The organism is Stenotrophomonas sp. YJH_SMC_19 (assembly GCF_059367915.1).
Map to the genome: position 1 here is coordinate 115,188 of NZ_JCAFRI010000001.1, position 111,204 is coordinate 226,391.

The 111,204-nt window shown below is 63.0% G+C and carries 111 protein-coding genes (2 of these 111 running past the window's edge); 38 read left to right on the plus strand and 73 right to left on the minus strand.

Annotation, left to right across the window (positions count from 1 at the left end; all coding sequences use genetic code 11):
* The 12 genes from AC5P5R_RS00480 to map all read left to right on the plus strand — a co-directional run.
* Positions 1-275, plus strand: partial view of a sensor histidine kinase gene (locus AC5P5R_RS00480; RefSeq protein WP_049446810.1) — the 3' portion only. The gene continues 1,105 nt to the left of window position 1, outside the view; the window shows 275 of its 1,380 coding nt (coding positions 1,106-1,380); the start codon falls outside the window, past its left edge; its stop codon occupies positions 273-275.
* Positions 276-354: 79 nt separating this feature from the next.
* A complete protein-coding gene (locus tag AC5P5R_RS00485; protein WP_005412675.1) occupies positions 355-1,191 on the plus strand; it encodes an alpha/beta hydrolase in 837 nt (278 codons plus the stop codon).
* Between the two features lies 1 nt (position 1,192).
* Positions 1,193-1,552: an EamA family transporter gene (locus tag AC5P5R_RS00490; protein ID WP_012479558.1), complete on the plus strand. Its 360-nt coding sequence runs from the start codon at positions 1,193-1,195 to the stop codon at positions 1,550-1,552.
* Complete coding sequence (locus AC5P5R_RS00495; protein WP_049446815.1) at positions 1,549-1,947, plus strand: DMT family transporter; 399 nt, start codon at positions 1,549-1,551, stop codon at positions 1,945-1,947. The genes AC5P5R_RS00490 and AC5P5R_RS00495 overlap by 4 nt, the downstream gene beginning before the upstream one ends.
* 10 nt (positions 1,948-1,957) lie before the next feature.
* Positions 1,958-3,160 carry a DegT/DnrJ/EryC1/StrS family aminotransferase gene (locus tag AC5P5R_RS00500; protein WP_100438029.1) on the plus strand — a complete coding sequence of 401 codons (1,203 nt, stop codon included), beginning with the start codon at positions 1,958-1,960 and terminating at the stop codon, positions 3,158-3,160.
* Between the two features lie 174 nt (positions 3,161-3,334).
* Positions 3,335-4,051 (plus strand): MtnX-like HAD-IB family phosphatase, encoded by a 717-nt coding sequence (locus AC5P5R_RS00505; RefSeq protein WP_005408664.1) that lies wholly within the window; start codon positions 3,335-3,337, stop codon positions 4,049-4,051.
* A 63-nt stretch (positions 4,052-4,114) separates the two neighbouring features.
* Complete coding sequence (locus AC5P5R_RS00510) at positions 4,115-5,515, plus strand: aspartate aminotransferase family protein (protein ID WP_005408663.1); 1,401 nt, start codon at positions 4,115-4,117, stop codon at positions 5,513-5,515.
* 29 nt (positions 5,516-5,544) lie between these two features.
* On the plus strand, positions 5,545-6,609 hold the full coding sequence (locus AC5P5R_RS00515; protein WP_100438028.1) for a GNAT family N-acetyltransferase: 1,065 nt from the start codon (positions 5,545-5,547) through the stop codon (positions 6,607-6,609).
* Positions 6,610-6,612: 3 nt separating this feature from the next.
* Entirely contained in the window at positions 6,613-7,497 is an 885-nt protein-coding gene (locus tag AC5P5R_RS00520) for an arginase family protein (protein WP_100438027.1), read from the plus strand.
* Between the two features lie 145 nt (positions 7,498-7,642).
* Positions 7,643-8,002, plus strand: coding sequence for a bleomycin resistance protein (locus tag AC5P5R_RS00525; RefSeq protein WP_054171291.1), 360 nt, complete (start codon positions 7,643-7,645; stop codon positions 8,000-8,002).
* Positions 8,003-8,070: 68 nt separating this feature from the next.
* Complete coding sequence (locus AC5P5R_RS00530; RefSeq protein ID WP_005412680.1) at positions 8,071-8,283, plus strand: ParD-like family protein; 213 nt, start codon at positions 8,071-8,073, stop codon at positions 8,281-8,283.
* Positions 8,284-8,293: 10 nt separating this feature from the next.
* On the plus strand, positions 8,294-9,076 hold the full coding sequence (gene map, locus AC5P5R_RS00535) for a type I methionyl aminopeptidase (protein WP_172986063.1): 783 nt from the start codon (positions 8,294-8,296) through the stop codon (positions 9,074-9,076).
* Here the strand turns inward: map and AC5P5R_RS00540 are convergent.
* Positions 9,073-9,687: a LysE/ArgO family amino acid transporter gene (locus AC5P5R_RS00540; protein ID WP_043035546.1), complete on the minus strand. Its 615-nt coding sequence runs from the start codon at positions 9,685-9,687 to the stop codon at positions 9,073-9,075. The genes map and AC5P5R_RS00540 overlap by 4 nt on opposite strands.
* Positions 9,688-9,793: 106 nt before the next feature.
* Here AC5P5R_RS00540 and AC5P5R_RS00545 point away from each other — a divergent pair, with 106 nt between their 5' ends.
* The 5 genes from AC5P5R_RS00545 (at position 9,794) to AC5P5R_RS00565 (ending at position 15,471) form a co-directional block, all read left to right on the plus strand.
* Positions 9,794-10,690, plus strand: coding sequence for a LysR family transcriptional regulator ArgP (locus AC5P5R_RS00545; protein WP_012479551.1), 897 nt, complete (start codon positions 9,794-9,796; stop codon positions 10,688-10,690).
* Between the two features lie 78 nt (positions 10,691-10,768).
* The gene (locus AC5P5R_RS00550; protein ID WP_043035548.1) at positions 10,769-12,169 is read left to right on the plus strand and encodes a TolC family protein; all 1,401 of its coding nucleotides are present in this window, start codon (positions 10,769-10,771) and stop codon (positions 12,167-12,169) included.
* Complete coding sequence (locus tag AC5P5R_RS00555) at positions 12,162-13,175, plus strand: HlyD family secretion protein (RefSeq protein ID WP_005412687.1); 1,014 nt, start codon at positions 12,162-12,164, stop codon at positions 13,173-13,175. Before AC5P5R_RS00550 ends, AC5P5R_RS00555 begins: the two co-directional genes overlap by 8 nt.
* Positions 13,160-14,347, plus strand: coding sequence for an ABC transporter permease (locus AC5P5R_RS00560; RefSeq protein ID WP_100438023.1), 1,188 nt, complete (start codon positions 13,160-13,162; stop codon positions 14,345-14,347). The genes AC5P5R_RS00555 and AC5P5R_RS00560 overlap by 16 nt, the downstream gene beginning before the upstream one ends.
* Positions 14,344-15,471, plus strand: a complete 1,128-nt coding sequence (locus tag AC5P5R_RS00565; protein ID WP_164281472.1) for an ABC transporter permease — start codon at positions 14,344-14,346, stop codon at positions 15,469-15,471. The genes AC5P5R_RS00560 and AC5P5R_RS00565 overlap by 4 nt, the downstream gene beginning before the upstream one ends.
* A 128-nt stretch (positions 15,472-15,599) precedes the next feature.
* Here the strand turns inward: AC5P5R_RS00565 and AC5P5R_RS00570 are convergent, their stop codons facing one another.
* The 8 genes from AC5P5R_RS00570 to AC5P5R_RS00605 all read right to left on the minus strand — a co-directional run bounded on the left by AC5P5R_RS00570 (position 15,600) and on the right by AC5P5R_RS00605 (position 33,808).
* Positions 15,600-15,968, minus strand: a complete 369-nt coding sequence (locus AC5P5R_RS00570; protein ID WP_032965667.1) for a glycine zipper 2TM domain-containing protein — start codon at positions 15,966-15,968, stop codon at positions 15,600-15,602.
* A gap of 166 nt (positions 15,969-16,134) precedes the next feature.
* Complete coding sequence (locus AC5P5R_RS00575; RefSeq protein ID WP_164281483.1) at positions 16,135-18,357, minus strand: methyl-accepting chemotaxis protein; 2,223 nt, start codon at positions 18,355-18,357, stop codon at positions 16,135-16,137.
* Between the two features lie 209 nt (positions 18,358-18,566).
* Positions 18,567-18,959, minus strand: a complete 393-nt coding sequence (locus tag AC5P5R_RS00580; RefSeq protein WP_099498135.1) for a hypothetical protein — start codon at positions 18,957-18,959, stop codon at positions 18,567-18,569.
* Positions 18,956-19,846, minus strand: coding sequence for a DUF2628 domain-containing protein (locus tag AC5P5R_RS00585; RefSeq protein WP_099498134.1), 891 nt, complete (start codon positions 19,844-19,846; stop codon positions 18,956-18,958). The genes AC5P5R_RS00580 and AC5P5R_RS00585 overlap by 4 nt, the downstream gene beginning before the upstream one ends.
* 130 nt (positions 19,847-19,976) lie before the next feature.
* A complete protein-coding gene (locus AC5P5R_RS00590; protein WP_239502345.1) occupies positions 19,977-20,582 on the minus strand; it encodes a hypothetical protein in 606 nt (201 codons plus the stop codon).
* Positions 20,583-20,723: 141 nt separating this feature from the next.
* Positions 20,724-20,942 (minus strand): hypothetical protein, encoded by a 219-nt coding sequence (locus AC5P5R_RS00595; RefSeq protein ID WP_099497533.1) that lies wholly within the window; start codon positions 20,940-20,942, stop codon positions 20,724-20,726.
* Positions 20,939-32,110, minus strand: coding sequence for a hemagglutinin repeat-containing protein (locus tag AC5P5R_RS00600; protein WP_164281471.1), 11,172 nt, complete (start codon positions 32,108-32,110; stop codon positions 20,939-20,941). The genes AC5P5R_RS00595 and AC5P5R_RS00600 overlap by 4 nt, the downstream gene beginning before the upstream one ends.
* Before the next feature lie 21 nt (positions 32,111-32,131).
* Positions 32,132-33,808 (minus strand): ShlB/FhaC/HecB family hemolysin secretion/activation protein, encoded by a 1,677-nt coding sequence (locus AC5P5R_RS00605; RefSeq protein ID WP_240458863.1) that lies wholly within the window; start codon positions 33,806-33,808, stop codon positions 32,132-32,134.
* A gap of 364 nt (positions 33,809-34,172) precedes the next feature.
* On the opposite strand from AC5P5R_RS00605, the gene AC5P5R_RS00610 reads away from it, so the two are divergent.
* From AC5P5R_RS00610 to AC5P5R_RS00640, 7 genes are all read left to right on the plus strand, one after another.
* Positions 34,173-34,565: a barstar family protein gene (locus AC5P5R_RS00610; protein WP_164281469.1), complete on the plus strand. Its 393-nt coding sequence runs from the start codon at positions 34,173-34,175 to the stop codon at positions 34,563-34,565.
* Positions 34,566-35,227: 662 nt separating this feature from the next.
* A complete protein-coding gene (locus tag AC5P5R_RS00615) occupies positions 35,228-35,932 on the plus strand; it encodes a YaaW family protein (RefSeq protein WP_141097974.1) in 705 nt (234 codons plus the stop codon).
* Positions 35,923-36,894 (plus strand): hypothetical protein, encoded by a 972-nt coding sequence (locus tag AC5P5R_RS00620; RefSeq protein WP_033834493.1) that lies wholly within the window; start codon positions 35,923-35,925, stop codon positions 36,892-36,894. The genes AC5P5R_RS00615 and AC5P5R_RS00620 overlap by 10 nt, the downstream gene beginning before the upstream one ends.
* A gap of 184 nt (positions 36,895-37,078) precedes the next feature.
* Entirely contained in the window at positions 37,079-37,834 is a 756-nt protein-coding gene (locus tag AC5P5R_RS00625; RefSeq protein WP_050483500.1) for a M15 family metallopeptidase, read from the plus strand.
* 64 nt (positions 37,835-37,898) lie between these two features.
* Positions 37,899-39,590, plus strand: coding sequence for a YadA-like family protein (locus AC5P5R_RS00630; RefSeq protein WP_313225442.1), 1,692 nt, complete (start codon positions 37,899-37,901; stop codon positions 39,588-39,590).
* A 132-nt stretch (positions 39,591-39,722) separates the two neighbouring features.
* A complete protein-coding gene (locus AC5P5R_RS00635; protein ID WP_141097975.1) occupies positions 39,723-40,202 on the plus strand; it encodes a GIY-YIG nuclease family protein in 480 nt (159 codons plus the stop codon).
* A 115-nt stretch (positions 40,203-40,317) separates the two neighbouring features.
* Entirely contained in the window at positions 40,318-41,424 is a 1,107-nt protein-coding gene (locus tag AC5P5R_RS00640) for a hypothetical protein (RefSeq protein ID WP_141097976.1), read from the plus strand.
* A gap of 172 nt (positions 41,425-41,596) precedes the next feature.
* Here AC5P5R_RS00640 and mobF read toward each other — a convergent pair whose 3' ends face one another.
* From mobF to AC5P5R_RS00690, 10 genes are all read right to left on the minus strand, one after another.
* Positions 41,597-44,647 carry a MobF family relaxase gene (gene mobF / locus AC5P5R_RS00645; RefSeq protein ID WP_088429283.1) on the minus strand — a complete coding sequence of 1,017 codons (3,051 nt, stop codon included), beginning with the start codon at positions 44,645-44,647 and terminating at the stop codon, positions 41,597-41,599.
* Positions 44,648-44,709: 62 nt separating this feature from the next.
* Positions 44,710-46,446, minus strand: coding sequence for a type IV secretion system DNA-binding domain-containing protein (locus AC5P5R_RS00650; protein ID WP_229295684.1), 1,737 nt, complete (start codon positions 46,444-46,446; stop codon positions 44,710-44,712).
* Positions 46,447-46,597: 151 nt separating this feature from the next.
* The gene (locus AC5P5R_RS00655; RefSeq protein WP_080264265.1) at positions 46,598-47,668 is read right to left on the minus strand and encodes an ankyrin repeat domain-containing protein; all 1,071 of its coding nucleotides are present in this window, start codon (positions 47,666-47,668) and stop codon (positions 46,598-46,600) included.
* Between the two features lie 144 nt (positions 47,669-47,812).
* Positions 47,813-47,935, minus strand: a complete 123-nt coding sequence (locus AC5P5R_RS00660) for a hypothetical protein (RefSeq protein ID WP_254918208.1) — start codon at positions 47,933-47,935, stop codon at positions 47,813-47,815.
* 245 nt (positions 47,936-48,180) lie between these two features.
* A complete protein-coding gene (locus AC5P5R_RS00665) occupies positions 48,181-48,711 on the minus strand; it encodes a hypothetical protein (protein ID WP_033834492.1) in 531 nt (176 codons plus the stop codon).
* Positions 48,712-48,796: 85 nt separating this feature from the next.
* Positions 48,797-51,811, minus strand: coding sequence for a TraM recognition domain-containing protein (locus AC5P5R_RS00670; RefSeq protein WP_033834491.1), 3,015 nt, complete (start codon positions 51,809-51,811; stop codon positions 48,797-48,799).
* Between the two features lie 2 nt (positions 51,812-51,813).
* Positions 51,814-52,308, minus strand: coding sequence for a hypothetical protein (locus AC5P5R_RS00675; protein WP_064237933.1), 495 nt, complete (start codon positions 52,306-52,308; stop codon positions 51,814-51,816).
* A gap of 64 nt (positions 52,309-52,372) precedes the next feature.
* Complete coding sequence (locus tag AC5P5R_RS00680) at positions 52,373-53,500, minus strand: hypothetical protein (RefSeq protein WP_049427029.1); 1,128 nt, start codon at positions 53,498-53,500, stop codon at positions 52,373-52,375.
* Positions 53,501-53,566: 66 nt separating this feature from the next.
* Positions 53,567-54,175: a hypothetical protein gene (locus AC5P5R_RS00685; protein WP_049427027.1), complete on the minus strand. Its 609-nt coding sequence runs from the start codon at positions 54,173-54,175 to the stop codon at positions 53,567-53,569.
* Positions 54,176-54,210: 35 nt separating this feature from the next.
* Positions 54,211-54,642, minus strand: coding sequence for a hypothetical protein (locus AC5P5R_RS00690; protein WP_053451579.1), 432 nt, complete (start codon positions 54,640-54,642; stop codon positions 54,211-54,213).
* Between the two features lie 992 nt (positions 54,643-55,634).
* Here AC5P5R_RS00690 and AC5P5R_RS00695 point away from each other — a divergent pair.
* Positions 55,635-56,684 (plus strand): hypothetical protein, encoded by a 1,050-nt coding sequence (locus tag AC5P5R_RS00695; RefSeq protein ID WP_141098027.1) that lies wholly within the window; start codon positions 55,635-55,637, stop codon positions 56,682-56,684.
* Positions 56,685-56,706: 22 nt separating this feature from the next.
* Here the strand turns inward: AC5P5R_RS00695 and AC5P5R_RS00700 are convergent, their stop codons facing one another.
* From AC5P5R_RS00700 to AC5P5R_RS00750, 11 genes are all read right to left on the minus strand, one after another.
* Positions 56,707-57,495, minus strand: coding sequence for a hypothetical protein (locus AC5P5R_RS00700; protein WP_032960260.1), 789 nt, complete (start codon positions 57,493-57,495; stop codon positions 56,707-56,709).
* Between the two features lie 50 nt (positions 57,496-57,545).
* A complete protein-coding gene (locus AC5P5R_RS00705) occupies positions 57,546-57,887 on the minus strand; it encodes a hypothetical protein (RefSeq protein ID WP_053451581.1) in 342 nt (113 codons plus the stop codon).
* A 74-nt stretch (positions 57,888-57,961) separates the two neighbouring features.
* Complete coding sequence (locus AC5P5R_RS00710) at positions 57,962-58,543, minus strand: hypothetical protein (RefSeq protein WP_053451582.1); 582 nt, start codon at positions 58,541-58,543, stop codon at positions 57,962-57,964.
* Between the two features lie 483 nt (positions 58,544-59,026).
* Positions 59,027-59,386 carry a hypothetical protein gene (locus AC5P5R_RS00715; RefSeq protein WP_053451583.1) on the minus strand — a complete coding sequence of 120 codons (360 nt, stop codon included), beginning with the start codon at positions 59,384-59,386 and terminating at the stop codon, positions 59,027-59,029.
* Entirely contained in the window at positions 59,376-59,591 is a 216-nt protein-coding gene (locus AC5P5R_RS00720) for a hypothetical protein (protein WP_053451584.1), read from the minus strand. The genes AC5P5R_RS00715 and AC5P5R_RS00720 overlap by 11 nt, the downstream gene beginning before the upstream one ends.
* Positions 59,578-59,796 (minus strand): hypothetical protein, encoded by a 219-nt coding sequence (locus AC5P5R_RS00725; protein WP_053451585.1) that lies wholly within the window; start codon positions 59,794-59,796, stop codon positions 59,578-59,580. Before AC5P5R_RS00725 ends, AC5P5R_RS00720 begins: the two co-directional genes overlap by 14 nt.
* A 322-nt stretch (positions 59,797-60,118) precedes the next feature.
* Positions 60,119-60,673: a hypothetical protein gene (locus AC5P5R_RS00730; RefSeq protein ID WP_053451586.1), complete on the minus strand. Its 555-nt coding sequence runs from the start codon at positions 60,671-60,673 to the stop codon at positions 60,119-60,121.
* An 11-nt stretch (positions 60,674-60,684) separates the two neighbouring features.
* Positions 60,685-61,272 (minus strand): ParA family protein, encoded by a 588-nt coding sequence (locus AC5P5R_RS00735; RefSeq protein ID WP_053451587.1) that lies wholly within the window; start codon positions 61,270-61,272, stop codon positions 60,685-60,687.
* 197 nt (positions 61,273-61,469) lie between these two features.
* Positions 61,470-61,940: a hypothetical protein gene (locus tag AC5P5R_RS00740; RefSeq protein WP_032960278.1), complete on the minus strand. Its 471-nt coding sequence runs from the start codon at positions 61,938-61,940 to the stop codon at positions 61,470-61,472.
* A complete protein-coding gene (locus AC5P5R_RS00745) occupies positions 61,937-62,182 on the minus strand; it encodes a hypothetical protein (protein ID WP_032960280.1) in 246 nt (81 codons plus the stop codon). Before AC5P5R_RS00745 ends, AC5P5R_RS00740 begins: the two co-directional genes overlap by 4 nt.
* Complete coding sequence (locus AC5P5R_RS00750) at positions 62,179-62,406, minus strand: hypothetical protein (protein WP_154803401.1); 228 nt, start codon at positions 62,404-62,406, stop codon at positions 62,179-62,181. The genes AC5P5R_RS00745 and AC5P5R_RS00750 overlap by 4 nt, the downstream gene beginning before the upstream one ends.
* Before the next feature lie 133 nt (positions 62,407-62,539).
* On the opposite strand from AC5P5R_RS00750, the gene AC5P5R_RS00755 reads away from it, so the two are divergent.
* The gene (locus AC5P5R_RS00755; protein ID WP_162272193.1) at positions 62,540-64,456 is read left to right on the plus strand and encodes a type 4 pilus major pilin; all 1,917 of its coding nucleotides are present in this window, start codon (positions 62,540-62,542) and stop codon (positions 64,454-64,456) included.
* 39 nt (positions 64,457-64,495) lie between these two features.
* On the opposite strand, the gene AC5P5R_RS00760 is transcribed toward AC5P5R_RS00755, so the two are convergent.
* The 4 genes from AC5P5R_RS00760 to AC5P5R_RS00775 all read right to left on the minus strand — a co-directional run bounded on the left by AC5P5R_RS00760 (position 64,496) and on the right by AC5P5R_RS00775 (position 68,340).
* Positions 64,496-66,448 carry an ATP-binding protein gene (locus AC5P5R_RS00760; protein ID WP_050483550.1) on the minus strand — a complete coding sequence of 651 codons (1,953 nt, stop codon included), beginning with the start codon at positions 66,446-66,448 and terminating at the stop codon, positions 64,496-64,498.
* 119 nt (positions 66,449-66,567) lie between these two features.
* Positions 66,568-67,062 (minus strand): hypothetical protein, encoded by a 495-nt coding sequence (locus tag AC5P5R_RS00765; protein ID WP_231353029.1) that lies wholly within the window; start codon positions 67,060-67,062, stop codon positions 66,568-66,570.
* Positions 67,063-67,136: 74 nt separating this feature from the next.
* Positions 67,137-67,520 carry a hypothetical protein gene (locus AC5P5R_RS00770; protein WP_050483551.1) on the minus strand — a complete coding sequence of 128 codons (384 nt, stop codon included), beginning with the start codon at positions 67,518-67,520 and terminating at the stop codon, positions 67,137-67,139.
* Between the two features lies 1 nt (position 67,521).
* Positions 67,522-68,340, minus strand: a complete 819-nt coding sequence (locus AC5P5R_RS00775) for a hypothetical protein (protein WP_032960285.1) — start codon at positions 68,338-68,340, stop codon at positions 67,522-67,524.
* 106 nt (positions 68,341-68,446) lie between these two features.
* Here AC5P5R_RS00775 and AC5P5R_RS00780 point away from each other — a divergent pair, with 106 nt between their 5' ends.
* The 3 genes from AC5P5R_RS00780 (at position 68,447) to AC5P5R_RS00790 (ending at position 71,880) form a co-directional block, all read left to right on the plus strand.
* Entirely contained in the window at positions 68,447-68,833 is a 387-nt protein-coding gene (locus AC5P5R_RS00780; protein ID WP_024958708.1) for a helix-turn-helix domain-containing protein, read from the plus strand.
* The gene (locus tag AC5P5R_RS00785) at positions 68,827-69,138 is read left to right on the plus strand and encodes a hypothetical protein (protein WP_136191685.1); all 312 of its coding nucleotides are present in this window, start codon (positions 68,827-68,829) and stop codon (positions 69,136-69,138) included. The genes AC5P5R_RS00780 and AC5P5R_RS00785 overlap by 7 nt, the downstream gene beginning before the upstream one ends.
* 135 nt (positions 69,139-69,273) lie before the next feature.
* A complete protein-coding gene (locus tag AC5P5R_RS00790; protein WP_495226294.1) occupies positions 69,274-71,880 on the plus strand; it encodes an AAA family ATPase in 2,607 nt (868 codons plus the stop codon).
* Between the two features lie 33 nt (positions 71,881-71,913).
* Here the strand turns inward: AC5P5R_RS00790 and AC5P5R_RS00795 are convergent, their stop codons facing one another.
* From AC5P5R_RS00795 to AC5P5R_RS00830, 8 genes are all read right to left on the minus strand, one after another.
* Positions 71,914-72,222, minus strand: a complete 309-nt coding sequence (locus tag AC5P5R_RS00795; RefSeq protein WP_024958711.1) for a hypothetical protein — start codon at positions 72,220-72,222, stop codon at positions 71,914-71,916.
* Entirely contained in the window at positions 72,222-72,407 is a 186-nt protein-coding gene (locus AC5P5R_RS00800; protein ID WP_008268538.1) for a hypothetical protein, read from the minus strand. The genes AC5P5R_RS00795 and AC5P5R_RS00800 overlap by 1 nt, the downstream gene beginning before the upstream one ends.
* 36 nt (positions 72,408-72,443) lie before the next feature.
* Positions 72,444-72,689, minus strand: coding sequence for a hypothetical protein (locus tag AC5P5R_RS00805; protein WP_024958712.1), 246 nt, complete (start codon positions 72,687-72,689; stop codon positions 72,444-72,446).
* Positions 72,690-73,163: 474 nt separating this feature from the next.
* On the minus strand, positions 73,164-73,538 hold the full coding sequence (locus AC5P5R_RS00810) for a hypothetical protein (RefSeq protein WP_049419324.1): 375 nt from the start codon (positions 73,536-73,538) through the stop codon (positions 73,164-73,166).
* Entirely contained in the window at positions 73,535-73,774 is a 240-nt protein-coding gene (locus tag AC5P5R_RS00815; RefSeq protein ID WP_040008402.1) for a hypothetical protein, read from the minus strand. Before AC5P5R_RS00815 ends, AC5P5R_RS00810 begins: the two co-directional genes overlap by 4 nt.
* Positions 73,775-73,814: 40 nt before the next feature.
* Positions 73,815-74,033 (minus strand): hypothetical protein, encoded by a 219-nt coding sequence (locus AC5P5R_RS00820; protein WP_049419329.1) that lies wholly within the window; start codon positions 74,031-74,033, stop codon positions 73,815-73,817.
* Positions 74,020-74,205, minus strand: coding sequence for a hypothetical protein (locus AC5P5R_RS00825; protein ID WP_049451917.1), 186 nt, complete (start codon positions 74,203-74,205; stop codon positions 74,020-74,022). Before AC5P5R_RS00825 ends, AC5P5R_RS00820 begins: the two co-directional genes overlap by 14 nt.
* Before the next feature lie 385 nt (positions 74,206-74,590).
* Positions 74,591-74,977, minus strand: a complete 387-nt coding sequence (locus AC5P5R_RS00830; RefSeq protein ID WP_049451918.1) for an H-NS family nucleoid-associated regulatory protein — start codon at positions 74,975-74,977, stop codon at positions 74,591-74,593.
* A gap of 385 nt (positions 74,978-75,362) precedes the next feature.
* Here AC5P5R_RS00830 and AC5P5R_RS00835 point away from each other — a divergent pair, with 385 nt between their 5' ends.
* The 3 genes from AC5P5R_RS00835 to AC5P5R_RS00845 are packed head-to-tail and all read left to right on the plus strand — an operon-like array spanning position 75,363 to position 77,698.
* A complete protein-coding gene (locus AC5P5R_RS00835) occupies positions 75,363-77,039 on the plus strand; it encodes a sensor domain-containing diguanylate cyclase (protein ID WP_495226295.1) in 1,677 nt (558 codons plus the stop codon).
* A complete protein-coding gene (locus AC5P5R_RS00840) occupies positions 77,036-77,413 on the plus strand; it encodes a hypothetical protein (protein WP_232281412.1) in 378 nt (125 codons plus the stop codon). The genes AC5P5R_RS00835 and AC5P5R_RS00840 overlap by 4 nt, the downstream gene beginning before the upstream one ends.
* A 6-nt stretch (positions 77,414-77,419) precedes the next feature.
* Positions 77,420-77,698 carry a membrane protein gene (locus AC5P5R_RS00845; protein ID WP_040008414.1) on the plus strand — a complete coding sequence of 93 codons (279 nt, stop codon included), beginning with the start codon at positions 77,420-77,422 and terminating at the stop codon, positions 77,696-77,698.
* A gap of 654 nt (positions 77,699-78,352) precedes the next feature.
* Here the strand turns inward: AC5P5R_RS00845 and AC5P5R_RS00850 are convergent.
* The 5 genes from AC5P5R_RS00850 to AC5P5R_RS00870 all read right to left on the minus strand — a co-directional run bounded on the left by AC5P5R_RS00850 (position 78,353) and on the right by AC5P5R_RS00870 (position 83,321).
* Entirely contained in the window at positions 78,353-78,922 is a 570-nt protein-coding gene (locus AC5P5R_RS00850) for a DUF488 domain-containing protein (RefSeq protein ID WP_024957540.1), read from the minus strand.
* Between the two features lie 106 nt (positions 78,923-79,028).
* A complete protein-coding gene (ligD, locus tag AC5P5R_RS00855; protein ID WP_495226296.1) occupies positions 79,029-81,575 on the minus strand; it encodes a DNA ligase D in 2,547 nt (848 codons plus the stop codon).
* 12 nt (positions 81,576-81,587) lie between these two features.
* Entirely contained in the window at positions 81,588-81,764 is a 177-nt protein-coding gene (locus AC5P5R_RS00860) for a DUF3606 domain-containing protein (RefSeq protein WP_008266817.1), read from the minus strand.
* Positions 81,765-81,782: 18 nt separating this feature from the next.
* Positions 81,783-82,727 (minus strand): non-homologous end joining protein Ku, encoded by a 945-nt coding sequence (gene ku, locus AC5P5R_RS00865; protein WP_024957538.1) that lies wholly within the window; start codon positions 82,725-82,727, stop codon positions 81,783-81,785.
* Positions 82,728-82,811: 84 nt separating this feature from the next.
* The gene (locus tag AC5P5R_RS00870) at positions 82,812-83,321 is read right to left on the minus strand and encodes a ferritin-like domain-containing protein (protein WP_024957537.1); all 510 of its coding nucleotides are present in this window, start codon (positions 83,319-83,321) and stop codon (positions 82,812-82,814) included.
* 130 nt (positions 83,322-83,451) lie between these two features.
* On the opposite strand from AC5P5R_RS00870, the gene AC5P5R_RS00875 reads away from it, so the two are divergent.
* On the plus strand, positions 83,452-85,317 hold the full coding sequence (locus tag AC5P5R_RS00875) for a YbhB/YbcL family Raf kinase inhibitor-like protein (RefSeq protein ID WP_313225449.1): 1,866 nt from the start codon (positions 83,452-83,454) through the stop codon (positions 85,315-85,317).
* A gap of 45 nt (positions 85,318-85,362) precedes the next feature.
* Here AC5P5R_RS00875 and AC5P5R_RS00880 read toward each other — a convergent pair whose 3' ends face one another.
* On the minus strand, positions 85,363-85,740 hold the full coding sequence (locus AC5P5R_RS00880; protein ID WP_065427875.1) for a response regulator: 378 nt from the start codon (positions 85,738-85,740) through the stop codon (positions 85,363-85,365).
* Positions 85,741-85,901: 161 nt separating this feature from the next.
* On the opposite strand from AC5P5R_RS00880, the gene AC5P5R_RS00885 reads away from it, so the two are divergent.
* Together AC5P5R_RS00885 and AC5P5R_RS00890 are read left to right on the plus strand one after the other, a co-directional pair.
* On the plus strand, positions 85,902-87,044 hold the full coding sequence (locus AC5P5R_RS00885; protein WP_495226297.1) for a two-component system sensor histidine kinase NtrB: 1,143 nt from the start codon (positions 85,902-85,904) through the stop codon (positions 87,042-87,044).
* 1 nt (position 87,045) lies between these two features.
* A complete protein-coding gene (locus AC5P5R_RS00890) occupies positions 87,046-87,408 on the plus strand; it encodes a response regulator (RefSeq protein ID WP_033833395.1) in 363 nt (120 codons plus the stop codon).
* 39 nt (positions 87,409-87,447) lie between these two features.
* Here AC5P5R_RS00890 and AC5P5R_RS00895 read toward each other — a convergent pair whose 3' ends face one another.
* Entirely contained in the window at positions 87,448-87,900 is a 453-nt protein-coding gene (locus AC5P5R_RS00895) for a BLUF domain-containing protein (RefSeq protein WP_100437276.1), read from the minus strand.
* Positions 87,901-88,044: 144 nt separating this feature from the next.
* Here AC5P5R_RS00895 and AC5P5R_RS00900 point away from each other — a divergent pair, with 144 nt between their 5' ends.
* The gene (locus tag AC5P5R_RS00900; protein ID WP_033833393.1) at positions 88,045-88,878 is read left to right on the plus strand and encodes a hypothetical protein; all 834 of its coding nucleotides are present in this window, start codon (positions 88,045-88,047) and stop codon (positions 88,876-88,878) included.
* Here the strand turns inward: AC5P5R_RS00900 and AC5P5R_RS00905 are convergent.
* The 3 genes from AC5P5R_RS00905 to AC5P5R_RS00915 all read right to left on the minus strand — a co-directional run bounded on the left by AC5P5R_RS00905 (position 88,875) and on the right by AC5P5R_RS00915 (position 92,356).
* Positions 88,875-91,076 carry a fimbria/pilus outer membrane usher protein gene (locus AC5P5R_RS00905; protein ID WP_033833392.1) on the minus strand — a complete coding sequence of 734 codons (2,202 nt, stop codon included), beginning with the start codon at positions 91,074-91,076 and terminating at the stop codon, positions 88,875-88,877. The two genes, AC5P5R_RS00900 and AC5P5R_RS00905, sit on opposite strands and share 4 nt — an antisense overlap.
* A 9-nt stretch (positions 91,077-91,085) precedes the next feature.
* Entirely contained in the window at positions 91,086-91,742 is a 657-nt protein-coding gene (locus AC5P5R_RS00910; protein ID WP_033833391.1) for a fimbrial biogenesis chaperone, read from the minus strand.
* A gap of 116 nt (positions 91,743-91,858) precedes the next feature.
* On the minus strand, positions 91,859-92,356 hold the full coding sequence (locus AC5P5R_RS00915; protein WP_080264260.1) for a Csu type fimbrial protein: 498 nt from the start codon (positions 92,354-92,356) through the stop codon (positions 91,859-91,861).
* 269 nt (positions 92,357-92,625) lie between these two features.
* On the opposite strand from AC5P5R_RS00915, the gene AC5P5R_RS00920 reads away from it, so the two are divergent.
* Positions 92,626-92,982, plus strand: coding sequence for an HNH endonuclease (locus tag AC5P5R_RS00920; RefSeq protein WP_032960326.1), 357 nt, complete (start codon positions 92,626-92,628; stop codon positions 92,980-92,982).
* A gap of 34 nt (positions 92,983-93,016) precedes the next feature.
* Entirely contained in the window at positions 93,017-93,994 is a 978-nt protein-coding gene (locus AC5P5R_RS00925; RefSeq protein WP_033833389.1) for a hypothetical protein, read from the plus strand.
* 129 nt (positions 93,995-94,123) lie between these two features.
* Here AC5P5R_RS00925 and AC5P5R_RS00930 read toward each other — a convergent pair whose 3' ends face one another.
* The 21 genes from AC5P5R_RS00930 to AC5P5R_RS01030 all read right to left on the minus strand — a co-directional run.
* A complete protein-coding gene (locus tag AC5P5R_RS00930) occupies positions 94,124-94,582 on the minus strand; it encodes a hypothetical protein (protein ID WP_235648785.1) in 459 nt (152 codons plus the stop codon).
* Positions 94,579-95,037, minus strand: a complete 459-nt coding sequence (locus AC5P5R_RS00935; protein WP_032960331.1) for a hypothetical protein — start codon at positions 95,035-95,037, stop codon at positions 94,579-94,581. Before AC5P5R_RS00935 ends, AC5P5R_RS00930 begins: the two co-directional genes overlap by 4 nt.
* A 2-nt stretch (positions 95,038-95,039) precedes the next feature.
* Positions 95,040-95,420 (minus strand): hypothetical protein, encoded by a 381-nt coding sequence (locus AC5P5R_RS00940; RefSeq protein ID WP_033833387.1) that lies wholly within the window; start codon positions 95,418-95,420, stop codon positions 95,040-95,042.
* Positions 95,421-95,631: 211 nt separating this feature from the next.
* The gene (locus tag AC5P5R_RS00945; RefSeq protein WP_032960334.1) at positions 95,632-95,889 is read right to left on the minus strand and encodes a hypothetical protein; all 258 of its coding nucleotides are present in this window, start codon (positions 95,887-95,889) and stop codon (positions 95,632-95,634) included.
* 75 nt (positions 95,890-95,964) lie between these two features.
* Positions 95,965-98,610: a DEAD/DEAH box helicase gene (locus tag AC5P5R_RS00950; RefSeq protein ID WP_033833386.1), complete on the minus strand. Its 2,646-nt coding sequence runs from the start codon at positions 98,608-98,610 to the stop codon at positions 95,965-95,967.
* 2 nt (positions 98,611-98,612) lie between these two features.
* Positions 98,613-100,268 (minus strand): site-specific DNA-methyltransferase, encoded by a 1,656-nt coding sequence (locus AC5P5R_RS00955; RefSeq protein WP_235648786.1) that lies wholly within the window; start codon positions 100,266-100,268, stop codon positions 98,613-98,615.
* A gap of 131 nt (positions 100,269-100,399) precedes the next feature.
* Positions 100,400-100,879, minus strand: coding sequence for a hypothetical protein (locus AC5P5R_RS00960; RefSeq protein WP_313225451.1), 480 nt, complete (start codon positions 100,877-100,879; stop codon positions 100,400-100,402).
* Positions 100,876-101,259 (minus strand): hypothetical protein, encoded by a 384-nt coding sequence (locus AC5P5R_RS00965; RefSeq protein ID WP_049433826.1) that lies wholly within the window; start codon positions 101,257-101,259, stop codon positions 100,876-100,878. The genes AC5P5R_RS00960 and AC5P5R_RS00965 overlap by 4 nt, the downstream gene beginning before the upstream one ends.
* Entirely contained in the window at positions 101,256-101,570 is a 315-nt protein-coding gene (locus AC5P5R_RS00970; RefSeq protein WP_152906219.1) for a hypothetical protein, read from the minus strand. Before AC5P5R_RS00970 ends, AC5P5R_RS00965 begins: the two co-directional genes overlap by 4 nt.
* A complete protein-coding gene (locus tag AC5P5R_RS00975; RefSeq protein ID WP_313225452.1) occupies positions 101,567-101,887 on the minus strand; it encodes a hypothetical protein in 321 nt (106 codons plus the stop codon). The genes AC5P5R_RS00970 and AC5P5R_RS00975 overlap by 4 nt, the downstream gene beginning before the upstream one ends.
* A 187-nt stretch (positions 101,888-102,074) precedes the next feature.
* Entirely contained in the window at positions 102,075-102,284 is a 210-nt protein-coding gene (locus tag AC5P5R_RS00980) for a hypothetical protein (RefSeq protein ID WP_008266166.1), read from the minus strand.
* Positions 102,284-102,868, minus strand: a complete 585-nt coding sequence (locus AC5P5R_RS00985) for a hypothetical protein (RefSeq protein ID WP_313225454.1) — start codon at positions 102,866-102,868, stop codon at positions 102,284-102,286. The genes AC5P5R_RS00980 and AC5P5R_RS00985 overlap by 1 nt, the downstream gene beginning before the upstream one ends.
* Before the next feature lie 106 nt (positions 102,869-102,974).
* Entirely contained in the window at positions 102,975-104,834 is a 1,860-nt protein-coding gene (locus tag AC5P5R_RS00990; RefSeq protein WP_077684467.1) for an ankyrin repeat domain-containing protein, read from the minus strand.
* A 360-nt stretch (positions 104,835-105,194) separates the two neighbouring features.
* Positions 105,195-106,208 carry an ArdC family protein gene (locus tag AC5P5R_RS00995; protein ID WP_313225455.1) on the minus strand — a complete coding sequence of 338 codons (1,014 nt, stop codon included), beginning with the start codon at positions 106,206-106,208 and terminating at the stop codon, positions 105,195-105,197.
* A gap of 68 nt (positions 106,209-106,276) precedes the next feature.
* Positions 106,277-106,522, minus strand: a complete 246-nt coding sequence (locus AC5P5R_RS01000; protein WP_049433832.1) for a hypothetical protein — start codon at positions 106,520-106,522, stop codon at positions 106,277-106,279.
* Positions 106,523-106,584: 62 nt separating this feature from the next.
* Positions 106,585-108,234: a DNA primase family protein gene (locus AC5P5R_RS01005; RefSeq protein ID WP_313225456.1), complete on the minus strand. Its 1,650-nt coding sequence runs from the start codon at positions 108,232-108,234 to the stop codon at positions 106,585-106,587.
* Between the two features lie 46 nt (positions 108,235-108,280).
* On the minus strand, positions 108,281-108,451 hold the full coding sequence (locus tag AC5P5R_RS01010) for a ribbon-helix-helix protein, CopG family (protein WP_140222693.1): 171 nt from the start codon (positions 108,449-108,451) through the stop codon (positions 108,281-108,283).
* 497 nt (positions 108,452-108,948) lie between these two features.
* Positions 108,949-109,674, minus strand: coding sequence for an N-6 DNA methylase (locus AC5P5R_RS01015; RefSeq protein ID WP_197639614.1), 726 nt, complete (start codon positions 109,672-109,674; stop codon positions 108,949-108,951).
* Positions 109,667-110,356: a DNA N-6-adenine-methyltransferase gene (locus AC5P5R_RS01020; protein ID WP_313225457.1), complete on the minus strand. Its 690-nt coding sequence runs from the start codon at positions 110,354-110,356 to the stop codon at positions 109,667-109,669. The genes AC5P5R_RS01015 and AC5P5R_RS01020 overlap by 8 nt, the downstream gene beginning before the upstream one ends.
* A gap of 122 nt (positions 110,357-110,478) precedes the next feature.
* The gene (locus tag AC5P5R_RS01025) at positions 110,479-110,691 is read right to left on the minus strand and encodes a hypothetical protein (RefSeq protein WP_313225458.1); all 213 of its coding nucleotides are present in this window, start codon (positions 110,689-110,691) and stop codon (positions 110,479-110,481) included.
* Between the two features lie 226 nt (positions 110,692-110,917).
* Positions 110,918-111,204 carry the final stretch of a hypothetical protein gene (locus tag AC5P5R_RS01030; protein WP_032960358.1) on the minus strand. Its footprint extends 643 nt past the window's final position, so the window shows 287 of its 930 coding nt (coding positions 644-930); the start codon falls outside the window, past its right edge; it ends in the stop codon at positions 110,918-110,920.

Consider the following 111,204-nt stretch of genomic DNA (forward strand, 5'->3'; position numbering starts at 1 on the left):
GCAATGCGACCGTCACGGTCGGCGTGCACGCGCTGGACGACAATGATGTCGAACTGTATGTGGAAGACAACGGCCCCGGCGTGCCCGACGATGTGATGCCACGGCTGGGCGAGCGCTTCTTCCGGGCACCGGGCACCGCTGCCAGCGGCACCGGCCTCGGCCTGGCCATCGCGCACGAGGCGGTGGAGCACTTCGGCGGCCGCCTGAGCTTCCTGAACCGGCCCGGTGGCGGACTGAAGGTCGCCATCACACTGCCGCTGCTGAAGGCGCCCTGACCCGGCCCGGGGCGCTGAAAGGCTGGCGAAAATCGCGCTTGCGATCCTGCCATCCCCACTTCCGTCCCGGAGCCGCCAGGTGACCGAATCGCACGACTTCTTCCTCCCCGGTGGCCCCCAGGGCGTGCTGCTGGTCCATGGCCTGACCGGCACCCCGGCGGAAATGCGCATGCTGGGCAAAGGGCTGAACAACGCCGGTTTCACCGTGCACGGCGTGCAGCTGCCCGGCCATTGCGGCACCGTGGATGACCTGCTGGCGACCACCTGGGAACAGTGGTACCAGGGCGTGGAAGATGCGGCGGCCGCCCTGCGCGGCAAGGTCGACCAGCTGTTCGTGGGTGGACTGTCGATGGGCGCGGTACTTTCGCTGGCGTTGGCGGCACGTCGCCCGGAGTGGGTGTCCGGCGTGGGCGTGTACGGCGCCACTTTCCGTTACGACGGCTGGAACATTCCCGCCGTGGCCCGCTTCTCGTTCCTGCTGCCGTGGTTCAAGCGCTTCAACATCGGCCGCGACCGCATGTTCATGGAAGAACCGCCGTACGGCCTGCGCGACGAGCGCCTGCGCGCGCAGGTCAGCGCCGCCATGCTGTCCGGCGACAGCGCCGCCGCCGGCCTGCCGGGCAATCCCTGGCATGCGCTGGCCGAGATGCGTGCGCTGAGCAACTGGACCCGCCGCCACCTGCACCAGGTCACCGCACCGTGCCTGGTGATGCACGCCCGCGAAGACGATGTGGCCAGCATGGGCAACGCTGAGCTGGTGATGTCGCGGGTCAGCGGCCCGAAGGAACTGGTGGTGCTGGAAGACAGCTACCACATGATCACCATCGATCGCGAACGCCGCGATGTGATCCGTCGCAGCGCGCGCTTTTTCACCGAGATCGGTGAACGCACGGGCGTGCTCAAGGCGGTGGCCTGAGATGGGGGCACTCGCCACCCTGCTGTGGCTGGCCAATGTGGTACTCGATACCGGTGGCCAGCTCGCCTTCAAGGCCGCCGCCAGCGATCCGCAGGAAGGCGAAGGACTGCAACGCTGGAAACACATGCTCAGCCGCCCCTGGCTGTGGATCGGCATCGCCTGCTACGTGCTCGAGTTCGTGGCCTGGATTGCGTTCCTGTCCCTGGTGCCGCTGTCCAAGGGCGTGCTGCTGGGCTCGATCAACATCGTTGCGTTGATGATCGCCGGTCGTTTCCTGTTCCGCGAGAAGCTCACGCCGCTGCGGGTGACCGGCATGCTGCTGGTCACGGCGGGCGTGGCGGTGGTGGGGGCCGGCTCATGAGGCGCCTGTATGTGATCGGTTTCCCGCTGCTGATGGCCTTCGACACGCTGGCCCAGCTGTGCTTCAAGTACGCCGGTGACGCCGCGCTGCCGGTCGAGGCCAACACCGCCTGGCTGCTGCGCGTGCTGTCGCAGCCGTGGGTGTACGGCGCCATCCTCGGCTACGTGGGCGCGTTCTTCACCTGGATGAGCCTGCTGCGCCATGCGCCGATCGGCCCCGCGTTTGCCGCCTCGCACCTGGAAGTGATCAGCGTGCTGCTGCTGTCGGCGTGGCTGTTGAACGAGCCGCTGACCCTGCACCATCTGTTAGGTGCGGTACTGATCGTGGCCGGCATCGTCTGCCTCGGCCGCGCTGAAGCGGACGACCCGCACAGTCCCGCCGAAAGCACGTCGTGAGCGGGCTGCGATGAGCCTGTTCGCGCGCGAACTGCCACCTACCGCTGGCCTGCCGATTCAGGCCAGCGATTTCCTGCCCGGTGGCGGCGACCTGCGCGAAGTCCTGGCCAGCCAGCTCGGCACACCGCCACTGCAGCTGACCTGTTCCGGCACGCATGCACTGCTGATCGCGCTGCGTACGCTGCGCAAGCGCGCGCCAAGGCGCGACACCGTGATCATGCCGGCCTATACCTGCCCGCTGGTGCCGATCGCGGTGCACAGCCTGGGCCTTCGCGTACAGCTGTGCGACACCCGTCATGGCCACTTCGATTTCGACCCTGGCCAGCTCAAGCGCCTGGCCGATGCACGCACGCTGGCGATCCTGCCCACTCACCTGGGCGGGCGCATCGCCGATGTCGAGCTGGCCTGCGAGGTTGCGCGCGGCGCCGGCGCCTGGGTGATCGAGGATGCCGCGCAGGCGCTCGGCGCACGCGTTGGCAACACCAGTGTCGGCCTGCGCGGCGATATCGGATTCTTCAGCCTGGCCGCCGGCAAGGGCCTGAGCCTGCACGAAGGCGGCCTGCTGGTCAGCCGCGATGACGAACTGCGTGCCGCGCTGGCCGGACATGCCGTCCAGCACGTTCGCTCCAGCCTGCGCTGGGAGCTGCTGCGCAGCGTGCAGTTGATCGGCCTTGCTGCCTGCTATCGCCCTTCGCTGCTGTCGCTGGTGTATGGCAATCCATTGCGCAGTGCGCTTCAACGCGACGATCTGGAAGAAGCGGTCGGTGACATTTTCCCGCTTGATATACCGCAGCACCGGGTCAGCCACTGGCGGCAGAACATCGGCGCGCGTGCCGCGCGGCGCTTGCCGGCGTTCCTGCAGGCCGGTCGCCTGCGTGCGTTGCAGCTGCGCGTGCAGCTGGCACAGCTGCCAGCCGTAGAAGTGGTCGACGGCCTCGCCGGTAGCGGTGGCACCTGGCCACTGCTGATGCTGCTGCTGCCCAGCCAGCGCGCCCGCGATGCCGTGCTGAAAGACCTGTGGCCACGTGGTCTCGGCGCCAGCCGCATGTTCATCCATGCCCTGCCCGACTACACGTACCTGCGCGGCATCGTGCCGCAGGACGACATGCCCAACGCGCTCGACTTCGCCGCACGCATGCTGACCCTGGGCAACAGCGCCTGGCAGACCCGTGAAGACACGGCCGAAATCCTGCAGGTCCTGGCCCGCGCCTGACCCGAACGTGCACGCGTGGCCTGCCCTCCGCGCATTCATCCGTGCACCTTCCTGAACGTTTTCCCAGCCTGTCAGAAGAGCCTTTCAACAGGAAAGGAACGAGAAAGGCGGCCTGCCTACATTGAGCCTGCCCCGGCATCGGGCCGGGCGTTTCTTTCATCGACGGACCTGCCCATGCACTGGAGCATCCTGTGTGACTTCGACGGCACCATCAGCCTCGAAGATGTCATCGACTCGCTGCTGGAAAAGTACGGCCAGCCGGGCTGGCAGGAACTGGAAGACCAGTGGAAAGCGGGAAAGATCGGCTCGCGTGAATGCATGCAGGGCCAGGTGCGGCTGCTGAAACTGGACCCGGCCACGCTCGACGCCCATCTGGACCAGGTACAGATCGATCCGGGCTTCGCCGCCTTTGTCAGCCGTGCCGAACAGCTGGGCCTGCCGCTGCGCATCGTCAGTGACGGCCTGGACTATGCGATCCACCGCATCCTGGCCAACCACGGCCTGTCGCAGCTGCCGGTGGTGGCCAACCACCTGCGCTGGTGCGAAGACCATTGGGAACTGGAGTCGCCCTACCAGGCCGAAGGCTGCCGCAGTGGCACCTGCAAGTGCACCTGCGCCGCACAGGCGCGCGCCAACGAAGCACCGCGCGTGCTGATGATCGGTGACGGCAGCTCGGATTTCTGCGTGTCCGAAGACGCCGACTTCGTGTTCGCCAAGCGCCGCCTGATTACCCATTGCACGAATGCCGGCATCGAGCATGCCGCCATCGACACCTTCCACGATGCAGTCGCACTGTTGCCGCGCCTGCTCGATGGCAGCCTGCTGCAGCCACGTCGCATCGACGCCCGCCCGCAGCCCGCCGCACTGCCCCCGCTGCTGGCCACTGCCTGAGCACTCCCTCCAAGCACGCTCCCCCGTCGCCCCTTTCGAACGTCCTTCACGGAACCGAACTGCATGAACATTTTTGACAAGAACGCCGACGCCGCTGCCTCCGACGCGCAGCTGCTGGCCGACGAAGCCCGCTACAGCTCCTTCGGCGATACCGTCCACTACGTCGACCCGCCGAAGATCTTCCAGCGCGGCGAAGGCAGCTACATGTTCGACGGTGCGGGCGTGCCCTACCTCGATCTGCAGATGTGGTACTCGGCCTGCAACTTCGGCTACAGCAACAAGCGCCTGAATGACGCGCTGAAGGACCAGATCGACACCCTGCCGCAGGTCGCCAGCCAGTACCTGCATCCGACCCGCGTGCAGCTGGCCAAGACCATTGCCGTGGACATGCACGAGAAGTTCGGCCTCGACGGTCGCGTGCATTTCAATGTCGGCGGCGCGCAGGCCATTGAAGACTCGCTGAAGATCGTGCGCAACGCGCGCGGCGGCAAGAGCCTGATGTTCGCCTTCGAAGGCGGCTACCACGGCCGCACCCTGGGTGCCTCGTCGATCACCTCCAGCTACCGCTACCGCCGCCGCTACGGCCACTTCGGCGAGCGCGCGATGTTCATCCCGTTCCCATACCCCTTCCGTCGCCCGAAGGGCATGACCCCGGACGAGTATTCCGACCACTGCGTGTGGCAGTTCGAGCGCCTGTTCGAAAGCGAATACAACGGCGTGTGGGACCCCAAGGTCGGCCAGGCCGAGTACGCCGCGTTCTACGTCGAGCCGATCCAGGGCACCGGTGGCTACGTCATTCCGCCGCGCAACTTCTTCACCGGCCTCAAGCGCGTGCTGGACAAGTACGGCATCCTGATGGTGGTCGATGAGATCCAGATGGGCTTCTGGCGTACCGGCAAGCTGTGGTCGATCGAGCACTTCGGCGTGACCCCGGACGTGCTGGTGTTCGGCAAGGCGCTGACCAACGGCCTGAACCCGCTGTCCGGCCTGTGGGCACGCGAAGAGCTGATCAACCCGACCGTGTTCCCGCCGGGTTCCACCCACTCCACCTTCAACTCCAACCCGCTGGGCACCCGCCTGGGCCTGGAAGTGTTGAAGCTGGGCAAGGAAATGGACTACGAGCGCACCGTGCCGGAAAAGGGCGCGTACTTCCTGGACGGCCTGCGTGGCCTGCAGAAGCGCCACCCGGAAATCGGCGACGTCGACGGCCTGGGCCTGGCCCTGCGCGCCGAAATCTGCCAGGCCGACGGCTACACCCCGAACAAGGAACTGCTGGACCGCATGGTCGACATCGGCCTGGCCGGTGACCTCCTGCACGACGGCAAGCGCATGGGCCTCGTGCTCGACGTGGGTGGCTGGTACAAGAACGTGATCACCTTCGCGCCGTCGCTGGACATCAGCTACGAAGAGATCGACCTGGCGATCACCCTGCTCGACCAGGCGCTGACCAAGGCCAAGGGCTGAGGCTGGATGCGCTGCCGGTTCCCGTGCCGATGGAGATGACGTCACGCGCATCCAGCACCGCGCTGGAACCGGCCGCGCTGCTGGAGGGCTTCCTGGCCCACCCGCCGCTCGGATTCGAGGCAGGCCGCCTTCCCAGCGGCCTGCCGACTTTCCGTGCGCCGCTGGACCTGACCACCACGATGGACGACGCGCTGCGCAGCAAGCTGCTCGGCCTGCCGCTGTCGCGCCTGTGGCGGCCTTGGATCACCTGGAAGACCCGATTCGTCGGTGCCACCAGCACCGAGTACACGCCGCTGCCGGCGCACGTGGCGCCGGAGGCGCTGGCCGAGGACGTGACGCGTCACGCGATCGGCGATACCCGGCTGCTGGTGGTCAAGGACCTGGCCATCGATTCACCGCTGCTGGACGACGCGGCCAACGCGCACAGCGCGGCGTTCCTGCAGGCCTTGCTGGCGCGCGGCTTCGTTGAACTGGAAGGCATGCCGCTTGCCTGGGTGGCGATCGATTTCGATTCGCTCGATGGCTACCTCGGCCGCCTGTCGCCCTCGCGCCGCAAGAACATCCGGCGCAAGCTCCGTTCGCGTGATGACCTGCAGATCGACTGCATCGCCACCGGTGATCCGGCCCTGACCGACCCACGGCTGCAGGCCGAGCTGTATGCGCTGTACCTGGGCGTGTATGCGCAGAGCGCGGTGCATTTCGACCAGCTCGACCTGACCTATTTCCAGTACCTGCTGGCCGACAGCCAGGGCCAGGGACGGATGTTCCTGTACCGCCACCAAGGGCAGCTGATCGGCTGGAACCTGTGCTACGTGCATGCCGGAAAGCTGGTGGACAAGTACATCGGCCTGGCCTACCCGCTGTCACGCGAGCACAACCTGTACGCGGTGAGCTGGATGCACAACCTCGAGTATGCCCTGCAGCACGGCCTGAGCCACTACGTGGCCGGCTGGACCGACTCGCGGATCAAGGCCGAACTGGGCGCCCGCTTCACCTCCACCCGGCACGCGATCCACGCCCGTTCCCCGCTGCTGCGCGCCGCCCTGCGCCGGCTGGCCCCGTACCTGCAGGGCGAAGCTGATGGAGGCGGTTGAACGATGACGTTGCGTTCTCCGTTGATCCTCGACCTGGACGGTGGCGTGCTGCCGCTGCCCCAGGCGCAGACCCTGACCCTGCCGCAGTGGCACGATCCACTGCGCTTTGCCTGCAGCAATGCCACCCTGGACCGTTTCGCCACTGAAGTGCTGGCGCCGCTGCCCGCGCAGCTCGGCACGGTCATGCTCGGCAGTGGCGACTTCCACCACCTCAGCCTGCCGCTGTTGCGCCGCATGCGCACACAGGCGCCGTTCCAGTTGGTAGTGCTGGACAACCATCCGGACAACATGCGTTTTCCGTTCGGCATGCATTGTGGCTCATGGGTGAATGCAGCCAGCAAGCTGCCGCAGATCTCGCACATCCATGTGCTCGGCATTACCTCCAGCGACATCGGCCTCGGCCACGCCTGGGAAAACCATTGGCGCCCGCTAATGGGCGGGCGGCTGACCTACTGGTGCATGGATGTGGACGTGGACTGGGGCCACCGCCTCGGCATGGGCCGTGCATTCCGACGCTTCGAGCATCCGGAGGGACTGGTCGCCGCGTTCGCCGCCGAGCAGGCCAAATCGCCGCAGCCGACCTACCTGTCGATCGACAAGGACGTGTTCGCCGAGGACGTCGCGCGCAGCAACTGGGACCAGGGCCGATTCCAGCTGGAAGACGCACTGGTGGTGATCGAGGCGCTGCGTGCCGGCGGCCTGGTCGGCAGTGACATCACCGGGGAAGTGTCGCTGGCCAACTACCAGAGCCGCTTCAAGCGCTGGCTGTCGTCACTGGATGGCCAGCCCGACATCAGCGCCGAGGACCTTCCCGTCTGGCAGGCGCGGCACCAGCAGGTGAATCGCGAACTGCTGGCGGCGATGGCCGCCGTGCCGACGGCCTGCTGACCGCGCCGGTCGTGCCGGCCGCTGGCCGGCGTGGCTTCGGTAGTGCCGGCCGCTGGCCGGCAATGCCAACCGAGGTTGGCATCTACCAGACCAATGCCGGCCAGCGGCCGGCACTACACTGGACTCCCGTCCCGGAGCCCTCGCCATGCCCCAGACCGTCATTCCGCAGCTGCGCATGCGCCACGCCGACACCACGCTGCCGTTCTACGTGCAGGGGCTGGGTTTCGTGGTCGACTGGGAACATCGCTTCGAACCGGGCTTCCCGCTGTTCGCCCAGCTCACCCGCGACGGCCAGACGATCTTCCTCACCGAACACAGCGGCGACTGCGAGGTCGGCGGCGCGGTGTACTTCATCGTCGACGACGTCGACAACCTGCACCGCGCCTTCAGTGCGGCCAACGTGCCGATCGAGCAGCCCCCGCATGACACCGAGTGGGGCAGCCGCGAGATGTTGCTGCGCGACCCCGACGGCAACCGCCTGCGCTTTGCCACCCACATGGACTGAATCGGACGGACTTGAGGCGTATATACGGAACATATATGCTTCGTATATCCACTCCACCAGGACCGCCCATGGGCATCGTCAACATCGATGACACCCTGCACGACCAGCTACGCCGTGCCTGTACCGTCTCCAGCCGCTCGATCAACGCCCAGGCCAACTTCTGGATCCGGGTCGGCATGCTCTGCGAGCTGAACCCGACGCTGAGCTTCCAGGACATCGTCGCCAGCGAGCTGCGCGCGGCCGGCGTGCAGCCGCCGCTGTTGCCTCCGGGCCAGGTCTGAGCCGATGGGCATCATCAAGCGCCCCGACGAGATCGCGTTGATGGCCGAATCCGGGCGCCTGCTGGCGCAGGTGTTCGCCGCGCTCGACCAGCTGCCGCTGCAGGGCCGCAGCACGATGGAGATCAACGAATTCGTCGAGCGCATGATCGTCGATGAGCTGCAGGCACGGCCGGCCAGCAAGGGCCAGTACGGCTTCCCGTATGTGCTCAATACCTCGATCGACAACGTCATCTGCCACGGCGTGCCCAGCACCACCGACGTGCTGCGCAACGGCCAGATCGTCAACCTCGACATCACCCTGGAAAAGAACGGCTACATCGCCGACTCCAGCACCACCTACCTGGTCGGTGAGGTCGACTACGCCGCGCGCCGGCTGGTGCAGACCGCCTACCAGGCGATGTGGAAAGGCATCGCCGCGGTGCGCCCCGGCGCACGCCTGGGCGATATCGGCCACGCCATCGCCCGCCACGCACGCAGCCACCGCTACAGCGTGGTGAAGGAGTACTGCGGCCACGGCATCGGCCAGGAGATGCATGAGGAACCGCAGATCCTGCACTACGGGCATCCCAACACCGGCATGGTGCTGGAAGAGGGGATGGTGTTCACCATCGAGCCGATGCTCAACCAGGGCAAGCCGGCCATCCGCCAGCAGCCGGACGAATGGCCGGTCTACACCCGCGATGGCAAGCTGTCGGCGCAGTTCGAGCACACCGTGGCGGTCACCGGCAGCGGCGTGCGCGTGCTGACCCTGCGCCCCGGCGAAACCCCGCAGTGCGCGGTGGACGCGGCCTAGAGCGGGCGCAACAGCAGCAGCGTGGCGAGACAGAACATGAAGATCGCCACGCCGGTGTCCAGCATCCGCCATGCAGCCGGCCTGCGGAACACCGGCTGCAGCAGGCGCGCGCCATAGCCCAATGTGCAGAACCAGGCCACGCTGGCCACGCACGCACCGGCGGCGAAGGCCCAGCGCAGATTGCCCGGGTAGCGCGTGGACAGGCTGCCCAGCAGCACCACCGTATCCAGATAGACGTGCGGGTTGAGCAGGGTGAAGGCCAGACAGGTCAGCAGCACCTGCCGTCGATCGCCACCGTCCACGTCACCCGCCGCCAGTGCACTGCCACCGCGCCACGCACGCATCCCGGCCTGCAGGCCATACCAGAGCAGGAAGACCGCACCACCGATGCGCAGCACCTGCAGCAGCAACGGCCACTGCAGCACCAGCGCGCCCATGCCGCCCACGCCGGCCAGGATCAACGCGATATCCGCGCCGGCGCAGGCCAGCACCACCCTGCCCACATGACGTTGTTGCAGGCCTTGGCGCAGCACGAAGGCATTCTGTGCGCCGATGGCGATGATCAGGCCGGCGCCCGCGAAGAGGCCGGCGACGGTAGCGGCAATCCACATCGGGACAGGCCAGGCAGCGAGGGGACGCGCAGGGTGCGGCCAACAGCCTTGTTTAGACAAACTGATTTTTCTTTATCCTGTGCAGGAAAACTGAAGAGGCACCGGCATGGACCTGGTACACCCGCAACTGGCCGCGTTTGCCGCGGTGCTGGAGGAAGGCAGCTTCGAGGCTGCGGCACGCCGCCTGTCGATCAGCCCATCAGCACTGTCGCAGCGGATCAAGGCTCTGGAAGACCGGCTCGGGCAGGTGCTGGTGGTGCGCCAGGCGCCGTGCCGCCCCACCGCCGCCGGTGAGGCGCTGCTGCGCCGAGTGCGACCGATGCAGGCGCTGGAGGCCGAGGCATTGGCCGAGCTGCTTCCCGAGCGTGGCAGCAGCGACGCTGCGCGCACCCCGATCCCGCTGGCGGTCAATGATGATTCGCTCGATACGTGGTTCGTGCCGGCCATCGCCGACCTGCACCAGCGCCATGGCTACCTGTTCGACCTGCGCATGGACGACCAGGACCACACCCTGCGGTTGCTGCGCGACGGCAGCGTGCTGGGTGCGGTCACCGCCGAAAGCCAGCCGGTGAAGGGCTGCAACGTGCACCCGCTCGGCGCCATGCGCTACCAAGCGATTGCTTCGCCCGGATTCGCCCGCCAGTACTTCAGCGATGGCATGGACGCCACGGCGCTGGCACGCGCGCCGATGCTGGTGTTCAACCGCAAAGATGAACTGCAGTGGCGCTTCGTGCGTCGCCTGACCCGCGCGCGGCTGCAGCCGCCGCTACACTACCTGCCCTCCTCCACCGGTTTCGTCGAAGCCGCCGCGTGCGGACTCGGCTGGGGCCTGGCCCCGGAAACCCTGGCCGCGCCCGCTGTGCGCGCCGGCCGCGTGGTGGTGCTGGAACCCCGCCGCTGGCTTGATGTGCCGTTGTACTGGCAGCATGCCGCCGTGCGCTCAAGCACGCTGCAGCACATCACCCAGGCGCTGCGTACTGCGGCCAGCGGCACCCTTCGTTGAGGAAAGACCGATGACCGCAGACCCGGGCTTCACACCATGCGCACTACCGTTTGCGCACTTCTTTACCACTGGGACGGCATGGGCGTGATCGGCCGACGTACAAGGATGCACCGCGCAAAAGTCGCGTTGACCCTGGCAGCCTGCCTGCCGCTTGCGGCGGCAGCGCAGAGCAGTGCCGATGCACCCGCACTGGACTGGGAACAGGCGCGGCAACGCCTGGAGCAGGTCTCCGATGCGCTGGCCGCTGCCGATGCAGCCGTTCGCAACAAGCAGGACCTGCAGGACGCCACCCGGCTGCTGCGCCTGCCGGAGATCACCGGCGAAGTGCGCCGCCTGCAGTTCCAGAAGACGCTCACTCTGCCGCTGGGCTCACTGGCGCCGGTGGCTGAAGCCTTCGGCATCGATTCGCCGCTGTCGTTCACCGAGCGCGACTGGCGCACCCGTCCAGTGGTCACTGCGGTGCTGCCGCTGTACACCGGCGGCGTGATTCCGGCCGCGCAGCGTGCGGCCAGTGCCGCCCACGAACAGGCCAGCGCCGAGCGCGAAGCACAACGTCAATCGCTGACCGTGCAGCTGGCCCAGGCCTACTTCGGGCAGCGCCTGGCCGAGCAGGCGGTGGACGTGCGCCGTGACGTGCGCGATGGCCTCAACCGCCACCTGTCCGATGCAGAGAAGCTGGAACGCGAGGGTTTCGCCACCCGCGCCCAGCGCCTGCAGGCCACCGTGGCCCGCGACAAGGCCGAGCGCGAATACCAGAAGACAGTGAACGACCTGGCCACGCTGAAGGCCGCACTGGCCACGCTGCTGCGCAGTGGTGGCGAGGTGCAGCCGGTTTCGCCGCTGTTCGTGCAGCGCGTGCCGCTGGAACCGGTGGCCAGCTTCGAGCGTACTGCGCAGGCGCGCCAGCCGCAGATCGCACGCCTGCGGGCCATGGTGGCGCAGGCCGAACAGGGCGTGCGCGTGCAGCAGGCCAAGCTGAAACCGCAGATCTTTGCCTTCGGCCAGTACGACTTCCGCCGCCGCGACGAAATGCTGACCGATCCGGACTGGGCGTTCGGTATCGGCCTGAAGTACACCTTCCTGTCGCCGAACTCGCGGCCGGCGCAGATCAGCGCCGCGCGTGCGCAGCAGGACCAGGCCGAAGCGGGCTTGCGCGAGGCCGAGAACCAGGTCGCGCTGGGCGTGCGCAAGGCCTGGAACGAACTGGAAACCGCGCGCCAGCAGTACGTGCTGCTCGACAGCAGCATCGCCCAGGCACAGGAAAACCTGCGCCTGCAGGAGCTGGCGTTCCGCGAGGGCCAGGCCACCTCGCTGGATGTGATCGACGCGCGGCTCGGCCTGGGCGGTGCCCGTGTAGAGCGCGCACAGGCCGCCTACCAATACGATATTGCGCTGGCACAGTTGCTGGAGGTCAGTGGACAGATGGACCGTTTTGAAGAATTCCGGCGCCGTGCGGACGAGGTGATCGACCATGAGTGATGTGCTGCACGACGATGCGACAACACCCCCGGCCAAGCGCCGCCTGGGCCCCATCCTGGTAGTGGTGCTGCTGGTCGCGGTGGTGCTCGGCCTGTGGCTGGCCTGGCGCAGCCCGGCCGACCAGATCCAGGGCATGGCCGACGCGGACACCATCAACGTGGCCGCCAAGATCACCGCGCGCGTGGCGGAGTTGAAGGCGCGCGAGGGCGACCGCGTGCAGCCCGGGCAGGTGCTGTTCCTGCTCGACAGCCCCGAAGTGGCCGCCAAGGAACAGCAGGCCCACGGCGCGTTGGCCGCCGCACAGGCGGTGGCCGACAAGGCCGACGAAGGCGCGCGCAGCGAAGACATCCGCGCCGCCGAAGCGAACTGGAAGCGCGCCGAAGCCGGTGCAACGCTGGCCGAAGCCACCTACCAGCGCGTGCAGAACCTGTTCAACGAAGGGGTGATGACCCGGCAGAAGCGCGATGAAGCGCATGCCCAGGCCACCAGTTCGCGCGAACTGGCCCGTGCCGCGCGCGCGCAGTACGACATGGCGTTGGCCGGCGCACGCGAGCAGGACAAGCGTGCCGCGCAGGGCCAGGTGCAGCAGGCGCAGGGCGCGGTGGCCGAAGTCAACGCCGCGCGTGCCGAAGTCGAAGGACGCGCGCCGGTGGCGGGCGAGATCAACAAGCGCATGGCCGACCCGGGCGAGCTGGTGCCGGCCGGCTACCCGGTATTCACCCTGGTCGACATTGATCGCATGTGGGTGGCGATGAACCTGCGCGAATCACAGATGCAGGGCCTGAAGGTCGGCAGCAAGCTGCAGGGCAACGTGCCGGCACTCGGCCTGGACGGCGAGTTCGAGGTCTACTTCATCAACCCTGCCGGCGACTATGCGACCTGGCGTACCACCCGCCAGTCGTCCGGCTACGACGTCCGCAGTTTCGAGGTGCGGGTGCGCCCGGTACGCCGCATCGAGGGCTTCCGCCCCGGCATGAGCGTGCTGTTCGCATGGCCCCAGCACTGAGCCCGGACCGCAACGGCTTCGCTGCTTCGTGGCGGCGCGAGCTGCATTCGCTGCGCGGCAACCGTGCCGACCTGCTGCTGGTCACCGTGCTGCCCCTGCTGATGCTGGCGGTGATGGCGTGGATGTTCTCGCCGTCGGTGATGCGCGACATCCCCATTGCCGTGGTCGACCTCGACCACAGCAGTGACAGCCGCCTGCTGCTGCGCATGCTCGATGCCAGTCCCGGCGTACGCATCGCCAGCCAGCCGGCGGACCTGGAGGACGCGCGTTCGCAGCTGCGCAGGCTGGACGTGTTTGCCATCGTACTGGTGCCGCGCGATGTCACCCGGCAGGCGCTGCGTGGACGCCAGGGCACGGTGTTCGCCTATTACAACGCCACCTACATGACCACCGGCCAATCTGCGTCACGCGATATCGGCGACGCAGTCTCGGCCTGGAACGCACGCCTGCTGCGCGAACGCATCGGCCTGCAGGTCGGCCCCGGCAAGCTGCGTGCGGCACCGATCGCGGTGCAGTCGGACATCCTGTACAACCCTGCGCGCAGCTACGAGTTGTTCCTGCTGCCGCTGATCTTCCCAGCCGTGCTGTCGCTGGTACTGGCACTTGCGGTGGCCGGCAGCCTCGGCCGCGAGATCCGCGACGGCACCCTGCCCGCCTGGCTGGGTCGAACGCCGTGGTCGGCGATTGCCGGCAAGGTCGCGCCGTACATCCTGCTGTTCTCGCTGTATGGCGCGCTCGGCATCGGTTACCTGGCCTGGCTGCGCGGCGATGGTGTGGCCGGCAGCGTGCTCCTGCTGCTGCTCGCACAGCCACTGTTCTACCTGGCCACGGCCGCCTACGCATTGTTCTTCGTCGGCGTCACCCGCGACATGGGTACCGCGCTGTCCGCGGTCGGCCTCAGCATCGGCACCGCACTGGCGTTCTCCAGCGCTACCTTCCCGGTGCTGGATGGCCCCCTGTTCACCCGCATCTGGCATCAGCTGCTGCCACTCAGCGCCTACATCAAGCTGCAGACCCAGCAGCAGTTCATCGGTTCGCCGCTGCAGGTTTCGGTGTGGCCGTTGGCCACATTGCTGCTGATGGCGGTGGTGGCAGGAGGCATTGGCGGCCTGCGCCTGATCGCCTTTGCGCGCACGCCGGAAGCCGCGCAGCCTGCGGGAGCCGACGCATGAGCGCACTCTGGCGCAGCCTGCGGCAGACCCTGATGGCGGTGCTCTGCGACCGCTACGCGATCGTGGTGATGGTCGGCGCGGTGATCCTGTATTCCTTCTTCTACCCGGCCGCGTACCGTCACCAGGTGGCCGGCAACCTGCCGGTGCTGGTGGTGGACGAAGACCACAGCGCGACCAGCCGCGAGCTGCTGCGCAAGCTCGATGCGCTCCGCGTTGCACACGTGGTCGGGCAACCGGCGGACATCGACAGTGCGCGTCAGCAGCTGGAAGCCGGCCATGCCGAAGGCATCGTGCTGATCCCGGCCAACCTGGAGCGCGACATCCTGCGCGGCCACCCGGCCAAGCTGGTGCTGCTCGGCAACGGCGCCTACCTGGGCCGTGCCAGCTGGGTGCTGGGCAGCGTGGCCGACGCACTGGGCGCGTTCGGGCGTGACGCCGTGGTCGGCCAGGCCGCCTTCATGGGCGCGCCACAGGCGCCGCCGGTCACCCTGGTGCAGCGCCCGCTGTACAACACCCAGGAAGGCTATGGCAGCGCCATCGTGCCCGGCGTGGCCGAGCTGATCGTGCACCAGACCCTGCTGATGGGCATCGGCGTGCTGCTCGGTGGTCGTCGTCTGGCACTCGGCCGGCGCCTGCGCTTCGACGTGCCGACCCTGGCCGGCATGGCGATGGGCTTCGGCCTGATCGGCCTGTTCGGCCTGTTCTGGTACGCCGGGTTCACCGCCTGGGTGCAGGACTATCCGCGCGGCGGAAACCCACTGGGCCAGCTGCTGGGCGGCACCCTGTTCATCGCCGCTACCGTGGTTTTCGGCCTGTTCGTCGGCAGCTTCTTCCGCACCCGCGAACGCGCCTTCCAGTACATCATCGCCACCTCGATCCCGCTGTTCTTCCTGGCCAACCTGTCGTGGCCGGCAGTGATGACGCCGCAACCGCTGGTCTGGCTGGCGCAGCTGCTGCCTACCACCTCCGGCATCAACCTGATGGTGCGCCTGAACCAGATGGACGCCAGCCTGGCCGACGTCAGCCACGAACTGATCGCCCTCACCGTCCTGCTGCTGCTCTACGGCAGCCTCGCCACCTGGCGCCTCCTCGCAAAAAAGGGGGCGGAGGGGATTAAGTCGTAAACGGCCGGTTTGGGGGATTGCGACTTAATTCCCTCCGTCCCCTTTTTCCTGCAACGAAGAACGCCGGCGTGGGGCCGGCGTTCGGGTACTGCGGTGTGGAAGGGGAAACGGGGGCTTTTGGCGATCGATCAGCGATAGACGCGTTCGCAGCGACGTTCAACCACGCGGTCACCGTTCTTCTGCTGCTGGTTGCCCTGGATCTGGCGGCCGGCCGCACCACCGGCCACGGCACCGGCCACGGTTGCAAGCTTCTTGCCGTTGCCGCCGCCCACCTGGTTGCCCAGCAGGCCGCCGATCACTGCGCCGGTAGCGGTACCCGTGATGCGGTTCGGATCGCGCGAGTTGCGCTGCACTTCCACGTTCTTGCAGACCACGCGACTGCCGTCATTGAACTTGCGTCCCTCATCGCGCGGCCCATACGTCTGCGCACCGGCCACCGACGAAGCCGCCAGCAGCGTGCCCAGCACAAGCAATCGGGTCGAGGTCTTCATGGCCATCTCCTGAGTTCCGGTATGGCGCAAGTGTCCTCCTGCGGTTGGCAACCGGAAGTGAAATGCGCGTGTCCGCCGCCTCATCGGCCATCGCGCGTTCAGGAAGAGAATCCGCGCCCATCACGATCAGCCATCGTGATGGGCGCCGTCTCCCTACCGGCATTGCCCTCTGCTAGAACTCTTCCCAACCACCCGCATTGGCGGCCAGCGTCGGTTCCATCCGCGGCGACAGCACCGCCGGCCGGCGTACCGGTGCAACCGATGCCGCCACGGCTGCCAGCGCCGGGCGGACCGCTGCGGCGGCGGTCACCGCCCCCGTGCGGAACACCGAAACCGCCTCGGCCAGCAAGTTGGCCTGCTCCTCCATGGAGCGTGCCGCCGCGCTGGCTTCTTCCACCAGCGCCGCATTCTGCTGCGTGGTCTCGTCCATCTGCACCACCGCCTGGTTCACCTGTTCGATACCCGAGCTCTGCTCCTGCGAGGCGGCAGAGATATCGGCCATGATGTCGGTCACGCGCTGCACCGAGGCCACGATCTCGCCCATCGTGGTGCCGGCCTGGCGAACCAGCGCCGATCCATCGGCGACCTTGCCGACCGAATCCTCGATCAGGCCCTTGATCTCCTTGGCCGCACCGGCCGAGCGCTGCGCCAGCGTGCGCACCTCACTGGCAACCACCGCAAAGCCCCTGCCCTGCTCGCCGGCACGCGCAGCTTCCACCGCCGCGTTCAAGGCCAGGATGTTGGTCTGGAACGCGATGCCGTCGATGACACTGATGATCTCGGCGATCTTCTTCGACGAGGCTTCGATGGCCGACATGGTGGTGACCACCTGGCCGACCACCTCGCCGCCCTGTGAGGCGACGCCATGCGCACCGATGGCAAGCTGGTTAGCCTGGCGTGCGTGCTCGGCGTTCTGCTTCACGGTGGAGGTCAGTTCTTCCATCGACGCCGCCGTCTCTTCCAGGTTCGCCGCCTGCTGCTCGGTGCGACGCGACAGATCGGTGTTGCCCGAAGCGATCTCGCCTGCCGCCAGGTTGATGCTGGACGCGCTGGACTGGATACGGCCGACAATCTGCTTGAGCTGATCGACGGTGGCATTGCAGTCATCGCGCATGCGGGCGAACACGCCGTGGAAGTCACCCTGCATGCGCACGGTCAGGTCACCGCGCGAGATCGCCTGCAGCAGGCTCGACACCTGCACCAGGTTCTGGTCGGTGGTCTGCATCAGGCGATTGAGCCCTGCCACCATGTCGCGGAAATCGTAGGCGAAGCGATCTTCGTCACCGCGCAGGCTGAAGTCGCCTGCCGCGGCCGCTGTCGCCAACCGGCGGATCTCGCTGTTGATCGCCGACAGGCTGGTCTTGGTTTCGTCCATTGCCTGGGTGATCGCCGCCTTCTCGCCCGGCAGCGGATCCATGTCCACCGACAGGTCGCCACGGGCGTAATGCTTCATCACTTCGATCAGCCGGTTCTGCACCTGCACGTGCGAGCCGACCAGCGCATTGGTCTCGTGCACCATGCGCCCGTAGTCGCCGGGGAAGGCACTCTCATCCATGCGATAGCTGAGGCTGCCGGCATCGTGCTGGCGGGCCAGCTCGCCCTGCGCCGCCATCACCGACTGCAGCTGCGCCTGCATGCGCTGCATCGACCTGAGCAGCTGCGTCACCTCATCGTTGCCGGACGCGTCGATGCTGCTGTCCAGCCGCCCGTTGGCGATGCCGTCGGCCAGCTTCACCGCACCTTCCAGCGGGCGGGTCAGGCTGCGGGTGATGGCCCACGCCGCCAGTGAACCCAGTATCAGGCTCAGCACGCCGAACACGATCGACAGCGTGCCGGTCCAGGATTCGGTTGAACGGTATTCCTCGCGGCTGCGCTCGGTCAGTGTCTCCTGATGCCGCAGCAGGGTCGAGATCGCCTCATTCCATGCGGTGGCCAGGCCGTGCTCGGCGAGCAGTTCCTTGGCCGCACCGTCGAAATCACCGGCCTTCATGCGCTCGTGCAGATGCTGGGTGGAGGCGTCGGTGGCCTTGCGTGCCGCGTCGATTTTCGCAACAAGGGTATCGCCGGTGGCGTCGCGCGGAATCTTGATGTACTTGGCCCAGATACCGTCGTAGGTCTGCGACAGCTCCTGCGCCTTCTGATAATCCTTGTCGAAATCCTCGCCGCGCTTGATCACCATCAGCCGGCGATGCATCAGCACCGCGTTGTTGGTATCCAGCATGTCGTTCAACAGCCGCATCTTCACCATGTTGACGTCCACCACTTTCTCGAACTGGGCGGACTTCAGGTGATTCCCGTACAGCACCAAGCCGACGATGGCCACGATGAACAGCAGCAGCAATCCAAATCCGGCACCCAGCCGGGATCCCACTCGGAGGTTGCGTAACGCGAGCATCTCAATTCCCTTGATCATGGCCGTACGATCGATGACGGCGCAGGCAGGGGAAACTTTATGGGCCGATATTATTATATCGATCTAAAACTCTGGAACTGTGCAGACAGGTGTGAAAGCGAGCGACCCACGGGGCCTTATATCCATAAGGTATATCGCCACGCGTAGCGAGAATGGGATCAGGCAGGGACCTGCCAGCCCGTTGCGCGGCATTACGGGGCAGCTGGCCCCGGGAAGACCAGATCCTTCCCGAGCCTTGCCGCATAGATGCTCTCGAACTGGAAAGAGAGCACAAACCGGAACTCGCACGCCCCGGCGTAACGCTTGATGAAGTGGCAGATTTCCTCCCAGGCACGTTCAAACCCGCTCGCGCGGAAATGAAACGAGCCGAGCAGGCCCACCTGCCACTTGGCTTCGATCCCTTCCGCAACGACAGCTTCCGGTGGGTGGACGATGCTGAATCCGAAGCCCGTGTTGGAGGCTGGAAGATACCCATGCAGATCGTCAGTACCGTCGGAGTACTCGGCCTGGATCGAATCCAGCACGTGCAGCACGGCAGCCAGGTCGGCACCGGCTTCGACCTCGAGAAACAGCGAAATGCTCACTGCTTGCTCAAGCCGATAAGGGTATGCCGGTTGAAGAACCGCATCTTTCCCTCGATTGTGAAGTCCGTGCGCCTGATCTCGCCCAGCATCATCTCGCGCTGCGCTTCGTTCAACGTGCACGGCTCAAGAACATTCGCCTCCAGCACGAGGCCTGGCGGCGCCAGTCGCAGCTCGACAATGCAGGCATTGCCCTCGATGGGAACACCTGCTGGCCACGCCGTCATTGCGATCGCACGCATTTGCTCCTGATACGCCACCCGCTCCGCTTCCTCGATCTGCGGGTCCTGTTGATCCGGCGGGTTCGCCGCCACATGCAGAGCAGACTGAGTGGGCGTTGGCTCTGATATCGAACCAACGATCAGTTTGATCAGGGTGTTCTGTGAGGCCATTACCGCCAAGGCGATTACCAGAGCGGTGTAGCTGACACCACCAGCCTTCTGCAGCTCAAGGTGCCGCCGATGTTCCCCGCGATGCTCGGCATCAACCTTGCGGATAATCCTTCGGCAATGCGCCAGGTACAACGGATTCGCCAGGATTCCTGCAAGTACGCGAAACGCCACGAACGAGAGCAAGGACAACCATGGCAGCCCCAGCAGCACGAAGGTGGTCATCAGCAACGGCGAAAGGATGAACCAGATCGCGCCCCACGCATGCATGCGCCGGAAGAAGAACCAGAGTGACGAGAACAGGAATGCCGGCCAGTTCCAACGCCTTGGCGCCCTGCCGCTTGCTTCGTACAGCCTCCAGTAGTGGAGGTAGGTGGAGAACCGGTCTCCTACCACGATCGCCAGTGCGTCCTTTTCGCTCAGCCCATCGGAGGTTGCATCTGTGCGCTGTACTGCTTCGCTGCCGGTGCTGCCGAAGGTGGGCTCAATCCTTACTTTCATTCTCTTTTATCCAAACTCGCCACGAAATCATTCAAGACCGCTTGCCACGTAACATCGCGGCCATTGAGTCCCACCCTGCCTGTACTCAGCGCGGCCTTACTCGAACTCAATGCAACGGCCAGAAACGCTCTCAAGCCACGACGCAGATTGCAGTCACGACCTGCTCCGGCTCATCTTCGAGCGGCACACCCCAACCGGAAATTTCGAGGGCTCCGTACTCACCTCCGCTACAGAACCACTCCTCTGCTTCATCGAAATGCAACTCGGTGAAGCCAAGAAAATCTGAAACCAGACTTCCAATGCCAATTGAACCTACTGCAAGTCCACGATAGGACTTACGTGCAACGACATCCCACGGCATCCCCAATGCATAAACCTTGATCGCCCGCACCCCCCCGCCCCCGATCGTAATAAAGAGCGCAGCCATATCACCAGCGCGATCACCGCCTGGCAGGGAGAACAGGAGCCCGCCGTTTCCGCGCTCGTCAGGACCAGACCTTTCCAGACGAAGATCAGGCCCGTCCTTAAACCTGTACAACTGAGCATCCGTGTCGATCAGATATGCAGCGATAGCCGCGTCCAGATCACCGTATGACGCATGCAGAGGTATGGCTGCCATGGATACGCCAGGAACAATCGGCGCATCCCATGCAACGGAGAATCCACTGGAAATACCCACCCCAAAACAAGAATTTTTCAAACCACTGAATTCAACCCTCCGCTTCCGCGGATTCAAGAACTTCACCTTGTCATCACAAATCGAGCCACCAGAACCCTAAAAGCCCAGGCCCGCACCACGGCGAACAAATCGCACCAAAAATTTGCCCAACAACAATCAATCCAGAATTTAATTTTTAAAATCACATCCAAATTATTATCAATAATAATGCGATCGATCAAACCTGACACCTGTCGCAACCACGTCACCCGACTCAAAGAAGACAGATGTATCCATCCCATGCAGCATCACTGCATAGCCCTTGACGACGCCATCTTCCTCCTGACTTATCCCCAGCACACCACCACGTCGACCAACGTATACAGACCGGGGATCAACGACCTCCACCTCCATGTAGAAATCAATAGCTTCATTCATTTGTGCGTAATCCGTCCATCAAGCGAAATATTAAGATGCGACCCGTCGCGTGTCGCCCAGCCCAACTGCGCCTTTCCAGTTCTGGACAATTGCACATCCCACTCGAAAGCCTGCCCCTGAGTGCGCGACGGACCTTTTGTCCATTCATTACCGAATCTATCCAGATATCCATTATTGGGGCCACGGGGAAGCGGATTTGATGCAGAGTATCCCGATGGAGGAACGTACCTTATTCTACCCTGAGTCGGCAATTCGACATATTTTATTCTGGCTTTTGATGACCAAACTTGTGCAGAACCGACCGACCCAACAGGATTGAATGGCGGTTCATCAAGGTACGCCAATCCGCCACGAGACACCGCGACTTCGCCAGACGACGCGACTGATGCAGGTGGTGCTTTCCCACCCTTGACCAAGGCTCCTCCCTTTGCACCCGCAGCACTTGTGATCAGCGCGAGTGCCATATCCCGCCAATACTCACCACTGGTGAATATATTGGAAAGATCGCCAAACGCCTGACCGGCCTGCCCCCTTAATCCATGCGTAAAGTAGGACCCCAAATCCAGAGCGTAGCCAGGTGCCATGCCCCAAAGCGGCGGAGGCAGTCCAGATACAACGAAATCGTTGTACTCATCCTTCTGCATGATGAGTCGAGGAGTTCCGTCTGACTCCGTCAGCGTGAAGCTGACAGTCTCGCCTGTCTCCTTGTTCTGATTCGCTATGACTTTATAGGCAACCTCATCACTGCTGTCGGAAATAACAACCGCCTTGGTGTTGTCCGACATCTCAAGAATCGTGGAACAGCCTCGCACAGCAGGATTGGCCTTGCAGACATCCAGAGCTTCCAGGTACTGATCCCAGTGCATCTGACGATTGAACTGATCTCCCAGCAGCGCCGTGCCCGCACCATCACTACCACCCACGACTCCGCCCAGCGCAGCACTGGCGAGTTCGATCAGACTGTTGAACTCACCGCTCCGCGGATCCATGCCCTGACCAGTAAGGAAGCGCGTCATTGCCTCCTTGGCCAGCGCAGCACCCGTGGCACCTGCAGCTGCCCCCCCAATATCGCCGCCACTCAGTGCCGCAACGGCAGCGCCTGTCAGGCCGTGCAGCAGGACCTTGTTGCGCCCGCTCTCACCCCACTCACTGATCCGCCGCAGGGCATCGGCCTCGGCCTCGACATCGCCATTGGCGCGCGCAACTTCCAGGTCCACCTTGGCCTGCGCACTCTTCTTGGAAGCCAGATTGCCGACGGCCTTGAAACCGATCTCCCCCAGGATCTGCGTGAGCTCCTGCCGCTCCTGAACCTTCTTCTCGTCGAAGATGGGCGCAAATCCATTGGCGTTGTCCAAACCGGTTACGCCGCGCTGCAGGTCTCCCAGCGTGCTGCTGTCTCCATTTCGAATGTCGATCGTGCCGTCGGCCACGCCGCTTCGCGTGGTGGAGCTCTTGCTGTCACCCGTTGGCAGGCCCGGCATCACCGAGGGTTTGAAGTTGAACCCGTCTGAAGGGCTCCCGCCGCCACTGGTACCGCCACTGATCGAGGCGGAAAGGAACTCCGCCCGGTTCTTGAGATCCTCAACCGTCAAGCTGCCCGTCGACAGCAGATTCTTCGAGGGATCCGCGGTGCTTGCGATGACGGCCCCGACCAGATGCGTGTTGCCCCCCACCTGCAACTGGAAGCCCCCGTCGCCGGCGGCGATTCCCGTCTGCTCTCGGACGCTACGGTAGTCACTGTCAATCATGGCGGCACTGCCGCTGGCACTACCCTCGAAGCCATAGCCAATCGTGGCTTCACCTTTCGCCGCAAGCTGCTGGCTCTTGTATCTATCCGTGTCCTGCTCTGTGCGCACCGTCAGATTGCCCGCGACCTGGCCAATCACCTGGTTGGCAACCAGCTGTGCACCCTGCAGAGTCGTGTCTCCACCACTCGCAAACGTAAGGCGATCCCCGGCCTTGATGATGCTTTCGTTATGGATGGTGCCGTTCCCGTCGGCCTTGCCACGCGCGGCATTGGCACCAACATAGACACCGATCGCAGCACCGCCGCCGCTGCTTCCACTGATCGCAACACCGATCTCTCCACCCTGGGACTGGTTTCTGCTGTCCTGGGCGTAGCGATCCTCGCTGCTTCTGACAACCAGATCCCTGGCAGCCACGAGGTCCACATTGCGACCGGACACGTTGCTGCCCACCACAGTCAGATCACCGCCCGTGGCCGCGATGACCACATCACCATCACTGTGCAATGTGCTGCCACGATGGGTCGTCTGCTCCATCGTCGTTTCCGACTGGGATCGCTGGGTTCCTGCCGTCACGCGGACGTTCAATCCGGCGCCGCCACCGCCATCGCCCGACTGCTGCCCCGCAGCCTGGGCCACCGCAACTGCCCCCTGGGCCGCCTTGTACGCATAAAGCGCCTTGAGGCGATCGTCTTCGACCTCACCTGCACGCTTGGCGAAGGCGTACACGGCGCGTGCACTTTGAATGGTATCAACGGTCGCGCCGCCCACGGCAACATTCAGACCGGACTGCCTGAAGTAGTTCCTGTCGTTGTACTCCGAGTGCTGTTCTGCCGAATCGATACGCACATCCTTGCCAAGCAACGTCATTCCGTTCTTGGAGAGCACATCGGAGCCCCCGATGTGCAGCGTTTCGCCTGCCGTCAGCGTCACGCTGCCCAGCGCACTGCCGACGATGCTTCCTTCTGCGATCGTTTCGGTGAGGGAACTGCTGTTGCCGCTGCTTCGGCTGCCGAACGTAACCCCGAAGCTGCCATTCATCCCTCCAAGCAGCCCGGACTTCTTGCGATCGCTGCTGTGCTGTTCGGAATGACTGGACTCCGCAGCAACAATACTGAGATTGCCCTTGGCAGCCATCACTACGTCGCCGGTGGCCGCAATCTTGGCGCCCTCGGCTGTGATGTCACGACCTGCGCCGATGCTGACCCGCTCACCCGACAGAACCGTGCCAACGGCCAGTACGTCCTGGGTTGCATCGTGCGTTGCGGTACGCGTAGTGGAAGTGAGCCCCCGCTTCTTGCGCTGCGTATCCTGCTCCCAGGTGTGTTCTTCCTGCGCGGACGTCAGATTCACATCACGGCCGGCACCAATGGTGATCGCCTCCTGTTCGCTTCGTACCTCTGCAGCCACCAGATTCACATCACGGCCTGCACTGAGTGCGATTCCACCGTCAGCGGACAACTGGCTTCCTCTCACCGTCTCGTCGCTGCGGCTGGACGTCAGTGAGCTGCGCTTGCCCGCACTGGAGAAATCACGACTCTCACTATCCACCAGCGCCTGGCTGTTGATGTCCCCACCGGCCTGCAATGCCAGACCTCCCGCCGCCTTGATCTGCGCAGCGGCCAGGTTGATGTCCTTGCTAGCGGCCAGCACCACGTCGCCCGCGCCCTCGATGGAGCTCACCGCATGGGTGGTCTGGCTGCTGCGCACATGGTTGCGGTCATCGAAGGTGCTGTCGGTACTTCGTCCCAGGGTCTGGGCACCCAGATCCAGATTGCCTCCGGCAGCCAGCTGGGTGAAGCCGTCCATGCCCGCATTGCGGATCTGCGCCGCCTTCAGGCTGATGTCTCCACCCGCCACCACCGACAGCGCACCTTCGCCGCTGGGGTTGGTCACATACAGGCCGGCCACGCGGTCCAGCTGGGTGATTTCGTAGGCATGCGTGCCACCGTCGCTCAGCGTTTCCACGGTGGACGCCACACTGACATTGCCCGCAGCCTTGACCGACAGCGCATCGGACGCCGTCACCGTCGCTCCGGCGATGCGGATGTCCTTGTCCGACGACAGCCCGACATACTGGCCGGAAATGCTGCCGCCAAGGTGCTCGATGTTGCCTGCATCGATGGTCACCAGCTTGCGGCCGGCGATGTTGCCGGTGTTGACCAGGCCATTGCCCAGCTTGATGTCGACATTGGCGCCGGCCAGCAGTGCCCCCTGCCCGTCCAGATCGCCCGGGCGCAGGCGCAGGTAGACCTGCGGCACCAGCGCGGTGGTGGTGCTGCCATCGGCCAGGGTGACGGTCTGCTCGACCAGCCAGACGATGTCGCTGGTCAGCTGTGCCATCTGCGCTTCGGTCAGCGCCACGCCGGGCCGCAGGCCCCATTCGCTGGCGACCGTGGCACCGGCCTCCAGCAGCGCGCGGTACTGCGCCTCGTCACTGGCGTAGCCGTCGAGGAAGCGGCGACCGGTCAACTGGCCGATCTGCTCACGCACCAGCTTCTGCTCGTAGTACCCATCACCCAACCGCTTCTGCACGGTATCGGGCGAGTAGCCCATCTGGCCCAGCAGGTGGTCCGAGCTCAGCCAGGTCTTGTGGTCGGTGAAGCGCGGATCGGTCTCGACCAGGTACTGGCCGCCGTTGAGATTGACGTTGAACAGGCTGGCGCTCGGCGCGCGCGTGTCCGGTGCGCCCATCGCGATGCGATCCGGCGATCCGCCACTGGCCGCGACTACGCGCGGCCCAGACGTGCCGGTGTTGCCGCTCACGCCGCCGACGTTGCCGCCCTGCTGGGTACCGGCGGCATCGGCCGCCTGTGCCAGCGCGCGTTCGGCACCGGTGCCGGTGGACTGGCCCGGCCCCTGCGCACCGCCATGACCCGGCCCATCCGGCAGCGCCTTGGGCCCCTGCACGTTGAGGTTGGCCATGGCCGAACCGTTCTGCACGTTCGGTGCGTTGCGCCCCTGGTTGAGGTTGCTCAGGTCACCGACATCGATGCTCAACGTGCCGTTGGCGGTAATCTGCCCCCCCAGCTGGCCGATCTTTTCGGAGATGGGCTCGGCGGTCCATTGCGTTCGGGTGCCGTCGTAGGCGATGGAGGTGTTGTTGAAGGTATGCGTGCGGAACAATTCGAGACCGACGTTACTGACACGGCTGTCGGCGCCGTGACCGACGATCTGCAGATTGCCGCCCGCAGCAATCTGCGCGTAGCGGTTGTTCAGCTCGTCCACCGACAGGCGCATGTTGCCGCCGGAACGGATCACCGCATCGGTACCGGCACCGGGCTGCAGCTGGTCCTCATGGGCCACGTGGTGAGCAACGCGCTTTTCTTCATTGAGGCCGTGTTCCTGCGTGTGCTGGCGGCGACCGACGATGGTCGCATCGGGATTGCTCAACGACGCCGGGGTGATGAACTGGATGCAGGTAGTGCTGCAGGTACCGTAGGCGCTGGAGAACGTCAGGCGGTCGTTCTGGTAGGTGAACTTCTCCTTCGACTTCAGCACGTCGAACGGATCGCCGCCCGGCACCTGGTCCGGATTGGCGGCGGTACCCTTGCTCACGTAATAGATCGTGACGGTACCGGTGACCGGATCCATGCGCCAGCGCTCACCGCGCACGTCATAGCCCAATCCACCAGAGCCGAAGAAGAAGCGCGAGGTGTTCGCGGTCAGGCGAACCACCGCCTTGCCCAGGCGGGTGCCGTCCGGAGCGATGTAGGGCTCGTCCTGCAGCACGTCTTCCGGCGCGATGTAATAGAACTCCCAGGCCTTGTAATTGCTGGTATCGCTGACCGTGCCTGCGGTGTTCTTCGAGTTCTTCTGCCACGCCGCCACCATCATGTTGACGGTAGTGTCGATGGTCTTGACCTGGGTCGGGGCGATCGCCACGTTCTCGCGGATGTTGTTGACCGCCTGCGCATCGATGGACAGATTGCCGCCCACATCGATGACCGAGCTGATGTTGTCGATCCGCCCGGCAATGCCGCTGGCGATCCGGTCGGCGCCGAGCGCGCCACCGATGGCCGCATCACCGCCGCTGTAGATCAGGCCCTTGCCGGTGTTCTGCAGTTCGCGCACGCCCAGGTCCAGCCGCTCGCGTGCGGCCACGGTGCCGACGCGGGTGGCACCACCGGCCTCTTCGGCGCGGTTCTTCAGCACGCCGGTGGAGATCGCCACGTGGTCACCGTAGATGCGCCCGGTGCCGAGATTGTCGATCTCGCCGGCCTCCAGATGCGTCAGCGCGCCATCGATCAGGCCGCGGTTGGTCAGCTGGCCACGGGCATTGAGGTGGGTCGTACCCTGGCTGGAGATCTCACCCGAGGCTGCGTTGATGATGTTCTGGGCGTTGAGGCCGAGGTTGCCACCGCGCACGATACCCTGGTTGTCGAGGTCGCCGGACAGGTTCAGCGACAGCGTGCCGTTGGCGATCCATTCGCCACGATGGCGCATGCCCTGCTGCAGGGTGAGGCCGAGGTCACGCTGCGCATGCACCTGGCCGTCTTCGCTGAGCGCACGTGCCACCAGGGTCTGGCTGCCATCAGCGCGCAGCAGGCCACCGCTGTTGGCGACGTTGTCCGCCTGGCTGTCCAGGTTGCCGCCGGTGCTGATCACGCCGCCGGTGTTCTGCAGCTGGCCGTTGATCTGCAGCCGCGCACTGCCATCGGTGACGACCTGGCCCTGGCTGTTGTCCAGCCACTGTGCACCGAACTGCAGCTGGCCCGCCTGCAGCCCATGCGTGCCGTCGCCGCCACGGGTGTTGCGGTTGTCCACGCTGGCGGCCGTGAGGGTCAACCGCTGGCCGGCCGCGATCGCGCCGGCGGCGTTGTCCAGGTGCCCGTCCAGGGTCAGGTCGAGGTTGCGTCCGGCCTGCACGCGACCACCGGCATTGGCCAGGCTCGACGCCTGCAGCGAAAGATCCGCAGCGCTGGCAAGTGTTCCACCGGCACTGTTGTCAACGCGGGCCAGCAGCAAACGCGCATCGCCTTGTGCATTGACTGCGCCGCCACGGTTGTCCAGCACACCGCCTTCCAGCTGCAGCTTCCCGGCCGCCAGCAGCCCACCGCTGCCGGCCGTGAAACGGTTGTCGATGTCCTGCCCGGCCGTGTTGATGGTCAGGTCGGCCGCCGACTGCACGCGACCGCCCTGGTTGTCCAGAACGCCACTGTGCACACTCAGCGCGCCCTTCTGCGTACCCAGCGTGCCGGCGCGGTTGTCCAGCCGCTGGCCGCGGGTCTCGATGTCCAGCTGGCCACCCAGCAGCGTGCCCCGCTGGTTGTCCAGGCCGTTACCCTGCAGCTGCAGCCGTTCGCCGGCCTGCATCGCGCCGTCGCTGTTATCCACGCCTGCCGCCGTGGTCACCGTCAGGTCCTTGCCAGCGACCAGGGTGCCGTGGCGGTTGTCGAGACTGCCGGCGTCCAGGGTCACCGTGCCGGTGCTGGACAGCAGGCCCTGCTCGCCATTGTCGAGACGACCGTCAACGCCCAGCACCAGCGTGCTACCGCCCGCATGCACGGTGCCGCCCTGGTTACCAAGGCTGGCCGCGGTGACCGTGCCGGCACCGCCGAGCAGGATGCGGCCCTTCTGGTTGTCCAGCGCCTGGCCGATCGCCAGCGTGGAGTGCCCGGCGCCTGCGCCCTGCAGCGTGCCCTGCGCATTGTTCAGCTGCTGCGCGATGACATCCAGCGCGCCATTGCTGGCGAGCGAACCGCCGCGATTGTCCAGCACACCCTGTACGCGCAGGCGCAGCGCATCTTCACCGGTTGCGGTGAGCGTGCCACCGGCGGTGGTCAGGGTGCCGGCGCTGATGGCGACGCGACGCGCCGAGGTGGTCGCTCCACTCAGATCGAGCGAGGCGCCATCCAGCACGAAGCTGCCGTTGCTGAGCACGCTGCCGCCCTTGCCCAGCAGGGCCTGCGCCGAGACCTGCAGCTGGCCGCTGCCGGCGTGCTGGATCCTGCCTGCACTGTTGTCCAGCGTCCGGGCCAGCAGGGTCAGGTCGCCATTGCTGGCCAGCGTGCCTCCGGCATTGCCCAGCGCCGCCGCCTTGACGCGACTGGCGCCTTCGCCGCTGGCGATGATGCGGCCACCGGCGTTGTCGAGCGTGGTGGCCTCAAGGTCGAAGCGATCGGCGCCCAGCGTCGCGTCACGATGATCCACGTCGTCGGCGCGCAAGGTCAGTGTGGCCGAGGAGACCAGCGTGCCCTTGCTGCCGTCCAGGCGGCCGGTGGTGATGTCCAGGCCCTGGTTGCCGGCCTGGCGGATGCTGCCGCCACTGTTGTCCAGCCGTGCGGCGGCGATCGTCAGGCGGTTGGCGTTGCTGGCGATCGTGCCTTCGTGATTGTCCAGCGCACCGACGATCTGCAACGTGCTGTCGGCCGTTCCGGCGCCGCTGAGCGTGCCCGTGCGGTTGATCAGTTCACCGGCCTGCACATCCAGTGCCCCGTTGCCGGCGATCGTGCCGCCACTGTTGTCCACGCGCTGCGCCACGTGCAGCCGCAGCGCGTCGCTGCCGGTCGCGCTGAGGTTGCCGCCGGTGTTGTCCAAGCGCTGCGCATCGATGGCAATGCGCTCTGCCTGGGTAGTGCTGCCGGCCCCCAGCAGCAGGTCGCCGCCCTCAAGTTCCAGCGCCGACTGACTGAGGATGCGGCCGCCCGCACCCTGCAGGCTGTCGGCGCGGATCTGCAACGTACCGCCGCCGGCGTGTTCGATTGCACCGCTGCGGTTGTCCAGGCTTGCCGCCTGCAGCCGCAGATCACCGGTACCGGCCAGGCGGCCGCCGTCGCTGTTGTCCAAGCGCTCTCGGGCCTGCACCTGCAGCGCGCCGCTGCCTGCCGCCAGCACCTTGCCGCGCTGGTTGACCAGGCCGCCAACCTGCAGCTGCACCTGGCCATTGCCGGAGATGCCGCCGCCGCTGTTATCCAGCGTGTCGCGCACCGTCAGCGCCACGCCCTGCGTACCGGCCGACTTCAGCGTGCCCTTCTGGTTGTCGATGCGACCGGCGTCGATGCGCAGGCCGCCGTTGCCGACGATCTGGCCGCCCTGGTTGTCGAGCGCATCGCGTACGTCCAGTGCCAGCTCCGAGACACCCTGCGAGACGATCTGGCCCTGGCGGTTGCGCAGTGCCCTGGCGTGGATCTGCACACTCTGCGCCGACGTCGTACCGCCGCTCACATCCAGCTCGCCGCCGGACAGCACCAGTGCACCGTTGCTGAGCAGGCGCCCCTCGCTGCCATGCAGCGTATTGGCCTGCACGCTCAAGCTCCCGGTGCCAGCCTGCTGCACCAGGCCCTTGCTGTTGTCGAGCGTGGTCGCGGTCACTATCAGGTCGCCGTTGCCGGCCAACGTGCCACCTGCGCCGTTATCCAGGTTCGACGCCTTCACCGAACTGGCGCCGGTTCCGAGCGACAGCAGGCTGCCGCCGCGGTTGTCCAGCATGCCAGCCACGATGTCGAATCCCGCCGCACTGAGCGCACCGTTGCGCAGGTCGGCGCTGCCAGTCGTCCAGTGCAGGCGCCCCACCGTGCTCAGCCGTCCACCGGGACCAGCCCAGTCACCCGTGTCCAGCGTGAGGCCACCCTCACCGGCATGTTCAATGCGGCCACCGGCATTGCCGACCTGGCCTGCTTGCAGCGCCAACTGCGCGGCGTTGGTGGCCAGCAGGCCGCCGTCATTGTTGAACAGACCCTGCACCGTCCACGACGATGCCGCCTTGCCGGCGTGCCGCAGTTCACCCCCGCGGTTGTCGAGCGACTGCGCATCCAGCCGCAGGCCGCCGGCTACGCTCAGCGCACCCTTCTGGTTCGACAACAGGCCCACATGCAACGCGGCATCGCCATGCACCTGCAGCGTGCCGCCATCATTGCGCAGCTCGCCCCCAGCCTGCAGCGCGCTCACTCCCAGGCGACCGCCGCTGTTGTCGAGTCCGGCACGTGCGGCGAGCGATACCGCACCACCATTGGCGATGCTGCCGCCGTCATTGTCCAGCATGCCGGCGATGGCGATCAGGCCCTCGGCCATCGGTACCACTGGCGAGGTCGGCGTGCCGGTCGAGCCGCCGCCGGTACCCGGCGTCCCCGTACCCGGGGCACCGGTTCCCGGCGTTCCTCCGCCGCTGCCCGGCGACGTGCCGCCCCCTGGGCCACCGCCGTTGCCACCGGACGCGACGGCATCCAGCGCACCCAGCAGACCGTTGCTGCGGTTGCGGGCCGCTTCGGCCTTGAGCGCCAGCGCCTGCACACCAGTCTGTTCAATGGTGCCGCCATGGTTGCGCAGGCCCTGCGCCTCGACCTGAAGGCGCTGTGCGTTGAGCTTGCCGCCGCTGTTGTCCAGCGTGCCGCCGGTGGTGATCGCAACCTCGCGCGTGGCGGCGATGGTGCCGGCATTTGCAAGATCACCGCGCGCCTGCAAGCGCACGTTCTGCAGCGACTGCAGTGCGCCGGTGTTTTCCAGGCGGCCGTCCACCGTCACCACCAGCTCACCGGCCTGCGCGCCGATGCTGCCGGCATTGCGCACGCCCACGCCGTGCTCGTTGCCGACCAGCCAGATCTTGTTGGCGAACATGCCGCCGAGAGCGCCCACGTCCAGCGCGAAGGTCGGTACCTCGCCATTGGCCGGGATCAGGCTGGCCTGGCTGTGGTCGGCATTGACCACGTTGTTGCCCAGCGTGACCTGCAACTGGTTGGCCCAGATGCCGGCGTTGACCTTCAGTGACCGGGTGATCAGGTCGGTGTAATCAGCGCGGCTGGTGTCCAGGCCCGCTCCATCGATCTGGATCGCACCACCGGTGACGCGGTAGCCCTCCAGTGCCCCAGCACCCGTGAACATCGGCGTGCCGGTGGTCAGGGTCACGCGGCTGGCGTTGAGGAAGCCGCCGCCGTTGACCTGGATGCCGGCCGGGTTGGCGATGATCACCTCGGCGCGCTGCCCGGCCACTTCCACGTAGCCGTTGAGCCGGCTTGCCGGACCATTCACTTCATTGAGGATGACCCGCGCACTGCCGGTGGCAAGCCACGGATTGCCCTGCACCCAGCCACCCAGCTGCGTCTGCACCTGGCCGCGGGCGTTGTTGAGGATGACGCCCTCGCGTCCGACATCGAACTGCGAATAGCGGTTGCGCGACACACCCGCCGCCGACGGCGTGGTGATGTTCACCATCGGCACGCCATTGGGGGCCGTCACCATCGTCGGCCGTTCACGGCCCGGCGCATTGGGGTCGGAAATGATGCGCGCATCGGACTGCGCCAGTGCAGGGGTTACCATGCTGACCCAGCCCAGTGAGCACATCAGTGCGAAGCCCAGGGGCGACAGCGCGGCGCTCTGCCGACCCGGCGCATGGCCGACCAGGCCACCGCCACCCTTCACCAGCTCCGACGCCACCTGCCAGACGCGCAGCGCGCGGTTGAAAACCAGACGATAGATAGTGTTCATGTCACGTGTCCTTGTGGCAGATCAGTAGCGCCAGGCCAGGCTGAAGCCGAATGTGGTGTAGTCGGTGGGGAAATGGGCGGGCTTGTGCAGTGCCGAACCGACGAAGCCATCCCAGGAAAGCTGCTGCCAGCCGCCGCGCAGGCCCAGCGCCATGCCCGCCAGGTCACGGCCGGACTGCCACTGCGCGGATGGGCCGCCGATGCGGCCGTAGTCGGCGGCGACGTAGAACTCCTGGCCACCGCCGATGCCCAGCGAAAGATCGTTGCGCAGCGACCAGCCGCGCTCACCGCTGAGCGAGCTTTCACCATCGAAACCGCGCACGGTATAGCGGCCGCCGATGGCGAAGCGGTCCTGTGGCGAGAGCGGCGTGCGGTTCCACTGCGCCCGCCATGCGGCGGTGTAGCGCAGGCGCTGCCTGCCCAGCTGGAACGGCACGCTGAACTGCGCGTCGGCGGTGATCAGCTTCATCCGCGAGGTCCCTTCCAGCGGCAGCGTCGGATCCCACTGCTGCGCCATCTCTTCTGGCGAGCGCAAGGCGTGGAAGGCCCCCGTGCCACGCCTGTAGGCCACGCTGGCATCGAGCGTGGCGTTGCCGATGAACTGCTTGTGGGTCAGGCCCAGTTCCCAGCCCGCGGTGCGGCGGCGCTGTACTTCGATCTCGGTATCGTCGATGTAGTTCTTCGACTCTCGCTGCCAGCCGCGCGCGTAGGCGCTGAACTTGACCTTGGCATTGCGCAGCAACAGCCGGTCTACCCGCGCTTCGGCGTTTTGGCTGCGGCCGCTGTAGTCATAGCTTTCAAAGGCACCCACCACGTTCTGGCTGTAGTCGTAAGCGCTGGCGGTGGCACCGAACAGCCAATACCCGTAGGGCACGTCGTAGTGCGCGGTCCAGCTGTTGGTGTCCTTGCCTCGGCCATTGAACACGCCACGGCCGGCGCTGATGTAGAACAGCTCGTTCAGGCCCAGCGGATTGTCCAATGACAGCGTGGCATTGGCCTGCAGCTTGCCGGTGCCGCGGCTGCCGGCATCGTCCAGGGTGACGCTGGCGCGCACCGGTGAGCGCTGCGTCCAGTCGATCTGCAGGTCGCTCTGGCCTGGCGCCGCGCCCTCGCCGTCGGCCGGCGCGATCTTGATGTCGGCGCTGACGGTGGGCACGCGCTGCAGGTTCTCCAGCCCCTGCTCGATGTCGCGCAGGTTGAGCAGGCCGCCGCTGCGGATCGGCAGTGCATTGGCGAGGGCCGGATGCCGTCCCTGCGGGTCGGAGAACACGGCCTCGCGGAACCGGCCTGGCACCACCGACAACGTCAGCGTGCCCTGGTTGAGGTCCTGCGGTGCCGACAGCACCCGCGTGGTGACATAGCCGCGGGCGATGATCGCGTTCTGCACGCGCTTCATCACCACGTTGATGCCTTCGGTCCCCAGGCAACGGCCTGTGGCCGGATCGTCGACCGGGTCGGCAGCCGCCAGTGCCCAGCCGAAGCGCTGGCTGTCCTCGCCTTCCAGCACGATGCGATCGATGCGCACGCAGGGGCGCTCCTGCGCCGGCAGGCGGTCGCCCTCCTTCTGCGCGTTCTGCTCCAGGCGGACGTCGGGGCGTTGTTCCTGCTGCTCGCGCAGCACGCGTTCGCGTTCCTGTTGCCTCAGCAGTTCCTGCGCGGCTGGATCACCGGTCTGCTGGGCGGCAACACCGAAGGTCATGCCAAGCAACACCACCCACCCACCACCACGGCACGCCTGTCGTGCCTGCTTCTTCCCTGACCGCACAGTGTTTTCCTGATATTGATGCAGGCCGTCAGGCGCTCTGTCCGGAAAAGGACAATGCATCGACGTGCCGGCTTGATTCGGGTTTGCCGACGCACAGGCGACAGCACGCCGCTACGCGAAGCGCAGAAAGGCGCAAAGGGTATCGGCCGCCTCAGGAACTTCTATAGGAAAGATTGCAAATTCAGTCGACTGCGGGGCAACACGCCGCAAACGCCCAGGACGCTGCGCGTTCGGGCCATGGCGCGAACCCTGGTCCTACAGCACGCCAGCTTCCGCCTGCTGACGCTACAGTCGCCGCATGACCATCGTCCTACAGATTGAAGGCGCCGCCATCAATGACATCCCCAGCCTGTACGCGGAGATCAACCGCGTGTTCATGGCCGGCGAGAACTGGCAGCTCGGGCCAAGCCTGGACGCCCTGGATGACCTGCTGCATGGCGGCTATGGGGTGTTGGCCGGCCACAACCGGGCCACGGTGATCTGGGGTGATATCGAGCACAGCCGCGCCGCACTGGGACGAACTACCACATGTCAGTGGCTGCAGTCCAAGCTGGAAGCCCCGGGCACCTTCAATAGGCGGACCATTGCGCTCCAGCTGGACGCCCTGCAACGAGGCCAGGGCCAGACCTACTTCGAGATCGTAATGGAGATCTTCGCAAGCCACCGGCAGATCACCCTGGTTCCGGCCTGACTGTGTGCTCCGCACGGGCAATGCCCACCAACCGCAGCGGCGCCCACCGGCCCCAGCAGTTACCATGGACGGCCCTGTACCCGCTCCGCTGCCGCTGCCGCCCGGCGCGGCCGGACGCCCTGATCCACGAGTCCCATGTCAAAAGACAAGTCCGCCGAACACACCCCGCTGATGAAGCATCAGGGGCGTATGTATTCCATCTATATGTTTTTGTGAGCCTTTTCCGAGAACTTATCCATTGAGGGCCACCATCGCTACACCACCACTACATAGCCCTTGAACCGTGGCCCGGCTTATAGCCTTCATCCTGGAGTCATCCCCCGACCTCCTAAGGACATCAAATGGCGGTCGCTAGACGCGCTGGGGGGACTGAACCCTTTCAACACTGAGGAGCCGCATGGGCTGATCGACATCATGACAGCGGCGCCGCCGCGGTTGGGCCCCTGAACCGCCTTGACTTTCAACATCGCCCGCCCCTCGCTCTTCATGGCCGAGAAGCGATGCACGCGCTTTTCCCAGTGACCGAACTTCCGATCTCTTTCGGTGCGACTCCAATGACCGAGACTACGGTGGCTTTGGTTAGAATCCGATCCGATGGGCCGATTCTAGATAGAGCCCTGACGCTAAGAGAGAGACGGGTTAGGCAACATACAGGGGATAACATGGATTTCAGCGTTCCACGGAACCGGCCATTGGCCGAGCTTCTTTCTCAAGCCTGCAGTGAAGATCTGGACGTTCTGGCTGACTTGATCACCGACAACGGCAAGGGGCGGCTCGCGCTCAACTCTGGCATCAAGGCGCTCATCGTTAAGAGAAAGGCCGACGGGGCCCTTCAGTCGATTGCTGATGTCCTGGAAAAGGAGATCTGCGACTTCGGCGGCAACACCCTGATGAACACCTACCGGTCCTACGGGGTTGAATACTCGGAGCTAGTTAAAGACGTTGCTAAAAAGCTGGGTAGCAAGATCCCAGAGGGCGCCGACGTCTATGCTCTCGAAGAGTTGGCCCTTGCGGGAGCCATCGGGAAATACTCGCCCGACGATGTAACTCCAGAGGGCGCTCGCGAGACCACGCCGAACTCGGTCATCGACAAGGTGGTGCAACAGCTAGTCCAGAACGCAGGGAGGGCAACAGGCTTGGCCTCCGCTGGTGGAGTAGCAGGCTTTGCATCCGCTTTGGGCGCTCGTGCGGCATCGCTTGTCGCAGGCCCTGTCGCTGTTGGGGCCGCGGGATACTCGCTCTACGAAGCGACAGGCCCAGCATTCCGCATTACAGTGCCAGCTGTTCTCCAGATCGCCAAAATTCGTCGCAAGCGCATTGACGCCGATTTCCAACACTATTCCGAGAGGCTGAAAGCATGTCTGTGACCAATGCGGAGCTGGCGCGTGGTCTGCCCAAGCTCCAAGATATCCTTGCGCGTATCGCCTCTAAGGAGCTGAACGTTTTTGGTGGCGTGGTGCGATACGCCGCGGGAACTGGCAAGGGGGGCCAGATCGCCGCGCACCTTGTATTCCCGAGCGACCCGCAGCAGGCCCAGCAGAGCATTTCCCAGCTGCAGGCCGCCATGCAACAAAGCATGGGCAACCTTCAGGGCGGCATTGATGTCCTCCAACAGAGCATGGGCTCACTTCAGGCCCTGCAGATGGCAAACCTCGCCATGGCTGGCTTGAATCTGGCGGTCACAACCGCAGGCTTCGTCATTGTTTGTAGAAAGCTCAACAAGATCAGTGGCCAAATCGAGTCCCAGTCCGCTGGCATAGCCCAGACACTTCAGCTGGTGAGCGAGGCCCACGAGCGTAGCTTGCTGATGGATGAGGCGAGGTTCCGCGGCCTGGTCCTGGCTTGCCAACAGCACTTTGAGGAAGGCGACACGGAGCTCCTCAAGCACAAGATCCAAGATTTCCACGAGCAATACCAGTTCACCAAGCTGGTGTTGCAGCGCCACGCAGTTAAGGCAGCAAGCAACAACGAAGCTCGCTTGATTGATATCCAGGTTCTCCAAGACCGCCTAGTGAACCTTGGCCTGTTCCTCTCCCATATCCAGACCAAGGTGGGAGCCCGCGAGCGCGGGCAAGAAACCCTTCGGAACCTTGCGCAGGATCTGGAGGAACTCAACGGGAGCCGCGTGCAGGCCTTGACCTCGGATCGCCAGTTCGCTTTCAGCATCACCGAAGATCAGCTGAGCAAGGTGACTTCTTTCATCCAACAGGGGCAGCAAGCCATCCCTGCCCTTACCTACCAGGCCGACCTTCTCGCCCTCGAACACTTCGATGTCGACGCTGTGAACGAAGCGGCGACGACAGGAGAGATCGTGGTGATTGCGGCGTAGTCACCTGGATTGACTTTTATTTGATGCGTGCTATTAACTAAATGAGGCATGCTTTCTTACCTCCCCATGCCTCATTAAGCCCCCGCCCCCGGATGACTCGGGGGCTTTTTATTTTTTTCGCCTTGCGCTTTCCATACAATCCACTATCCCTGAAAGCATCCAACGATCTTTCTGGGAGGAAAGCATGCAGTCCCGATTTACCATCACCGCCATCCTGGCTTGCCTGGCCTTGGCCGGGTGTTCGACCGTTCAACCCAAACCCAAGCCCAGCACCCCTTGGATCTACCAAACCCCTAAGCCGCACGGCGCCATTTACCGGTTCTTCCATCCGAAAAGTGAAAGGATGTGGAAAGGGGTTTCCCCAGCGCTGCGGGAAAAGGTTGAAGCCGTCCAAGCTCAACTCGCAGCAGAGGGCTACGACGTCCGCCCGGTCGAGGGCTACCGTTCGCCAGAGCGGCAAGCTGCGCTACTCGCTTCAGCTTCTAATGTCACGACGGTTGGTGCCTACAGTAGTTGCCACAACTTCGGCCTCGCATTGGATGCCGCCGTTTTCGTCAATGGCGAGCCGAGCTGGAACCTGGACGATGCCTATGTAATGGCCGGCTATCAACGCTTTGGCGAGCTGGCGGAGATCGTGGGGCTGAACTGGGGCGGCCGGTGGACCAACCCGAAAGACTATCCCCACGTCGAACTGAAAGCCGAGTGCGGCCAGGCCAAGTGGGCCTACCGGCAGGGACGCAAGCCGGGCGCGTTTCCTCCAGTGACCGGGACACCCTCTTCTGAAGTGCTGGCCCGGGCGCTGGCTCCGGCCTGGTGTCCTGCTGGCATGGAAACGGAGTGTCTGGCGTGGGGCAATGAAAACCGGATGGCCTGGAACTGGACGCTCCCGCGTCGGGTTTGTTTTGCGACCTTTCCTAACACATTGAAAAAGATCGGATGATCGCCTTGCGGAAATGAAATCGCCTGCTATGGATGAAGTATCAATCCATACTCGGAGGGTTTTCATGGCTTCGCTTCGCATTTCGATTTTGACGGCTTTGATGGGGGCCGCGTTGTTTTCCTCACCATCGTTTGCTCAAACCGCCACGGGGACCGGGGCCACGGCTTCGGACCCCAACTCGACGGCGACCGGGGAATACGCCCAAGCCTTAGCCCCGAATGCCACTGCAACGGGGGCCTATGCCAATGCCTCCGGGAACGGGGCCGTCGCCACCGGTGTTCAAGCCAACGCCTCCGCAGACAACGCAGTGGCGTCGGGCACGAATGCCCAAGCGTCCGGCGCGAACTCCATTGCGATGGGCCAAGCCGCGAATGCCACGGCGGTGAACGCCGTTGCGGTAGGCACGCTGAGCTACGCCGGGGGCGAAGCGGCCATGGCCCTAGGAGCGCAATCCGCGGCTACCGGCGTCCATTCCTTGGCGGCTGGTGTCCAGTCACAAGCCAGCGGGGACCTCTCGTTGTCGCTGGGCTACTTCAGCCGGTCGCGAGGCAACTCGTCGTTGGCTCAGGGCACCTTGGCAGAAGCCAACGCGGATCATGCAGTCGCCATTGGCTCCTCCACGGTCGCCGACGCGCGCCAGTCTGTCGCACTGGGCGCCGGGGCAGAAGCACGAGCGCAAGATTGCGTCGCCCTGGGCTCCCATAGCCGATGCTGGGCCAGCGACGAAGTCAGCGTGGGATCCACTTCTGAGGACGGAGGCCAGAGCACCCGCCGAATCACCAACGTCCGCGCCGGCACCTCGGACACCGACGTCGCAAACCTTGGACAGGTCCGTCAGGCGGCCCAAGCGCTGGGCGGCGGTGCCACGTTCGTCAACGGCAACTTTGTCGCGCCCATCTTTCAGTTCCGTAGTGGAGCCACCTACAACACTGTCGAGGCCGCTATGGATGATCTTGATGGTCGCTTGACTGTCCAAGAGCAGAATCCAGGCGGTGGCTCGGGCACGCCAGGCCCGCGTGGCGCAGATGGGTTGAGCGCTTACGAGGTGGCGTTGGCCAACGGCTTCCAAGGCAATGAACAAATTTGGCTGGCAAGCCTGAAAGGGGAGCCAGGGGAACAAGGGCCTGCCGGCAACGATGGGGTGGATGGAACCGCCGGCAACGGCACGGGCTCGACTGTAAAGGCGGGCAAGAACATCGAAGTCACCGAGAGCGCGGATGGCACCCAAACCGTGGCGGTCAGCGACAACGTTCAACTGTCTGACGCGGGCTCGGTCCAGGTCGGCCAGACCACGGTCAACGCCCACGGCGTGACGGTTCAGGGCGGCGCTTCGGTGACCACTTCGGGCGTCAACGCGGGCAATCAGCGCGTGACCAGCGTGGCTCCGGGGCGCATCGAACGCGGGTCCACGGATGCTGTGAACGGTGGGCAGGTCTACGAAATGCAGCAGGTGTGGGATGACCGCTGGGTCGATACGGACCGCCGCCTGCGGCACCAGGATCGCCGCATCAACGGCTTGGGCGCGCAACTCGGCGCGATGAGCCAGATGGCCACCGCTGCGGCGCAGAACGGGGGCACGGCCGTTGGCCTGGTGAACCTGAACGTGGGCGTGGGATTCTCGGGAGGCAGTGCTGCAATGGCCGTGGGCTGGGGTGCTCGGGTGTCTGAAAAGGTCAGCGTCTCGGCGGGCCTGTCCTTCGGCTCTGGCAACAAGCCGGTAGCCGGGCTTGGGATCAGCATCAACCTGGGGCGTTAAACGATTGCGTGGTGGAAAACGGAGGTGATCGTATCTCGGCAAGGGCCCTTCGGGGCCTTTGTTCGTGGCGAGCCTTGACGAATCGGATCTTTCTTTTATGGGTATGTAGGTATACCCATCTTGGGAGGACCTTTGAACTGGAAACGCAATCAGAAATACCTGTCCCGCCCACGGCATCTCTACGGCTTGTTCTTTGACAACGGGTGCTGCTACGTGGGGCAGACCGTCGACTTAAACCAACGCGAGCAGCAGCACCGCAGCGCTCGTGGGGGCTGGCAGGGGCGCCGATTCTCGTTCGTGCCGCTGTCGAGCATGACGGGCACCCAGGCCAATGCGGAGGCTCACGAATACGCGTGGCGCTACAAGGCCTTTCAGCATGGCTGGCGAATCTATAGCAAGCCGCCGGGCCTCATCATCCGCAATCCGCGTCGCCGCACCACGGGGCACATGAAGTCATTGGCTGCGGGCTATACGTGGCCTGGTGCTGCGCCAACACCGGCTGGGGGTGGGAGCATGGGGAGCAGCGGGATTGGGTGGACGGTGTTCAAGTGGTGTTTCGTCTACCCCGGTGTCCTGCTGCTGGTGCTGCTGGCCTTTGGGATTGGTCGGTGAAGCGAGGGCTCAAATAGGAATCGCTCGTATCGCCTACAAACTGCCTAAAGAAATCTGTTGCGCGCCTACGGAACGTGTCCTAAATATGTTGCCCTCACAAACAACAGGGGCTTCAATGACACTGCAACACGGATGGCAGGCTTGCCGAAACTGCCACGCTTCCAACAGCGATTTGCGCGTTGAGGGGCCATGGCATCTACGCGCCAATCCAGGCTACTGGGGCACCAGCGAGCCCACGGTTCTTGTGCTGGGATTCTCCAAGGGCGCCACTCAGATTTCCGCCTCTCAGTCAGGCAACTTCGACGGGGTTGCCTTCGCCGGCATGCGCCCTCGCCTACGCCAGGTTCTGGATGCGCTGGGCATCGACCTGGGAACGGAGACAGTCGATCAAGCCCTCTCGGCGTCAAGCCGTTGGCTGGGTGCCGCGTCGCTGATTCGCTGCGGCCTCTCGCTGGACATCGACGGCAAGCTGACCACCAGCGGCACCATCATGCCCAAGGCGGCTTCGGCGACGTTCACCCGGCAGGTCATGCGCTCCTGTGTGGAGCAGCACTTGAGCCCGCTGCCTGCCAGCGTCGAAAAGGTGGTGATGCTGGGAACCACGGATGCCTACATCAAAGGGGTCAAGGCCCTGATGGCAGACCGGTTCTCCGACTACCGGAACATCAACGAGGTGGCATTCACTGCGCAGGGCCGGACCTGGGTCTTCGCTGCGCACCCGAGCCCCGCCAACGGTGAGTTCAAGCACTGGCTGGGCGGGGACATGGGATCCGCGTCAGGGCGAAAGCTGCAGCTGGCTCTTAAGGCCCTTGGCTCAGCCCCTGTGGTGCCATCTGCAATCGCACCGACCGTTGCCGTTACAAAGCCCCCACGCCCCACTGCATCAAGCACTCCAACCCAGGCCCCAGTCGCCAAGGACAGCATTCCGATGACCAGCACCACCAATGACCGCTTTGCCCAGACCTTCCACCTGGTCCGCGGAGATGGGAAGAAGGTCGTTCCTGTCATGATGAAGAACAAAGACACGGGACGCGTGGCTTTCCGCCTGGCAAAGCAAGGGAATACAAAGGATGGAACGGTTGAAGTCACTGACGAGGCAGACCTCCTTCGCAAGTGCGAAAGCGGCCTCTACCAAGTCAGGGCGCAACCTTTGGACAAGTCGTCACCTGCCAACTTTATCCGCCCGCTTCATAACCACCGAATCGTGAAGAACCGAGCTTGATACGGGAGCAGGGGCCCGGCGGAAGCCGACGCCCACCCGCCTTTCCTCTTTCAGACTGCGGCGGCGAGTAGCCGCCGGCTCTTGAAAAGAACGCGGCCAGAGGGCCGCGCCTGAAAAGCGTCTTGAGAGGGAAAAGCCATGGGCTGCGGCTTCCGCCGCAACCCTGCGTTACTCACCGATCCATGCCCTGGCGCACCCGCTCGCGCTGGACGGGCTGTGCGACCGGCAACACGGGCTTGGCCTTCTGTCCTCGTGCCAGCTCGAACACCTCCAGCAGTTGGCGGGCCTTGCGCTCGGATTCGCTCATCTTCGCCACGGCCAGCTTCGCTTGCTTCTGCTCCTGGTGCTCCTTCAGCAGGGCATCCAACTTGACCTCCGCGCCGCTGCGCTGCTGCCCCGGGCGGTTGGATGCCTTCTGCTCTACTTCCCCGACCTGCTTTTTCAGCAAGTCGTCCAACGTCACCTTGGCCCCGCTGCGCTGCGCGGCTTTGGTGTCCTTGACCAAGCCAGCGTCCAGCACGGTCTCCTTCAAGCGCTCCAACCCGAGCCGCTCGTTCAACCGCTCCACGTCATCGGACGTCGCATACATGCGGTAGGAACCCTTCGTGAGACGGGTAAAGGCCACCAGGGCGCTGTGGGCGTCGAGCATGCCCAGGTTCGCCAGGTGGTAGACCTCCCGCTTGCCCTGGCCTTGGCTCTTATGCACTGTCCCTGCGTAGGAATGCTGAAAACTCTTCATCTCAAAACTGTTGAACGTCAGCCGCCGCCCGTCGCCCTTGGTCTCCGAGCGAATGGACACGCTGATGTCGTAGCCGCCCGCCCTTGAGGGCTTGATGTTGTCCACCACGACCTGGGTGCCATTGATGACCCCCAGATCCTTGTTCTTCGCGGTGAAGACGATCTGATCGCCCTTGGACAACGCCAGGTCGAACTTGCGCCCCTTGTCCCGGGCCTCGATCACCACTTCGTCCTGGCCCAGCTCTCCCCGTTCTTTCAACCCAGCCCGGATGCCGGCGTTGAGCGCGGCCACGTCGGCTCGGGTATGGGCGATTACCAGCTTCTCGCTCATCGGCGCCGGGTCTTCGAAGTATTCGTGTAGCAGCCGCTCGCGAGCTTCCTTCTCCGTGGCCGTTTCGCGGATGGTGTCGAGCAACCGGGCCTTTATTTCGTTGCCCTTGTCGAGGGTCTGCGACCGTGAACGGCTGGCCTTCTTCAAGTCGATGACCTGGCCGTGCTCGTCGGTGGCGTAGAACGACAGAGCGGTGTCTCGGTCTCCCTGTTTGCCCTGGCGTCGGATCTCCGTGAGTTTGGCGTCGCCCACCGCTTGCTTGGTCAACTGAAAGCCGGAACCAGCCCCGATGGGCTGAAGCTGCTCCACGTCCCCCTGCATGATGACCTTCGCCCCCGCCTTGGCGGCGTAGCTGAAAAGCTTGTGGGTGTTGCGCGCATCGACCATGCCTGCCTCATCCACCACGATGACGTCCGTCTTGCGGAACTGCATCTTTCCTTTGTCCAGGTCATGGAGCATCTGCGCCATGCTCACGCTGGACATGCCGCTTTCCGCCTCCAGCTTCTCGGCCGCGGCGTTGGAAACGCAGACGCCCAGCAGCTCAAATCCTTGGCTTTCGTAAGCTGCCCGAAAACACTCACTGATCGTCGTTTTACCGGTTCCGGCGAGCCCGGAAAGGTTGACCACGCCCCCGCTGCCCTGGGTGATGTGGTCCAGCGCGTGGCGCTGCTCCTTTGAGAGCTGAAAGCCCTTGGCCTTCTCGTAGTCTTCCACCACCCGGTCCACGTCGGCCTGGGGCACGTGGTGATGGGTTTCCTTGGCTCGCTCAATCGCGAAGGCCACCACCTCCTGCTCGATCTGGAGCATCCACGTGGCGCAGTAGCGCTCCTGGGTATGCCGCCTTGCCAGCGAATCGCCCTTGTCGTCGTCGTGCAGGCGCGTGGGGTTGACCAGCACCAGGCCGTGCTCCTTCTTAAACGCTTCAACCAAGCTGTAGAGCTCTGCCACGGTGACGCTGCCGGCGTATTCTTGGCCCAGGACCTCCAAGAGGTTGTGGTCGCAGAAAATGGCGTCCGTCTCGTGGAGCCGCTCCAGCAGTTCTGCCGGGGATTTTTGCTGCATTTCGTGCGCGTTGCCCTTGGCCTGCTTCAGGCTTTCCGTGGATACGTCGAAGCCTTTCAGCGTGTCCTGCCAGTGTGCGATGAGCTCCTGGTAAGGCGGCTCGTCCTTGTCTTTGCGCGTGGCCAACGTGGCCTGCTGATTAGACACGTTGTGCTTGGCCGCGTAGGCCAGGATTTCCTTGCGGCGGTTGCCGTAGCGATCCGTCACCTCCTCGTCCAGGCCCGCGATCCGCGCGTAGACGCGCCCGGTTTCCTGGCCGTCGTCGTCCAGTTCACGGATGCGGTCTACCCCATAGCCCAGCGCTTTCATGCCTTGATAGAGCTCGGTCTTGTAGACCTCATCCATCGCTTTGCGGTAGCGGTAGATTTCTTCAGCAGAGAGGCTGGCCTCTTCGCCGTCGTTGCCCAAGGAAAGGTTGTAGAGCAGGTTGTGGGTGTGGAGGTTCGGGCCCATCTCGCCGGTCGCCTCATTGGCTCGGGAGGCGTAGTGGTGATGGCTGCTCCAGATCAACCCATCCACCCCAATGACATCTTTCCCGGCCCTGTTGCGCCGGGTTTCGGACATGGCTTCAAAGGCTTCCATCGCCCGCTGGACCGCGTTGCGGTGCGCGGCATGGATGGCTTCTTGTTCTGCCGGATCGGACGCCAGTGCAAACGCCACGCTGATATCCAGCGGCGCGCTGATTGTCAGGTCAAAACCGATGCGATGCCCGCCGGCAAGATACGTGACCACCTTGCCGTCTTTGTCGCGCAACGGGGCCTTGCCGGTCTTATCAAAGCGGACTTTGACTTGGCCGCGATCCCCGGCTCCGTGGCATAGCGCTCGCCCGGTCTTGGGGTCAAATCCATCCGTCAGCGGAATCATCAGCTCTTCCGTGGCGCGGACGCCTGCCAGACCCAGGTGCTGGGCCAAGCCGCCGTAGAACTTCGATTGCGCCTCTTTGCTCGGCGCGGAGCGGCTGTAGTAGCCAACGGCCATGCTTGCCTGCTCGGCTTCTTCAGAGAGCTTTTCCTGGGCCAAGAGGTAGTAAATCGACGCGGAACCACCCTTGGTCCCCCCGGCGTTTCGCTTCAGCAGTGTGGCGTTGATCATGAGTCCTCCAGGTCCTGGTTATCCCTCCAGATCTACCAAAACCCAGCGACTCCACAACCCCACTACTTGCGGAAGATGGCTTCCAGCTCGTCGTCAGAAACGGCGCGAAGTTTCGGCGGAGTGGCACCCCGCTTCTCCAGCTCTGCGGCGGCTTGGTCTGCGGTCATCTTCAAGACCCGCTGGACCTCGGCTGCGCTCTGCGCGTCGCTCGGTGGCATGGGCTTTTGCTCCACCGGGCGAGCGCCCTGCTTCGTCCACCGTGCCCGCTTCTGCCCCTCCCGAACCTTCGGATAACTGACCCCCGGCCAGTCCAACAAGAGCGGATCCCCGGTCGTCTGGACGATGGCTCGGATGCCCCAGCGCTCGGGGCCGTATGCCTTCCCTTTGCGGAAGCCCAGATCGTCCGTGAGGCGCCCTGGCGGAACAACGGCTTTCGACTCCTCGTGGACGGTTGCTTTTTCGTCGTGGGTCCGCCAAGCCACGGTGCGCTTGCCCAGGTTCCGGGAGACTTTTTCCCGGGTCTCGCCAACTTGGAGCTGGCAAATAATGTGTGTGCCAACCAACCCTGAAAAGGCTTGCGCGGTCTTGTCCCCATAGATCCTCTCGACCTGTGACCAATCCTGCACGGCCATGCAGGCCACCACGCCTTTTGAGCGTCCCAAGGCAAGCAACGGCTCGATGTTGAGCTTGCCGGTGGAGGTAAGCTCATCGAAGAAGAACCCCAGGAATCGCCCGGTTTCGTCATCTGGCAGCGAGGGGCCGATGATTTCCGGCACCGCGCAGTTGATCATGGCGGAGATGTAGGCCTTGGTTAGCACCTCATCAGGACCTGATTGAACAATGACCTGCTTGCATCCCGTGTAGTCGTCCTTGATCCAGTCCAGCATGGAGAACATCTGCCCGGGCGTGCGCTCGGGCCATGCCAAGGCTAGGCGCTCAATAACCGCGGTGCCGTTGGCGAGCACGGCGATGCAGCTGCTGGTGGTGTTCGAATCGGGATTGGAAATGAGAGCGGCGGCTCGGGGGTAGTAGAGCGACAGTGCTTTAGCCATCAGTTCAGCGGGGCGGGCAACCAACGCGGCCAACTCTGCCCACCCCCAGTTCTTGCCCTTCGTGGCCTGGAGTTCGCGCACGCACCCTTCCAGCAAGGCTTGCGCCGCAGACGCCCAGAATGCGCCGCTGCCCTCCTCCGGGGGGATGATGGATTGGGAGAACGCGGCAGCCTGGGTTTGCGTCGCCACGTCACGGCCCACGTCCCAGATCCAGCTTCGCTTGTCGAACGGACAGACAATCGCTGGCCGTTCAAAGATCGAAGTGAAGTCGCCCTTGATGTCGTAGATGAATGCCTTTTTGTCGAGCCGAACAACCTGTTCCAGCAGGTGCTTCAAGATGACTGATTTTCCCGAGCCCACGCTTCCGTAGATGAAGAGGTGACGGGCCAGCAGCTTTTTGCTGACGGTCCAGTCGGGATGCAGCGACAAGGCATGCAGCTCGTCTTCCTGCTCTTTCTTCGTGAGCGAACGGCGACGGGCCTCAGTCAAGGCATCTTTCCCCTGTAGCAGTTGAGCGCCGGACACATGCCAAGTATTTGATCGCGGGATGAGCCCCCGCCGCGTCACCCAAGCCGACGCCCACCCGGCCAAGCAAGCGGCGACGCCGACCCGTGCCAACGTGCCAAACGTGGCCTGCTCCTTGGCCACCTCCCAGAATGCGGCGGCAGGCTCTCGGAATGAGATCGTGCCGGTGGCAAGGTTGCCCAGCGCTGCCAGGCTGCCAGTGAGGGCCTGGTTGAAGTTCATGAGCGTGTGACTGCTGGGCACCTGCCAGCCCAACCAAAGCGCTGCTGGGAAGACCAGACCAGCCACACACGCCCCAGACAGCAGGGCCTGGGGCCAATAGCGGACGGCCCGACTTGGTTCGATGCTCGACGGGACCGTCCAGCTCCAGCAGTCATAAATCGTGGACTTGCTCACGTGCCTTCTCCCGGTGAGCGTCGCCCGGCTTGCGGCCGGCGTTGTCGAGCCGCCCAGGGTCCGCGCCTGCAGCCATGAGCTCCAGGCAGCACTGCGCGCGTTTGTGCTGGGCCGCCACATGTAGGGGAGTTTCCCCGCGGGGGTTCCCCAAGGCGGGGTCCGCGCCGGCCTCAATCAACCGACGAACGATGCCGGGGTGGCCGTGGCGCGCGGCGAGGTGTAGCGGCGTCTCGCCGTTGGCGTCGGGCACATTGGGCTCGGCCTGCATGCGCAAACAGGCCTCCACCCCCTTCAGGTTCCCGATCGTGGCGTTCTCGCAAAGCCACGTCTGCCAAGGGGCTCCGTATAGCCCCAAGTGCGGGGCATGCGCATGGGCTGCTGCCAGCACCTGGCTACCATGCATCGTGGTCAGCGCTCCTCCATAGGTTGCCTTGACGTGGTCCGCCGCCAACCGGGCTTGGGCATCGGGGACCTCAAACCGCCGGAGCAGTTGGGCGATGTCCAGAGGCGGCTGAGACGGCACCGGCAGTTCAGGCAGGGCTCGGAGGGCCTGGAGCTGCTTCGCTGCGGAACGGTTCGACTGAACCTGGTCGATGGATTCCCGCAGTTCTCTCAACAGCCCATCCCGCTGCTCGGCCGGGAGCAAGGCGTAAGCGGAGGCTAGGGGCTTGTGGCCCAGCACGCCTGCATGGATGGCTGCGTCGAGCGGGTGAGTGGACAGGTCCGGATCGACCTGAAGCAACGCGGCGTGGCCGCCCTGCCCCAGCTCCAGGGAAATGCGGTTGGAGAAACGGCTGGGGGTCATCACCCAGTCAAAACCCGCGTCGGTCTGGGTGTCCAACCCGAAAACCTGGGCCTCTCGGCAAAACCGCGTGGCCAGGTCCAACACTTCCCGCGCATCGGCGGCAGCGGCGGCCTCGTGATGCTTCCCGTAGAACTGGGCCAGCGTCAGGGGGTGGAGAATGGGATGAAGCAACGGCTCGTGGGGAGGATTCAAGAAATCGCCCCCACCGGGGTTGCCTACTGGGTTGTCGTGTTGGGGTTCCATCCCCTTTGCATACCGTCTTTTTCGGTTTTGGCAATCAGCAAGCGATCTTGATGATGAAAGCCGCGCCAATCAAAACCCCGGTTTGCAGGAAAAGCGAAACGGTGTGCAGATCCATCTGCTCCAAATCCTCCTTCAACCACGTCATCATGCCAGCAACCCCGCCACGTTGGCGGCCACGTAGCTCACCACCGAAAACGCGCCCAAAGTGATCAACAGGTTCCCCACATTGTCCACGGCATACTCGTAAGCATCGGCAAAAATATACATAGGGACCTCCCCCGGTTGTGTTTAACTGATTACAGTCAACCACATCTCACAAAACTGGCAACCCTGAAAATCTCGATTGATCGACACTTTTGATGTTTAGTCAAAACCTTTCTTCTCTTTTCCAACCCCACCCCGCCGCTTTTGACGTTTGCTTTTATGGGTAGATCGATCCACTCACAAACAAGGGAACGCGCCCAACAAAAAGGGCCCCGAAGGGCCCTGGATGCGGCGCGGGGAATGGACCGTCATTGACGGTAGATGTTCTTCTGGACTTGGGCCTCGTGCTTGTCCCAGTCGAAGTTCGCCTCATAGCGCTTCATGAAGTCTGCTTCCTTCTTCGCGCTGGCGGCGTAGTGCGCGTAGCCCAACTTACCAGGCCCCATGGTTTGCTGCCGCTGGGCCGCAGTCAGCATGGGGATGTTTTCCCCCAAGGGTTGCCCCCCGTCCTTCTGCTGGCGCTTCTGTCGCCATTCGTCCACGGTGCTGAACACCACTTGGGCGTGCTTGTCTTTGGGCGCGTCTTCAGCGCGCTGCTGCACCTGTGCGCGCAAGCGCTCTCGCGCGTCGGTGATCTCGTCGGGCTTGGCTTGCTTGGCCCAGTCCAACACGGCTTGTTGCTTCTCCTGGATATCGGCCTGGTCCTTCGCCAGCGACTGGTCGAAGGCTGCTTTCTTCTGCGGTTGGTGGTCGTTTGGACGCTCTCCGGCCAGCTTGGCTCGCCGTTTATCGCGAGCGCCCAGCAGGTCGTTCAAGGCATCGAGGTGGGCATTGCTCATAAAGTCCTCCTTCAAGGAAATGGGTGGTTAGGTCAGCATTGATCGATTTTGGAAAAGGGCAAGGGTTGCCTTGCCCTTTTTGGGCTCAGTCGTTGGGCATCATCTCGGCCAAGTCCGTGCGGCTCACGCCTGCCCGGCAGAGCGAGACAATCGCATTGCCGCGTGCAGCGGTCAGGGCCGGGTATTCCTCTTCCAGGAAGAGCGGCAGGACCTCCCGCTTGCCCCCTGTGGGCATGTCGATGTCCCGTGCCAGCTCCTCTTGGCCCACCGTGTCTTCAGCCCCGACGCGCCATTTGCGCCCCGTCGCCGGATCCACGCGAAGCGCGCTCAAGCGGCCTGCGCCCTGCATCAGCATTTGCTCGTAGGCCGCTGCGTAGGGGTGGTTCGGGTCGTTGAGAACGCTGTGGCGGAAGTTGGTCAAGCCACCCGAGAAATCGATGCCACGCGTCGGCTCCTTGAAGGTGGTCAACTGAGCCTTGCCCAGCCGCTTCATCAAGTAGTTGCGTGTGACAAACGAGTGGTTGAGCGCGATGACCGATTGCATGGTGTTGGCCAGCAAATCGGCTTCGTTCTCCGACCCGTAGGTGTTGATAAGGCTGTCGTGGCCCTGCACCGCGATCACCGGCATCAACCCCAGGCTTCGGGAGGTGCTGAAGAGCAGCACGTCGTCCGAAGTCAGCAGCAAATGCGCCTCGTCCATCATCAGCAGCACGTCGGTTTGGCCCGGCAGCATTTCGCGCCACTTGTCGCCGTGCGCCCCGCGTGCCCGAATGCCGTTCATGACACGCTGCTTGAGCAACCGCTGCATCATGTCGCCCGCTTCGCCGAACTGCGTGGGGGGCAGGAACAAGCCCACGAACTTTCCGTAAAGCGCTTGGGAGACGTCCACTTCCCCACGTTCAACGGAATGCCACGGGATGTCATCCGCCGTCCGGAGCTTTTCACCCCGAAGCAGTTTTTCGATGAGCCCCCGCGAGTTCAACGTGAAGGACTGGCGCTGCTCCTTATGCATTGCGGGAACGCCCAACAATGCCCATTCCAGCGAGCTTTGCAGCTGGGACATGGGACGCAGCAAGTCGGGATGGACGGTCTCGGACCGGGTGGCCAAGCGGTTGTGGTAGTCCCGGGAGTAGGCGGCATAGGCCTCCCGCTCTTCGTCCGTGCTAGACGTATCCGGGCGCTCCAACCCCAACCAGTTCACCAACTCCAGCACACGAGCGCTGGCGATCTCCCCGCCACGCGGCGTCGGCACCACCTGCTCAACCATCGCCAACAGCTTGGCATGGTGGAATGGGGTGTAGAACCAGTTCCGGGAAGCCTCCGCCACAATCGCGTAAGTGCCCATTTGCTCTTCCACGCGAGCCAGCACCGCTTCCAGGTCTTCCAACCCCAAGCCACGCTTCTCCAGCTCCTCCCGCTCCAGCAGCATCATCAACCGGGCGTGCTCCAACCCTTCCAGCTTGGCGATGCAGAAGTCTCGGTAGGCCTGCTCGTGCTCGCATGCGGCCTTCAGGATGATGCCGGTGTGGAAGAGGAAAGCGTCGCCGCCATCGCTCCAGAGCTTGGACTTCTCATCAACCTTGCCGCCGGTCGCGCCGCGAAGGGCCTTGGTGATTTGATCCGGCTCCAGGCCCTCGTAGGGGGCCACCGACATGCCTGCGCGCACGACGATATCAAACGCGTCCTTACCCAGATCGGAGATGATCGCGCCGTCCTTCGCGTCGAGGATGAGTGCTCCACCCCCGCTGCGCTTCGCATCAAGAACGGTCTCGCCCGCGGCGCTCCCCTTCAGTTCATTCCGCAGTCCTACGGCCAATGCGGACTCGCGATAGCGACGGGCCAACGGCCGCAGCACGCTGAAGGACTTGCCCGAACCGATACGCCCGTAGACGATCAGGCCTTGGGTCAGGTCGCGCCAGGACAGCATCATCACCGTGCCCTTGTCCGGCGCAAAGCCATGGCCGCGGTCGTTCAGGTGACCAGACGCTCGACCCACCTTCAAAAGCGGGGTCTTGTCGCGCAACGCTTCGGCAGCCTGCTGCTCGCGGGCCTTCACGTGGGACTTGGACAGGGCCCCCTGGGTCGCCAGGTTGTTGTCCAAGTTCTGCAGATAGAGGCGAGCGGCCGTTTGAACGAAGTTGCCTTCCGTGAACTGCAGGGCATACATGGCCGCGATCACAAACGCCACGGCCACGCCCATTCCGTCCGGGAGAAGGGAGCCAATCCCCACCAGGGCCAAGATCACCACCATCCACTTCATCATCTGAATGAAGCGCTCGGCGGTTCCGCCCAGCACGCCCCGGTGGGGATGCGAGGCCGCACTCAGGAAGGCCGCGAACAACAGCAGGCCAGGAATGGTCAAGATCAGAAGAACGATGCCCGCCATTTTGGCAAAGCCCGCAGCGACCGCCATCATCCCCGCTCCCGTGTTCATCGGGTCAACCGCTGCTTGCCCCATGCTGGCCGCGTCCACTTGGAGCGCGGACGACAACGCCGCCGAAGCGGTTGCAATCAGCACGGGCAGCACCATCAGGGCCAGGCCCTTGAAGGCTTCCTTCATCCCTTCCGCTTGCTTCAACGCAACAAAGTAAGGAATCGCGGCCAGCAGCACCACGTAACTAAAAGCGCCAATGAGCGAGCCCAAGAAGTATTGAACCGCACCGATCAGCGGGAAGGCCAGATACATCAGCGAGGTTGCAGTGCTGTCGCCGCCCAGCGCCATGTCGTCCCCCAGCACGAAGCCTTCGGCACGACGTCCTTCTTTGGTGATGATCATGCGGGCCTGGGTGTTGCGCAGATCCTCCGGAACCTTCGGCCACCACGGATGGAACTGGTCGAGATCCAGTTCTTCGGGCACAACCAGTGCCATCTCTTTCTCGTCGAAAACAGCGCCCGCTTCGACCGCCATGTCTACGTCCTCCGGGGGAACGTCCAGCACGCGGCTCTTCACGCGGTCGCTCACGTCAAAGCGCCCGACCAAGTTTTCGTAGCGGTCATTGCCGTCCAGAATGATTTGCTCCAGCGTGCTCGACGCTTGATCGTCCTTCTTGAACAGCTTGCGGCCAATACCGACCGTCCAATCCATCAGCGATAGCAACATGCTCAGTGCCTCCCGTTGTTGTTGTTGTTGGTTTGAGATAGCACCTGACACGCCACGATTTCCTGAGGCGTGATGGTGCCGCTCGTCCATTTCTTTTTGCACTCGTTCAACGACAACGAGGGCGCGAGTTGGATCGCCGCCGGCGAAGGGCGTGTTCCTTTCACTTTGTTGACGACCAATGCCCCAAAGCAAAAGGCCACGCACGCGGCGGAGGTGACAAGAAAGCCGGCTTTGGACACATGTTTTTCGCTGGCGTGCCGAACCTGGCTGGCGCGCAGGGCGTCCATCCTCCAGGCATCAAAGTCCTCATCGTTTGCCACCGGCATCTTCCGGTCCCCCCGCAGGTAGTAATACGAGGTCAGGACGTTTTCCCTGCAATCGGAGAGCCCAAAGCTTTCTGGGTTACCAATGAAGAAGCGCCCATGCAGGTTGAGCCACTTCGATCCGAAGTGGAGCCTTCCGGGCTTTCGATACTGCGTAAACAACCACCCAAACATTTTTCCTCCCATCTTTCATGGATACACATTCTTTCTAGCAAGGCTTTCGATAAGCGCAAGCACTTCACCTGATCTTTTCTGCCCACGCATCGATATCGCTGTTGGCTTGGTCCTGCCAATCGTTTTTCGGCTCGGGTTTAGCAACAGGCTTGGGGGCCGGCTTGGGCTTTGCAGCCGGTTTCGAAACGGGCATCGGCTTTGACGCCGGGGCAGTTGCCGGGGTCTGGGCCTTAGGTGGCTCTGCCAGCACCGGGGCTTCCACAACCGGGGCAGTCACGGGCTTGGGCTCCTCGACCTGGGGCGGCGCGGATACAACCGGAGCAACTGGCACGGCGACGGGGGCCGGGGCAGTCACTGCTGCAGCCGGTTTGTCTTGGAGCGGAACGGTTTCGCTGGAGCGGTGAGTGATCCACCACGCCAACGCCCCACCCAGCACAAAGACGGCCACGCCCGACCCAGCCAGAAGTTGCCAACCCTTCTTGTTGCTGTCCTTCGCAGCCGCCTCACCGGACAGCTTGGCGGGCCTGGCCTTGGGGGCTTCCGGTTTCACCGGGGCCCGGGTCGCCGTCGCCTTGGGGGCCGCTACCGGGGCTTGAGCCGGCTTGCTCGGAGCAGAGGCCGGAACAGACGGGACCACCAGCTCGACAGGTGCTGGAGCGGCAGGCGTTGCGTCCACGGCTTCACTGACGGCAGGCGCAGGAGCGCTGACCGGCTCTTTGATGACAGGCGCGGGGCCTGCTTCTGGTTCTGCTGTCGGCTCGGGAACCACCTCCTCAACAACCGGCTCGGGCGCTTCGGGAGCGGAATCGGTTTGAACGGGCTCGGGCTCAACCACCCGCGGCTCGGGCTGGGCAGTCGCTTCTTGCTCGACCAACGCTTGGGCGCGCTCGGCCTCCAAGCGCGCGTTCTCGGCGGCTTCGGCTTCCCTGCGTGCCTTCGCCTCTTCCGCACGACGGGCCAACGCTTCTTGCGCCTCTCGCCCCTTCTCAGCGGCGACCGAGGCCGCTTGCTTGGTTTTGTCTGCCAAGGCTTTGCCAAAACTTGCAGCCAGCCGGCCTGCGGTTTTCAAGTTTTCTTTTGTCGCATCGCTGACGAGCTTCTCCGCGTCCGCGGGCGCGGTGGTCTTGGCTTGTGCTGCTTTGGCGAGCAGCTCGCGCTGCTTGCGTTGTTTGATGAGTTCTTCGGGTGTCATGATTCCTCCCAGGCGCTTGAAAAAGATTTGAGCCAGGGGGCTTTCGCCCCCCAGCTCTCGGTTGGCTTAGCGAACGTCGGGGATCGGCGAAACCGTGATGGCGTAATCGCCCCGGCCGCACTGGTCATCGACTGTGACGTTCTGAAGCGCGCCGCGCTTTGCCAGCTCAACGACCGGCACCTGGCACACGGCGGTGTCCGCACCGCTGAAGCTGACCGTCAGCTTTTCCTTGCTCGCCTTCAGGAGCGCGGCCAGCTTGTCCAGCGTGGCAGCGGTCTTGGCACTCACCGGCTGCATGTCAGCGGCCGGGTAACGAATGACCAGCTTGTCCAGGGCCTCGGCCTGGCCGTCCTTGGCTTCAACGGTCTTGGTATGCACCTGAGCATCCAGCCCCGCAGCCTTGGCAGCGTCTGCCACTTCCTGGGCTTCCTGGACCTGCGCGCGATACGACGCAACCCCGCCAACGACTGCGCCTGCAGCGCACGCCGTCAGGGCCTTGTCTTTCTTGCCGGTCAGCAGAGCGATGCCTGCACCGGCAGCGCAGCCAATCCCGCCGGCCTTGAACAGGCGCAGCTTGTTGGTCTTTTGGGGTTCGGGCTGGGTGCTGTCCTGGGCAAACGAAAGCCCCGGAGCCAGCAACGCGGCGATGGTGAGAGTGAGGATGAAACGCTTCATGGGTATGCCTCCTTATGAGGTAGTTGGGAAAGGGGTTAGTAGGGCTTGGGAGGCAGGAACGCCGGATTGGCTACCGGCCCACGGCTTGCTGCTTTGGTGGCCGGTTGCTTGGTGGGTGCGAGCGCGACGGGTTCTTGTTGCGCCAAGAACTGGGAAAACGCTTGAAGGGTTTTCACCACCAGTTCTTCATTGGCTTGGAGTGCAGCGCTCTGCTCGGCTCGCAGGTCCGCCATCAGGCTTTCTAGGACCATGGCATTCCGGGTTTCGGATTCGCGCACCGTGGCCCGGATGTCGTCCAGGGCGTCGCGGGTCTCCAACCCCTGCACCACGCCCCGGTTCTTTTCCAAGACCGCCAGGCGCAAATACTTATTGAGCGAAACCCCCTGCTCTTTCGCGCAATACCGCGCGCTCTCCAGCTCGTCGCTGGCAATGTTGAAAGACTTGGTTGGAAGCGACGGACGACCCACTTAACCCCCTGCAATGAAAATCCATACCCATGGATTAGCAAAGGATTTAAGAAGCGCAAGTGGGCTGAGCCGTTTTTCTTCTGTTTTGCTGGGATGCAGGCCATTTTTCAGCCGAACGGTTGGCCAAGTTGTTAGCCAAGACTGAAAACAAGGCGCAGCAAGGCTTGGGCGGGTGGAAACGCGCAGCGTTTCTAGCCAAGCCGGAACCCATCGGAGGTGCGACTTGTGTATGGCCTACTCCCTTCACCCTTCGGAAAACCTTGAACGGTGAATGGGCAGCCAACCTCTTCCCCCGCAGTCCTCCCCAAGTTTTCGCTCCACCGATCTTGCGCTTCCGATTTTCCACGGTAGAAGTTTAGGAAAGCCCCAATCCTCAACAGACCCGGAGACCCGAATGCCCCTCGCCCCCGCCACGCTCAGCCCCTCGGAAAAGTTTCTGCCAGCCCCCGCAGCCTTCCTCCCCACCCAGCCAGCTCCCCACCTCCCCACCGACTCCGCGCCCCCTGGCTCAGAAATCGGGGACCGCCGTTTTCCCCACTCCCGCGCCCTGCTCCTGTTCGCTTTAGTCAAGCGGAGGCCAGCATGGGATCCCGTGAGTGGTTGGGTTCAGTCACGCTACCCGGGTGTTCGGAAAGCCCTGTCTCCATCCGTTTTAGTCAACTCTGCTTGGGGGTTCGGGTGGTGGAGTGCTGGGGTTCTTGCGTCCGTTTCGGGTGCCTGGAAAGCCTTGAGTCAATGCGTTTTAGTCAAGCGGGCTGACCTTGCTCTCGTTCGCTGTCCCCCGGCCTTTGATCAGCGATTGGCGGTCCAGTGCTGGGCTGGGAATGGATCAGGCAAGCGGGCTCTGGGTTTTGGATCGGCGGTTGCTGGGGTGGTTCGACAGGCTCGGCAAAGCGTTTTAGTCAAATCTTTTTCAGGCTCCTGCAACGCCCCACTGCCCCCGTTCTGCGATCCAAGTGCTCGGCCTACGCAGAACGGCTGGGGGGTGTTCCGTGCTTGAGCTGCCCCCCTTCTTGGATTCCATTGCCCGAGCCGATGCCCCGCTGGAAGGCAAGGCCAACGGGTGGCAACGCAAAGCAGGGCTGGTCGAGTTCGGCAACGCCTGTGCCTTCTGCTCCGCTCCGCTGGACCTGTCCTCACCCCAGTCCTGGACGGCTACACCGCTGGTTCCCGCTCAACTGGGAGGGCCGACTTCCGTTGTCGAAAACTGGGTGCCGTCCTGCCGTCCCTGCGCTGCTGCCAAGGGCCTGCGCGATGTGGTGAGCTGGTCCGAATGGCGAGCGAAGGCAGACCCTGACCGGGTGGCCCTGCTGCTGGAGCGTCGGCGCTCTGCGTTGCTCTACGCTGAAAACCACTTCACGCCCCTATCGCGTCACTCCAAGCGTGAGCGGCTGCTCTCCCACCTGTTGGCGCGTTTCGCCAGGCCCCGCTTCCAGGTCTATGCGTGGTCGGGTGAGGTGGATGGGGAGAGGGTGTGCATGGTGGGCTGGAACTCCCGGTCAGGCGATGCCTTGGCACTGAGCGAGACCCTGCTGGCGTTACGAATGAGGGACGGGGGCGAGGTGCTAGCAGAGGGCCAGGTCACCCTTCTACGGCTTCCGGTGGACGCGTTCCTGCGGGCCGTGTGGGCGCTCATCGAGGCCCATGGGATCGTCGTGCCGTTGGATGTGCCAGGCGATGGCCCGCTGGACGCAGACGACTGGAGAGAGTGCTGGCGCCACCGCGTCATGGACCCGGCCAGCAACCACAAGCGCGTCCCGATGACCGAAGGCCAGGCGCTGCCTCATGCTCCCCGCGTGCTGTCCACCAACCCGGATTCCGTTCGCCGGCTGTCCCAGCTGCAGGCTGCGAAACGGGCGGACAGGCTGGAAGAAGCGGAGTTGCGGTATCGAGAAGCGCTGGCCCGGAAGGCCAAATACCTGGAGAGGGTGAAGCGCGGCCAGGAGGCCCCGATGCCGCTGGACGATTACCGGGCGTGGGCCGATGAGGTTAGATCCCTACAGCTTGCCTGGGCGCGTTTGGTGAACGAGAGACTGGGCTGACGCTCGGCGCGCGGAATGCGGCCTATGCACCAATGACGTATTCGTTGCCCTTGATCTTCTGCAAGTAGGCCCGTGTGCCAGCCAGCGCCAGGTTTGAAGGCGTTGTTTGCAAGCGGAAGGCGCGGTCACGGAAGGCATCGCCCGAGTCGCAGTAGGCGGTGATGAAGTCGTAGCCCTCCTTCCCATGGAAGCGGAACCGATCCCCTTCTACACACTTCAGCAAGGCCTCGGGGAAGCATTCCAGCACCTTGCGCCTCCCGAACTTGACGGTCAGCGTAGGCGGCCCGTCCTCGTCAAACACCACCTCGTATGAGCTTGCCTCGATTTTGAGGAGCTCGGACAGGTGATGGATGGTTCCATAGCCGTCGTTCTCCACCTCACCACACATGATCGCCATGCGAGCCACGGCCGGGAAATGCTCCCAGCGCCAGTTCTGAATCCTGTGGGAATAGGGGAACCAACGCTTCTCCAAGCACTCGGGCACTAGCGCGTGAAGTTTTTTAGCGTTGAACCGTGGGCTCCTCGAAACAATGGAGCCGGCTTGGGCGATCAGACCGCGGATCTGCTCCAAGTCGAGGCTCTCCCCTTTCAGCCGCTCGTTTGAGATACCGTGTGCCCTGAAGGCCTCTTCCGAAGATGGCGTGGCCACCTCCTGGTAGCCGGTATAAGTGGCAGCAGGATGCGCGTTGCCGTCCTGCCCCTTATCGACCAGCACGCACATGATGTGAATGATCGGGTCGTCTCGCGTTACGCCAGTTGTGTCGCACTCGACCAGGAGCACGGGGAAATCGATAGGCTTGTTCCTTGCCATGGCTACAGCATCCCTGACGCATGAGGCGGAAGTCGGTGCAAGCCCACATCCTACATCTCGCCGGTCTCCGCCTCACCATTGGCTTGTTGGTAGAACCACCCCGCATAGGGGGAGTTCTTCACCAAGTGCCGGTTCCAATCCGGCTCCCCGTCCGTCCACCACACCGGGCCACGTTCGCCCAAGCCCGTTTTCGCGCTGTCCACGGCGCGCCGTGCGGCGGCGAGTGCTTCCCCATCCTGGTTGGCTTTTGCTGACTTCACGGCACGCCGGGCGTCCATCAGCTCGTGGACCAGTCGCTCCCTCTGCGGCTCGCTTAGGCCCGGGTTGGTGGTTCGCCAGAGGCGCCCTCGGACGATGAGGTAACGGCCGTCTGGGGTGGTAAGTGGAGTCATGGGGAAGAGTGTATGGGGCCAGCGGTGACGGGGGAGCAGACAAGAGAAGGACGGCCATTGATCCGCCCTTACTTTCAAGACACCTCGTCCTCTTCCACCTTTTTCAGCACCAGGTCCGGGTTGGCGCTGATGTAGCACTGGCCGTTTTCATCATCGATGGCGGCCCCCACCAAGCCCAGCTTGTGCGCCACCAGGGCCCGAACGCTTTGCAGGCCCCAGCCGTCGATCTGCTCATCCCAGGGGTCGCAACAGTCGCTATCGTCACCGCCGATGCTCTCATCGCAATCGTCGAACTCAATGGCGCGGCAAAAAACAAACTCAACGGTTTCATCGTCCAGGTCATAGCCCATCTCTGCCATGGCTTCCTTGCAGGCTTGCTCGGCCATGGTGAGGGTCAACTGGAGCTGTTCGCCATTCCTGCCCACCGCCCGGGTTCCTTCTTCCACGGCCAGCTTCATGTTCCACACCAAGTTGGCGGTGAGAAAATCGCAGTCGTCTGGGAGGCTGATCTGGTAACTGTGGGGCCCGAAATGCTGCTCTTCGCCATCCGAAAAGCAGAGGCCACGGATTTCAGAGGTTTGCCCATCAAAGGGCTCCAAGGGCTGGTCGGCCAGGTTGGCATTGCGGGAGCAGTGGTAGAAATGACGCATGAGCATGGCGGTTATCTTTTCTTTTTTGGGTCGGCGTCATAGCCCCCCCTACAAATCCAGGTTACGACAGGACATAAAAATGTAAACCCTAAAACAACACATTTATTTGACTAAAGTGCAGAACTGACGGGCAACCGCAGAAAACCCAAAAACCCGAAACGCTTCACATTTCCCGCCCAGCACTGGGCCCGGCGGAAGCCGAGGCCCCACCTGCCTTTTCTCCACCACGCTTTTGCTTTGAGCCGCTTTTGCCGTTGCCTTCTCTCTCCTAGAGCTCAAAAGAACGCGGCCCGGGGCCGCGCCTGAAAAGCCCCTTCCGGGGAGGTTAGGACATGGGCCGGGGCTTCCGCCCCAGCCACCGCTCTACTATCCCCCAACCATCTACCCCTGCCCCCAGCAATGGGCACCTGCTCCTTTCGAAAGCATTTTCTCCGAACCCAAGTCATAAAAAAGGCGCCCCTCAGGCCGCCGTTTTTCCTTTCCATTTCTTCACCGGCTCTGCTCCAGGCACCGGTCCACCAGTTGCCGCATAGCCTCGCCCAACGAGATACCGGCAGCTCGGGCGTCTTCCACCAATCCGAAGGCCACCTCTTCAGACACCTTGGGATCGGGCAGCACCGCTCCGTAGCGCATCCCATCAGGCCCATGCTGGGCACGGACTCGGGGCCCGAACGGCTGGCGGATGTCGGCATGGGCGGCCACCAGGGCAGCAAGGGCGGCGGTGGGAGTAAGCCCCTTCTGGCGAGCTAGAGCCCGGAACTGAGCGACCTTGTCCGGGGCAATGCGAACCGTAGGCAACCGTCGCGAGGCCGGTTGCTTGGGTTGGATGGCGTAGAGGTTACCCGCCATAGGGTGTGTCCGGAAATAGGTTGCTCTTCCGCCTTTCCAAATCTTCTTTGTAGAGCCTGAGAAGCTCGCGGAAGTCAAAGACATGCGCATCGCTTTCAATCAGAACGTTGCATTCATCGACGTAGATCAGTTCTTTGTGCGGCCCAAGCAACCGGCGTGAGGCCGGTTGCTTGGATTGGATGGCATAGAGCTTAGGCATCTTCATCCTCGCCCTCCTGTCCGTAGGCCCAAACAAAACGCGTTTCATCCACGATGCGCATGTTGCGCCAGCCCAGTTTCTGCTCCAGATCTTCCATGCCGGCTTCGGCTTCGGCGAGTGTCGAGTATTCCGCGTTGTCGATGGACTCCCAGTTGCTGCCCCAGCTGTTGGTGGAGTAGTCGGCTTCGATGGTGAAAGTGTTGTTTTGCATGGCGGTTACCTTTTTGTCTTTTTCGGTCAGCGGTATTGCCTTCCCATGAATCCAGGTTACGACAGACCCAAAAAATGTAAACCACAAAACAACACATTTATTTGACTAAAGTATAGAACTGACGGGCAACCGCAAAAGACACAAAAACCCTGAAAAACCTCACATTTCCAGCCCAGCACTGGGCCCGGCGGAAGCCGAGGCCCCACCCGCCTTTCCTCCACAACGCTTTTGCTCTAGCCGCTTTTGCCGTTGCTCTTTCCACCCGCCGCCAGCCATAAAAAAGGCGGCCCATGGCCGCCTGTCGTTCACTACCAACCTAGGGCTACCGTTGTTTCCTCGCCCGCCCCACGATGGCTTTCCGAACCTGTCTCCGCATTGGATCCAGGTCATCGGTTGCCGTGGTCACGACGAGGCGACGCTTGCTCTTTTTGAGCTCCTGGCAAGCCCAGGAAGCCAGCGCAATGAGCGCGGTGGTGAGAATCGGCTGTTCTTCCCCGGTGACGTCCTGAATCTGCTCCCGGAGCTTGGGCGGCACGGTGACCATCGTTCGCTCCACACGCGCCCCGTTCTCGTCGCGGTAGTCGAACATGGTGGAGTCGCGTCCCACGTCCAGATGAACCCTCTGGCCGTCCCGCAGGTAGGGCCGCTCCTCGGAGTAGTCGAAATAGGTTCTCCGCCCAGGCGCGTCCCCTGCAGCCACCATCAGCTCTGCCAGTTGCCCTTCGGAAAACTGGCCCAGATCAATGAGCGGCGCATACGTGCGTTCCGGCTTGGCGTGGACCACTTTCGCGGCCTTGGACAGGTCTTTGCGGGCTTTGGCAACGGCGTTCTTGGCGGGGGTCTTCTTGGCAGCCATGAGGTCCGGCAGGGGCAGCATTGGGAGCTCCATCATGCATGCCCCCGCGCCGGGTTGGCCAATCTTTTTTGGATAGCCTGACCTACCCGCAGAATGTCCTCTCGCGCCTTGTCCACGCCAGTGCCGCGCATGGAGAACACGGTCTCGCCAAGCTCGTAGTAGCTCGCCAACGCCGCCCGCTCGGGAATGACGATGGCGCCTGCCAGGCTGGGATCTTCCAGCCGGCGGCGGTGCTCCGCCCGCTTGAGGTTGACTCGGTTGGCGACCGGCAGGAAGGGCTTGCCCTGACGTCGCAGCGTGTCGATGGTCCGCAGGTAGACGACGTAACTGCCCCCGTCGAGCAGCGTTGGGACGATGTAGAGGTCCGCGTCCGGCAGCTGGTCTTTCACTGGGGCGCTGGGCGGCAGGTCTTGAATCTCCAGGTCGAAGCCTGGGGATGAGGCACGGCTCACGGTGAACGGCGTTTCCCCGTCGCTCATCGCTGACCACGCCACGGAACCGCATTGCGGGTCGCGGTCGTTGACGAGCACGCGGGATTGGCCGGCAAACGCGGCGGCGAGGTTGAGCGAGAGCGTGGTGCGCCCCACACCCCCTTTGAAGCAACAGACAACGAGACGCATGAGATGGGCTCCTTTTATGGGTAGGTCGTGCAACACACTACGATGCAAACCTATTCCCGCAAGGGCCTCTGCATCCAGAGGGTTTTCGCCGTGCAGACGTCCGGGATTCAGCGACTCAGGCCGCGGCGGGAGCCGTGGCCCTCCCCGCCCCTTCTCCCACGACGCCGTTCGGCGGCGAGTAGCCGCCGGCACGTGCTTCAAACCTCTTCAGCGACCGGTTGCTGAGTCTTGATGAACGCTGGGTGGTAGCGGTGAAGGTGGGTGTTCATCAAATCCGCGGTATGGCGTGCGAACCATGCCTGCATTGCCGGGCACAGAACGCCTCCACAGACCTCTGCGACGCTCCGAACTTCTGAGATCTGACGACGTTCTAGCTTCCCGGTGTGCCCCCGTCGCACCACGAACCGCTCCCCAATCCGGACCAGCGGGTTGGCCCCGGCGTCCATGAGCGCTTCGATCATCGCGGCATAGCGCGCCGCCAGGATCCGGTCCGACTGGATCGCCTTGGCATACATGACGGAGGCGACGCCCAACGCAGTGATGCCAGGATCGCCGGCCACGCCAGCGTCCAGGTCGGGCGTCCCCTTGAGTGTGTGGAGCCACCCATAGAAGGCCAGCGGGTCGTTGGTTTGGATGGCCCTGATGAGGCTTTCGGTCCCGGCACTCATTGCCCACCTCCCAGAACCCCGATGAGCACCAAGGCCACCAACGCGTAGAACGGCACCAGCACGATGCTCCACCACGTCTTCGAAACCTCTTGCAGCACCCTTCCTTGGCGATGCTCCGCCGGCAGTTGATAGAAGCGCACCAGGGCGCGCCCGGCGGAGATGGGGTTGGCGACCAGGTCCCGGTAGAACACCGCGGTGCCCAGGAGACCGACAAACAGCAGGGCCATGTTCAAAATGCTCATACGAAGCGCTCCTCTTCCTTCTTCCAACGCCGCTCATGGCGGGCGCGGGTGGCCAAGCGCTGGTTCCTGCGGTGCTTGTCGGCCAGCTGATTGAGGCCATTGGTGCGGTCCAGGAACCGCGCGGCGGTGTGGAGTTGGAAATGCGCCAGGTCAGTGCTGGCAGGCTCGACGGGATGAATCTTCATGTCGTCACTCTCTTTTTGTGGATAGGTCGGTTTACCCATTAAACCGCTCCTACACCACGATCCAACCACATCGCCAACCCTTGTCAACCCATTGATTTGAAGGGTTTTTGACTAAAATCAAGAACTGCTTTTAGGGCTTGTCAAAACGCGTTCGTGTCGCATGCTTAAGTGCATGACAACGCAAGCTCGCCCTCACCGTCGTTCTCCTGCCCCAGGCTTTGGCCTGGTCGAGTTGCTGCTCGCATTGGGGGTTGCCACCGCAATGGGCGCCGCCGCGTTTTGGGTCTACCCCCGCGCCACCACCCGGGTGAACGTGGCATCGGACGTCGAGAACGTTCGGGACCTGGCCAACCGCGTTGATCGGTCCCATGGCGTCGTTGGCTCGTTCCGCGGCGTCAGCACGTTGAACGTCCTTGAAGATGGGCTGGCCCCCGCCGACTTCCGCCAAGCCAGCGCAGCGACCATGAGCAACGCGTGGGGTGGTGCAGTGACTGTGTCCCCGGCCACGGTGCGCTTGGCGGGGGATGCCTTCTCCGTGGGGCTGTCCGGGCTTCCTGCGCGGGCCTGCGTGCCGTTCGTCTCCGCCCTTGCGGGCGACGCGAACGTGCGGGACGTGATCGTGGGCAACACCAGTGTTTTGTTGGGCAACGGCGGAACCCTGGACGTCCCCGGCTCGGGATTGGCGTGCGGGGCCGATGGGGCCGTGGTCGATGTCGTCTATTACTCAGGCCTGGTCGCCGGGTCGTCGGTCGCCGTGGTGCCCACGCTTCCCCTGCCCTCCACGCCCGCCGTCCCTGGCCCTTCAACGCCGACACCGGCTGGCCCCGTATCCACCGCTCCCAGCGTGCCCGATGCAGTGCCGGGCGTTCCTGGGAGTGTGTCGCCAGGCCCTGGGGTTGCTCCTTCCCCGGCGGTTCCGCCGCTTCCTGTTGCGCCCAGCGTTCCGGTGCCTCAGCCGCTCCCAACGCCGGTCCTCACCCCGGCTCCGCCGGCCTTGGTGCCGTGCCGGCAATCGGAAAGCTCGGTGGCTCGGGCCAGCTGTCCGACGGGCACGTGGGGCACGGAAACGGTGCGGACACGCCAGGTCTGCGCCGCTGGCGACGTGGATCCAACCTCAGACGCCGCGTGGGAGCATCCCGAGGCGTGGGTTCAAGCCCAGACGGTGGCGGCCGTGACGGCGAGGGATTGCCAGGCCTGCCCTGGAGCCGCCCAGGAGGAACGGGATCAATGGCTGTCCACTTCGCAAGCCTGCCCGTCAGGCCAAACCGGCACGCACACCTGGGAGCGCCAGCAGGTGCGGTCGCGGGACGTGTTCACCCATTGCCCGTTCGGCACCACCGCCCTGCCCGGCCCCACTTACGGCGACTGGTCGGCGTGGGCAGATACGGGGGGCCGTCGCAACGAGGTCAACACGTGCAAGCCCACGGCCCCGCGCTGCAGCGATGGCAGCTTGCAGGTGGCGGCGTGGTATTCCTCCGATTACGTGGACCTCCCGCTCCCTTCGGGTTCCTCCGCGATTCAATACTGGTATCCCGACGCAGTGGTTCGTCTGACTCCAGCGGAGACAGCACGGCTGCAATGGGCATTGAACAACGTGCCGGTAACCCGCGTGGAGACCCCTGCCCCGATGCCTGGCAACTGGCCCGCCAACGTGAGCGAGTCGGCTTTCTATGAAGAGCAATGCAACGCGCTTTCGGACGCGGGGAACATCCGTTATGCCTACTCCTACGATTTTGAGTGCGTCTCCAACATGGGCATGCACTACTGCGACTACAACTGGACCAGCGGCGGCACCTCTTTGGCCGTGTGCCGCCAGGCCTGCGCGTCCGATCTGGTCGGCAAGAGCAACAACCCCTATCGCTGGGAGTGGCCTGAGTCCTCGGTGGTGGCTTCAACGCCCTACACCACCTGCACGGGCCAGCCTGGATGCACGCCCAACGGCGGTTTTGGCACCCAGCAAGGCCTGCCGGCGTGCAACGAGCACAACGTGGGCCAGACCATCGCTTTCAACTGGTATCGCCAGTTCTACAACCCCGTGCGGGTGGATTACCAGTCGCTGACGCTGACGTGCAGGGGACCTGTGAGCTAGCGGCCAGAGGCAATCGTCGGACACGCACGGAACAGTGCACTACTCAGCTGGGGGCACGAACGATGCTTGGCTGGGCGTCCCCATGACCTTCTGGACAAGCTCGTAACCAGAGACCTCCTCATAACGGGAGGGTATTCTTGCTTTGAGCCCATGAAGGCGCCGATTCGCCGTCAATGCGAGCTGGTTGTAAGTGGTCGCCGTGATGCGTCCACGCTGGGCTCCGTTGTATTCCCGGTTAGTGACGGTCGAGATATTGGATGCGACCGAATGACCGACCACGAAGGCATGGAAGAAGGGAACCCCTTCGATGCCTCCGCTGGAGACAAGCTCATCGACATACTCAGCCGCTTGATTCATCTCTTTGCGACCGATTTCAGAGCGCCCTTTCTTTAGCTCAATGAGTAGGACATCGCGCATCATCACCAGCTGATCCCTGGCAGTATCGAAAGTCTCCGTCCCAACAACAGAGAGTGTCGCATCGGATAGGACGACAATGTCAGGGCGTTTCGCTGCATTGGCAAACGCCTGTCCACCCTTTCTGACTTTGAACAAGCTGGTGGCGACGGTGCGCAGGGTATTGTTCGACGCATACTCCGAGCTATCGAACTCAGGACCAAACAGCCAACGCGCCTGCGTCACGAGCGGGTGGAGGGTGTGCAGCTCGTCAGCCTCCGGGTCGCCGCTGAGCTTCTCCATGGCCGCAATGATGGACAACCGACTGTCGATCTCGTCCAGAACGGTAAGTGCATCCTCCACCGTCCACTGCCCCAGCAACCTGTCGAGCCCGTCGATGTCGTGCTCATCCAGCTGCATCAGTTTGTCGAGGAAGCTTGAACCGCTTCGTGCCTTTTGAATCTTTATGACTGCCTTGACGACCTTGTTGAGCGTTTCAGGCGGTATGCCTGGTTGGTCATGCACCACCGTCTTCGTGAACTGTGCCACTTCAAGCATGGAACGCCTAGGCAGCGTGCGCAGATCCTCTCGATTCTTGTAGAGTGCGTCCTCTGAGTTTTCTTCAATCAAGTGGGCCGATAACTTTTCGACCATTTCCTGCGCATACCCGTTGGCCGCTTCGAAAAGGCGATCGGTGCGCTCGGTATTCTTGAACTTCGACCAGTCTGGTTCGACTTCGGACAGCCACTCTGCCCCACACTCGATCACGATGGCATAGCGCTTCGCAAAGCGCACCCGCCCATCCAGAACGGCCATTGGCCCAACGGTCCAACTCGGCAGCCCCACCAACCGATTGCTCACCCAGAATGCCACGCCTTGGTAACGCGTGGATTTGGCCGTGCGCGTTGTGTCCACCACATACGCGGTGACGCCAAAGCCTGGTTCAACCTGAATCTTGCGCTCTTCTAGAAGGCCCTCATGCTCAGACAGAGGGACGGACTGGCCGTTCACCGAAACGATGAACTGCGGATCGTGTAGGAAACGTCCCGACAAGACCGTTCTGATCCGATCTGGATCCGGGCGGTGGCGTTCAACCTCTACCAACAACCGGGTGCCATGGCCGGAACGGGTGCCTGTTTCATGGCTCTGGATGTAGAACGGGGACGGCTGATTTCGAGTGCCGATCACGAAGGTTGAGAGAACGCCGTTCGTCCAAGTTTCGACCGTGTAATGATCAGAGAAGCACAGAAGGCCATGGCGACCAATGCCGTTGCGCCCGAAGGCCATGCGCACCCAATCGCGACGCCCCGACGGAAACTGGACGTTCGCCCCTTGGCTTCGATGCCGGTTGTATCCCAAGGTCATCCAGCGCTTGCGAAACTGATCCTCGGTCATTCCATGGCCATCATCTTCCACCGACAGCAAGCCACCTGTTTCCTCCGGGATGATCACGGCAACCTTAGCCGCTCCCGCATCCCATGTGTTGGCCACCAACTCGGTTAGCGCTACATCTGGGTCATAGCCAATCCGCCCGAGTGACCGCAGCACGTAGTCTTCTTCAAAGAGAGCTTCGTTGGCTGCTTTGCCCTTCTTAGCCATGGGGATGTCCGCTAAATGCTTGATTGGTAATGGTTGCAAGACTATGCCGCCTTCTGCCGACTTTGGCAAAAAAGCTAAGCCCTACCCATCTCACCTGCCGCGACGCCAGCGGGCGCGTGTTAGCTGGGGAGTGCGGTTCTATCCCACGCGCGCTTGACCCACCCCAACACGACGGCCAGCACGCCGATCAGGAACACGCCATACAGCCACGCGCCGTAGAACGCCATCGCGGCCACCTCTCCATACACGGGATGCTCTGCATACTTGAACCCCAGAACGGCGGCCGCCACCACCGTCACCACGCCCAACCCGCCACCGAGCAGCGCCCCTTTCAGGAACCCATGTTTCCGGAAATACGGCATCCGCCCCGTGCGGACGTGCCAGTCCCAGAGCCGCTGAGCGCGGATGTGAAGCGCCAGGCAAAATGCCAAAAACGCGAAGACGAGCGCACCGGGCACACAACAGACCACGCCGATGAAGAAGTCGCGCTTCATCACCTCCAGGCCGGCCGCCAGCCCAACCAGGCCCAACGGGCCCAAGATGACGCTAGGGAGGATCAGCGCGGATGGGCCCGGCGGCGCATACACAACTTGCTGCGGCGGATAGCGGTTCATATGGTCCTCCCCTGTTGGATGGCTGCACGCTTGATCGGGACCGGCGTGCAGTCAAGCGGCGGACTGCGGCCCGTTTAGCCCGCAGACGTCCCTTCGTCCTTCACTTCCACAATCTGCCAGCCCTCGCCTTGCGGGCGGAACAGGGCCCGCAGCTTCGGCTTGAGGGTGCTCGGCTCGGGCTTGGTGGGCTGGCCACCGATGTAACCCAACGCCTTCACGGACCCTGCCACCAAGCACTCTTGATCCCCATTGGGCTTTTTCTCGCAATCGAGCTCCAGGCCATCCGCATCGGTGACCTCAAACTTCCAGGTGCGCTGGAGGGTTGCCTGTCTTCCCTGTTCGGTGAAGAAGCCTTCCACGACCTTCACCCCGTCCTCCTTCGTGGGGCCCTTGTCGCCAGAGCAGGCCGTCAGGGTCAAAAGTGCCGCTGCTGCGGCCACGATCAGTGCGTGCTTCATGTCATGCGTCCTTGTCTTTGGAAGGGGTGATGCCGATGATCTGGTTCTTGTAGCCGATCTCGAGGCGGTCGATTTGGAGAACGATGTCGGGCAGGCCGTTGGGCTTCAACCTGCCCTCCACGACCTTGAAAAAGATTCGGTCTCCCGTGGCGTCGCGCCCCACCCGTCGCAGCTCGGCCGCGTCTTCCGGCTTCAATCGCAACGCGGCGTGGTAGCGCCCGCCGTGCTCGACCCCGACCACCGCACTGCCCTTGCCCAACGGCGAAGGGCCGATAACGGCCGTCGGAAGAAAGTCAGGCGAGCGGGGATACCACTCATGGTTCATGACCAACACGTAGGCGTGGAGGATGTTGGTCTTGGGGTCGAGCTCCACATCGATATAGGGGCGCAGGTAGAACGCGTCGGTCGAGGCGATCTGCCTCGCTTTGGCCTCAAACGCAGACGCCGGATCGCCCTGCAGGCCGACGCGTTTGAACTGGTGCCCCCATGAGCCAATGCAGTGGGTTCGCATCGCCGGTGCCAGGGCAGCGCCGGCCTTGGCCTGGGCAAAGAGGTTGTCTTCGCACATGCCGAAACCGGCCGACGCGGTGGCCGCCAAGCCCCACCGGATCCGGGTGTAGCCGTCGAGCACTGGAGGGTCGCCGTCGTCCCAGTAAGTGCCTGCCGGCTCCAGGTAACGCTTGGTCGCCGGGGCCGAGGCGGCGTCCTTGCCCGCCTGCATCAACCCCTTGCCAATCCTTCCCAAAATGCCGTCCTGGGCGGTGGCCGTCCCGCTGGCCAACGCCAGGCACACGGCCACGGCTGCAATCGCTTGCTTCATGCATCCCCCTGATCCCGGCCACCATGGCCTTATTTGCCATTTTGGCAAATGCGGTGCAGCATGGGAAGCGGCAGACTTGGGGATTGTTCCCGGTTCGTGATCGCCCATGCCTGCCCCTCTCGCCCCAGCTCACACGTTTGGCCGCCGCTTGCGCGAGGCCCGGCTGGCCAAGGGCCTGACGCAAGCACAGTTGGGGGCCGTGCTTGGGTTGGACGAGGAAAACTCCGCCGCTCCCAGGGTTTCTCGTTACGAGAGAGGAGATCGCGTGCCGGATCCTGCAACGATGGAAAAGCTGGCCCAAGCACTTGGCATGCCGGTCGCCTATTTCCATGCCACAAATGATCTAGTGGCAGAGACGTTGCTGGTGATGTCGCGGCTTGAACCCGAACAGCAGCGAGAGCTGCTGACGAAGGTGAGGGATTACGCCCAGAGCCGTGGCGTGGCCATCCTCCCGAGTAGCGACAACGATCTCAGGGAAGAGAAGACATGCTGAAACGACTTCGACGCTGGTGGCTGCAGCGGGATGCGCCAAGCCCGATGGCACCGGAGCAGTTGCAGGCGCTGATGGACATCAACCTTCTGGAAATCCAGTTGGCCGCGTTGGACGCCCTCAAGTCCTCGACGCCAGCCGCGGAAGCGGCCAGGCTGCGATCCCATGCTTGGCTCGCGTCGATGCGTGGGCAAGGCCCGGTCGGGACGCCGAACTGGAGCGAACTGCGGGCTGAAGCGCGAGCACTGAACCGTGATCTGGCAGCCGCCCTGGCTGCCGCCCAGATCGATGCCCCCTCAGAGGCCTGATCCCTACCGTTCGGGAAAACCATTTCCCCATCCCCTACGACCATCACCGACTTGCCTCCAAATGTGACCCGCGTCACTATTGCGGAAGGGGAACGGAGCCTTCCTGGCTCTGGCCATTCACAGGGGAAGTGACCGATGGCGAACAAGAATGGGGCCGCTGCGCCTACGACTCTGGAAGAGTGGTTGAATGGCCGCCCAAGCTGGCTGCGCATGGCCGCTTCCACGGTGATCCAGCACCGCCGCATGCCGAACGAAGAGGAGATGGAGGCGCTGGCGGATCACTGCCTGGCCGAGGCAGCCAAGAAGCTGGATGCTCCCCACCCGGCGTTGGCACCGGGAACCATCTTGGGGACACCCACCGCCGCTGAGCTTCGCATCGACTCGGTCTCCTCCATCTGCGGCGTCAATGCCCTTGGCGAGGACGCGGCATTGGACCTCAGCCAAGGCCAGATGACCGTGGTCTACGGACCCAACGGGGCCGGGAAATCGGGCTACGCCCGTTTGATGAAGCACGTTTGTGGCGCGCGGGCCAAGGGATCTATCCACGGCAACGTGTTCAAGCAGAATCCCGATGCTGCCTCTGCCCTGATCAAAGTCACGGCGACCCGATCCGACGGCACGACATCGTCTGCTGATCTCACTTGGCAAGCATCCGACGGCCCCCACGCGACATTGAAAGCGGTGCCGGTCTTCGACTCAGCCACAGCGCTGGAGTTCGGAGACAGCGCCACCACCGCCACCCATCTTCCCCGAGCTATGCGGTTCGTCGGGATGCTCATCCACATCTCAGACGATCTCGCCACCCGATTGAAGGCCCGCGCCGCCAAGCTCACCAGCAAACTGCCCATCATCCCGGAAGAGCACGCGCAGAGCAGCGCTGCAACGGTCCTCCGGAAGTTGACGGCGAAACTGACCGAAGAGGATATTAACCAGCGTTGCGCCTTCCCCGCTGCACTGAACGATGAGCGTTTGGCGCTGGAGACCGCACTGGCCCAGGCGAACCCTGAAGTGGCCCACGCCAAGGCCGTCGGAGAGCTAGAACGCTTGTCGCAGATGGCCACAAGCATCTCGGCATTGAAGGAGAGCTTGAACGGCGAGAAGGCCCAAGCCCTCTTGGATGCCCGCAGCAATGCAGAGGTCAAGCGCCAGGCCGCCACCGCCTATGCCACGGCCTTCCTCAATGGGCTGCCGCTCAAAGGCGTCGGAGACGCCGTGTGGCGAACCCTTTGGGACGCTGCAAAGGCGTATTCGACAGGTCTTGCCTACCGTGACCACCCTTTCCCCCACGTTGGGGACGAATCCCGTTGTGTCCTCTGCCAGCAACCGTTGGGAGACGACGGCAAGGCCCGCTTGGCCAGCTTTGAAAGCTACCTCAACGACACCCTGCAGACAGAAGCTAAGAGCGCGGAAGACGCGCTGACGGCGCTGAAGAAAGCGTTGCCCAGTCCTCTCACCGATGTCGCCTGGCAGGCCCAGTGCGCTGCTATTGGCTTGGAAGCCCCCCAAGCCACTGAGCTGTTTGAGGCCATCCATGCGAGATTGAAAGCCATGGCCGAGGCCACGGCGGCTCCGGCAGTGCAGTGGTCGGTGTGGACCAACGCCTACGATCAGAAGGTCAAGACCACTAGCGCTGATCGCGACGCGCTGGCGGGCTTGCTGGACCCGACGGGACGGAAGGAGAAGGAAAGCCGCCTAGCAGAGCTGAAAGCACAACAGTGGCTGTCGGAGCAGCGCGATGCGGTATGGGCCGACGTGATCCGCCTCAAACGCGTGGGAACGGTGGAAGCCGCTGTCCGGTCCACCTCAACCAGCCAGTTGACGACCAAAAGCAATGACATTGGCGAGTCGGAGTTGGCCAAGGGCTATTGCGACCGCTTCAATGCCGAGTTGCGGGCGCTGGGGGGCCATTCGCTTCCTGTCCGCATGTCGTATCGATCCCAAGGCAAAGGGGCGTTCACGTTTTACGTTGAGCTGAAGGACGCGCAAGGCGCCCAGAAGAATCGTGAAATCCTGAGCGAGGGTGAGCAACGCATCGTGGCGTTGGCAGCCTTCCTGGCCGACGCGACGGGCCTTGAACGGGGCATGCCCGTGATCTTCGACGACCCCATCTCCTCCCTGGATCAGCGCTTTGAGGAGGCGGTCGCCAAACGCCTCGTAGATCTGGCCGAGCATCGCCAGGTGATCGTGTTCACACATCGATTGTCACTGATGGTCCTACTGCAGAGTGCCGCCAAGCAGCGGGCCAACCTCGATCAGCCTACGGTCAAGGTCGCGGTTGAATCGATCGCCCGCGATGGAAGCAGGACCGGCATGCCGGCGCAGATCAATACGTTCTCTCTGAAGCCACAATCCGGCTTGAACCAAATGATCAGCAGCATCGGACAGCTTAAGAAGCTTGATCCGCCACTAAAAGAACTTGCCCTGAAGGCCGCCTGCAGCAACTTCCGAATCTTGGTTGAGCGCTCTGTAGAGGACGAGCTTTGTTCTGGCGTCATCAACCGCTACCGGCGCGAGATCAACACGCTCAACAAGCTACAGCGGCTCAGTGCAATCACCCCAGCAGACTGCGCACTGATCGACGGGATGATGACGAAGTATTCGGCATTCGAGCACTCCCAACCCACCGACACCCCCAGTTGGCTTCCGGGTCCGGACGAACTGCTAAAGGACGTTCAAGACATGCTCGAATGGTGCAAGGAGTTCGGTAAGCGAGCGGAAACCGCGGCGAAACCCAAGGCGTAGCCCTGACCACCCGTTACTGCGTGCTCACGTTCATCAGAAGCGCCGCTTGCCAGCGCTTCCCACAGCAGGTGGCAGCGCTTGATGCAACTCGTGCGCGCGAAGAAACGCGTGCAGCCACTCTTCGGCGTCCTTGACGCCCGTCATTTCCCGAATCACCACCCCGGCCAAGCAATCCCCAGGGACGGCAAACAGGTCGTCGTTCAGATCGCTGCTGGACAGAGGGGTATGGAAATCGGCCCCCTCTTGGAACGCCTGAAGCAGGTGCTGCCGGGCAAGAGGATCCCGGCGTGCCGCCCATGCGAGGCGAACGAGCTCCGACGATGGCCAGGGTGCGGGGGTCATCAGAACTCGTAACCGTCTGGCACGCCCGAGGGGATGCCCTGCATGGGGCCCGAGTAGCCCACCTGCTGAACCAGGTTCTGGGCGGTTTGCGACATGCGATCCAGGCGTTCCGGGACTTGGTCCAGGGCGAACAGAACCATGCCAAAAAGGGCGATGTTGAGCAGTTTGTTGAAAAGTTTTCGCACGAGCGAGGTCCTCCGTGGTTGTCAGGGGTTCGGGTTTCAAAAAAGCTGGTGGTGTTGGGCGATGCCGAACAGGCAAAGCGCCCAAGTGGCCGCAATCGCTGCAGGAGCCAGGCAGAGCGACACGCCGATGGCAATGTCCGACAGCTTGGCCTTGGGGTCGGTCACCATCTCCCATCCCAGCTTGGCCGCTCCCATGCCCGACATGGCGTCGAACAGGAATCGCAGGAGGGCTCCAGGGGTGGAGGACCGGGCGGGCGCTTGGGTTTGGCTGCGGGTATTCATCAGAGCGCATCCAGTCGATCAGCAATGGCCAATCCGGCGACCAATCCAGCCAAGAGGCAAAAAGCAAAGAACGTCAACATGGGGTTCCCTTTGGTTAAAGAGCATCGGCGCTCTTCTCTGATCTCAAAGTAAAAGAAAACCAACTTTTCGCAATAGATTGACCCTACATTTTTATGACTAAAACACAAAACTGACGGAAAAAAGCAGAAAACACAAAAACCCTAAAACACCTCACATTTCCAGCCCAGCGTCGGGCCCGGCGGAAGCCGAGGCCCCACCCGCCCTTCCCCCAATGCGCTTTTGCTTCATGCCACTTTTGACGTTGCCTTTTTCTCTTCAAGAGCTCAAAAGAACGCGGCCTGGGCCGCGCCTGAAAAGCCCCCTTCGGGGAGGAAAGGCCCAGGGCCGGGGCTTCCGCCCCAGCGTCCGCGTGGCTGTCCTTGGCCCCATGCCCGCAAAAGGCAGTCCGATTCGTCAGGCGCTGGATTGGATGCATCGCCAGACCAACTGGCGAACGGCTTCTGGCTGACGAATGCCGATTCGGTTGGCGTCGATGAGCAGGGCCATGGCGACCTGGGGAGCCACCTGCACACTGGGGAGCGCGGTTTTGTAGCGCTCTCGCCCCTTCGCCGCCTCTCCGGTCCAAGGCGTGGGGCGTCGAGGGGAAAACGGTTCTCGAATCTGGGCGTGTTGCTCGATGAGCTGGGCCAGTGCAGCGCGCATGCTCAGGCCTTGCGCGGCGGCCAGGGCTTGAAACGCGGCTTTGCTAGGCGCGTCAATCCACGTTTCGTGGATGGTCTCCACAAGTGGCATGTTGTTCCGCTTGGGTTGTAGCGTGTAGCGGCTCATCCGCTCCTCCTCTTCTCCTTCAGGTCTGCTCTTACATACAACCCCGAATCCATAAAAACGAGGGCCATCTCGCGAAACGAAACGCCCGCCGGAAACTCTTGACTCCAGACCACAATCCCATCTTTGAGGTAGCTGTATTCCTGGCGAGTCACTACGCCAAAGCCATCTTCTGAGTCGCACATGTATTTGACCCGGTGGCGGTAACCGGCGTTCTCGATTTCAATCAACTCTTTCATTCGAACCCTGCTTGTGAGGGCCAGAGGACGTAGCGCCTTCTCATGCGGTCCTCCGACTGGGCTTAGCCATCCAGCCCTGGGCGGCCGCCTCTTCAGCGGTCAGCAACGCGGAGGTGCCCAGGAAGCGCGTGAGCTGGTAATGGCCGATGGTGTGCGGATACCGCTGCAGGTGGGCATGCATATCCCTGTCGAAGTAGCACGTGCCCCCGGATCGGCGCTCGTAGGCAAAGTAGCGGCGGCGGCGTTCAAGCAAGCCCATTATTCGCGTTCCTCTCCGCAGCGTATTGCTTGGCCTTCTCTTCTGCCCCGCCCTTTGAAAAAACCATGTTCCAAGAGTCGGTGAAATCTTCATTCACCACGACAAACACCCCTTCTTTGAAGCCATAGATGCGCCCGGGAACCACGGTCTGCCTTACGAACTTCCATCTCATCAGAAGCGCTCCGACTTGTCGTAAGCAATAGCTTGAATACCCATGTCTAAATCCCGATTTATAGAAAGGAGTTATCTCATCTTTACAAATCCAGATTAGGGCAGCAGAAACAAATCGCAATAGGTTTATCCGATCATTTCTTAGCTAAAGTTCAAGATTGACGGGGCAAAAGCAGTTTTAGGAAACCTTTGCATCACATCACACTTCCCGTAAAGCCCAAGGCACGGCGGAAGCCGTTGCCGCTTTTCGCCGCCTTTCACTCCCCAGACTCGGCGGCAGCGCCGCCGGCTCTTGCTTTGGCCGCTTTTGCTCTTTGCCTCCAACCCCTCGCTCAAAAAAAAAGCCCCGGTTTCCCGGGGCTCTATCTGCAACGCTGTAATGCCGGTCAGGCCTTATACGGGTGCGCCGGCCATTCTTGGTCCGGGTGCTTCTTTTTCCACGCCTTGCCTTCAGCAGTTTCGGCCCACGCAAGGAAGGCCTTCGGCTGCCGCCCGGTGCCAGCCCACGTGGTCCCATCCGGGATCTGGAACTTCGGGGCGCGACTGATGCCAGCGCTCGCGGAAACCGCCTTGCGTGGCTCAAGCAGCGCCTTCAGATCGTTCTTCTGCTTCGTCGTGTAATGCTGCGCAAACTGCTGCAAAGTCTCGTAGACCCCTGCAAAGCTGGCCCCGGCTTCGGCCGCAAGCGCATCGCCTTCAGCCTTTTCCATTTCGGCCAGTAAAGCCTCGGCCTCGGCCTTTTTCTTTCGGATTTGTTCAAGCGTCAATGCCACGGCTTTCCCTTGGGGTTGGTCAAACCCCGATCCTGCCGTTTTGCGAGATTACTGTAAACCCTCAACGGCCCAACCCCGGCTCTCCCGTGGCAACTGCCACGGAGGTTGACCCTCAAGAGTCACTGAGGGGATGCCGTACGCCGACCACTGGAGCAGGCCTCGGCGGTTGCGGGGGACTGACCGTGCCCACCCCCACCTTCCACCATGCAATGCCGCAATGTCCAAGGGCTACCGGGCGCCGGCAAAGCTTTGGACAGCGGGAGCAATGCTTAGCGTGGTGCGGAGCGGAGGCGCGATGGCGGAGGGCCATACTGTAGGGTTCACCGGCCCAACACGCATTCCCTGACTAAGCTAGAGCGGTAGCCTACCGTGATAGAGGTGACCGATGGCTGAGGCCGCCCCTCAGTTTGCTCTGGAGTCGTTGCGGATCCTGGATTCCGACCCCGAGCCCTTTTTCGATGCGCTGATGCGGGCCGCGAGAAACATGACGGGCATGCCGGTCGCCCTGATCTCCTTGGTGGACGGGGACCGCCAATGGTTCAAGGCCCAGATAGGCCTTCCCGGTGTGGACGAGACGCCCCGCGACATTGCCTTCTGCACCTGGGCCATCCAGTCCGATGAGCCGTTTGAGGTGGCAGACGCCGGCCAGGATGCCCGCTTTTCGACCAACCCGTTGGTCTTGGGTCCTCCTTTCGTCCGCCACTATGTCGGCGCGCCCATCAGCGCCAATGGCCAGAACGTGGGAACGCTTTGCCTGCTCAGCCCAAACCCGGGAACGATCTCAGCGGAGCAGGGAGCAGCCCTGTCATGCTTGGCCCAGGCCGCCGCAGTCGGCATGCAGCAGCGCGCTCGCCTTCTTGAGCGGGTCAGCGAATCCCAGGCCTTGCAACGGCGTTTTCAGAGAAGCCAGTTCTTTCTGGAGCGCACCAATGCACTGGCCAAGGTCGGAGGGTGGGAGCTGGTGCTTGGAACTGGAGAAGTCAAATGGACCAAGGAGACCCGGAGGATCCATGACGTCTCTGACGACGCGGTGCCCGGCCTGGACACGGCGATTGCCCTGTGTCCGGAAGGCGCACGGCAGCGGCTGGAGGCCGCCCTGGAAGACTGTATCTCATCGGGTGTGCCCATCGATTTGACCCTTCCGTCCAGCAAGCTTTCGGGGGAGCGCACGTGGGTCCACGTGGTGGGCCAGCGGGAAGAGCCCGAAACCGGTGCCCGATTGATCGGCGCGATCCAAGACGTGACGGAGCAACGGGCGGCGGTCGAGGCCTTGGCGCATAGCGAGGCACGCTACCGCAGGCTGTTCCAACACAGCCTCGGCCTCATCTGCACGCATTCCTTGGACGGGACGGTCACGTCGGTCAACCCTGCGGCCTCGCACTCACTGGGTCTCTCGGAGGGTGACGTCGTCGGCCGATCGCTGGCCGAGCTCATTCCCCAGAGCAAGCAGGACGCGTTCAAGGCTTACTTGGATCGCATCCGGGAAAACGAGAGCGACTCGGGCATGATGGAGCTGGTGGCCCGCGACGGATCGCGCCGCTTCTGGGCGTATCACAACGTGCTGGACACAGAAGCCCAACCGCCCTACGTGCTGGGCCACGCGCAAGACATCACGACTGAGCAGCAGCTCCACGACTTGGCGACCCGCGACCCGCTCACCCGAGCGTTCAACCGTCGCTACTTGGCCGATCTGGCCCACCAGCAGTTCGATGGGTGGGGCTGTCTGGTGTTTGACTTGGACCACTTCAAAGAAGTCAACGACACCCAAGGCCACGCCCAAGGCGACAAGGTGCTGGTCGACTTCGTGGCTTTCCTGTCCGCCCCGCTCCAAGGCGAGGAAGCGGTGGTTCGGCTCGGGGGCGACGAGTTCCTCGTGTTCGTCCCCGATGCGACGTTGGAACGGCTGAGCGTGTTGGAGGACACCTACCACGAGCGCGCCGGCGAGGCACCGATCCGCTTTTCCGGCGGTTGCGCCATTGGTCGGCCCTCGGAATCGGTGGCCGATACCATCAATCGCGCAGACATGAAACTCTACGACCGCCGAAAGCGGGAACGGCAGTGAGCCTGCCCTCAGATCCGGGCATGGGGCCAGTTGTGGGCTGCCCCCTTACGCCGATGATCGCCTTTAGCGTAGCAAGCGGCCCTTCAGTGCCGCCCAATCTCACCGATGGAGAGGGCAACATGGATAAGCGGGTGTGCTTTGATTTCGAGATTGATTTCAGCAACGGGGGCGGGATTCAGGGCCAAGGCTTCCGGCTGGACATCGCCGGTGACGACATCACCAATGAGGCGTTGGCCGACTACATCGTGCGCGACATGCGCCTGCTGATGGTGGGTGAGGTTCGCATCCTCAACAAGGAAATCATTGAGGAGCCTCATAAGCGCCCGGCGCACGACCAAGACGGTTCAACTGTCCACGACTCAAAGGACGGGTGAGCGGCCATGCATCCTGATGTTCTCGGCTGGGCTGCAACCGTAGTGCTGATTGCCACGCTGGTCCGGCAAATGATCAAACAGTGGCAGTCTCCCCACCCCGAAACGGTCTCCAAGTGGCTGTTCGTCGGTCAGATGACCGCGTCCACCCTTTTCACCGTCTACAGTGCACTTTTGGGGTCAACGGTGTTTGTGGTGACCAATGCCCTGCTGCTGCTCACGGCCGTGGTGGGACAGATCCTGGCTTGGCGTCGACGTCGACGAACCGACGCATCGCCTCCCTGCTGACCCAGTATTGGCTGCACCAAGGAAGGCCGTCGTAGGCGTTTAGCAGCCACTCTTCGTCAGATCCCAAACGGACGTCGCCTGACATGCTCGACCCGGCCTCCGACCGTGACCAGCGTCGAGATGGCCCAGTCGCTGGAAGCGGACACGGGCGGAAGCAACAAGATCTCAACGCCAGCCCCCATCGCCGCGCCTTTCCATACCTCCACTGTGCCATCCTCGCTGGGACTGCGGTGGAGGCCCCAATCCGAGGCGAAATCCGTCAGCGCTTGCCGTCCATGTATCCTATCGAGCGCGCTGCAAAGCGAATCATACTGAGCACTCCTCATTCCCCTCCCCCTTGCATCGTTTTCTAACCTGCGCTTCACCATCCATCCCAGACTACTTCATGGCAGACATGAAGATCGAAAGCCAGTCTGAATCCCTCAGGAGAACGCCAACTTTCTGACGGGGCAGCCTCCGATCCATTACCTGAAGCTGGGACCAGGGACGACCGCCTAAGCCGATTCAGGCAGGGTTGCGCGGCTGCCCGTCGTCTATCAACAACACCGTGCGGCAAGCGCGCGCCAACTGCAAGGCAGCCGACATGTCCGCATAGCTTCGATAGGGAGAAAATGCGCCGAGCGGGCCCGACACGCGATCGCCCTACTGGTTGGTTCAGAACAGCTCCGTCTGAGCCGGTGGGTAGACAAGCGCTGGCCCGACGGCCTGCGCCATCGGGTTCAGCGGATGCGGTTTGGGTTCGGCGTGGGACACGATGTGCAGCACCTCATGGCCCCGGTGCGTCAGCAGGTCGGAGATGAGACGTCGGTGGCAACGCCACCACGGTGCCTCCGCGCACATCAGCGCGGTCCGATGTTCGCCCCCCAGTGCAAGCACCTTCGATAGCCCGCCGGCGAACTCGGCGGTCGCCATGTGGTCTGCGTAGCCCTGAAACGCGGCGTTGTCCCACGCACCATTGGGCGAATCCGGCTGCACCTTGCGCCGCCCGCCCAGTTCAGGAATCCAAAGATACTCCACGCCGTGCGCTGGCAGCGTTTTAGCCATCTGCTCGGATGCGAACCAAGGGTGACGACGCGATCCTGGGAAACGACGCACGTCCGCGATCGCCGAGATGCCTTGTGCGAACAGCAGGTGTAAGAACTCGTCCCAAGGTCGAGTGGAATGCCCGATGGTCCAGACGGTCACCGGGGTCGGAGCGGGAGCATCGCACTGCATGAGGCTCATTGGACAGGAGCCGGCATCAAGCCCGCGTGCTCATCACGTGCTCGGCAGCTGCCAACGACGCTCGCGTCTGCCCGTCTACGCTCGGACACGACCGCGGGGATAGCGGCTAGTCGTTTCGGGCCCATTTCGACAAGTTCTGCTTCAACGCATCGATGCCCTCCCAGGGATCCTTGCGGCGACGTTTCAGCTTGCCCGGCACGTCCTTGATCGTGAACGCGTCAGCCCGTTTGAGGTTTGGCAGCTCGCTCCACGCCAGAGGCATCGCGACAGGCGCGCCCGGTCTACCCCGCAGGGAATACGACGCCACTGCGGTGGCACCTCGACCGTTACGCAGGTAGTCGACAAAGATCCGCTTGTTTCGAAGGGCTTTGGTGGCGGTGGCCAAGAACCGCTGAGGTTCCGACTGGGCCAACGCGTCGGCGAATCCTTTGGCGAAGAGCTTGGTCAGGTCCCAGTCGCACCCGGGATTCAAGGGCACCACGACATGAAGGCCCTTGCCTCCGGATACCCGCAGGAAGGACTCCAGCTCTAGTTGGGCCAGAAGCTTCCGGATATCAGTGGCAGCCTTTTTTACCTCCGCGAAAGGCACATCTGGGCCGGGGTCTAGATCGAATACCACCCGGTCGGCACGGTCAGGCTCCTCCGCGTGGCTTCCCCACGGATGGAACTCCAGGGCATTGAACTGGACCAGCTCCAGCAAGCTGGCCGCGTCGCGCACTACGAGGTAGTGGGCGTTGATGCCGCTGTCCTCCTTCAGCTTGACCGAGTCCACCAGCTCCAGCCCGGCGGTGTGGTGCTTCTGGAAGAAGCAAGGCTTGCCAGTGCCGGCGGGACAGCGAATGATCGACAAGGGCCGGTTGATCACCTCGGGCAGCAGGTGATCCATCACTGCCGAGTAGTAATCCCAAACGTCTTGCTTCGTATAGCCGTCGCCAGGGAAAAGGACCTTGCTCGGGGAGGACAGTTTGGGGGGCACGCGTTCGACTTGAGGCGTTGCGGCGGTCTTGCGGGCAGAAGACGCCGCCGATGCCCGTTTGCCACGGGCCGGTTTCGCCGGGGCGGCGCGATCCGAATCCGCCAAATCATTCACTTCCTTGTCGGCCCGCACGGCTTTCAAGGAGGCTTGGCGCAGCAGTTGCTGCCCCCCGATGCCGCGATAGAACACCTCCACCACGAAGCGCGGCTCGAACCACGTGGCAGAGCGAAGATCGGTGTCCTCGGTGGGCACGTAGGCCGTCGGCTTCTTGCCTCCCCCTTGGATCCTCTTGCTCACGTCGTTGATCAAGGCGTCGGAGAACCCGGTGCCCACCCGGCCCACGTAGAGCCAACCGTGTTTGGCGTCGGGCTTGGCCAGTAAAAGCGAGCCAAAGCCGCTGCGGCTGCCCTTGGGGGCCGTGTAACCGACCACGGCGAACTCGTCGCTGGCCAGCTGCTTGGTCTTGCGCCAGTCGTCGCTGCGGCCGGGGTGGTAGCCGCGATCGGCGCGCTTGGAAATGATGCCTTCAAAGTGCTGTTCGCCAGCCAGGCGGTAGGCTTCGTTGCCGTCGCCTTGGACGTGAGAGCTGAAGGCCAAGTGGCCGGCCTGGCCCGCCAGCAGCTCCTGCAGGAGCGCCTTGCGCTCCAACAGAGGTGCTGCGGCCACGTCCACGCCATCGATGTGGAGCAGGTCGAAGAGCGCGTAGGCCAGCGCGCCTTGCCGCTCCCCGGACAATGTCGCCTGGAGCAGGTTGAAGTCCTCCTTGGTGCCCGATCCGGCGATGAGTTCGCCATCCAAGGCAGCAGAGGTAAGGCCCAACTCCGCCACGGCGTCGCGTATCTCGGGGATCTTGTCGGTCCACTCCAACGCGTTGCGGGACCAGAGCCGGACGGCCCCATCGGCGACCGTTGCGAGGATCCGATACCCGTCCCACTTGATCTCATGGACCCATTGGTCGCCCTGCGGCGGGGCCTCCCCCAGCTTGGCCAACTGGGGCTCGAAGGGGCCGGAAGGCGGAGCCGCCTCTTTCGCTTTGGGCAGGGCCAAGGCCTTCTTGGCCCAGTTCTTCCGTCGCGCACGCTTTGCAGGGAGGGCTTTGAGCTTCTTCTTGTCGGCTTTACCGCCGCCGGCCCTCCTGATGTCTGCCGTTGGGGCCGCCGACACATCGGCGAGCAGATCGTCCGCTTCCAGATCGCTCGCATACGCATCGTCGTCCTTGAACAACAGCCACTGCGGCTGACGGGCCGGTTTGCCGGACCGGACCAAGCGCCACCCGCCTTTGAGCTTGGTGCCGAACAGCTCGAATCGCAGGTGACCCTTGGCAAGTTGTGCCTCTGGGTCTCCTTGGGTGGCCCAAACGCCGTGATCAAACTGGGCCACGTGCCCACCGCCGTATTGCCCCTTGGGGATCTCGCCTTCGAAGCTAGCGTAGTCGACGGGATGGTCTTCCACTTCGACCGCCATCCGTTTGACCTTGGGGTCGTAGCTAGGGCCCTTGGGGACGGCCCAACTCTTCAGGGCGTCGCCGATTTGCAGCCGGAAGTCGTAGTGCCGGCGGCTGGCGTGGTGAAGTTGGACCACGAAAATGGCGCGCTGCCCTTGCGGCAGCGCTTTGCCAGGCTCGGGCTCCTTGGTCTGGTCAAAGCGGCGCTTGCGACGGTATTCGACCAAGGACATGACGGCTCCTCGTTACTTGCCCAGGTGCTTGCGAACGGCCGCAGCGGTGGGGCCCACGGCTTTGACGGCGGCCCGGAGCTCGTCGGCGGACACGCCCAGCGCCTTGGTCCAATACTGCAGCTCGTAGTCTTCGTTGACGTTGATGCGGTCGCGGTCCGGGCTGCCGGTGTTCTTCTTGTCGTCGCTCATGGGATTCTCCTTGGGTGATCAGGCGCTCTTTAGAGCCTTCTTGGCGGGGGCTTTCTTTGCGGCTTTCTTTGCTGGGGCCTTCTTTATGGCGGCCTTCTTGGCAGGCTTGCTGTCTTTGGTGGAGGACTTGGAGGCGGTCTTCACCGGCGTTGCTTTCGCCGGGGTGCGCTTGTTGGTTTCCAAGCTCTTCTGGAGCAGCGCCATGAAGTCCACCACGTTGGTCGCCGAGTCCTCGCGATGTTCCGGTTCCTCGAAGGTGGTCGTGGCTCCGGCCTGCTTCACCCGCTTCTTGATGATGTCGGACAGGCGCTCGCGGAACTCGTCCTGGTAGCTGTCCGGCTCCCACTCAGAGGTCATGCTCTCAATCAGCTGCTTGGCCATTTCGAGCTCTTTTGGCGCAACCCGGTAGTCCGACGCCCCCCCCTGCGGCAGTTTGTATTCGTCCGGAGCCACCAACTCCTGCGGGTAGCGAAGCAGGATCATGATCAACGCATCGCCTTCGGGCATCACCGCGCAAATGTATTCGCGCGTGCGGATGACCACCCTGGCGATGCCCACCTTGCCGGTTTCCTTCAGGGTCTCTCGGAGCAGGACATAGCCCTTTTCGGCCTTCTTGCCGGGCACCAAGATGTAGGGCTTTTCGAAGAACCTCAGCCCGATGCTCTCGGCGTCGACAAAGGCCTCCACGTCGATGGACTCGTGCGTCTCGGGGGCGGCCGCGGCGATGTCTTCTTTCTCTATGACGACGTAGCTGCCCTTGTCGTATTCAAAGGCTTTGACGATGTCCTTCCAAGGCACTTCTTCGCCGGTTTCGGCGTTGACCCGCTCGTAGCGAATGGGCTTTTTGTTTCGTGCGTCCAACATGCGAAAGCTCAGATCCATGCGACGCTCGCCGGACATGAGGGACACCGGAACGTTGAGCAGCCCGAAGGACAACGAACCACTCCAGATGGGCCTGGGCATGCCAGCCGCCTCCAATCCTAGGGCCTTTCGTTGTAGGCCCGGCCGCGTCGGCCGGGCGTGAACCCGGCCGGCGCGGCGCAGCGGTTACTTTTTGGCTTCGACGCCCGGCGTGGCGTCGCGCACCATGAACTCTTCGGTCACCTCGGGCAGGTGGGCCGCCAGCCAGTCGGCCATCGCCTCTTCCTGCACGAGGATTTCTTCGCAGATCCGGGCCGTTTCTGCATCGCCCACCGTCTTCGCTGCGGCGATCAGGGCCGTGTAGGAGGCGATCTCGAAATGCTCGAAGACGTAACCGGCCATCGCGCCTTTGACGATCTCGTCGGAGGCCGTCATGCCGCCGACGGCCTGACCGAAGGCTGCCATCTTGCCCATCACGTCCTTGAGGGTCGACGGCGAGCCGCCCAAGCGCTTGATGCACCCTTCCAGCCGTTCGCGCTGGCCAATGGTTTCCTGAATGTGCTCTTCAATGCGCGCCTTCAGCACTGGGTAGTGCTCGATCCGCGAAGCCTGCCCCTTCAGCATGGTTTCGGCTTGCTGTTCCATCGCGTGTGCGTCGCGCAGCCAGTCCAACAGGTTCTCTTTGAGCTCTGCCATGGATGTCTTCCTCTCGTGTCGGGCGAAGCCTTACCGTATCGAGGCTGGGATGCGGATCAAGCGATCCCCGAGTGAAGGCTTGGCGAACGGCGGAGCATCTCAGACCGGCGGTGCGTGGGCCTGGAGATCGATGGCCCTCGTGGTGAACGGCGCGCATGCAACGCATTCGCAGGCCATTGACCGCTCCCGCCACATGCTGAACGCTCCTCAGCGCCAGGCCATCCTCATGACCCGTTCCGCGCTTTTGCTCGTCTTCTTGGCCCCCTCCCTCGCCTTCGCTCAGCAGGGGGACGGAACCGACGTCCAAGCCAACGTCCACACGTTCAAACCCGCCAAGGTAGATGCGACGCCCGAGCGCGTTCAGGCCCTGACGGTGCCCAGTGGCTTCCAAGTGCGTCCCCTTGCGCAAGGCCTTCAGAATCCGCGGATCATCGCCGTGGCACCAGACGGGCGGATTTATGTCTCACGTCGAGATCAAGGCGACGTGCTGTTGCTGGAGGATGCCAATGAAGACGGAGCCTTGGACGCCGAACCGAAGGTGGTCTTCTCGCGGCCAGGGGCGCACGGGCTGGCCATCGCCAACGGGCAGCTGTATGTCGCCACGGCCAACGACGTGTATCGCGCCCCCATACACCCGGACGGGACGTTGGGTCCAGAGGAACGGATCATCAACGACCTGCCCGATGGCGGTCAGCACCCCAACCGCACGCTGGCCTTTGGCCCTGATGAGATGCTCTACATCAGCGTGGGCTCGTCCTGTAACGCGTGCAACGAGACCAATCCCGAGCATGCGGCGCTGCTGAGGTCCTCGCCGGATGGCAAGAGCCGGTCCATCTTTGCCAGCGGCCTGCGGAACACCATCGGCTTTGCTTGGGACTCCAAAACGGGGGAGCTGTGGGGGATGGATCACGGCATCGACTACTTGGGCAACGATGAGCAGCCCGAGGAGCTCAACCGCATTCAGAAAGGAAAGAAGTATGGTTGGCCCCACATCTGGGGCAAGGACGGGGTGAATCCCCAGAGCACCCCGCCAGGGCAGATCAGCAAACAGCAATGGGCGGCGACAAGCGAGCCCATGGTGCTCGGCTACACCGCCCACGCGGCCCCCATGCAGATGCTGTTCTACACCGGCCAGCAGTTCCCGGCAGCTTACCGGGGGGAGGCCTTCGTGACGATGCGCGGTTCCTGGAACCGCAAGCCTGCGTCGGGCTACGAGGTGGTGCGGGTTCGTTTCAACGCCGGCAAGCCGGTCGGGTTTGAGCCCTTCTTGACCGGCTTCCTGGTCGACAACGGCCAGGCGCATATCGCAAGGCCCGTCGGTCTGGCGATGACGAAGGGCGGTGCACTTTTGGTCGGCGACGATGCCAACGGCGTCATCTACCGTGTGACTTACGGCCAGGGCCAAGCGTCCGCCTCCCCCGCGGCGGCAGTGCCTAGCGGGCCCTTGATGGCCCAAGTCAATCAAGGCTCGGGGGTCCCGTTGGCCAAGGATCGGATCGGCAACCCCGCCGCGTTCCAGTTCCGCTCCCCGTCGTTCTCCTCGGGCCAAGCGTTGCCTCCCCGCTTCAGCGCGTATCACGACGATGCATCGCCCGCTCTTTCTTGGAGCCCGATGCCTGGTGCCAAGTCCTATGCGCTGATCATGGAGGATCCGGATGCAGCCAACGTCAAACCCTTCGTTCACTGGGTCGCTTACAACATCCCAGCCACCGAGCAATCGCTGCCCGAGGGCCTGCCGGTCGATCCGCGGCTTCTGAAACCGGAGGGAATGCTGCAGGGGGCGAACAGCCGAGGATCGGTGGGCTATTTCGGCCCCAAACCGCCTGTGGGCGATCCACCGCACCATTACCACTTCCAGCTGTTGGCCTTGGACACCGTGCTTGATCTGAAGGCCGGCGCGACGCGGGACGAAGTGCTAAAGGCCGCGAAGGGCCACATTCTGGGCATGAGCAAGACTGTGGGAACCTACCAGCAGGTCGAGGCCCCGCTGAAATAAAAAAAGGGACCCGAAGGTCCCGACCGGCGCCCAAGGCCCGGAAACTCAGTGAACCTCCAGTTCGTGGCAAAGGGACTGGAGGGCGGCGGCGATCTCTTTCAGGCGGAACGGCTTTTCAAGGAAGGGCGTGCCTTTGAAGCGTTCGGGCAGCCGGCTGGCCCCAAGGCCGGTCGTAAACAGGAACGGCACCCCCAACTCGACCAAGCGATCGGCCACGGGGTAAGACTCGACCCCGTTCAAGTTGACGTCCAGCACCGCAACATCGAAGGCCGCCTCCTCGGCGCACGCCAAGGCTGTGGGCAAATCTTCGGCCGTCTTGGAGACGTCGTAGCCGACTTGGGCAATGGCCTGCTCCAAGACCATCATGAGAGTGGGTTCGTCCTCTACAAGAAGAACCCTTACTGCTTTGCCGTCCAATCCCATGACTTTCTCCCTACAAGCGCTCTGAGTGGATGTGCCACGATTGGACAGTGTGGCCCGAGGGCTCGCCCGATTTGTTAAGAGGGCGCAAAAGGATGACGGCCGTCGCTCTTCTACACTGCGCACTCTGTCGCCCTTCGGTGGCCCTGCCGAGAGGATGACCCATGAACCAACCAGCGAAAGCGAAAACCGATTTGAGGGACGAGAGCCGGCAGTTTGCCCTGCTGGTGAACTCCGTCACCGACTACGCCCTATACATGCTCGACCCCAGCGGGGTGATCCAGACCTGGAACCCGGGTGGGCAACGAATCAAGGGCTACCAGGCTGCCGACGTGGTCGGCACCAACTTTTCCCGCTTCTACCTGCCCGAGGAGGCCCAAGCCGGCCTACCAGAGCGAAACCTGCGGACCGCGGCCTTAGAAGGGCGCTACGTCGCCGAGGGCTGGCGATTGCGGCAGGACGGGACCCGCTTTCGTGCCAGCGTCGTGATCGATCCCATCTGGGAAGACGGGGAACTGGTGGGGTTTGCCAAAATCACCCGCGACATCACCCAGCGCCACGAAGCGCAGGAGCAGCTGCTCCAAGCCCAGCGCGATCTCCTGCAGGCGCAGAAGATGGAGGCCATCGGGAAGTTCACGCTCGGCTTGGCCCACGATTTCAACAACCTGTTGACCATCGTAGCCAACTGTTTAGACCTCATCAGCCTGCGGGTGAAAAACGGAGGCGTGGCCAAGCTCATCGATACCGCGCAGCGGGCCGCCGAGCGCGGGGCCCTTCTGACTCGGCAGTTGCTGACCTTCGGCAAGGGACAAACCTTGGTGCCAGAGGCAGTCGACTTGGCCGCCTTGATGGCCGAATGCGAAGCGATGCTGCGCCGCTCCGCCGGCGACGCGATCGCATTGACCGTCGAAGTTTCCCGGGGCCTTCCGACCCTGTCGGTGGACAAGGCACAGCTGGAGGCCGCAATCCTTAACCTTGTGTGCAACAGCCGCGACGCCATGCCGAAGGGCGGAACGATCCTCATCACGGCCTCTGCGCGGCAAACCCGTGATCCTACGTTGCCCAACACCAGTGAAAGACCTTACATCTGCCTGAGCATCCGAGACGACGGTTCAGGGATTGAGGCGGACCAGCAGGCCAGGGTATTTGAACCGTTTTTCACCACCAAACCCATTGGAAGGGGCAGCGGGCTGGGCTTGAGCCAAGTGTTTGGCTTCACGGCCCAGTCCGGCGGGTTCACCGAGCTCCAGAGCGAGCTTGGGAAGGGAACCCGCGTTAGCCTTTGCTTCCCCGCACCAGAGCATTGAGATGCCGATCGACGTGTTGTTTGTTGAAGACGAAGACGATCTCCGCAGCGTCGTCGTAGAGGCTCTGACCTCTCAGGGCTTCCAAGTCACTCCCGCCAGCAACGGGGACGAGGCCCTCGTCCTCCTGCGCGGCGACGCTAGGTTCGCGGTGGTAGTGACCGACTTCAACATGCCAGACAGCGCCGACGGGCTGGAGGTCGCGGCGGAAGCCGCGGTTGCTCAACCCCAGGCCCGCGTCATGCTCGCGTCTGGTCTTCAACGCTCGCAGCTGCCCCCCCTGCCCGAGACGGTTCGATTTCTCCCGAAGCCTTACCGCTTCCGACAGCTTGTGACGGCGATCCACGAAGACTTGGGTTGCACGTAGGGGTCGGATTCCTTGCGCGGCCTGGCGGTCGCCAACAACTCACTTCCCCACCAGTGCGCGCCTGCTCACCAGAAACATCAAACGGTCGATCGCCGTTGCGTTCAACGCTTCTCCATCCCCCCGCACCTTGAAACCGGCCCAGTCGCCCACTGCGACCTCGCTCAGCTCCTTGACTTCCACTGGCAACCAGCGCATGGGCCAGTAAGGCAAGCGGCGATCCGTGATCGTCCCTCTTTGCAGCTCGATCAGATCGTGATGGCTCGAGGCTCCGAGCACCCTAGAGAACGCCACGTCCAACCCGTCCGGGGGTCCCTCCAAGTATTGGAGGAAGCGCGTCCCGTCGAACAAGAGCACCCCACTGACACCTGCGTCCCGGTTAAAACGAGTTGCGTCGTCGACCAGCTCCTGGAGCTTGCCGCTCCGGAGGCCAAGCAGATCGCCGCGCAACGCGTCGGATGCCTCGCTGACATACACCACGGCCCTGATGGGCATTGGGCGCTCCTTCTCAACTTGTCTGGCCCCCCCCCCTTCCACGAACTTTAGTCCCGCCCACGCATTTAGGCAATCGCGTTGGGAGATAGCGCCTACAGGCGGCTGTTAACTTGATCCCGAGTTCCAATCGAGTAACCTTTGATTATGGCCCTTTACAACATCGCGGAACGTTTAAGCACGGCTAAAGAACTAATCAGCAGGGGCGATGACGCGTCATTGATCTACGCCGCGCTGGAACTACGATTCTGCCTGGAATCCGTGGCGTATCAGAACTTGGCTGCATATGGTGAAGACGTTTCCACCGAGCTTGCTCGCGAGTGGCGACCGGACCAGATCATGAAAATGCTGGCCGCCTTCGATCCGAACTCTGATCAAACGGCCAGCTTCTCCATCTCGGTAACGCCACCGCCCAAAGACCTCGATTTTGCCTCAAGTGACTTGAAGGCCGTTTTCAAGGACAAGGATTTCTTGCCGATCGGCGAGGCCAAGCGCATTCCTTGGGGCAAGTTTCGCAGTTACTACAACTCGTTGGGGAGCTTTCTCCATCTGCGCAAAGATCTGACGAACGCACGGCCGAAGATCGAAAGGCTCCGGGCTCTCATCGCGGAGCTGGAAGAGGTTGCGAGCTCGACGCTGATCGCTGCCAGCAAGGATCTCGCGACGGGCAAATGCGTCGACTGCGGCCATGTGCTCATTCTCGGCCCGGCCGAGCAAGCGGGGGACAAGCCCGTTTTCTGCCCGAATACCAAGTGCAACTCGAGCTATTTGGCCATCAAGGGGGACCCGGAGCGGCGGGTGCAGAAGGTCGAAGCCCTGGGGCTGCGCTGCGAATGCGAGGCCATCGTTCCTATCTTGCCAGAGAGGCTTCTCAAGCCTGCGGTTTGCCCAGCTTGTGGGTCGACCGTTTGCGCAGTCATTGCTGCAAAGGCAAGGGTGCTAGGGGTGCCGCCCACTCGCGAGGGAGACCTGAGCGGCTAGTTGCACCTTAACTTCGCCACTTCGTCCACGCCCGGCAGTGGCGACGGCAACACGGCTTTGCACACGCCGGAAACCTCGACGGCCATCCTCGGCTCAGGGTGTTCTAGGTAAAGGGCTCCGTCGTAGCCGACCATGGCTTGTTCGTTCGGCGTGGACGCGACGGTGCCCGGCGCGATGATCGGACCTGTCAGGATGAAGGCCCGGGCGTTCTGCGTCAGCACGGGGAAGGTCACCCGCACACCGCCTTGCCGGGGGGCCACGGCTTGTTTCTCCGTCTCCCCGATCTCCACGCCCACGGGCAGGTCTTTGTCTTTGAGGCTCACCGTGGTGGGCAGCAAGGAGGGAACGTCGGTCACCAGCACGCGGCCTTGCTTGTTCGTCTGGCCGACCGGCGCTCCGTTGACCCGCACCGGCAAGCCCGCCTGACCCGGCACGTCCACGACCGCGAAGCTGGCGTAGGCAGGCCTTCCGAAGGCCACACCGCGATGGTCCAGGAACACGGAGCCAGAGAAGTTGGCCGCCACCTGGGTTTGCCCGTCGTAGCGGTCCAGCATGATCCGGGCGTCGCCGTAACGGGTCATCGCGTCGGCCGTGGCCCGGGTGCTGCCCAGTTCGCCCTCGGTGTGCTCTGCAGCCAAGCGAAGGCCGCCCTCGGTGCGGTAGGTCGCTCGGGTGGTCAGGGCATCCTGGCCTGGGGCCTGGCGGGCCCGCACGCCCACGCTGGCCTTGCTGCCGAAGCGGTAGGTGTAGCTGGCGGACACTTGAAGATCGTCGCCTTGAAGGTCTCGGAGCACGTTGGCGGACACCTGGCCCGCGGTGCCCAGGTTCGCGCTCACGCTCAGGGAGGCGAAGGCTAGGCTGGAGCGCCCCGTGTCGATGGCGCCATAGGTGCCACGGACGGTTAAGCGGCGATCTGGGCGATAGGAAACGCTGGCTTGGGTGCGCGACGCGATGGGCAGCGCGGTCTCGCTCTGCAGTCGCCAGAACCCGTCGTTTTCCTCGTGTTCCAATCGCACGCCAAACGTGGGCCCTTTGTAGTCGTAGGCAACAGCCCAGCGCGTCCCGCCGTCGCTTGAGCGCCCCACCTCGCCGTCGAGCACGCCCCAGGTGCCTGGGGCCCAGGTGGAACCCACGGTGACGTTGCCCTTGCCGTTCTCGTCCAGCTGGCCACCGGCTCGGATGGTCCAGCGGTCGTTGACGCCCTTGGCCCAGGAAGCGCTGACGCCGGCCGTGCCGTAGCGGTTTTCGTCTTCGCGGACCTGGCCGGCGGCGATTTCCCACGCGGAGAGCCCGGGGCGCAGCAGGGTTGGGGCGACGTAGAGGCGTGCAGTGGAAACGGCGGTTTCCCGGCCGTAGGCGTCGCGCACGACCACGGCCGTTTGGCTGGCTCCCAGGGCCACGTTTCGACCGTCCACGGTGAAGGGGCCGGCCTTGACGTCCTGGCGCGTGATTTCGGCTTGGTTGGACAGGACCTTGACCTGCCCCGGATCCAACGCGATGCCCCCCAAGGTCGGGACGGGCCACGTCGGCGTGAGCGGATCCAGGGCTGCCGGGTCCTGCGCGAGGCGAATGCCGCCCAGCGCCACGGGGCCGATGCGGGGCGTGGCGTAGACATCGCCGGCTTGCCAGGTCCGTTGGCGCTGCAGGTCGTCTTTCTGCCAGGCCGTCACGCCGCGGCGCATGCCAAACCCATTGGGGGATTGGTTGAGCTGCCCGGTGGTGGAGACCACACCCCAACGGCCGCCCGTGCGCGCGTCCAGCGCCAAGGACGTGGCCTGTTGGCCGCGTGCAATCTGGGTGGCGACGTTGTAGTTGACCAAGAAGCCACCGATGCCGGGCGACACCTGAGAAACCGGAGTGCCGTGCTGGCTGAGCTGCTGCGCCGGCTTGCGGTCAGCCGGAATGGTGAGCTGGACGGTGGCGTTCTCGGGGGTGTAAGCCACGGTCACGCCCAAGGCTTGGTCGGTCAGGTCCTGGCCCTCCTCGCCCGGGCGAAGGGTCACGCCGAGCTGCTGCCAGGTCGTGGATTCGGCCACCCAGGCCCCACTTTGCTGCCAGAGCAACACGGGGTCCTTCGCGGGCAGCCCGTTGGCCCGGATTGGCGCGGCCAGCACCGGCTCCACCCCGTCTGGGATGGCCGCGTGCGCGCTGCCGATGGACAGGGCCAGCGCGAGGCCCAGGACGCTTCCCCGCCGCACGTGTCGCCCTCAGTTCACGGGGACGACGACGGGGGACCCGTTGACCGTGACGGTGACCGAGGCGGCTCGCTGGCCGGGCTTGAGCTCCACGGATTTGCTCTGCCCCGGCAATACCCATCCCAACGCCCCTTCGCGCCATGCCGGCATGCCTTGAGGACCGACGGCGGTCAGGCGCGCAGCGGTCGAACCGGTGTTGGTCAGCAGAAGGCCGTCGGCGGTGAAGCGGGCCGTGAGCACCGGAGGACCGGCCTTGGCGTCTTCAAACCCCACCGGCAGGTTCTGGTGGATCAACAACTGCACTTGGCCCGCCGTGGACGGCTGGGGCAACTGGCGCAGCAGCACGCGGTAGTAGCCGGGGGCGCCGACGCTCTGGGTGCGGACCAACCGCACGGCCCGGCGGGACCCAGGTGGGATTTCGACAATGGACGGCGCCGCAAGCACGGTTGTAGCTGGGCTGGTCACGTCCTGCCCGCTGGGATCTTGGGACCAGTCCAGCACCGTCACCTGAAAGCGCTCGGGGCTGTCCCCGTGGTTTTCCAAGGTCAACGCGCCCGATTTTTCCCCAGCCGGCGCCACGATGCTCGTGGGAAACAACGACACATTTCCCGCCCACGCAGGCACGGCGAACAATGAGCACAACGAAACGGCCAACAAACGCTTCAACATCACTCCTCCAAACCGATCACCTCCTTTGATCCAACCAAAACATTCAAAGTTGTCAACCCACCCTCAAAAGAAAACCCCCGGAGATATCCGGGGGTTTGGTAGAAACCCTTTGAGGGTCAGTAAGTCAGGGTGACCGCAATGGTGTCGGAGAAGGTCCCGCCGGGCACCTTGTTCAAATCGTAGAAGGCATAACCGATGCCGATCATCTGCTGCTCACCGGTCCCCACGCCCTCCCAAGCATCGGCCCCACTGCCCCACACTTGGCTGGCACCAGGATCTTTGAAGAGGCCGTAGGCGACGAAGTTTCCGGCCCCATCGGACACGGCGCGGTGATTGGGACGAGCAATCGCGGCGCCGTAGTTCAACCCATCGCCGGGCACGATGCTGAAGGCGGTGCCTTGGTTGCAGCGAACCATCAACGCACCATTGGAATAGCCCTGCGTGCCGGACGCCAAGCCGTTGTATTCACCGCCGCCCAGCTGGGTCACGAGCATGCTGCACTCGTTGTTCACGGTCGCAGAAATCATCAAGTCTTCGGTGACGTCGGCGGCGGACGCCGAAGCGGCAGAAAACGCGGCCATCAAGGCCAGAGAAAAAGAAAGGGTCTTGCGCATGAAAAATCATCCTCGGATTTAGGGAAAGGGAAAGTGGCCCGGATTGGGCTTGCTTCACCAATACTCGATAAATCCATTTCCGCAAGAGGATCGGGCAACAAGATTTGGAGGCGCCAACCCAAGCGCTTGCACCGAAGGCACGAGTAAGCTAAAAAGCAACCGCCGGTCGCAGAAGCGTCGGTGTTGTGCCCGCATGCCAGTAGGCTCCGGGTGCCCGAGGTCCACCCAATGGGGGCGCGGGAATCTTTTTTTCGATTCCGGAGCCATCCATGACGACCAAGCGCCTCAAATCCATCCGCACATCCGCCTTCCATGCCCAGTCTGGCCGCTGCTTCTATTGCGGTCTGCCGATGTGGCTCGAAGCTCCATCAGAACTGGGACTGAAGTCCCGCAAGGCTCAAGCCTTTCAGTGCACCGCCGAACACCTGCTGGCCCAGCAAGACGGGGGCCGAGACGTGTCCGGGAACGTGGTGGCCGCACATGCCCGATGCAACCAGTGCAGGCATAAGCGGAAGGGGCCAGCCCCTTCCCCCGATGCTTTCCGCGCGCTCGTGATGAGGCGCGTCAACGCGGGGAAGTGGTGGCCCCAAAACCAGAAGTTCTGGCAACATCAGTCGACCCAGTAGGGGCGATGCCTTGCCCCACTGCAAGGAGGCTTTGATGTTGATTCGGGGGGCAGAACCCGTCAGTTGCTTTGGGCTAGCCGGCTGCGATGAGAACGCGGGCACCTATGCCCTGGGATGGTGCCTGGAGCAGTCCGCAGCGCTTCGTGCGGAGCTCTTCGGTGCCATGGGGCTTGATCCGTTGGCACAGGTGGCGCTTTCCAGCCAAGAGTTCGGCATGAAGGATCGCGGGTTCACTGATTTGGAGGTTCTTTCAGGCACGGCCTTTCATCTGGTGTTTGAAGCCAAGCGACACTGGCAGGTGGCCACGCATGCGCAACTTGCCCGGTATGTCCATCGCTTGGCCGACTCGAATGTGCAGCACAAGCGGCTCATCTCGGTCAGCGCGGCTCGGAAGGATTGGGCCGTTAGGCACCTTCCCGCGGACGTCAAGGGCATCCCCGTCGATCACCTCTCCTGGTCTGAAATCCGTGCCATGGCGAAGCGGGCTCATGCTGCGACCAGAAACCAAATCGAACGCTTGTGGCTGGACCAGCTCGCCTTGCACCTATCGGAATACGGAATGACCTCCAACGCGTTTGACTCGCTCGCCTATGTGGTTTCGCTAAGCCGAGACTTGATGCCCAGCTCTCAAGAGCTGACCTGGATCGATGTCGTCACCAAGCAGGGCAAGTATTTCCATCCCATCGGTGGCAATGGCTGGCCCACTGTCCCGCCGGCCTACATCGGCTTCCGCTACCTATCGCAGTTCCGAAGTGTCCACTTCATCGAGCGCGTAGACACGGTTGATCGGCTTCAGGACGTAGACCCGCATTGGCCGGAAACCCATTCTCCGCACTTCGTCTACACCCTTGGCCCCGCGATGCGTCCAGCGACGGTGTTGCCACTGGGGAACATTTACTACACCGCCCGGCACCGGGTCGCGTTGGATCTGCTTCTTAGCGGCAAAGCAGCCACGTATGAGGAGGCGGTTGCGCTCACCAAGGACCGCCAAGCCCAGCGAGGCGAGGCCTGACACCAGGCAAAAAAATAGGCCGGGGATGAGCCAGCAGAAGGATTCCGAGGAACAAGGGATGGGCAGAAGTATGCCCAGCCTCATTCGCAGTGGTAGAGACCCTTGGCCGAAATCCCGTCTGCCTCGATGTCAGGCGTGCGTGGGAAGCTTGACCAGTCCCATCCAGTCCGACTGCCCCGTGGAAGCGCTCGCCATCAGGGGCCCGTGCCCTGGGATGACCTTGAGCTGGTCCACGCCGGCCTGGTCTTGGGGGAAGAACGGGCCGTCTGGGCTGAATATGAAATGGTCTCCCTGCAGCGTGCCGCAGATTTGACAGTGGTTGGCCACGTAGGTCTGGTTGGCCGTCTGCGAGCAGTTGGGCTTGAGCCAGGGGGCCGCGGCCCTGACCCGGGCCATCGTGCCCACGTCCAGCTCGCTGACGTATTTCAGCAGCGATGGGCCGCCTTCCTCGGGATACTCCTCGTCCTCGTTGTCGAGGAACCCAGGCACCCAAATGGCGGTCACCACGATCGACTCCGAGCACTTCCAACAAGTGAACTTGCCCTGCAGCAGGGCGTAGCTGGTGGCCGTGATATTGAGATCGGTCATGGGGACTCGTCCACGTATGCACCGCGATCCCAGGAGCGGTAGCGCCAGGGCAACACTTCCTCCAAGAAGGTGACACGGGGGCTGGGGAGGTTCTTCAGCCCGCCGATGGCGGATTGAATGCCCTTGGCATTGGACTCTGGGACAAAGAGCCAGGGCCTGGCACTCCAATCCAGCGGCACACCGCTGTCCCGAGCCAGGGCTGCCCTGACCCCAGGCCAATGCTCGTCCCACGCCCGCAGACGGGCCAGCAGCGACGGCGCGCGTGCGGCGTAGGTGATTTCGCAGAGGTAGGCCGCCTGCTCCTTGAAGCTGACCGCGACGGCGTCGCAATACCAGTGCGGGCCGCTAGTATCCGGGTTCGCGCCTTCGTTGAGTTGGATGCAGCACTGGCTGTTGACGAACAGCGCTCGGTCGGCGCGCAGATAGTCCAGCACCACACCTTCGAAGTGATCCATCGCTATTTGGGCTCCATTGCGGTTCGCAGCTCTTCCAGCCGCTCGGCTATCTTGGCGCCGGAGAGCTTGCAGCCCCCAGCGCCGCAGACGTCTTTGACCATGACCAAGGAAATGACCGAGGCACGCAGGGGGTCTTTCTTGTTGCGCTCCAGCGCCTGCCATTCGTCTGGCAACGCAGTGAGCGCGGCCGGGGCTTCTTTGCCGGACAGGTATTGGAGGCAGTTTAACGGTGCCCAGGCCAGGCCGATCTCGTTGACCAGCAGGCTGCGCAGCTCGCGTTCGCCGGCCTTGCCTTCTGCCAGGTTCAGCACCGCGTGCGCGGCGACGATGGCCTTCTGCTGGGGGGACAACTTCGCGCTGGGCCAGTTTGTGGTGCGGACCATTTCCTTGCTCTCGACATTCTGGGCATTGCCAACCTAGACGCTCGCCGTATCGCAGCTTGAGACCTTAGCGGAGAACAGCCAACGGGAGGCTACGTGATCCGCCATGCGCTTCAGCCTTCGATCCATATCTAGGATTTCAACCAAGGCATCGCGGGCTCGTATAGCGGGCGATCAACGATCCGAGAATCAGCCCGTGCGATAAGCATCCCGTTTACATCCTTCGCCCGGGTCCATCCTTACCGCCCCCAAGCTCTCTCTTCATCTTGTCGCCCACGGCTCTGTCAAAAACTTGCGCGGCCTTGCTGTAGCGCCCCTTAGCCTGATTCACCAGCTTCCGCTTGAAAGGTGTAGGACTCTCCTTCGCGACCCTTTCAGCTTCTTCAAGCTCTTTTCCAGCCTTATCCATGCTTCCTTTAGCCAAGCGCACTCTGGCTTCAATCTTTCGTTGTTCGATCTCGTCTTCGGTCACACACCCTCCTTGCACTGTATGGTCAAGCGGCCTTCCGGTGTTCGTAATACGGGGGTGAACCCCACTCACACCTGATCATTTAGAGATCGCTGCTTTAAGTTGCTCGGTGATGCTGTTGCCCTTCTCGTCCCGCAGCTGGGCCATGAGGTAGACACCTCGGCCGTTGCTCTTAGCGGCCCATAGCTCGCCGATCATGCGCTTCTCCTTCTCGGAGTCCGCGGAGTAACGGTCACCACCCTTGTATTCAACGACGAGCAGTCGACCATCTTTAAGCCGCGCCACGAAGTCCGGGTAGGTGCGCTGCTTGGACGTCGGCATCCAGAACTGGCTCTTGTCCACCAAGTTGCGAACCCAGAACTCCACCTCATCCAGCTGGTCGATGGCCTGGGCACAGAGGAACTCCTCACCCACCTTGCCCCCAGCGGTCTTCCATTGAAGATCGCCCACGAGGGGGTAGTAGTGCTTGCGGAAGCGATACGTGCCGCCTTGGTAGTAGGCATGCGCCGGATACTGGGTCATGTCCGCCGGGTAGGTGAACATCGCACCGGGCTCGTCGCTGACCACGATGTCGGCGTCGGCACCGAACAGCGCTTGCTGGAAGCCTTCCTTGAGCGCCTCCGCCTTGGCGATCTGAAGCTGCTCGCCGAGCTTCCGTCGGAGCACGAACTGGCCATTGAGCAGTTGCGATAGCGAGAAGCCCCGATCTTCGGACAGCCCGCTGATGGACCGGCGCAACCACTCCCGCAGCACGGGCTGCTTGACCGCCGGATCGCGGATCTTCTGGTCCAGCCAGCCGACCAAGTCCGCTTGAGTGCGGTCCTTGGCAAAGCCCGGCAGGTAGGTATTCACGTCGTCGTCGATCTTGGTGTAGCTCACTTTCGAATCGACCAGGTCCACCTCAAAGGTCTGGCTGTCGACGTTGAACTTGAGGCTGGACAGGTCCGGCGGATAGGCCAGCAAGTCCCAGGTGAAGCCCGGCGGCGTGGCGCCGCTCTCCACGAACTCCAGCTCGCCCTGCTCCATGACCCCCAGCCGCGGCACGCTGAACACCGCGCCGTTCTGGCTAGGGGCTTTGACGGCCTTGGCGGCGATCTGGTGCCGCTGGATTGTAGCCGCCGCTTCCTCGCGCTCCTTGGTTGGCACAGCCTTGGTGATCGCTTCCACGGTGGACTCGTCCACCTCGCCCGTGATCTCCACCGAGCCGCCCTTGCCTTCCTCGTTCGGAGTGAAAACAACGCTGGTCTGGTCCCGAGCAGGGATACCAGTAAGATCCGGTTGTTTGCTCACGGCAATGGTGGTCTTGGGCGTCACGGGAACCGGATTGACCTTGCCGCCTCGCAAGTCCAAGCCGGGCCCAGGTGTGGGATCCGCCAGCACCGCGCCCACGGCCTCCAGCGGGTTGAACCCGATGTCGATGAGCGACTTGGTGAGCTCTGCGGCAGCCAGATTGAACGCCGCAGTGGTGACGTGCGCGTAGGCCTTGTTCATGGCCTCCTGCTTGCGGCGGGTGGCATACGGCATGCGCAGCACGCGGCCCAGCAGCTGCTGGATGTCCTTGTCGCTCTTGACCTGGGCCACCGAGCAAAAGACGTAGGCAAAGGAGCAATCCCACCCTTCCTTGAGCGCTTGCTTGGTGATGATGACCTCGATGGGGCAGTCCTTGGCGAACAGGTCCACCCCGTCGATCTCCCGCTGATCGCCCGTGGCGATGGCAATCGCCTTCTCGGGCACCTTCTCGTTGTCGATGAGGTGCTTCTTGACCTCCTCGACCGTGGCGGTGCCTTTGGCGTTTTCGGCTTGGATGAGCAGGATCGGCCGGATGTAGTCCGGCTCGCCCAGCGCGGTCTTGCCCAACTCGTTGCGGCGGGCCACAGCGCTGCCCACGGCGACTTCCCATTGCCCCACGTGCTCCTTGAGCACGACTGGGAACTTGATCATGTCCGCGCCCTTGAGCTCAAAGGCACTGACGCTGACCAGCACGTTGCTCTTACTGGCTTCCGGCGTGGCCGTGAGCTCCACCACGACCTTGGCACCAAGCCGCTCGTAGACCTGGTAGGACAAGGGCGTGTTGGCATTGTGGGCTTCGTCGGTGATGACCAACGGACCGTGAAGTTTCAGCAGATTGGCAAAGGACGCGATGGCCTTTCCCGCCTTGTTCTGCTCCAAGTAGGGCAAATCGGACACGCTGCCGGCGAAATGGGGCTCTAGGTCCTCGTGGTGCTCATAGACCTTGCGCCCCTCCTGGTTCTCCACGCGCAGCGCGGCCATCGTCGAAATGACCACGCAGACCTTGGTTCCCAGATCAGCGGGGCGGATGTGGGTGAAGTCCTCCACATCGAACACGGCGACCTTGCCCCCGAACGCCTCGTCCAGTTCTTGCCGGTAGGGGTGTCGGGGGTTTTTGAAGGCTTCCAGCGTCTGGGTCTTGATCTGGGTGGTGGGGACCATCCACATGACCAGCGGAAACTCGCGCTCGAGGTAGGCGTCACCTGCCGCCTGGATGATGTGTGCGCCCATGACGGTTTTGCCGCCGCCCGTCGGAATGCGCAGGCACACGTAGGGCGAGGCCTCCAGATGAGGCATGGGTTTGTATTGCGTGACCAGACCGGCATCCACGTTCTTCTCAAACGCGGATGCGGCGCCAGTCAGCCGGGCGTCTTCGAGGAACTGGGCCAGGCTGGACAGGGCCCGCTGCTGATACACCTTGAGGGAGAGAGCCATGCTTAGCGTGCCTTGATGTCGTAGGGGGTCTGTTTGAAGGTGATCTGGAGTTCTTCCAGACGCTCCTTTGGCAAGTCGCAGGACTCCCCGTAGATCACCTTGGGCCCGTCAAAGGGCTGCAGGCCTTTCAACACCCGCTTGGTCAGCACGTTGCCGCCGGTCTTGCTCTCATCGCCCAAAATGCCGTTGAACAGCAGGTAGTAGCCGATCCCATGGTGCTCACCCAGGAACGACTGCTTCGGGGCTCGAGTGGAGCGTGCGGCACCAGTCTCGGCGAACCAGACGTGGGCGGCCAGGTGCTCGAACTTGATGCCGTCGCGGATGTGACCCTCGTCATCGAACACGGGCACGCCGAGCTTGTAGAAGCGAAAGCCACCGCCACCTTTCCAACCGACTTCTTTCGAAATACCTGATTGCTCTCCTTCCACAACGGATACAAGCCTCGCTTGGCAATGGCTTCGCGCCTGGTCACCTCGCTCAATACCAACAAACCTGCGATTGAGCTTCAAAGCAACTGCTGCTGTCGTCCCGCTTCCAAGAAAACTATCGAGAACAAGGTCCCCAGGTTTAGTCGTTAACTCAATGCAACGACGCAGGAGCCGCTCGGGCTTTTTACCTTTCTTAAATGTCACGCCGCCCTCGCCAGCAATACCCTCCCACGAGATATCACTCCAGATATTCGTAAGCATTGAGGAGGCGACAGGCTCTCCATCAATCTCAACAACGTTCTTGCTGTAGAAAAGGATTTGCTGACCGTCCAAGATGTAGACCGTATCGAGCGATTCGCCCCGCTCCAGCTTTAGAACCTCACCAGGTCGACTGAGAGACTCTTTCTTTAGATCAACGATTGCCTGACCCGCACCGGAGTCGCTAATGGATGCTAAGCGGCAGACTTGGCTTGAGTTCTTCAGAACCCACTTGTCGAAGTGCTGGAGAATAGACTTAGGGTGTTTGATCCTTGCGTTCCGTGGCACCTCAGCGTATTTATCGGCAAGAGACGAAAACCTCCATTCACTCTCAGGCAAATCCCGGTTCTCCAGCCAAAGGTTGTAGGCATAGTCAACACCGCGTGGAATGCGGGCACTTACGTCTTCAAACTTCTCTTTGTCCTTGGCATACCAAAGAATGTATTCCGATGCTTTGAATACACCAGGATTGACAGTGCTAAATGCAGAAGGAGAGCGGGCAGCGATAGTTATCCTGTTGACGAAGTTGGACCGGCCAAAAATCTCATCCAGCATCACCTTCGCATAGTCAACCTCGTTATCGTCCAGATGAAGAAAAAGAGATCCCTTCTCTGAAACAAGCTCGTGGATGAGTTCGAGCCTGGCATACATCATTGACAACCAAATCGAATGCTCGAAGTTGTCGTCGTATTTCGGGAACATCGCTCCGGTATTGAACGGCGGGTCTATGTAGACGCAACCAACCTGGCCGGCGTAGTAAGGCAGCAACGCCTTCAACGCATCCAGGTTGTCGCCCTCGATCAGCATGTTGGGAGCGTCCACCTCCCCATAGGACAAGCTTGCCACCGGCTCCAAGAGTCGATAGGGCGTCAGGGCGGAGCGGGTCAGGTCCTCATCACGGTCGGACCAGTTGAGCAGTGGCATCGAATACATCCCCTCGAACAGGCTCCAAGTATCCTTCAACGGGTGCATTTGGGCCAATCCCTAAGGGACCATCCGGCTCTAAATCATTGATCGAAATGAGCTTTGCGAAATAAGAAACCGGCGGGGCTTTAGAGCCTGACGACGCATCGGCACTTGGGCCTGGAGATATGTCTCGGCTACTACGTGCTGAGGCCCGCATTCCTGCAGTAGCGATACACGGCCGAGCTGCTCACCCCGAGCTCCCGCGCCAACTGAGCCCGGCTGACCTCCTTTAAGCGAGCCCGAACCTGGTCCAGGGCCAGCCCCCGCAAGCTGCGCTGCTCCGGCCTTTTCAGGACACGCCCTAACCGAAGGGTTTGGCGGTCCATGCCGATGGTGGCCGGCGACACGCCCAAGCGCTTGGCCACCTCGGCCGAGGTCAGCCCGGCTCGGACCAGCCGCTGCACCTGCTGGCGACGCTCAGCGAGCTCGCGGGCTTGGCGGTCCCGGAACGCCTGCCGTCCGGAACCGGCCAGGCGGTGCCGCCGGACAAAGCGGTTCACGGCTTGGTGGGTGACGCCCAGGCGTTGGGCCAAGGCGCGCTGAGTCACCCCTTCGTCCAGCAAGGATTGAACCTGGGCCGGGGAGCGGCCGCCGAGGAAGCCTTTGCGTGGACTCATCGATCCATCGCCGCCAAGTCGCCCTGAATCTCGGAGGGTGACACACCAAGCGCCTGGGCGATGGCCCCAAGCGTCAGGCCTGCGGTCATTCCGGCGCGAATCGCATACCGCCGCTGACGTGCATAGGCTTGGCGACGCGCCTCCGGCTCGATGGGCATGGCATCGGACGGGTCTACCCGTCGGGCGTGCTCGATTTGATCCCGCTCACCACACGTTTGGCGGTGCGCGGCCAGGGCGTCGTCCACGTCCATGCTGAAAGGCGTGTTGCGTTGGGCAGCGTCGTAGATGGCTTGGATCTCCGCAGGCATGGGGAGCAGCTCGATGCCGTCAGGCCCGGGAAGAACGCCTGGGGCAAACAAGGTGGAAGGCTCGCGGTTCATCGGCCCACCCAGTAGCCCAGTCCCGCGCTAGTCAAGGTGGCCGCGTATAGAACGGCGTCCTCAGCGCTGGAAATGTTGAGGGCCATTACCACCGCCCCGAATGCGAGCGTGAGGACGCAACCCGCGAAGATCCCCCCAAAAATCGCGAAATCCACGTAGAGCGATGCGTCGCGCTTCCCGGCGCAGAATAGGGCCAGCGATTGCTTTACGGTCGGGTAAGTCAACGCGATCATAAAAGAGAGAAACGCCGCCGAGCAGAGAAACACAGCAAGGACCAGCATGGAAAGGACCAGCATCGTCAACGCACTCATCCGCGCGACCTCCCCTTGCCCCAGAAAAAGGCCAGCAGACAGAGCACCGCGACCGTGCCGAGTGCAAAAAGGCCTCCCACGTTGGCGACCTGGTGCCAGACGCTGAAGGTGGCTTGGGCCAGGAATGCGGCGATGACCACCATCCCAACTCCAAACAGCCCGCCATGAATCACGAAGCGGCCGTGCGTGCGGGCGTCTCGCTCACCGCCTCTCACCCGTTGCCAGGCTGCCTTGGCGTCGGCAAAGCGCTTCAGCGTCCAGAGAGGGACCAGGACCATGAGGCCGAGCAGGGTCAGCAAAAGAATCGCGCTCACCATGGGCGGCCTCCCGGGCGACTCCTCAGCGGGCGCGCCTGGAAAGTGAGAGGTTGGCCCCACTGGCTGGGCTTGAGATTCCATGCCATTGGCAGGTGGTGCAGCTCGTGAGGTTGCGCAGGGGAGCAATCCATGCCGTCTAGAATGAGGTGACCGTAATGGTGGGCAATGCTTTTGAATGTGGCTCCCATTAGCGCCGCCCTTTGCCGGTCGTTGCCGCGTTGGCAGAGCGCACGCCCCAGCCCTTGGCTTGGCGCAACCGATCGATCTGGGCTGCTGCTTCGTGAGAAAGGCCCAGGTATCCGCTCTCGTCCATCAAAACGTGGCCTGGAGATTGCTTGAAGTCCTCGATGCTCAGCGCGGCATCGGGGCGCTTGCGGAAAAATGCGAGCCATTTCATCAGCGCTGCCCTCCAACGGCTACATTTTCTCTGCCCGCACCGATGACTACGGATACGGAAGCTGCCTCAAGCTCTGTAATCACTGGCTGCGCGGTCCCTTCGGAGCGGAGAAAAACTTGATCCCCCACCTCAAAAGCCCCCTGCTCGTCGCCCTGCATGTAGAACGGCAGAATGCGGCCAGCGATGCGCAGCGCACATACGCTGTCATCCACACCGTTGTTTCGCGTGTCGCGGCATGGGACGCGCTCATGCGTCACTCGGAGCGTGTAGTAGCGCTGCGCCTCGTCAATCACCCACAGCGTGACGCTTTCGCGTGTTGCGGGGTTCTTCTTCAAGATTGAGTTGTAAGCCGCGTATGGGCCACGGCCCGGCGCTTCCATGGGTTCGAAGGACTGAACCCCGGTGGCGGTTTCCGTGGGGGACGCCTCCCAGGCGTGTGTGACCCTTACTGCGATGGTGTGCGGCGTGATCACGGTGGCATTCACCCCGACGGCAACGGCGACCGAATCGCTACGGGGCTCGGCGGCGCTGGCGGCAAGGGGGAGCAGGCTGGCAAGGGCCAGAGAAAGAATCAACGCGCGCATGAGGCCTCCTTTTTTGAATGGGTTGCACTACCCATAACAAACGGTTTGGTTTGCGCAAGGGGATCGGGAAAAGAAAAGGCGGCTTTCGCCGCCCTTTCCCTTGGCCTTAGAAGCGCGCTCGCAAGCGAGGGGCTTCCAGGGTTTGGCCGTCCTGCCCATGGGCCTTCATGGCCGCACCGACCTGCCGTTGGGCGTCGGCCCCAAACCCGCCTTCCGGTGGCTTCCAAGCATTGGCAGCGGGAAGAAGCTCGTCCAAGAGCTTGGATCGGTTGTGGGCTCGCAGCTCGTTCTCAGCGTTGTTCAAGAACGACTTGGTCTCTCGGTTGCTCGCAAAATCGATGGGCTTCATGCCAGGCTCGTTTCGAAAGCCGTTGACATGGTTGTCAAAGCCTTGCTCGCCGACGAGCTTACACCCCTTGTCCCAGTCCGCCCCTGCGAACACCAGTTCTCGGCAGAGTTCCGTCTTTCCCTGCTTCGCCGCTTCATGGAGGACGCTGTAGCCGGCATAGTTGTTGTAGGCCCAGCCCTCGTCTCCGTCGATGTTGAACGTTCGGTTCCGACTGACCAGTTCTTCGTTGGGATCCACCTGCTCCAGCAGACGTTTGGCGTCGCCGGCCTCAACGAGGGCCACAATGTTGAGCACGCGGTCTTGCTCCTCCTTCGTCTGCTCCGCCTTTTCCGCGGCCTGCTCTTCCGCTTCGGCATCCCAATACCGAGCCTCGTGGTAGTAATCCCGGCTCGCATAAGGGGTTTCCCCCCTGTCGTTCTCTACGTGGTGCTGGGGAACGCCTCGCCCCACCCCATCGACCAACTCTTCCATCGCGCGCTCGTCCGCGGTATGGGCAGGAATGTTTCCCTCCATGTCTTTTGCGTCAACCTGGGCCCCGGCCAACACCAACGCCTGCACCATCTCCCCCGTTTTGACGTAATGAAGCGCGGTTCGGCCCAGCGCATCGGTGTCCCTCACACTACCGCCCTGCCCCAACGCAGCGACAAGCTCGCTGGGCGTCTCGGCCAGGAAAATCGGGTCGGTCGCCGCATCGACGCGCTCACGCGGCGAAAAATCGTCTCGGTGGTTCCGAATACTTTCTCGATAAAGCATAGGATCATGTTTTAGCGCTGGCTCGCCATTCGAGTTCAGCAGGGAGGGATCGGCCTTGGCATCCAGCAAGCGCAGCACAACGCTTGGGTCGCTGGCCAGGTGGAGCGGGGTGTCTCCCCCGTCCGTCCGCAGATTCACGTCGGCGCCGGCATCGATAAGCATGTGGCAATCGCCTTCAAGCCCTCGCTTCGCAGCAACATGCAGAGCGGATTGCCCTTGGCTTAGGGCATTGACATCCGCTCCGGCCTTCGCCAACAGCGCCAAACCTTCCGCAGTAGGTTTTTCGGACCAAGCGGGTTCCCTTTGGTATGTGCTCAACAGGCGATCAAAAGGCGAACGCCCTTGTTTGTCCAACGCGTGAACATCCGCCCCAGCCGAGATAAGCAGTTCCATCTGCCACGGCTCCTGACATTTATGCAAGGCGGAATCGCCGCGCGCGTCGCGATACCCTTTCACATCGGCGCCGTCTTCGATGGCCTGCCTTACCTCGTCCTCGAAGCGACCCTTCGTCTTCAGACCAGCGAAGGCCAAAGTGCTCCCCAACCGATCCGTTGCCTCATCGTTGAACGATGGGGGCGCACTCTGCGATCCCAACCGGGTCCGACTAGAAGATGGGATCGCCCCTTGGGCCTGCAGAGCGCTCTGTTGACCCGACCGGGTCTGATTGGAAGATGGGATCATCTGAGGACGTTCACCGGGTGAAACTTTTACCGGCTCCACCGAAGCCACTGGCCGCTGGCTTGAATCATCCAAGCGCTCCCGGACCGGGGGTTCAGGCGGCTCAGAAGAAGCCACGCCTGGTAGTTCCGTGTCCTTTTGACGGATGAAGGGTCGAAGTAGATTTGAAAAGACGTTGCCAGCCATGGTTCCTCCGCTTGGTGAGTGATACTCATGTCTTAACAAAGAAAGGGGGATGCGCAAGGGGCCGCAAAGAGAAAAGGGGCGGCTTTCGCCACCCCTCTCAACCCAGCGTAAGAAGCTCAAGAAAAAACATGGTGCCTAGTTAGTGATTTCTCAGGTCGGTTAACTAAGCATTCTTTCCACCCCGGCGACAGCAACCACCGGAAACCACCGATACAGCAAGGATAACCACCCAACCACCTTCTATCCGCTCACCCTGGAAAAGTTCTCAGTTAGAAGTAGAGGAATCGGACCACAGCCGGGTCTTCCCCCAGCACATTCATTTCTAACTCGAAACCTCAAAAGGTCAACCCCCTACCTGCGCTAAGCAACCTGGCGTTCCTTGCGTCGCGATGGGGACCTTCGACCGGCTTCCGTCTTTCGCCCCTGCTCCATGTCCTTCTCCTTCTTGACCTGGGGCAGCGGCTCGCGTTCAAACGCCGGGATGTCCAAAAAGGTCATGACCTTCTCCGCTTGGCTGGCTGCGCGGAACAGGGTCCTGGGGTCGTCGGCCAGGGCTTTCATCCAGGACTGCAGGTAGCCGGCGTGCTGTTTTTCGTGTTCTTTCCCCAGGCCGATTCCAAGGCGCTCGGAAATGAACAAACTTGAGAGCTCCGCTACCAGCTCCTCTTTAGCGTAGTCCTGGGTGCCGAACCGGCCGGTCTGATCTCGGTCGAGCCGGTGCTTCGCCCCAGTCCAATGGGCCAGTTCGTGGAGCAGCGTGGCCTGGTAGCTCACGTCATCGCTGAAAGTGTGGTGCTTCGGTAAGTGAATCGAATCCGCGGCGATGGAGTAGAACGCTCGGTTGCCACCGTCGTGATGAAGTTTTGGCTGGTGCTTGTCCAACAACTCCCGCACACGCAAGTGGCGGATCGACTCGGGCATGACGAAGGGCGGCGGGGGCTCGGGCATGCCGTCCATTTGGCTGGCATTGAACACCGTGGCGACGAACACCGATGGCCCTTGGTATCCGTTCTTCTCTTCGCCTTCGGTCAACGGCTCGGCACCGTCTTTGGCTTTGCCGGCCTTGCTGAAATCCCAGTAGGCGATCTGCTGCCCCTTCTCGCCGCGCTTGATTTGGGCCCCAATGCTTTGCGCCTGGCGATACGTCAGCCATCGGTGGTCCTCGTAGCCGTAGGCCATCTGCGCCCCACGCAGGATGAGCGTGTTGCTGCCGCGGTAGGCCTTACCCGTGGTCGGGTTCCAGGGCCCGCTGATCGCGCCGTTCTGCGGGGCATCGGGATCATTCCATGGGCGGCGCCAGGGGATGGTGCCCTGCTTCATGAGGTCAAGCATCCGCTCGGCGGTGGCTTGGATGAGATCGGAATACTTGGACATGGGGTGGTTGCCTCAAATCTTTTTCAACCTCCTGCGCCTCCAAGCGGGTGGTTGTGGGTGGGGTCGGGTCAGAACTCGATATGAAGGGTCAGACTCTTGCGGTGATACAACGCTCGCCGCACCAGCTCGGCGATTTCGTCCTCGCTGCGCAATCCCTGGTCGCCGTCTTTTCCCAGACGGACATGGAGACCAAACCCGCTCTGCACGAGCAAGTATTGCGGGTCCGCTTCCGGTGTCTCTGGGCTCTCTAGATCGGCCAGGCTGATGGCCGATTCGGGGAACGCGTCGTCGGGGATGTGGTTGGGCGATGGCATGGGGGCTCCGTTTTGGTTTGGATACCCCTTTGCAATAGCGCAACGTCGCCGGTTGTAAAGGCCTACGCGGCTTCAGCCATCGGTGCGCCCGACAGGAGGGCGATGGCTTCCATGGCCTCTTTGCTCAGAGGGTCACCCAACGGAACCTCCTCGTCCGGGATGGCCTGGGGAGCCCCGCCCTCCAGGCGCGGCTTCACCCCCCCCACGCGCAGGTTGACCCAGCGCTCGGCCTTCGTGCCCTTCGTCGCCTTCTTTTGCTTCTGCTGGAGCCCCGGCATCCGTTCGCGCACGCGCTTCCAAAGCTCTTCTGCGCCCACCGGCTTGCGCCCCAGCTCTTCCAGCACGTAATCGCGGTAGTCGGCATAGATGTCGTTCTTGTCGGTCCACGTGCCTTCTTCTTCGATGACCATGCGCTCAGCGAAGTAGGACGCCGTGGTGTCCGTCTCTTGCCGGGTCTGCTCGGCCAGCGCCTTGACGGCTTCGGGCATTTCCTCGGGCAGGCCGCCTCGCTCAATGAGGCGCATGGCTCCCTCCAGCAGCCAGTCGATGATCACGGCCATTTCCGCCGGGTCCTCGGTCAGCTTCTTGTGGAAGTCCGGATCGCGGTCCTTGTCGTTCTCGGCCAGGCGCACATTGAAGGGGATCATGCAGATCTTTCGCCAAAAGCCGTGCTCATGACTCGTCACGGAGAACATGGCGTTCAGGGCAAGAAAGAGCGTGCCCCGAGGAACCGTGGTGTAAGCGTCCTTGCCTTTGTTCTCGGCGGACATGGGGTCGCGTGAGATGAGCGCCTTCAGGACCTGCTGGATGGGATCGGAGAGGACCTTGGGCGCCTCTGTCGCCAGATAAAGAGTCTTGGAAGCGAGAGGTGCCATGGCGAACTGCCCATCCAGCTTGTCGATGCGGACCGCAGTGTTCTTGGGGTGGATGGCTCGCAGGACGTGAAGCAAGGTGCTCTTGCCGTTGCTGCCGCTTCCCAGCAACAGGAAGGCTTTTTCCAGGCACATCGGCATGACCGACGACGCCATGGCTTCTTGAAGCAACCCTCGCACGGCCATGTCAGGCATGAAGCGATCCAGATATTTGGCCCACCGCGACTTGGGGTCCAACGGCTTGGGGGTGTAGCGGCCGGACCTCACCTGGTCGAGGTTGAGCTTCGCTGGGACCAAGGAAGTGATCCCGTGTTTGGGGTCGGCCGGCAGGTATTCGATGTAGGCCTTCTTGTTGGCGTCCTTGAGGATCTCCAGGTAACCGCCCTTCAGCGGCACGATGGCCCGATGCTGGCTTTCAGGCAACTTCATGCCAGGCAAGCGGATCATTTCGAGAATGGCCGTCTTGACGCAGCTGGTCGCGCTGCTCTGCTTGGCGTCCTCCGGGGCGTGCTTGCGCATCCAGTCCAACGCGTGGGCTTCTACTTCCCGGGTGGCTTGCAGGGCCCAGATGCCTTCGGACTCATTCCACTGATACAGCGAAACATCGATCTCGCCGTTGTCCATCTTGCCGCCAATGCGGAAACAGTTGGCGCGGCGCATATCGTCGGCATAAGCCAGCTCAAACGAGAGGTCTTCCCCAATAACGCCCAGGTCATCCGTGGCGTCGTTGGGATTGGCATCGGCCCCAAAGACCTTGCCCTTTTTCTTAGGAGCCTGATCAACGGCGTCGCCATTGGCCTCCCCGCCCTTGACAGGGCCAGTCTTCGACTTACTCTTCATGTTGTAATCCCTAGTAGTAAACGCCCCGGTTCGCACCCGGGGTTTTTTATGCCGCTTGACTGGGGCGATGCACCCACTCTTGAAGCGCCTGACGCATGGCCTCGGAAGGGGTTTGCCCACGGGCCACCGCCGTCTCCTCCACCAACGCCTTAAAACTTTTGCTGACCCGGGCCTTCAACAACTCATCCCGTGCGGTCTTTTCGCGTTTCGTCTTCACTGCCTGCTCCGTTTCTTGATTTGTGGTCCTGTTGTGGCCACAAATCCATCTAAGCAGGCTTTACGGAACTGGCAAGGGCTCGCGCCAACGGATGTTCGTTTCTGCTTTCGATGCTCCAGAAACACTTGAAAGTGTGAAATACCTCAAGCATCAGCCTGGGAGGTAACAAGTGCTTGTTACCCACTTGTTACCCTTCAAACCCTTATGTTTACTGGGGGTAACAGGTGGTAACAAGGTAACAAGTGGTTTAAGAGATCCACGCAAGAAAAATCCACTCACCGCTCACAACATCCATGCATACATCCATCGGGAGCTCGCGATCCACCCGTTACCCTGCTACCCCTTGTTACCTCCTTATGGGACAAGGCTTTCACGGGTAACAAGGGGGTAACAGGTGCTTGTTACCTGTTAGGAAAAACAAGAGCAAAAGCGGCTTGAAGCAAGAGCCGGCGGCTGCTCGCCGCCGAGTCTTGGAGAGGGAAAGGCAGGCCTCCGGCCTACTCGTAGTTGTAGGAGTGGGACCAGAACCCGCATCGCCTAGGGTCGGCCAACTCGTCCCCTTCTGCCGGCCCTTCTTCTTCCGTCTGCTTTTTTCCTCGGATCAGCTCGTTTCCCACCGTCACTTTGACTTCCCTAAGCGGCAGGGAATGAAAGGTCTGGTTCATGTGAATCTGCAAAGCCGTCATGGCTGCGCACAAGGGATCAATGTCTCCCGCGCGAACCCGGATTTCATTGCTTGAAATGAGGTTGAGGCGACTCCGGATCGCGGCCAGGGCCAGTGAGCCGGCACCACAACAACAGTCATAGACGTTACTCACGCTGGCACTGGGGTGCCGCCAGGTGAGGTTGGTGGCAAGGGCTTGAACCAGGTCCAAAAGATCGCCTGGCGTGAAAGACTGCCCCAGCCCTTCCCCGCCCTTCCTGGCCAGCAGCTCGGCATGGACCTGTCCAAGAATGTCCTCAAACGGCCTGCTTGCAGCGACTGCGTCGAAGTAAGCGGTGATGGCCGCCCCCACCTCGGGCACTGCGACAGCTCTTTCTTGCAAGGGGATAAATGCAAGCACTTTGGGGTCGATGTGAGCCACCAACTTCGCGTGGTAAATCCCGAGTGACATCAGCGCGTGCTGAACAAACGTTTCGACGGCAACCCGCGGATTCCACGGCTTGCCACCGGTGGAAGGAATGGCGCGGATGGCCTTCACCAGGTTGGCGACCTCATTCATCGTTGGCCGCCCCCATGTCAGCATCCAACACCCAACTCACACGCGCGAAATCCAGCTCCAAGTAACACCCGCGGATCTGCCCCTCCCTGACCGCCCGCTTCAAGCGACAGGCCCCCTCCTCGCCGTAGGCAATCCACGCAGGGCCAGCAGGGGGCGCGTCACCTACGTCTCCGTTGGCCCGGTGGAACTTCAGGCGGCCCTCCTGGAAAACCACCGCGCTGATGTTGGGATGGTTGAGCACGAAGCGCTGAAACCACTTGGTTTCCGTCCTCGCAAACACCAGGGCGATGCCACCGCCCGGGTGGTTGGCCATCTTCTCCATCCAGGCCTCTTGCCCCCGGCCGAACGGCGGGTTCATGAAAACGAAGGCATCCGCCGGCCATTCCGACGCCAGGCCGTCATCGCTGGGCTTGAACATCCGAGCCGCGGTGGGCCACGGCATCCCGTTCTCGGGCGTTGCCGGATCCAGGTCGAAGGGCCCCAGGCCAGTGTAGCCTTCCTTCGGGCTGCCCCAAATGAGCTCCGGCGGGGTGAGCCAGGTGTCCGTGCTTTGTGCTGCGGGCAGGCGGTCGTAACCGACCATGGCGGACGCGAGCTTGGTGGCGCGAGGGGCCGAGGTGTTCTTGCGCTGCTTCGGCAGGGACAGCGCGCTGGGGTCGAAGGGGTGAGCAACAGCGTTCATGGGAAATCTCCAGGGTTGAGGGGTTTTTGGGCAAAGCTCCGCCAGCACGGCTGGTCTGCCGCGTTTCGCGAAAAGGGTTGAGGGGGTTGGGCCTAGGCCCGGGTTACCGCTGCGCTGCTGGCTTAGCCGTTGGCGGCGTCGGCCACGTCCAGGAAGCTGTCCAGCGTTGCCAGCTGCAGGGTAAGCACCTGGCCGGGGTGGAGGCCGCGCATGTCGCGGTTGGGCACGATGACCGACGTGCTGGTGTCAGCGGCGAGCTGGGCCAGGGCCTGGGGGGTCAGGGTGGAGAAGTGGGTCGAGAGCGAGGGGTCGAGCGAGAGGATGAGCGGCTGCATGGCGGTGTCTGCGTCATTGACTTGGTGGCGCCAGCCTATCGATCAGGACATGGGAATCGGGCCCGAAAGGGGTGCTTGCCCCTTTCCCGTGCGGACACAAAAAAGCCCCAAGGGCGACCTGGGGCTTGAGCGGGTGAACAAGGCTGCGGCGGAAGCCGCGGCCTCCCTGCCTTTTCTCCCAAGACCGAGCCGGCGGGTAGCCGGCGAGAAATGCTCCAGCCTCCGGTCAGAACGGGCACGGCTTGCGAGCCTGACCTGTGGCAGCCGGCAGGGTCAAATCGAACAACGCCTCGCGAACCTCGGACTGAAGCATCTGCACGTCGCGCTCCTCCTCCCCCCACATGTCCAGCATTGCCGCCTGGACGGCTTGGGCGGTTGGGCTTTCCTCTTGAGCAACCGCCTCACGGGCTTTTCGGATGTCTTGCTCCACCCGGGCTAGGAGCTGGGCCAGCTCGCCCTGGGCGCTTTCCAGCAGCTCCTTGTAGCGTCCCGCGCAATCCTTTTTCAGCGCCT

Excerpts from the sequence above, each read along its gene's own strand:
- AC5P5R_RS00620 (WP_033834493.1), top strand. The coding sequence starts at position 35,923 with ATGTCTGTGACCAATGCGGAGCTGGCGCGTGGTCTGCCCAAGCTCCAA.
- AC5P5R_RS00940 (WP_033833387.1), bottom strand. The coding sequence starts at position 95,420 with ATGGTCCGCACCACAAACTGGCCCAGCGCGAAGTTGTCCCCCCAGCAG.
- AC5P5R_RS00730 (WP_053451586.1), bottom strand. The coding sequence starts at position 60,673 with ATGCTGCCCCTGCCGGACCTCATGGCTGCCAAGAAGACCCCCGCCAAG.
- AC5P5R_RS00570 (WP_032965667.1), bottom strand. The coding sequence starts at position 15,968 with ATGGCCATGAAGACCTCGACCCGATTGCTTGTGCTGGGCACGCTGCTG.
- AC5P5R_RS00775 (WP_032960285.1), bottom strand. The coding sequence starts at position 68,340 with ATGAAGCAAGCGATTGCAGCCGTGGCCGTGTGCCTGGCGTTGGCCAGC.
- AC5P5R_RS00845 (WP_040008414.1), top strand. The coding sequence starts at position 77,420 with ATGCATCCTGATGTTCTCGGCTGGGCTGCAACCGTAGTGCTGATTGCC.
- AC5P5R_RS00615 (WP_141097974.1), top strand. The coding sequence starts at position 35,228 with ATGGATTTCAGCGTTCCACGGAACCGGCCATTGGCCGAGCTTCTTTCT.
- AC5P5R_RS00560 (WP_100438023.1), top strand. The coding sequence starts at position 13,160 with ATGGCCCCAGCACTGAGCCCGGACCGCAACGGCTTCGCTGCTTCGTGG.
- AC5P5R_RS00955 (WP_235648786.1), bottom strand. The coding sequence starts at position 100,268 with ATGCACCCGTTGAAGGATACTTGGAGCCTGTTCGAGGGGATGTATTCG.
- AC5P5R_RS00750 (WP_154803401.1), bottom strand. The coding sequence starts at position 62,406 with ATGGGTAAACCGACCTATCCACAAAAAGAGAGTGACGACATGAAGATT.
- AC5P5R_RS00995 (WP_313225455.1), bottom strand. The coding sequence starts at position 106,208 with ATGTCCAAGTATTCCGATCTCATCCAAGCCACCGCCGAGCGGATGCTT.
- AC5P5R_RS00990 (WP_077684467.1), bottom strand. The coding sequence starts at position 104,834 with ATGGCTGGCAACGTCTTTTCAAATCTACTTCGACCCTTCATCCGTCAA.
- AC5P5R_RS00630 (WP_313225442.1), top strand. The coding sequence starts at position 37,899 with ATGGCTTCGCTTCGCATTTCGATTTTGACGGCTTTGATGGGGGCCGCG.
- AC5P5R_RS00935 (WP_032960331.1), bottom strand. The coding sequence starts at position 95,037 with ATGGATCACTTCGAAGGTGTGGTGCTGGACTATCTGCGCGCCGACCGA.
- AC5P5R_RS00545 (WP_012479551.1), top strand. The coding sequence starts at position 9,794 with ATGGACCTGGTACACCCGCAACTGGCCGCGTTTGCCGCGGTGCTGGAG.
- AC5P5R_RS00595 (WP_099497533.1), bottom strand. The coding sequence starts at position 20,942 with ATGAATGAAGCTATTGATTTCTACATGGAGGTGGAGGTCGTTGATCCC.
- AC5P5R_RS00515 (WP_100438028.1), top strand. The coding sequence starts at position 5,545 with ATGGAGATGACGTCACGCGCATCCAGCACCGCGCTGGAACCGGCCGCG.
- AC5P5R_RS00490 (WP_012479558.1), top strand. The coding sequence starts at position 1,193 with ATGGGGGCACTCGCCACCCTGCTGTGGCTGGCCAATGTGGTACTCGAT.
- AC5P5R_RS00815 (WP_040008402.1), bottom strand. The coding sequence starts at position 73,774 with ATGAAAGAGTTGATTGAAATCGAGAACGCCGGTTACCGCCACCGGGTC.
- AC5P5R_RS00565 (WP_164281472.1), top strand. The coding sequence starts at position 14,344 with ATGAGCGCACTCTGGCGCAGCCTGCGGCAGACCCTGATGGCGGTGCTC.
- AC5P5R_RS01000 (WP_049433832.1), bottom strand. The coding sequence starts at position 106,522 with ATGCCATCGCCCAACCACATCCCCGACGACGCGTTCCCCGAATCGGCC.
- AC5P5R_RS00870 (WP_024957537.1), bottom strand. The coding sequence starts at position 83,321 with ATGGCAGAGCTCAAAGAGAACCTGTTGGACTGGCTGCGCGACGCACAC.
- AC5P5R_RS00555 (WP_005412687.1), top strand. The coding sequence starts at position 12,162 with ATGAGTGATGTGCTGCACGACGATGCGACAACACCCCCGGCCAAGCGC.
- AC5P5R_RS01020 (WP_313225457.1), bottom strand. The coding sequence starts at position 110,356 with ATGAACGCTGTTGCTCACCCCTTCGACCCCAGCGCGCTGTCCCTGCCG.
- AC5P5R_RS00985 (WP_313225454.1), bottom strand. The coding sequence starts at position 102,868 with ATGCGCGCGTTGATTCTTTCTCTGGCCCTTGCCAGCCTGCTCCCCCTT.
- AC5P5R_RS00860 (WP_008266817.1), bottom strand. The coding sequence starts at position 81,764 with ATGAGCGACGACAAGAAGAACACCGGCAGCCCGGACCGCGACCGCATC.
- AC5P5R_RS00495 (WP_049446815.1), top strand. The coding sequence starts at position 1,549 with ATGAGGCGCCTGTATGTGATCGGTTTCCCGCTGCTGATGGCCTTCGAC.
- AC5P5R_RS00760 (WP_050483550.1), bottom strand. The coding sequence starts at position 66,448 with ATGGCTAAGAAGGGCAAAGCAGCCAACGAAGCTCTCTTTGAAGAAGAC.
- AC5P5R_RS00795 (WP_024958711.1), bottom strand. The coding sequence starts at position 72,222 with ATGACCCCCGCACCCTGGCCATCGTCGGAGCTCGTTCGCCTCGCATGG.
- AC5P5R_RS00785 (WP_136191685.1), top strand. The coding sequence starts at position 68,827 with ATGCTGAAACGACTTCGACGCTGGTGGCTGCAGCGGGATGCGCCAAGC.
- AC5P5R_RS00525 (WP_054171291.1), top strand. The coding sequence starts at position 7,643 with ATGCCCCAGACCGTCATTCCGCAGCTGCGCATGCGCCACGCCGACACC.
- AC5P5R_RS00680 (WP_049427029.1), bottom strand. The coding sequence starts at position 53,500 with ATGACACCCGAAGAACTCATCAAACAACGCAAGCAGCGCGAGCTGCTC.
- AC5P5R_RS00660 (WP_254918208.1), bottom strand. The coding sequence starts at position 47,935 with ATGTATATTTTTGCCGATGCTTACGAGTATGCCGTGGACAATGTGGGG.
- AC5P5R_RS01015 (WP_197639614.1), bottom strand. The coding sequence starts at position 109,674 with ATGAATGAGGTCGCCAACCTGGTGAAGGCCATCCGCGCCATTCCTTCC.
- AC5P5R_RS00900 (WP_033833393.1), top strand. The coding sequence starts at position 88,045 with ATGGCCCTTTACAACATCGCGGAACGTTTAAGCACGGCTAAAGAACTA.
- AC5P5R_RS00675 (WP_064237933.1), bottom strand. The coding sequence starts at position 52,308 with ATGTTTGGGTGGTTGTTTACGCAGTATCGAAAGCCCGGAAGGCTCCAC.
- AC5P5R_RS00980 (WP_008266166.1), bottom strand. The coding sequence starts at position 102,284 with ATGAAATGGCTCGCATTTTTCCGCAAGCGCCCCGATGCCGCGCTGAGC.
- AC5P5R_RS00950 (WP_033833386.1), bottom strand. The coding sequence starts at position 98,610 with ATGGCTCTCTCCCTCAAGGTGTATCAGCAGCGGGCCCTGTCCAGCCTG.
- AC5P5R_RS00920 (WP_032960326.1), top strand. The coding sequence starts at position 92,626 with ATGACGACCAAGCGCCTCAAATCCATCCGCACATCCGCCTTCCATGCC.
- AC5P5R_RS00505 (WP_005408664.1), top strand. The coding sequence starts at position 3,335 with ATGCACTGGAGCATCCTGTGTGACTTCGACGGCACCATCAGCCTCGAA.
- AC5P5R_RS00890 (WP_033833395.1), top strand. The coding sequence starts at position 87,046 with ATGCCGATCGACGTGTTGTTTGTTGAAGACGAAGACGATCTCCGCAGC.
- AC5P5R_RS00960 (WP_313225451.1), bottom strand. The coding sequence starts at position 100,879 with ATGAGTCCACGCAAAGGCTTCCTCGGCGGCCGCTCCCCGGCCCAGGTT.
- AC5P5R_RS00780 (WP_024958708.1), top strand. The coding sequence starts at position 68,447 with ATGCCTGCCCCTCTCGCCCCAGCTCACACGTTTGGCCGCCGCTTGCGC.
- AC5P5R_RS00575 (WP_164281483.1), bottom strand. The coding sequence starts at position 18,357 with ATGCTCGCGTTACGCAACCTCCGAGTGGGATCCCGGCTGGGTGCCGGA.
- AC5P5R_RS00825 (WP_049451917.1), bottom strand. The coding sequence starts at position 74,205 with ATGAGATGGAAGTTCGTAAGGCAGACCGTGGTTCCCGGGCGCATCTAT.
- AC5P5R_RS00715 (WP_053451583.1), bottom strand. The coding sequence starts at position 59,386 with ATGGCGGGTAACCTCTACGCCATCCAACCCAAGCAACCGGCCTCGCGA.
- AC5P5R_RS00970 (WP_152906219.1), bottom strand. The coding sequence starts at position 101,570 with ATGAGTGCGTTGACGATGCTGGTCCTTTCCATGCTGGTCCTTGCTGTG.
- AC5P5R_RS00740 (WP_032960278.1), bottom strand. The coding sequence starts at position 61,940 with ATGAGTGCCGGGACCGAAAGCCTCATCAGGGCCATCCAAACCAACGAC.
- AC5P5R_RS00640 (WP_141097976.1), top strand. The coding sequence starts at position 40,318 with ATGACACTGCAACACGGATGGCAGGCTTGCCGAAACTGCCACGCTTCC.
- AC5P5R_RS00835 (WP_495226295.1), top strand. The coding sequence starts at position 75,363 with ATGGCTGAGGCCGCCCCTCAGTTTGCTCTGGAGTCGTTGCGGATCCTG.
- AC5P5R_RS00520 (WP_100438027.1), top strand. The coding sequence starts at position 6,613 with ATGACGTTGCGTTCTCCGTTGATCCTCGACCTGGACGGTGGCGTGCTG.
- AC5P5R_RS00650 (WP_229295684.1), bottom strand. The coding sequence starts at position 46,446 with ATGAACTTCAACCAGGCCCTCACTGGCAGCCTGGCAGCGCTGGGCAAC.
- AC5P5R_RS00720 (WP_053451584.1), bottom strand. The coding sequence starts at position 59,591 with ATGAAGATGCCTAAGCTCTATGCCATCCAATCCAAGCAACCGGCCTCA.
- AC5P5R_RS01005 (WP_313225456.1), bottom strand. The coding sequence starts at position 108,234 with ATGAAGAGTAAGTCGAAGACTGGCCCTGTCAAGGGCGGGGAGGCCAAT.
- AC5P5R_RS00915 (WP_080264260.1), bottom strand. The coding sequence starts at position 92,356 with ATGCGCAAGACCCTTTCTTTTTCTCTGGCCTTGATGGCCGCGTTTTCT.
- AC5P5R_RS00670 (WP_033834491.1), bottom strand. The coding sequence starts at position 51,811 with ATGTTGCTATCGCTGATGGATTGGACGGTCGGTATTGGCCGCAAGCTG.
- AC5P5R_RS00550 (WP_043035548.1), top strand. The coding sequence starts at position 10,769 with ATGGGCGTGATCGGCCGACGTACAAGGATGCACCGCGCAAAAGTCGCG.
- AC5P5R_RS00735 (WP_053451587.1), bottom strand. The coding sequence starts at position 61,272 with ATGCGTCTCGTTGTCTGTTGCTTCAAAGGGGGTGTGGGGCGCACCACG.
- AC5P5R_RS00885 (WP_495226297.1), top strand. The coding sequence starts at position 85,902 with ATGAACCAACCAGCGAAAGCGAAAACCGATTTGAGGGACGAGAGCCGG.
- AC5P5R_RS00930 (WP_235648785.1), bottom strand. The coding sequence starts at position 94,582 with ATGACCGATCTCAATATCACGGCCACCAGCTACGCCCTGCTGCAGGGC.
- AC5P5R_RS01025 (WP_313225458.1), bottom strand. The coding sequence starts at position 110,691 with ATGCAGCCGCTCATCCTCTCGCTCGACCCCTCGCTCTCGACCCACTTC.
- AC5P5R_RS00965 (WP_049433826.1), bottom strand. The coding sequence starts at position 101,259 with ATGAACCGCGAGCCTTCCACCTTGTTTGCCCCAGGCGTTCTTCCCGGG.
- AC5P5R_RS00540 (WP_043035546.1), bottom strand. The coding sequence starts at position 9,687 with ATGTGGATTGCCGCTACCGTCGCCGGCCTCTTCGCGGGCGCCGGCCTG.
- ligD (WP_495226296.1), bottom strand. The coding sequence starts at position 81,575 with ATGTCCTTGGTCGAATACCGTCGCAAGCGCCGCTTTGACCAGACCAAG.
- AC5P5R_RS00605 (WP_240458863.1), bottom strand. The coding sequence starts at position 33,808 with ATGACCTTCGGTGTTGCCGCCCAGCAGACCGGTGATCCAGCCGCGCAG.
- AC5P5R_RS00655 (WP_080264265.1), bottom strand. The coding sequence starts at position 47,668 with ATGGAACCCCAACACGACAACCCAGTAGGCAACCCCGGTGGGGGCGAT.
- ku (WP_024957538.1), bottom strand. The coding sequence starts at position 82,727 with ATGCCCAGGCCCATCTGGAGTGGTTCGTTGTCCTTCGGGCTGCTCAAC.
- AC5P5R_RS00685 (WP_049427027.1), bottom strand. The coding sequence starts at position 54,175 with ATGAAGCGTTTCATCCTCACTCTCACCATCGCCGCGTTGCTGGCTCCG.
- AC5P5R_RS00975 (WP_313225452.1), bottom strand. The coding sequence starts at position 101,887 with ATGGTGAGCGCGATTCTTTTGCTGACCCTGCTCGGCCTCATGGTCCTG.
- AC5P5R_RS00625 (WP_050483500.1), top strand. The coding sequence starts at position 37,079 with ATGCAGTCCCGATTTACCATCACCGCCATCCTGGCTTGCCTGGCCTTG.
- AC5P5R_RS00805 (WP_024958712.1), bottom strand. The coding sequence starts at position 72,689 with ATGAATACCCGCAGCCAAACCCAAGCGCCCGCCCGGTCCTCCACCCCT.
- AC5P5R_RS00745 (WP_032960280.1), bottom strand. The coding sequence starts at position 62,182 with ATGAGCATTTTGAACATGGCCCTGCTGTTTGTCGGTCTCCTGGGCACC.
- AC5P5R_RS00510 (WP_005408663.1), top strand. The coding sequence starts at position 4,115 with ATGAACATTTTTGACAAGAACGCCGACGCCGCTGCCTCCGACGCGCAG.
- AC5P5R_RS00850 (WP_024957540.1), bottom strand. The coding sequence starts at position 78,922 with ATGAGCCTCATGCAGTGCGATGCTCCCGCTCCGACCCCGGTGACCGTC.
- AC5P5R_RS00705 (WP_053451581.1), bottom strand. The coding sequence starts at position 57,887 with ATGACTCCACTTACCACCCCAGACGGCCGTTACCTCATCGTCCGAGGG.
- AC5P5R_RS00790 (WP_495226294.1), top strand. The coding sequence starts at position 69,274 with ATGGCGAACAAGAATGGGGCCGCTGCGCCTACGACTCTGGAAGAGTGG.
- AC5P5R_RS00755 (WP_162272193.1), top strand. The coding sequence starts at position 62,540 with ATGACAACGCAAGCTCGCCCTCACCGTCGTTCTCCTGCCCCAGGCTTT.
- AC5P5R_RS00700 (WP_032960260.1), bottom strand. The coding sequence starts at position 57,495 with ATGGCAAGGAACAAGCCTATCGATTTCCCCGTGCTCCTGGTCGAGTGC.
- AC5P5R_RS00880 (WP_065427875.1), bottom strand. The coding sequence starts at position 85,740 with ATGGGATTGGACGGCAAAGCAGTAAGGGTTCTTCTTGTAGAGGACGAA.
- AC5P5R_RS00810 (WP_049419324.1), bottom strand. The coding sequence starts at position 73,538 with ATGAGCCGCTACACGCTACAACCCAAGCGGAACAACATGCCACTTGTG.
- AC5P5R_RS00770 (WP_050483551.1), bottom strand. The coding sequence starts at position 67,520 with ATGAAGCACGCACTGATCGTGGCCGCAGCAGCGGCACTTTTGACCCTG.
- AC5P5R_RS00875 (WP_313225449.1), top strand. The coding sequence starts at position 83,452 with ATGGCCCTCGTGGTGAACGGCGCGCATGCAACGCATTCGCAGGCCATT.
- AC5P5R_RS00600 (WP_164281471.1), bottom strand. The coding sequence starts at position 32,110 with ATGAACACTATCTATCGTCTGGTTTTCAACCGCGCGCTGCGCGTCTGG.
- AC5P5R_RS00820 (WP_049419329.1), bottom strand. The coding sequence starts at position 74,033 with ATGGGCTTGCTTGAACGCCGCCGCCGCTACTTTGCCTACGAGCGCCGA.
- AC5P5R_RS00530 (WP_005412680.1), top strand. The coding sequence starts at position 8,071 with ATGGGCATCGTCAACATCGATGACACCCTGCACGACCAGCTACGCCGT.
- AC5P5R_RS00500 (WP_100438029.1), top strand. The coding sequence starts at position 1,958 with ATGAGCCTGTTCGCGCGCGAACTGCCACCTACCGCTGGCCTGCCGATT.
- AC5P5R_RS00765 (WP_231353029.1), bottom strand. The coding sequence starts at position 67,062 with ATGAACCGCTATCCGCCGCAGCAAGTTGTGTATGCGCCGCCGGGCCCA.
- AC5P5R_RS00710 (WP_053451582.1), bottom strand. The coding sequence starts at position 58,543 with ATGCTCATGCGTCATTTCTACCACTGCTCCCGCAATGCCAACCTGGCC.
- AC5P5R_RS00610 (WP_164281469.1), top strand. The coding sequence starts at position 34,173 with ATGACCATCGTCCTACAGATTGAAGGCGCCGCCATCAATGACATCCCC.
- AC5P5R_RS00925 (WP_033833389.1), top strand. The coding sequence starts at position 93,017 with ATGTTGATTCGGGGGGCAGAACCCGTCAGTTGCTTTGGGCTAGCCGGC.
- AC5P5R_RS00910 (WP_033833391.1), bottom strand. The coding sequence starts at position 91,742 with ATGTTGAAGCGTTTGTTGGCCGTTTCGTTGTGCTCATTGTTCGCCGTG.
- AC5P5R_RS00585 (WP_099498134.1), bottom strand. The coding sequence starts at position 19,846 with ATGAAAGTAAGGATTGAGCCCACCTTCGGCAGCACCGGCAGCGAAGCA.
- AC5P5R_RS00895 (WP_100437276.1), bottom strand. The coding sequence starts at position 87,900 with ATGCCCATCAGGGCCGTGGTGTATGTCAGCGAGGCATCCGACGCGTTG.
- mobF (WP_088429283.1), bottom strand. The coding sequence starts at position 44,647 with ATGATCAACGCCACACTGCTGAAGCGAAACGCCGGGGGGACCAAGGGT.
- AC5P5R_RS00725 (WP_053451585.1), bottom strand. The coding sequence starts at position 59,796 with ATGCAAAACAACACTTTCACCATCGAAGCCGACTACTCCACCAACAGC.
- AC5P5R_RS00665 (WP_033834492.1), bottom strand. The coding sequence starts at position 48,711 with ATGAGCAATGCCCACCTCGATGCCTTGAACGACCTGCTGGGCGCTCGC.